Origin of the sequence: gamma proteobacterium SS-5 (assembly GCA_009497875.2) — a bacterium.
Lineage (GTDB): Bacteria > Pseudomonadota > Gammaproteobacteria > Chromatiales > Chromatiaceae > Magnetovirga > Magnetovirga frankeli.
Window position 1 is genome coordinate 2,589,312 of sequence record CP032508.2, and the last position, 114,832, is coordinate 2,704,143.

The 114,832-nt window shown below is 62.8% G+C and carries 103 protein-coding genes (2 of these 103 only partly in view); 53 read left to right on the top strand and 50 right to left on the bottom strand.

Features of this window, described 5'->3' with window-relative positions; translation table 11 throughout:
• Positions 1-2,339 carry the 3' portion of a cation:proton antiporter gene (locus D5125_00045; protein ID QFY87996.1) on the top strand. Its footprint begins 88 nt before the window's first position, so only the last 2,339 of its 2,427 coding nucleotides appear in the window; its start codon lies beyond the left edge, outside the window; it ends in the stop codon at positions 2,337-2,339.
• 150 nt (positions 2,340-2,489) lie between these two features.
• On the opposite strand, the gene dusA is transcribed toward D5125_00045, so the two are convergent.
• A complete protein-coding gene (dusA, locus tag D5125_00050) occupies positions 2,490-3,521 on the bottom strand; it encodes a tRNA dihydrouridine(20/20a) synthase DusA (GenBank protein QFY87997.1) in 1,032 nt (343 codons plus the stop codon).
• 474 nt (positions 3,522-3,995) lie between these two features.
• Between dusA and D5125_00055 the strand changes: the two genes are divergently transcribed.
• The 6 genes from D5125_00055 to D5125_00080 all read left to right on the top strand — a co-directional run bounded on the left by D5125_00055 (position 3,996) and on the right by D5125_00080 (position 8,765).
• On the top strand, positions 3,996-4,445 hold the full coding sequence (locus D5125_00055; protein ID QFY87998.1) for an NUDIX hydrolase: 450 nt from the start codon (positions 3,996-3,998) through the stop codon (positions 4,443-4,445).
• A gap of 82 nt (positions 4,446-4,527) precedes the next feature.
• Entirely contained in the window at positions 4,528-5,148 is a 621-nt protein-coding gene (locus D5125_00060) for a hypothetical protein (protein QFY87999.2), read from the top strand.
• On the top strand, positions 5,148-6,248 hold the full coding sequence (gene mnmA, locus D5125_00065; GenBank protein ID QFY88000.1) for a tRNA 2-thiouridine(34) synthase MnmA: 1,101 nt from the start codon (positions 5,148-5,150) through the stop codon (positions 6,246-6,248). The genes D5125_00060 and mnmA overlap by 1 nt, the downstream gene beginning before the upstream one ends.
• Complete coding sequence (gene hflD, locus D5125_00070) at positions 6,245-6,862, top strand: high frequency lysogenization protein HflD (protein ID QFY88001.1); 618 nt, start codon at positions 6,245-6,247, stop codon at positions 6,860-6,862. The genes mnmA and hflD overlap by 4 nt, the downstream gene beginning before the upstream one ends.
• Before the next feature lie 126 nt (positions 6,863-6,988).
• Positions 6,989-7,507: a translesion error-prone DNA polymerase V autoproteolytic subunit gene (gene umuD / locus D5125_00075; protein QFY88002.1), complete on the top strand. Its 519-nt coding sequence runs from the start codon at positions 6,989-6,991 to the stop codon at positions 7,505-7,507.
• Between the two features lie 7 nt (positions 7,508-7,514).
• A complete protein-coding gene (locus D5125_00080; GenBank protein ID QFY88003.1) occupies positions 7,515-8,765 on the top strand; it encodes a Y-family DNA polymerase in 1,251 nt (416 codons plus the stop codon).
• Between the two features lie 154 nt (positions 8,766-8,919).
• On the opposite strand, the gene D5125_00085 is transcribed toward D5125_00080, so the two are convergent.
• From D5125_00085 to D5125_00095, 3 genes are all read right to left on the bottom strand, one after another.
• Positions 8,920-9,369: a hypothetical protein gene (locus D5125_00085; protein QFY88004.1), complete on the bottom strand. Its 450-nt coding sequence runs from the start codon at positions 9,367-9,369 to the stop codon at positions 8,920-8,922.
• Between the two features lie 309 nt (positions 9,370-9,678).
• Positions 9,679-10,401 (bottom strand): 4Fe-4S dicluster domain-containing protein, encoded by a 723-nt coding sequence (locus tag D5125_00090; GenBank protein ID QFY88005.1) that lies wholly within the window; start codon positions 10,399-10,401, stop codon positions 9,679-9,681.
• Between the two features lie 113 nt (positions 10,402-10,514).
• The gene (locus tag D5125_00095) at positions 10,515-13,427 is read right to left on the bottom strand and encodes a molybdopterin oxidoreductase family protein (GenBank protein ID QFY88006.1); all 2,913 of its coding nucleotides are present in this window, start codon (positions 13,425-13,427) and stop codon (positions 10,515-10,517) included.
• A 216-nt stretch (positions 13,428-13,643) separates the two neighbouring features.
• On the opposite strand from D5125_00095, the gene D5125_00100 reads away from it, so the two are divergent.
• The 3 genes from D5125_00100 to D5125_00110 all read left to right on the top strand — a co-directional run bounded on the left by D5125_00100 (position 13,644) and on the right by D5125_00110 (position 18,566).
• Positions 13,644-14,117 (top strand): RDD family protein, encoded by a 474-nt coding sequence (locus tag D5125_00100; GenBank protein QFY88007.1) that lies wholly within the window; start codon positions 13,644-13,646, stop codon positions 14,115-14,117.
• A 791-nt stretch (positions 14,118-14,908) separates the two neighbouring features.
• Positions 14,909-17,236: a DEAD/DEAH box helicase gene (locus D5125_00105; GenBank protein ID QFY91011.1), complete on the top strand. Its 2,328-nt coding sequence runs from the start codon at positions 14,909-14,911 to the stop codon at positions 17,234-17,236.
• A 172-nt stretch (positions 17,237-17,408) separates the two neighbouring features.
• The gene (locus D5125_00110; protein ID QFY88008.1) at positions 17,409-18,566 is read left to right on the top strand and encodes a hypothetical protein; all 1,158 of its coding nucleotides are present in this window, start codon (positions 17,409-17,411) and stop codon (positions 18,564-18,566) included.
• 371 nt (positions 18,567-18,937) lie between these two features.
• Here D5125_00110 and D5125_00115 read toward each other — a convergent pair whose 3' ends face one another.
• The 3 genes from D5125_00115 to D5125_00125 form a co-directional block, all read right to left on the bottom strand.
• Positions 18,938-20,920, bottom strand: coding sequence for a polysaccharide biosynthesis protein (locus tag D5125_00115; protein ID QFY88009.1), 1,983 nt, complete (start codon positions 20,918-20,920; stop codon positions 18,938-18,940).
• A 369-nt stretch (positions 20,921-21,289) separates the two neighbouring features.
• The gene (locus D5125_00120; protein ID QFY88010.1) at positions 21,290-21,838 is read right to left on the bottom strand and encodes a sugar transferase; all 549 of its coding nucleotides are present in this window, start codon (positions 21,836-21,838) and stop codon (positions 21,290-21,292) included.
• Between the two features lie 151 nt (positions 21,839-21,989).
• Positions 21,990-22,931, bottom strand: coding sequence for an NAD-dependent epimerase/dehydratase family protein (locus tag D5125_00125; GenBank protein QFY88011.1), 942 nt, complete (start codon positions 22,929-22,931; stop codon positions 21,990-21,992).
• A 225-nt stretch (positions 22,932-23,156) separates the two neighbouring features.
• On the opposite strand from D5125_00125, the gene D5125_00130 reads away from it, so the two are divergent.
• The 7 genes from D5125_00130 to D5125_00160 all read left to right on the top strand — a co-directional run bounded on the left by D5125_00130 (position 23,157) and on the right by D5125_00160 (position 30,433).
• Positions 23,157-24,566, top strand: coding sequence for a dihydrolipoyl dehydrogenase (locus D5125_00130; GenBank protein ID QFY88012.1), 1,410 nt, complete (start codon positions 23,157-23,159; stop codon positions 24,564-24,566).
• Positions 24,567-24,670: 104 nt separating this feature from the next.
• Positions 24,671-27,463: a monovalent cation/H+ antiporter subunit A gene (locus tag D5125_00135; protein QFY88013.1), complete on the top strand. Its 2,793-nt coding sequence runs from the start codon at positions 24,671-24,673 to the stop codon at positions 27,461-27,463.
• Positions 27,463-27,801, top strand: a complete 339-nt coding sequence (locus D5125_00140; GenBank protein QFY88014.1) for a Na+/H+ antiporter subunit C — start codon at positions 27,463-27,465, stop codon at positions 27,799-27,801. Before D5125_00135 ends, D5125_00140 begins: the two co-directional genes overlap by 1 nt.
• Positions 27,794-29,341 carry a monovalent cation/H+ antiporter subunit D gene (locus D5125_00145; protein ID QFY88015.1) on the top strand — a complete coding sequence of 516 codons (1,548 nt, stop codon included), beginning with the start codon at positions 27,794-27,796 and terminating at the stop codon, positions 29,339-29,341. Before D5125_00140 ends, D5125_00145 begins: the two co-directional genes overlap by 8 nt.
• Entirely contained in the window at positions 29,338-29,829 is a 492-nt protein-coding gene (locus tag D5125_00150) for a Na+/H+ antiporter subunit E (GenBank protein ID QFY88016.1), read from the top strand. The genes D5125_00145 and D5125_00150 overlap by 4 nt, the downstream gene beginning before the upstream one ends.
• The gene (locus D5125_00155) at positions 29,823-30,092 is read left to right on the top strand and encodes a K+/H+ antiporter subunit F (GenBank protein ID QFY88017.1); all 270 of its coding nucleotides are present in this window, start codon (positions 29,823-29,825) and stop codon (positions 30,090-30,092) included. The genes D5125_00150 and D5125_00155 overlap by 7 nt, the downstream gene beginning before the upstream one ends.
• A 5-nt stretch (positions 30,093-30,097) precedes the next feature.
• A complete protein-coding gene (locus D5125_00160) occupies positions 30,098-30,433 on the top strand; it encodes a Na+/H+ antiporter subunit G (protein ID QFY91012.1) in 336 nt (111 codons plus the stop codon).
• Positions 30,434-30,574: 141 nt separating this feature from the next.
• On the opposite strand, the gene msrA is transcribed toward D5125_00160, so the two are convergent.
• On the bottom strand, positions 30,575-31,798 hold the full coding sequence (gene msrA / locus D5125_00165) for a peptide-methionine (S)-S-oxide reductase MsrA (protein QFY91013.1): 1,224 nt from the start codon (positions 31,796-31,798) through the stop codon (positions 30,575-30,577).
• Positions 31,799-32,220: 422 nt separating this feature from the next.
• Between msrA and D5125_00170 the strand changes: the two genes are divergently transcribed.
• The 3 genes from D5125_00170 (at position 32,221) to D5125_00180 (ending at position 38,390) form a co-directional block, all read left to right on the top strand.
• Positions 32,221-32,892, top strand: a complete 672-nt coding sequence (locus D5125_00170; protein ID QFY88018.1) for a c-type cytochrome — start codon at positions 32,221-32,223, stop codon at positions 32,890-32,892.
• A 181-nt stretch (positions 32,893-33,073) separates the two neighbouring features.
• Positions 33,074-34,333 carry a PAS domain S-box protein gene (locus D5125_00175; protein ID QFY88019.2) on the top strand — a complete coding sequence of 420 codons (1,260 nt, stop codon included), beginning with the start codon at positions 33,074-33,076 and terminating at the stop codon, positions 34,331-34,333.
• A gap of 445 nt (positions 34,334-34,778) precedes the next feature.
• Positions 34,779-38,390, top strand: coding sequence for a response regulator (locus tag D5125_00180; protein ID QFY88020.1), 3,612 nt, complete (start codon positions 34,779-34,781; stop codon positions 38,388-38,390).
• Positions 38,391-39,150: 760 nt separating this feature from the next.
• Here D5125_00180 and D5125_00190 read toward each other — a convergent pair.
• On the bottom strand, positions 39,151-41,175 hold the full coding sequence (locus D5125_00190; GenBank protein QFY88022.1) for a hypothetical protein: 2,025 nt from the start codon (positions 41,173-41,175) through the stop codon (positions 39,151-39,153).
• Between the two features lie 269 nt (positions 41,176-41,444).
• Positions 41,445-42,686, bottom strand: coding sequence for a carboxylate--amine ligase (locus tag D5125_00195; GenBank protein QFY88023.1), 1,242 nt, complete (start codon positions 42,684-42,686; stop codon positions 41,445-41,447).
• Positions 42,687-42,786: 100 nt separating this feature from the next.
• On the opposite strand from D5125_00195, the gene D5125_17215 reads away from it, so the two are divergent.
• From D5125_17215 to D5125_00285, 19 genes are all read left to right on the top strand, one after another.
• Positions 42,787-42,966 carry a hypothetical protein gene (locus D5125_17215; GenBank protein ID QPB72182.1) on the top strand — a complete coding sequence of 60 codons (180 nt, stop codon included), beginning with the start codon at positions 42,787-42,789 and terminating at the stop codon, positions 42,964-42,966.
• A 102-nt stretch (positions 42,967-43,068) separates the two neighbouring features.
• A complete protein-coding gene (locus D5125_00200; protein QFY88024.1) occupies positions 43,069-43,302 on the top strand; it encodes a ParD-like family protein in 234 nt (77 codons plus the stop codon).
• Complete coding sequence (locus tag D5125_00205) at positions 43,299-43,580, top strand: type II toxin-antitoxin system RelE/ParE family toxin (protein QFY88025.1); 282 nt, start codon at positions 43,299-43,301, stop codon at positions 43,578-43,580. The genes D5125_00200 and D5125_00205 overlap by 4 nt, the downstream gene beginning before the upstream one ends.
• A gap of 163 nt (positions 43,581-43,743) precedes the next feature.
• Positions 43,744-45,747 carry a response regulator gene (locus tag D5125_00210; protein ID QFY88026.2) on the top strand — a complete coding sequence of 668 codons (2,004 nt, stop codon included), beginning with the start codon at positions 43,744-43,746 and terminating at the stop codon, positions 45,745-45,747.
• A complete protein-coding gene (locus D5125_00215) occupies positions 45,737-48,673 on the top strand; it encodes a response regulator (GenBank protein ID QFY88027.1) in 2,937 nt (978 codons plus the stop codon). Before D5125_00210 ends, D5125_00215 begins: the two co-directional genes overlap by 11 nt.
• Positions 48,674-48,986: 313 nt before the next feature.
• Positions 48,987-50,198: an MFS transporter gene (locus tag D5125_00220; GenBank protein ID QFY88028.1), complete on the top strand. Its 1,212-nt coding sequence runs from the start codon at positions 48,987-48,989 to the stop codon at positions 50,196-50,198.
• 305 nt (positions 50,199-50,503) lie between these two features.
• The gene (locus D5125_00225) at positions 50,504-51,310 is read left to right on the top strand and encodes a pentapeptide repeat-containing protein (protein ID QFY88029.2); all 807 of its coding nucleotides are present in this window, start codon (positions 50,504-50,506) and stop codon (positions 51,308-51,310) included.
• A gap of 195 nt (positions 51,311-51,505) precedes the next feature.
• Positions 51,506-51,832 carry an ATPase gene (locus D5125_00230; GenBank protein QFY88030.1) on the top strand — a complete coding sequence of 109 codons (327 nt, stop codon included), beginning with the start codon at positions 51,506-51,508 and terminating at the stop codon, positions 51,830-51,832.
• A complete protein-coding gene (locus D5125_00235) occupies positions 51,829-52,971 on the top strand; it encodes a V-type ATPase subunit (protein QFY88031.1) in 1,143 nt (380 codons plus the stop codon). Before D5125_00230 ends, D5125_00235 begins: the two co-directional genes overlap by 4 nt.
• Positions 52,949-54,925 (top strand): V-type ATP synthase subunit I, encoded by a 1,977-nt coding sequence (locus D5125_00240; GenBank protein ID QFY88032.2) that lies wholly within the window; start codon positions 52,949-52,951, stop codon positions 54,923-54,925. Before D5125_00235 ends, D5125_00240 begins: the two co-directional genes overlap by 23 nt.
• A complete protein-coding gene (locus tag D5125_00245) occupies positions 54,922-55,368 on the top strand; it encodes an ATPase (GenBank protein QFY88033.1) in 447 nt (148 codons plus the stop codon). Before D5125_00240 ends, D5125_00245 begins: the two co-directional genes overlap by 4 nt.
• A 312-nt stretch (positions 55,369-55,680) precedes the next feature.
• Positions 55,681-56,007 carry an ATPase gene (locus D5125_00250; GenBank protein ID QFY88034.2) on the top strand — a complete coding sequence of 109 codons (327 nt, stop codon included), beginning with the start codon at positions 55,681-55,683 and terminating at the stop codon, positions 56,005-56,007.
• A 157-nt stretch (positions 56,008-56,164) separates the two neighbouring features.
• Positions 56,165-56,797 (top strand): hypothetical protein, encoded by a 633-nt coding sequence (locus D5125_00255; protein QFY88035.1) that lies wholly within the window; start codon positions 56,165-56,167, stop codon positions 56,795-56,797.
• Positions 56,798-57,207: 410 nt separating this feature from the next.
• A complete protein-coding gene (locus D5125_00260; protein QFY88036.1) occupies positions 57,208-59,037 on the top strand; it encodes a V-type ATP synthase subunit A in 1,830 nt (609 codons plus the stop codon).
• The gene (locus D5125_00265) at positions 59,024-60,427 is read left to right on the top strand and encodes a V-type ATP synthase subunit B (protein QFY88037.1); all 1,404 of its coding nucleotides are present in this window, start codon (positions 59,024-59,026) and stop codon (positions 60,425-60,427) included. The genes D5125_00260 and D5125_00265 overlap by 14 nt, the downstream gene beginning before the upstream one ends.
• Complete coding sequence (locus D5125_00270) at positions 60,424-61,050, top strand: V-type ATP synthase subunit D (GenBank protein ID QFY88038.1); 627 nt, start codon at positions 60,424-60,426, stop codon at positions 61,048-61,050. Before D5125_00265 ends, D5125_00270 begins: the two co-directional genes overlap by 4 nt.
• A 136-nt stretch (positions 61,051-61,186) precedes the next feature.
• Positions 61,187-61,624, top strand: coding sequence for an RNA polymerase-binding protein DksA (gene dksA, locus D5125_00275; GenBank protein QFY88039.2), 438 nt, complete (start codon positions 61,187-61,189; stop codon positions 61,622-61,624).
• Positions 61,596-62,528, top strand: a complete 933-nt coding sequence (gene gluQRS / locus D5125_00280; protein ID QFY88040.1) for a tRNA glutamyl-Q(34) synthetase GluQRS — start codon at positions 61,596-61,598, stop codon at positions 62,526-62,528. Before dksA ends, gluQRS begins: the two co-directional genes overlap by 29 nt.
• Positions 62,529-62,659: 131 nt before the next feature.
• Positions 62,660-63,409, top strand: coding sequence for a leucyl/phenylalanyl-tRNA--protein transferase (locus D5125_00285; protein ID QFY88041.1), 750 nt, complete (start codon positions 62,660-62,662; stop codon positions 63,407-63,409).
• Here the strand turns inward: D5125_00285 and D5125_17220 are convergent.
• Positions 63,345-63,605: a hypothetical protein gene (locus tag D5125_17220; protein ID QPB72183.1), complete on the bottom strand. Its 261-nt coding sequence runs from the start codon at positions 63,603-63,605 to the stop codon at positions 63,345-63,347. The genes D5125_00285 and D5125_17220 overlap by 65 nt on opposite strands.
• A 118-nt stretch (positions 63,606-63,723) precedes the next feature.
• On the bottom strand, positions 63,724-64,773 hold the full coding sequence (hrcA, locus tag D5125_00290; protein QFY88042.1) for a heat-inducible transcriptional repressor HrcA: 1,050 nt from the start codon (positions 64,771-64,773) through the stop codon (positions 63,724-63,726).
• 215 nt (positions 64,774-64,988) lie between these two features.
• Between hrcA and D5125_00295 the strand changes: the two genes are divergently transcribed.
• The gene (locus D5125_00295; GenBank protein ID QFY88043.1) at positions 64,989-65,885 is read left to right on the top strand and encodes an NAD(+) kinase; all 897 of its coding nucleotides are present in this window, start codon (positions 64,989-64,991) and stop codon (positions 65,883-65,885) included.
• Positions 65,879-67,552, top strand: coding sequence for a DNA repair protein RecN (gene recN / locus D5125_00300; protein QFY88044.1), 1,674 nt, complete (start codon positions 65,879-65,881; stop codon positions 67,550-67,552). The genes D5125_00295 and recN overlap by 7 nt, the downstream gene beginning before the upstream one ends.
• Before the next feature lie 248 nt (positions 67,553-67,800).
• Here the strand turns inward: recN and D5125_00305 are convergent, their stop codons facing one another.
• From D5125_00305 to D5125_00395, 19 genes are all read right to left on the bottom strand, one after another.
• Entirely contained in the window at positions 67,801-68,835 is a 1,035-nt protein-coding gene (locus tag D5125_00305; GenBank protein ID QFY88045.1) for a prohibitin family protein, read from the bottom strand.
• 319 nt (positions 68,836-69,154) lie between these two features.
• Positions 69,155-69,622: a DUF697 domain-containing protein gene (locus D5125_00310; protein ID QFY88046.1), complete on the bottom strand. Its 468-nt coding sequence runs from the start codon at positions 69,620-69,622 to the stop codon at positions 69,155-69,157.
• A 115-nt stretch (positions 69,623-69,737) separates the two neighbouring features.
• Entirely contained in the window at positions 69,738-71,423 is a 1,686-nt protein-coding gene (locus D5125_00315; protein QFY88047.1) for a thiamine pyrophosphate-binding protein, read from the bottom strand.
• A gap of 85 nt (positions 71,424-71,508) precedes the next feature.
• The gene (nuoN, locus tag D5125_00320; GenBank protein ID QFY88048.1) at positions 71,509-72,939 is read right to left on the bottom strand and encodes an NADH-quinone oxidoreductase subunit NuoN; all 1,431 of its coding nucleotides are present in this window, start codon (positions 72,937-72,939) and stop codon (positions 71,509-71,511) included.
• Positions 72,940-73,191: 252 nt separating this feature from the next.
• Complete coding sequence (locus tag D5125_00325) at positions 73,192-74,706, bottom strand: NADH-quinone oxidoreductase subunit M (GenBank protein QFY88049.1); 1,515 nt, start codon at positions 74,704-74,706, stop codon at positions 73,192-73,194.
• A gap of 13 nt (positions 74,707-74,719) precedes the next feature.
• Positions 74,720-76,741, bottom strand: coding sequence for an NADH-quinone oxidoreductase subunit L (gene nuoL / locus D5125_00330; GenBank protein QFY88050.1), 2,022 nt, complete (start codon positions 76,739-76,741; stop codon positions 74,720-74,722).
• 224 nt (positions 76,742-76,965) lie between these two features.
• Complete coding sequence (gene nuoK, locus D5125_00335; protein QFY88051.1) at positions 76,966-77,271, bottom strand: NADH-quinone oxidoreductase subunit NuoK; 306 nt, start codon at positions 77,269-77,271, stop codon at positions 76,966-76,968.
• A 4-nt stretch (positions 77,272-77,275) separates the two neighbouring features.
• Complete coding sequence (locus D5125_00340) at positions 77,276-77,875, bottom strand: NADH-quinone oxidoreductase subunit J (GenBank protein ID QFY88052.1); 600 nt, start codon at positions 77,873-77,875, stop codon at positions 77,276-77,278.
• 235 nt (positions 77,876-78,110) lie between these two features.
• Positions 78,111-78,602 carry an NADH-quinone oxidoreductase subunit NuoI gene (nuoI, locus tag D5125_00345; GenBank protein QFY88053.1) on the bottom strand — a complete coding sequence of 164 codons (492 nt, stop codon included), beginning with the start codon at positions 78,600-78,602 and terminating at the stop codon, positions 78,111-78,113.
• Between the two features lie 8 nt (positions 78,603-78,610).
• Positions 78,611-79,657, bottom strand: a complete 1,047-nt coding sequence (gene nuoH / locus D5125_00350; protein ID QFY91014.1) for an NADH-quinone oxidoreductase subunit NuoH — start codon at positions 79,655-79,657, stop codon at positions 78,611-78,613.
• Between the two features lie 22 nt (positions 79,658-79,679).
• On the bottom strand, positions 79,680-82,013 hold the full coding sequence (locus tag D5125_00355; protein QFY88054.1) for an NADH-quinone oxidoreductase subunit G: 2,334 nt from the start codon (positions 82,011-82,013) through the stop codon (positions 79,680-79,682).
• 25 nt (positions 82,014-82,038) lie between these two features.
• A complete protein-coding gene (gene nuoF, locus D5125_00360) occupies positions 82,039-83,310 on the bottom strand; it encodes an NADH-quinone oxidoreductase subunit NuoF (protein ID QFY88055.1) in 1,272 nt (423 codons plus the stop codon).
• Between the two features lie 3 nt (positions 83,311-83,313).
• The gene (locus tag D5125_00365; protein ID QFY88056.1) at positions 83,314-83,844 is read right to left on the bottom strand and encodes an NAD(P)H-dependent oxidoreductase subunit E; all 531 of its coding nucleotides are present in this window, start codon (positions 83,842-83,844) and stop codon (positions 83,314-83,316) included.
• Complete coding sequence (locus D5125_00370; GenBank protein QFY88057.1) at positions 83,844-85,103, bottom strand: NADH-quinone oxidoreductase subunit D; 1,260 nt, start codon at positions 85,101-85,103, stop codon at positions 83,844-83,846. Before D5125_00370 ends, D5125_00365 begins: the two co-directional genes overlap by 1 nt.
• Entirely contained in the window at positions 85,096-85,800 is a 705-nt protein-coding gene (locus D5125_00375; protein ID QFY91015.1) for an NADH-quinone oxidoreductase subunit C, read from the bottom strand. The genes D5125_00370 and D5125_00375 overlap by 8 nt, the downstream gene beginning before the upstream one ends.
• Before the next feature lie 5 nt (positions 85,801-85,805).
• A complete protein-coding gene (locus tag D5125_00380) occupies positions 85,806-86,312 on the bottom strand; it encodes an NADH-quinone oxidoreductase subunit B (protein QFY88058.1) in 507 nt (168 codons plus the stop codon).
• A gap of 15 nt (positions 86,313-86,327) precedes the next feature.
• On the bottom strand, positions 86,328-86,684 hold the full coding sequence (locus tag D5125_00385; protein ID QFY88059.1) for an NADH-quinone oxidoreductase subunit A: 357 nt from the start codon (positions 86,682-86,684) through the stop codon (positions 86,328-86,330).
• Between the two features lie 384 nt (positions 86,685-87,068).
• Positions 87,069-87,920 (bottom strand): methyltransferase domain-containing protein, encoded by an 852-nt coding sequence (locus D5125_00390; protein QFY88060.1) that lies wholly within the window; start codon positions 87,918-87,920, stop codon positions 87,069-87,071.
• Positions 87,907-89,106: a cyclic nucleotide-binding domain-containing protein gene (locus D5125_00395; GenBank protein ID QFY88061.2), complete on the bottom strand. Its 1,200-nt coding sequence runs from the start codon at positions 89,104-89,106 to the stop codon at positions 87,907-87,909. Before D5125_00395 ends, D5125_00390 begins: the two co-directional genes overlap by 14 nt.
• Before the next feature lie 110 nt (positions 89,107-89,216).
• On the opposite strand from D5125_00395, the gene D5125_00400 reads away from it, so the two are divergent.
• Positions 89,217-89,756 carry an N-acetyltransferase gene (locus D5125_00400; GenBank protein QFY88062.1) on the top strand — a complete coding sequence of 180 codons (540 nt, stop codon included), beginning with the start codon at positions 89,217-89,219 and terminating at the stop codon, positions 89,754-89,756.
• A gap of 148 nt (positions 89,757-89,904) precedes the next feature.
• Here D5125_00400 and D5125_00405 read toward each other — a convergent pair whose 3' ends face one another.
• Together D5125_00405 and D5125_00410 are read right to left on the bottom strand one after the other, a co-directional pair.
• The gene (locus D5125_00405; protein ID QFY88063.1) at positions 89,905-90,786 is read right to left on the bottom strand and encodes a transposase; all 882 of its coding nucleotides are present in this window, start codon (positions 90,784-90,786) and stop codon (positions 89,905-89,907) included.
• A 55-nt stretch (positions 90,787-90,841) separates the two neighbouring features.
• Positions 90,842-92,599 (bottom strand): L,D-transpeptidase family protein, encoded by a 1,758-nt coding sequence (locus D5125_00410; protein QFY88064.1) that lies wholly within the window; start codon positions 92,597-92,599, stop codon positions 90,842-90,844.
• 455 nt (positions 92,600-93,054) lie between these two features.
• Here D5125_00410 and D5125_00415 point away from each other — a divergent pair, with 455 nt between their 5' ends.
• From D5125_00415 to D5125_00465, 11 genes are all read left to right on the top strand, one after another.
• Positions 93,055-93,651 carry a hypothetical protein gene (locus tag D5125_00415; protein ID QFY88065.1) on the top strand — a complete coding sequence of 199 codons (597 nt, stop codon included), beginning with the start codon at positions 93,055-93,057 and terminating at the stop codon, positions 93,649-93,651.
• Positions 93,652-93,911: 260 nt separating this feature from the next.
• Positions 93,912-96,158: a DUF4040 domain-containing protein gene (locus D5125_00420; protein QFY88066.1), complete on the top strand. Its 2,247-nt coding sequence runs from the start codon at positions 93,912-93,914 to the stop codon at positions 96,156-96,158.
• A 48-nt stretch (positions 96,159-96,206) separates the two neighbouring features.
• Positions 96,207-96,470 (top strand): hypothetical protein, encoded by a 264-nt coding sequence (locus D5125_00425; protein ID QFY88067.1) that lies wholly within the window; start codon positions 96,207-96,209, stop codon positions 96,468-96,470.
• Complete coding sequence (locus D5125_00430) at positions 96,457-96,882, top strand: type II toxin-antitoxin system VapC family toxin (protein ID QFY88068.1); 426 nt, start codon at positions 96,457-96,459, stop codon at positions 96,880-96,882. Before D5125_00425 ends, D5125_00430 begins: the two co-directional genes overlap by 14 nt.
• Positions 96,879-97,286, top strand: a complete 408-nt coding sequence (locus D5125_00435; protein ID QFY88069.1) for a Na(+)/H(+) antiporter subunit B — start codon at positions 96,879-96,881, stop codon at positions 97,284-97,286. The genes D5125_00430 and D5125_00435 overlap by 4 nt, the downstream gene beginning before the upstream one ends.
• Positions 97,283-97,663, top strand: a complete 381-nt coding sequence (locus tag D5125_00440) for an NADH-quinone oxidoreductase subunit K (GenBank protein QFY88070.1) — start codon at positions 97,283-97,285, stop codon at positions 97,661-97,663. The genes D5125_00435 and D5125_00440 overlap by 4 nt, the downstream gene beginning before the upstream one ends.
• A gap of 437 nt (positions 97,664-98,100) precedes the next feature.
• Positions 98,101-99,546 (top strand): Na+/H+ antiporter subunit D, encoded by a 1,446-nt coding sequence (locus D5125_00445; protein QFY88071.1) that lies wholly within the window; start codon positions 98,101-98,103, stop codon positions 99,544-99,546.
• A 35-nt stretch (positions 99,547-99,581) separates the two neighbouring features.
• A complete protein-coding gene (locus D5125_00450) occupies positions 99,582-99,920 on the top strand; it encodes a Na+/H+ antiporter subunit E (protein ID QFY88072.2) in 339 nt (112 codons plus the stop codon).
• 8 nt (positions 99,921-99,928) lie between these two features.
• Entirely contained in the window at positions 99,929-100,198 is a 270-nt protein-coding gene (locus D5125_00455) for a cation:proton antiporter (GenBank protein ID QFY88073.2), read from the top strand.
• Positions 100,195-100,512 carry a monovalent cation/H(+) antiporter subunit G gene (locus tag D5125_00460; GenBank protein QFY88074.1) on the top strand — a complete coding sequence of 106 codons (318 nt, stop codon included), beginning with the start codon at positions 100,195-100,197 and terminating at the stop codon, positions 100,510-100,512. Before D5125_00455 ends, D5125_00460 begins: the two co-directional genes overlap by 4 nt.
• 211 nt (positions 100,513-100,723) lie before the next feature.
• Positions 100,724-101,122, top strand: a complete 399-nt coding sequence (locus D5125_00465; protein ID QFY88075.1) for an HNH nuclease family protein — start codon at positions 100,724-100,726, stop codon at positions 101,120-101,122.
• A gap of 271 nt (positions 101,123-101,393) precedes the next feature.
• Here D5125_00465 and D5125_00475 read toward each other — a convergent pair whose 3' ends face one another.
• From D5125_00475 to D5125_00550, 17 genes are all read right to left on the bottom strand, one after another.
• Positions 101,394-101,867, bottom strand: coding sequence for a type II toxin-antitoxin system VapC family toxin (locus tag D5125_00475; GenBank protein QFY88077.1), 474 nt, complete (start codon positions 101,865-101,867; stop codon positions 101,394-101,396).
• Between the two features lie 96 nt (positions 101,868-101,963).
• The gene (locus D5125_17225) at positions 101,964-102,179 is read right to left on the bottom strand and encodes a hypothetical protein (GenBank protein ID QPB72184.1); all 216 of its coding nucleotides are present in this window, start codon (positions 102,177-102,179) and stop codon (positions 101,964-101,966) included.
• Complete coding sequence (locus tag D5125_00480) at positions 102,166-102,651, bottom strand: type II toxin-antitoxin system VapC family toxin (protein ID QFY88078.1); 486 nt, start codon at positions 102,649-102,651, stop codon at positions 102,166-102,168. Before D5125_00480 ends, D5125_17225 begins: the two co-directional genes overlap by 14 nt.
• Positions 102,652-103,100: 449 nt before the next feature.
• Positions 103,101-103,598: a ferritin family protein gene (locus D5125_00485; GenBank protein QFY88079.1), complete on the bottom strand. Its 498-nt coding sequence runs from the start codon at positions 103,596-103,598 to the stop codon at positions 103,101-103,103.
• Positions 103,585-105,393: an FAD-dependent oxidoreductase gene (locus tag D5125_00490; GenBank protein QFY88080.1), complete on the bottom strand. Its 1,809-nt coding sequence runs from the start codon at positions 105,391-105,393 to the stop codon at positions 103,585-103,587. Before D5125_00490 ends, D5125_00485 begins: the two co-directional genes overlap by 14 nt.
• Positions 105,390-106,565: an NADH-quinone oxidoreductase subunit D gene (locus D5125_00495; protein ID QFY88081.1), complete on the bottom strand. Its 1,176-nt coding sequence runs from the start codon at positions 106,563-106,565 to the stop codon at positions 105,390-105,392. The genes D5125_00490 and D5125_00495 overlap by 4 nt, the downstream gene beginning before the upstream one ends.
• Positions 106,565-107,095, bottom strand: a complete 531-nt coding sequence (locus tag D5125_00500; protein ID QFY88082.1) for an NADH-quinone oxidoreductase subunit C — start codon at positions 107,093-107,095, stop codon at positions 106,565-106,567. Before D5125_00500 ends, D5125_00495 begins: the two co-directional genes overlap by 1 nt.
• 83 nt (positions 107,096-107,178) lie before the next feature.
• Complete coding sequence (locus tag D5125_00505) at positions 107,179-107,364, bottom strand: hypothetical protein (protein QFY88083.1); 186 nt, start codon at positions 107,362-107,364, stop codon at positions 107,179-107,181.
• A gap of 101 nt (positions 107,365-107,465) precedes the next feature.
• Positions 107,466-108,107 (bottom strand): NADH-quinone oxidoreductase subunit NuoB, encoded by a 642-nt coding sequence (nuoB, locus tag D5125_00510; GenBank protein QFY88084.1) that lies wholly within the window; start codon positions 108,105-108,107, stop codon positions 107,466-107,468.
• 399 nt (positions 108,108-108,506) lie between these two features.
• Positions 108,507-109,412, bottom strand: coding sequence for an NADH-quinone oxidoreductase subunit H (locus D5125_00515; protein QFY88085.1), 906 nt, complete (start codon positions 109,410-109,412; stop codon positions 108,507-108,509).
• A complete protein-coding gene (locus D5125_00520; GenBank protein ID QFY88086.1) occupies positions 109,412-112,546 on the bottom strand; it encodes an NADH-quinone oxidoreductase subunit F in 3,135 nt (1,044 codons plus the stop codon). The genes D5125_00515 and D5125_00520 overlap by 1 nt, the downstream gene beginning before the upstream one ends.
• Entirely contained in the window at positions 112,540-112,896 is a 357-nt protein-coding gene (locus D5125_00525; protein QFY88087.1) for a cation:proton antiporter subunit C, read from the bottom strand. The genes D5125_00520 and D5125_00525 overlap by 7 nt, the downstream gene beginning before the upstream one ends.
• Complete coding sequence (locus tag D5125_00530) at positions 112,896-113,597, bottom strand: sodium:proton antiporter (protein ID QFY88088.1); 702 nt, start codon at positions 113,595-113,597, stop codon at positions 112,896-112,898. The genes D5125_00525 and D5125_00530 overlap by 1 nt, the downstream gene beginning before the upstream one ends.
• On the bottom strand, positions 113,590-113,850 hold the full coding sequence (locus D5125_00535) for a DUF4040 domain-containing protein (protein ID QFY91016.2): 261 nt from the start codon (positions 113,848-113,850) through the stop codon (positions 113,590-113,592). The genes D5125_00530 and D5125_00535 overlap by 8 nt, the downstream gene beginning before the upstream one ends.
• Positions 113,847-114,182 (bottom strand): monovalent cation/H(+) antiporter subunit G, encoded by a 336-nt coding sequence (locus tag D5125_00540; protein QFY88089.1) that lies wholly within the window; start codon positions 114,180-114,182, stop codon positions 113,847-113,849. Before D5125_00540 ends, D5125_00535 begins: the two co-directional genes overlap by 4 nt.
• Positions 114,182-114,442, bottom strand: a complete 261-nt coding sequence (locus D5125_00545) for a cation:proton antiporter (GenBank protein ID QFY88090.2) — start codon at positions 114,440-114,442, stop codon at positions 114,182-114,184. The genes D5125_00540 and D5125_00545 overlap by 1 nt, the downstream gene beginning before the upstream one ends.
• 4 nt (positions 114,443-114,446) lie before the next feature.
• Positions 114,447-114,832: the 3' portion of a Na+/H+ antiporter subunit E gene (locus tag D5125_00550; protein ID QFY88091.1), read on the bottom strand. It continues 154 nt past the right edge of the window; only the last 386 of its 540 coding nucleotides appear in the window; its start codon lies beyond the right edge, outside the window; its stop codon occupies positions 114,447-114,449.

Here is a 114,832-nt window from a genome sequence, read left to right on the forward strand (position 1 = left end):
CCTATTCGGTGATGCTGGTGATCATCGGCCTGGGCCTGGCCCAGTGGAGCGAGCACTGGTCGGCGCTGGCCCCGCTGCGCCAGTTCCGCCTCACCCCTGAGCTGGTATTCTTCATCTTTCTGCCCACCCTCGTGTTCGAGTCGGGGCTGAATCTGGACGCCCGTCAGCTACTGAAGAACCTGGCCCCCATCCTCAGTCTGGCGGTGCCCGCCCTGCTGCTCTCCAGCGCCATCATCGGCCTGGGCCTGTGGGCCCTGCTGGGGCTGGAGCTGCCGGTGGCGCTGCTGTTTGGCGCGCTCATCTCGGCCACCGACCCGGTGGCGGTGGTGGCCCTGTTCAAGGAGATCGGCGCGCCCCGGCGGCTGAATATCCTGGTGGAGGGCGAGTCCCTGTTCAACGACGCCACCGCCATCGTCCTGTTCGGTATCCTGCTGGGGCTGGTGGTCAGCGGCGAGGGCATGAGCCTGACCGGGGCCGGGCTGGCGGCGCTGGATTTTCTCTGGGTGTTTTTCGGCGGCACCCTGGTGGGCGGCGGCCTGGCGCTGCTGTTGTGCGAGCTGCAAAGTCGGCTGCGCATCGCCATCGACGGCATCCTCGCCCTATCCCTGGTAATGGCCTACGCCAGCTTTATCCTGGCCGAGCACCTGCTGCATGTATCCGGGGTCATGGCCTGCGTCGGCGCCGCCCTGGTGCTGGGCAGCTATGGGGTCAACCGCCTGCCCCAAGGGGCGGAGCAGAGCCTGGGCGAGGTCTGGGAGTTCCTTGCCCTGGTGGCCAATTCCCTGCTGTTTCTGCTGGTGGGCCTGTCTATCGACGTGGGCGATCTCTGGCAGCAGGCCGGGGCCATTGGCCTGGCCGTGGCGCTGGTGCTGCTGGCACGCGCCGCCGGTCTGTACAGCCTGGTGCCCCTGACCACACGCCTGTTCCGGCTGCCGCCGGTATCCCGCCATGAGCAGCACATCATGTGGTGGGGCGGGCTCAAGGGCGGGCTGGCGATTGCCATTGCGCTGTCCATCCCCGAGCAGGTGGCAGCACGGGAGATGCTCATCAGCCTGACCCTGGGGGTGGTGCTGTTTACCCTGCTGGTGAACGCGCCGAGTATCCGCCCGCTGATGCGCTACCTGGGCATGGACCGGCTCGGCCCGGACGAACAGGCGGAGATCCAGCAGGCCAAGGAACTGGTGCGGGACAGCGCCCGGCAGCGGCTGCGGGAGTTTCAGGCCCTCGGCCTGCTTGGCCCGAGCAATGCCGAGCGCCTGGAGGGCCAGATCCAGGCTGAGTTTGCCGACCAGCAGCCCCGGCAGCGGCCGGAACTGGCCAGCCGCCAGGCCTATCTGTTGGCCCTGCACACCGAGCTGAACCGGCTCGAGGAGCTGTTTCACCTGGGCCTGATTGACCAGTACAGCTACCTGGACATACGCCACATCCTGCTCATCGACCGGGATCGGCACGACGGCCAGGCCGATACCAATGCCCGCGACCTGCCGCCGGCCCAAGTCAGTATCTTTGTGCGCCTGGAGCGGCAGATCCTGCGCTGGCTGCGCGAGCGCAACTGGGCCACAGGGCTGCTCTCGCGCTATCAGCTGCTGCGCCTGGAGCACCGATTGCAGCGCGACATCGCCGGTGTGCTGCTCTGTCACAGCGTGCTTGAGCGCCTGAGCGAGGCCGGCCATCTGCAGGGCGAGGAGCTGGACCGGCTGAACCGGCTGTATCACCAGCGCCTGCAGCGGCGCAGCGAGCGGCTGGCGGAGATCCGCGCCAGCTTTCCGCTGCTGCATGAGCTGTTCGAACGATCGGCCTTCTCCCGCGCCGCCTTTCAGGCCGCCCTGTTGCGCCTGCGCCAAGAACTTCACCACGGCCAGATCGGCGCCAAGGCCTATCAGCGCCTCAGCGGCCAGCTCCAGGGCCTGATCGACCAGCTGAGCAAGCCACACCTACAGCTGGACCACGACGCCCCCCTGCCCTGGCTGCGCCAGGTACCCCTGTTTGCCACCCTGTCTCGCCCGGCGCTGGAGGCCTTGAGCACCAAGGTGCGCGAGCAGACCTATCTGCGCAACGACATCATTATCGGCGAGGGCGAACATGGCGATGCCCTCTACATCATCAAGCAGGGGCAGGTGCGGGTGCTGCACCAGGGCGAGACCCTGGCCGACCTTGGCGACAAGGAGTTTTTCGGCGAGACCGCCCTGCTCGGCCAGTCCACCCGCACCGCCACGGTACAGGCGCAGTGCCCCACCCAGCTATGGCGCCTGACCCGGCAGGACGTGCTGGAGTTGGCCGATGAGTACCAGGAAATCGCCGCGCAGCTAGAGCAGGCGAAAACCGAACGCCGTCTTTAGCGGCCGACTTGTTACCCTTGGCCAGGGGATACCTGGCCTCCCCCTATTCCAAAGGGCCTTTTCCAAAGGGGGGTTGAGGGGGATTTTGGCCGAATAAATCCCCCTGCCCCCCTTTGCAAAGGGGGGAATTGCGCCCTCCGCGTCCTGCTTTTAAGCCCACTCGTCGCCCCCGGCCAGGCCATCACGACCCTCGGGCCTGACCTCCGTCAGGGCCTTGAGCAGCAGATCGGCACCGGCGTCGGCCTTGCAGCCCTGTTCACTGAGCAGGCGGCGCCAGCGGCGGGCACCGGGCTGGCCGTTGAACAGGCCGAGGACGTGGCGCGCCACATTATTGAAACGCCCACCGCGCTCGATATGCCCTTGCAGATAGGGCAACAGGGCCTGGAGTGCCTGCTCGGGCCGCTGCACCGGGTCGGTGCTGCCGAATAGGCGGCTGTCCACCCGAGCCAGCAGCCAGGGGTTCTGATAGGCGGCGCGGCCGAGCATGACTCCTTCGCAGCGCTGCAGGTGTTCAAGACAGGCATTCAGGTCTTGAATCCCGCCGTTGATGATCAGGTTCAGATCGGGAAAGTCCTGTTTCAGCCGATACACCCAGTCATAGCGCAGCGGCGGCACCTCGCGGTTCTCCTTGGGGCTGAGGCCCTTGAGCCAGGCCTTGCGGGCATGGATGATAAAGGTCTGGCAACCGGCCTCGGCCAGCTGCCCGATAAAGTCCACCAGCTCGGCATAGCTGTCGCGCTGATCCACGCCGATGCGGTGTTTCACCGTCACTTCCCGGTCGCAGGCATCGCGCATGGCCTTGATGCAGTCGGCCACCATGCCGGGCTCCAGCATCAGGCAGGCACCAAAGCGGCCCGACTGCACCCGGTCCGAGGGGCAACCCAGGTTGAGGTTGATCTGGTCATAGCCCCAGTCCTGGCCGATGCGGGCACAGCGGGCCAACTCGGCCGGATCGCTGCCCCCCAATTGCAGGGCGATGGGGTGCTCGGTCGGGTCAAACCCCAGGTGCCGCGCCCTATCCCCGTGCAATATGGCCCCGCTGGTGACCATCTCGGTATAGAGCAGGGCCTTGCGCGTCAGCAGGCGGTGAAAATAGCGGCAATGGCGGTCGGTCCAATCCAGCATGGGCGCTATGGCAAAGCGGTGCGCCTTTGATTCTTCTTCTTTTTCCTTACTGTTCATTCTGTTAGCGCCTGATTTATCAATCCTGACCTACTGATTTATTGCTTATTCTCACTCTTTCCTGCCCATTTCGCCTCTGCTGGTGCGACTAGGAGCCTGTCGGGTTTAGGTGCCCGTAGCGAGCAAGGTGGGAGAACGAGAACAAATTTTCACGATTTTGAGGCGCTGAGTTTCCCTACGCAACGAAAAATCGGGGCCAATGTTCAAAACAATTCTGGGCCGTTCTTCCCACCGGCGCAGTAGGAGCATCCTAAATCCGACAGGCTCCTAGGTGTGGGTCAAGCTGATCCAGTCATCGGTTTGGCATGACCTACCTTCCTGTAGGCCCGACGGAGGAAGTAGGGCGAAGCTTGAAGCCAGCCGCGCCGCAGTTTTGTCTGCTGGATGCCGACTGTCGGCCTATTCTACGGGCCTGGCACCCCCCGTCCGAAAACCGAGGTTATTGCTGTGCGGAAGATGGGGTAAAATCGGGCCATGATCTGGACACCTCGCACCACAGTTGCCGCCATCATCGAGCGGGATCGGCAGTTTCTGCTGGTGGAGGAACTGGCCCATGGCCAGCGGGTGCTTAACCAACCGGCCGGGCATCTGGAGGATGGGGAGGGCCTGATTCAGGCGGTAATGCGCGAGGTGCGCGAGGAGACCTGCCTGGCCTTCAAGCCCCAGGGGTTGGTGGGCATCTACCGTTACCGTATCCCCCAGGGCGCGGACGCCGGACTCACCTACCTGCGCTACTGCTTCTTTGGCACGGCCTCTGCCCTGGACCCGGCCCCTGCCCGCGACCCCGATATCCTCGATCTGATCTGGCTGGAGCGGGCCGAACTGGCCAGACGCGTGCTGCGCAGCCCCCTGGTGCTGCGCTGCATCGATGACTACAGGGCCGGTCAACGCCATTCCCTGGAGCTGTTGCATGAGCCAGACTAAGGATCACGGGGTGAGCAGAATCAGCCCGGAAAATAAAACCCGTCCAGGCCCACCTCGGGACTCGGAACGCGGGACTCAACACTTGCCACCGTGGTTTCACACCAATCCCCTCTGGCTGTTGCTGATCCCCCTGCTGAGTCAGGCCAACCCCTTTCTCGAACCGGAACGCATCAAGGCCTGGGTGGATGAACCCCGTCTGGAGCGCTTCAGCCTGTGCTACAACCACAGCTGCACGGAGACCGCCATCGTCGGTCTCAGTGCCAAACAATGGGCCCAGGTGGAAAGGCTGTTTCGCCCCAAGCCCAAGGGTCCAGCGGCAGAGCGCAAGGCCATAGCCCGCGCCATCGGCCTGCTGGAGACCCTGGTGGCACCGCTGATCGGCACCCAGCAGGACAAGGCACTGAACTTTCAGGGCAGCCTGGCGCAGAGCAATCAACTGGACTGCATCGACGAGGCACGCAACAGCACCACCTACCTGAAACTCATGCAGCAGCTGGGCCTGCTGCGTTTTCACCGGGTACGCGACACCGCCACCCGAGGCTGGTTCATCAACGGCATGCCCCACACCACGGCGGTGATTCGCGAGCGGCGCAGCGGCCTGGATTATGCCGTTGACTCCTGGTTCCACGACAACGGCGTGGCCGCAGAAGTTCTACCGGTAGATGAGTGGAGCAACGGCTGGCATCCACCGGAAAGCCCCTGATGCACGGTGACGAGACGCGACCCGGCAGGGTCATGGTCGGCCTGTCCGGCGGGGTGGACTCCGCCGTTGCCGCCCTGCTGTTGCAGCAACAGGGCTGGCAGGTGAGCGGCCTGTTCATGAAAAACTGGGAAGAGGACGACCAGGCCGGTTATTGCGCCGCCGCCGAGGACCTGGCCATGGCCCAGGCGGTGGCCGATCGGCTGGGCATCCCCCTGCACAGCGTGAATTTCGCCAGCGAGTACTGGGAGCGGGTATTCGAGCACTTTCTGCGCGAATACCGGGCCGGCCGCACCCCCAATCCCGATGTGCTGTGCAACCGCGAGATCAAGTTCAGCGCCTTTCTCGACCACGCCCTGGAGCGGGGTGCCGACTGCATCGCCACCGGCCACTACGCCCGCCTGCACAGACACAACGGCCAGACCCAGCTGCTGCAAGCGGCCGATGCCGGCAAGGACCAGACCTATTTCCTCTACCAGGTCAGCGCGGCGCGGCTGGCCAGGAGCCTGTTCCCCCTGGGGGGGCTGCAGAAACAGCAGGTGCGTCAGCTGGCGCGTGATGCCGGGCTGCCCAACCACCAGCGCAAAGACAGTACCGGCATTTGCTTTATCGGCGAGCGGCGCTTTCGGGAATTTCTCCAGACCTATCTACCGGCACAACCCGGCGAGATGGTGGACAGCTCAGGCCGGGTACTGGGTCAACACCAGGGGCTGATGTTCTACACCCTGGGCCAGCGCCGGGGCATGGGCCTGGGCGGCACGGCGGATGGCACCGAGCTGCCTTGGTTTGTGCTGGACAAGGACCTGGTGAACAACCGCCTGATCGTCGGTCAGGGCCATGACCACCCGCTGCTGCTCTCGACCGCCCTGGATGCCGGCCAGCTGCACTGGATCAGCGGCCAGCCCCCTGCCCGCCTGCATGCCAAGGCCCGCCTGCGCCACCGCCAGCCGCTGCAGGAATGTCATTTGAGCATCCAGCAGGGGCGCTGTCGGGTAGAATTCGCCCAGCCGCAACGGGCCGCCACCCCCGGCCAGTCCATCGTCTTCTACCGGGATGGGCAGTGCCTGGGCGGGGCCATCATCGAATCACGGGATCCCTTATGAAAAGCTACAGCGAACGCATCACGGCCCTGGCCGGCATCTTTCAGGCCAGCGAACTGGTGGACCAGGTCGGCCGCGAGGGCCATTGCGACCCCTACGCCAGCCACAGCAGCCTGTTCAGCCTGCTGCAGGTGAATGCCAAGGATGTCGAGGCGGTCTATGACGGGCTGGAGGGGGTGCAACTGGGGCTGGAGGCATTGGTGCGGGAGTTGACCGCCAAGACCACGCGCAACATCCGCGTGGCCCAGTACAGCATTCAGCTGCTGCAACTGGAGGCCAAGCTGAGGAAGGCACCGGCAAAGCTTGCGATCATCGCCAAGGGCATAGCCGAGGTGGAACAGCGCCAGGGGCACTTTGCCTTTGACCACCCCAACAGCATCGCCCGTTTTGCCGATATCTATATCAACAGCGTCGGCAGCCTGGGCTCGCGCATCATGGTCAAGGGCGAGTCCATCCACCTGAACAACCCGGACAACGCCAACCTGATCCGCGCCCTGCTCCTGGCCGGCATCCGCTCCGCCATGCTCTGGCACCAGTGCGGCGGCAGCCGCTGGCAGATCATCTTTGGCCGCAACAAGATCCTCAAAGAGGTCAAGGTCCAGATGAGTCGGATTTGATCACCCATAAAACTCAGCCGTGACTCTTGTCAGGGCATCGTGACAGAGCATCGCTGTTCCCTCTCCCCTGAGATTTGCGTACACTATTCATAAATACCCCCACACGCAGCCCCTCAGGAGTTCAGCATGTCCCCACGCGGTGGTCCCCGCCCCGGTGCCGGTCGGCCCAAGGGTCAGGGCAAATTTGGCGAGCCGACCCGGCCCCTGCGGGTGCCCGAGCGTCTGGTCAATGAGGTGCTGCGCTTCGTCCAGTGCCAGGGCTATCGCCTGCCGCTCTATGCCAGCAAGGTGTCGGCGGGGTTTCCCTCACCGGCGGATGATTACCTGGAAGGCGCGCTGGACCTGAACGAGCACCTGATCGCCCATCCGGCGGCGACCTTCTTCGTGCGCGTGTCCGGGGATTCCATGCTCGGTGCCGGCATCCACCCCGATGACATCCTGGTGGTGGATCGCAGTCTGGAGGCCAGCTCCGGGCGCATCGTGGTGGTGGCGCTGGATGGTGAGTTGACGGTGAAGCGCCTGCATATCAATGGCCAGGAGGTGCGGCTGCTGCCAGAAAACCCGGCCTATGCGCCCATCGTGCTGCGCGAGGAGGGTGAACTGCACGTCTGGGGCGTGGTGACCAGCGTGATCCATCGGCTATGAGCCCCTTATGACTCTATTCGCCCTGGCCGATTGCAACAATTTCTATGTCTCCTGCGAGCGGGTATTCGACCCACGCCTGCAGGGGCGGCCGGTGGTGGTGCTGTCGAACAACGACGGCTGCGTGGTGGCCCGCTCCAACGAGGCCAAGGCCCTGGGGATCAAGATGGGGGTGCCCCTGTTTCAGGTGAAGCCGCTGCTGCGCCGCCACAATGTGGCGGTGCTATCCTCCAACTACAGCCTCTATGGCGATATGTCGCGGCGGGTAATGGAGATCCTCGGCCAGGCCCGTCCAGAGCGGGAGATCTACTCCATCGACGAGGCCTTTTTGCGTCTGGATAATCTACCGGTAGAAGCAGAGTCCTTCAGCCTGGACCTGCGCGCCCAGGTGCTGAAGGCCACCGGCATCCCCATCTCCATCGGCCTGGGAGCCACCAAGACCCTGGCCAAGCTGGCCAATCACATCGCCAAGCGGGTGATCCAGGGGCCGGTGTATTGGATCCGATCACCACAGGCCGAATCCGCCCTGTTCGATCAACTACCGGTAAATGATGTCTGGGGCATAGGCCGACGCTGGGCGCAGCGGTTGGAATCCGGCCTTGGGATCAGCACGGTGGAGCAGTTGCGTTGTGCCAGCCCGCGGCTGATTCGCAGCCATCTATCGGTGATCGGCGAGCGCATCGTGCGTGAACTCAACGGCCAGGCCTGCCTGGACCTGGAGAGCGTGCAGCCCAATCAGCAGATCATCTGCTCCAGGTCCTTTGGCTGCCGTATCCACGAACTGCCCCTGCTGGAGCAGGCCCTGAGCAACCATGCGGCGCGGGCCTGCGAGAAGCTGCGCCGCCAGCAACTGCTGGCCAATGCCGTGCAGGTGTTTCTGCACACCGGCCTGCACGATGCCCGGCCCTACAGCAACGCCCTGGCGCTGCCCCTGCCCTCCCCCAGCGCCGATAGCCGACAGATCATCCGCCTGGCCCGCTGGCTGCTGCGGCGTATCTACCGGCCCGGCCATGCCTATCAGAAGACCGGCATCATCTTGCTCGGGCTCGGTTCCGCCCAAGGCCCACAGCAGGCCGATCTGTTTCTGCCCTCAAGGGAGAGCCCCAGGCTGATGCAGCTGCTGGATGGCATCAACCAGAAAATCGGCAGCAACAGCCTGTTTTTCGCCGCCCAGGGCACCCAGCGACCCTGGCAGATGCGGATGGCGCAGCGCTCGCCGCGCTATACCACCTGCTGGAAGGAGCTGCCGCAGGTGGCCTAGCCCACAAGGCCAAGCCCCATGGGCATGGCTTTGGCTGGACCGGCCGGACAAAAAAAACCGCCCCTTTGGACGGTTAACTCAGTGTGGCTCTACTGCAAAAATTCTATCCCCTCACGGCCCTGCCAAAGGCGGGTGGGCGTGAGGGTCAGAAAAATCAGGCTACGGCCCGCTGCGGGTCTCCGGTTACCTTGCGGATCATCGGATAGAGGTTCTCCTGTTCGGCCTGGATGCGGTTGAGTACCAACTCGAACATGTCCTCGGTCTCGGCCATGAATTGATCGTATTCCTTGATGGCCAGTTCACGGGTTTTGGGCCGACACCATTTTTTCAGGTAGGCGGCGAAGATACGCTTGATCTCCTTGGAGCCGCCCATGAAACGATCGGCGGTGTTGCGTACCTGTCGCTCCTGGTGGGTCAGTAACTGTGAGTAGAGGCCCTTATCCATCACCTCCAGGTGATTTTTCACTTCTTCCACAAAGCGGTAGAAGAGTTCACAGGTAACGGCGGAACCACACAGGTGGCGGTCGCCCAACAGATGCTCCAACACGTTGGTCAGTTCCGTGATCTTGTCGTTTTGCTCGTTCAACTCGTCATAGGTGACCATCTCGCACACTCCTTTCAGAAAATCTCTGTTTGTTCACTGGCTGCTTGATGCCGTCTCTGCGGCACAGCCATCAGGGTTTAATTATCATATTTAAATATTCTAATTTTATTATAATAGCTTTATTTATCAGGCGCTTATCGTCCTCCTCGGTTCCGCATCTTGATCCGGAGAGGCCTTTTTGTCAATGGTTTTTTGGGATTTTGGCCGCTGAGGGGATAAATATAATCAACCCTGCGGGCGTTAATTCTGAAAACAGGCCGCAGGCCCGCATACTTCAAACTTCACCCTTCCAACTTCACACTTTTTTATTTACCAGGCCACATCATCCAGGGTCTCGCCCGTCTCTACCGGCTTGATGCCTTCCTTCTTCAGCGGGTTATCGACGCGGACCAGTTCGTCCTCGTGGATATGGATGCGGGTCTTGCGCCTGGGCAGATAGTGGTTGGCGGGCTTGGTGCCCCACTCCGGCATCAGCGGGTAACCGCCCTGCTCGCGGATGGCCACCGAAACCTCGGAATCCGGGTCATGGACATCGCCGAACAGGCGCGCCGAGGTCGGGCAGGCAAGCACGCAGGCGGGCTTGCGCTCGTTCTCGGGCAGCTGGGTGTCTGTGATGCGGTCGATGCAGAGGGTGCATTTCTTCATCACCCGCTGCTTTTCGTCGATCTCGCGGGCGCCGTAGGGGCAGGCCCAGGAGCAGTATTTGCAGCCGATGCACTTGTCGTAGTCCACCAGCACCACGCCGTTGTCCGGCCGCTTGTAGCTGGCGCCGGTGGGGCAAACCGGCACGCAGGGCGGTTCCTCGCAATGCAGGCAGCTCTTGGGGAAATGCAGGGTCTCGGTGTTCGGGTAGGTGCCGAACTCGTAGGTCTGCACCCGATTGAAGAAGGTGCCGGTGGGGTCGGCGTCATAGGGGTTCTGGTCGGTCATCGGTCCCGCCCAGCCGGAGGTGTTCCACTCCTTGCAGGAGGTGACGCAGGCGTGACAGCCAACGCAGACGTTCAGATCTATGACCAGTGCCAGTTGTGTCATGTTTTCCTCTGAATCAGGACGCAGAGGGCGCAAAGGAGCGCAGAGCACGCAGAGTTGGAAAAAAATATAACTCTGCGTGCTCTGCGCTTCTCCGCGTGCTCTGCGTCCCCATATCAATCAAACAAATTCATTTTCTTGCGGAACAGCCCTGCCATGTAGCCTTGCCATTTGCCGCGTTTGGGGTCCTGCCCCGGTACCCGCTTGTGGCCGCTGAACTGGGGCGCGCTGATGCGGGGTTCGTCGTCCTTGGCCTTATAGACCTTGACCCTGGTATCGAACCAGGCGGCCTGGCCGGTGACCGGGTCGGAGTTGGACATGTGCTCGCCGGCCTCGCAGGGGGGCAGTTCTTCGCGGATCACATGATTCAGCAGAAAGCCCTTCTGCGATTCGTTGGCCTTTTCCGACAGACCCCAGGCACCAGCGGCCTTGCCGATGGCGTTCCAGGTCCAGACCGTGCCCGGCTCCACCGCCTCGGAGAAGCGGCACATGCAGCGCACCTTGTTGATCGCCGATTCGACCCAAACCCAGTCGCCGTCGTTGAAGCCCTGGCTCTTGCCCAGCAGCGGGTTGACGAACAGGTAGTTGTGGGTGTGAATCTGGCGCAACCAGGCGTTCTGTGAGTCCCAGGAGTGATACATGGCCATCGGCCGCTGGGTCAGCGCCGTCAGCGGGTACTCGCGGGTGTCCACCAGCTGGGATTCCAGGGTTTCAAAATAATAGGGCAGCGGGGTGAAAAAGCTCTCGATGCGCTTGCGCAGGCGCTCCGGCGGCTGCTTGCCCGGCCGCTTACCCTGAGCGGCGAGGCGAAACTTCTGCAGCACCTCGGAATAGATATGGCAGTTGATCGGCTCGGCGTAGCGGGTCATGCCGTGGGCCCGCGCCCACTCCAGGTAGCCCTTGTTCCAGTTACGCATGTACTGATAGGACTTGGGCAGCTCGTAGTGGAACACGCAGTTGTTACGCGCATACATCTCCCACTGGCGCGGGTTGGGCTCGCCCTTGAGGAACTTCTCGCCGCCCTTGCCGCGCCAGCCGGCCAGAAAGCCGATGCCGGAACCGGGCGAGGTCTCATAATTGGTGATGAAGTCCGGATAGTTCTTGAACTTGCGGCTGCCATCGTCCTTGACGAAGGCCGGCAGCTTGAGGCGGCTGCCCAGTTCGATCAGCACCTCCTGAAAGGGCTTGCACTGGCCCTTGGGCTCGACCACCGGGATGCGCACCGAGTCCACCGGGCCATCGTACTCGGAGATGGGCCGATCCAGCATGGACATGGCATCGTGCCGCTCCAGGTAGCTGGTGTCCGGCAGCACCAGGTCGGCGAAGGCTACGGTCTCGGACTGGAAGGTGTCGGCGACGATGACGAAAGGTATCTTGTAGTCGCCGTTCTCGTCCTTGTCAGTGAGCATCTTGCGCACGTTTTCGGTGTTCATGCTCGAGTTCCAGGCCATGTTGGCCATGAACAGCAGCAGGGTGTCGATCTTGTAGGGGTCGCCGCGCCAGGCGTTGGTGATGACGTTGTGCATCAGACCGTGCACCGACAGCGGGTACTCCCAGGAGAAGGCCTTGTCGATGCGCACCGCCTCGCCCTGCTCATCAACGAACAAATCATTGGGGTCGGCCGGCCAGCCCAGGGGCATGCCGTCCAGCACCGTATTCGGCTGCACCGCTTCGGGGCCTTTCGGCGGCTTCGGGCATGGCGGAATCGGCCGCGGAAAGGGCGCCTTGTGGCGGAAACCGCCGGGGCGGTCGATGGTGCCCAGCAGGGTCATCAGTATGCCCAGCGCGCGGATCGAGTGGAAGCCGTTGGAGTGCGCCGCCAGGCCGCGCATGGAATGGAAGGCGACCGGGTTGCCCACCACCGAGTTGTGCTCGTTGCCCCAGGCATCGGTCCAGGGGATCGGCAGCTCGATCTTCTGATCCCGCGCCACCACGCCCATCTCATGGGCCAGGCGGCGGATGGTAGCGGCCGGAATGCCGGTGATGCCGGCGGCCCACTCGGGGGTGTATTTCTCCAGGGACTCCACCAGCAGCTGGAAGGCCGGTTTGACCTGGGTGCCGTCCTCCATCTGGTACTCGCCCAGCAGGCGCGGCTCGCAGCCCGGGGTCTGGGTGCCCATGGGGATATCCAGCTCGCGGTCCCACCAGAGCTTGTTCTGGGGGTCGAAGCAGCCCTCTTCGTAGTGCATTTCCACGCGCTTGAACAGACCGTGATCTTCACGCTCGGGCTCGTTGATCACCAGCTCAGCGGCGTTGGTGTAATTGATGATGAAATCGCGGTCGAACAGGCCCTGCTTGATGATCTCGTTGTTGATCGCCAGCAGCAGGGCACCGTCGCTGCCGGGGCGAATCGGCACCCATTCGTCGGCAATGGCCGAGTAGCCGGTGCGCACCGGATTGATGGAGATGAAGCGACCGCCCTTGCGCTTGAACTCGGACAGAGATTTTTTCAGCGGGTTGGAATGGTGATCCTCGGCGGTGCCGATCATCACAAACAGCTTGGCCCGATCCAGGTCCGGCCCGCCGAACTCCCAGAACGAACCGCCGATGGTGTAGATCAGCCCGGCAGCCATGTTAACCGAGCAAAAACCGCCGTGGGCGGCGTAGTTGGGGGTGCCGAACTGCTTGGCGAACATGCCGGTGAGCGCCTGCATCTGGTCGCGGCCGGTGAACAGGGCGAACTGCTTGGGGTCTTCGGCGCGAATCCGGCCCAGGCGCTCGGCCATTAGATCAAAGGCCTGCTCCCAGCTGATTTCTTCGAACTCGGACTGGCCGCGCTCGCCGCGCTTCTTGCGCAGCAGGGGCTTGCTCAGGCGCGCCGGCGAATACTGCTTCATGATGCCGGAGGCACCCTTGGCGCAGATGATGCCCTTGTTCAGCGGGTGCTCGGGGTTGCCCTCGATGTGGCGCACCTCGCCATCACGCAGGGTGACGCGGATGCCGCAGCGGCAGGCGCACATGTAGCAGGTGGTGTTCTTGACTTCGACGCGGCCGGTGTCGCGGTCCGAGCGGGCGGTAGGGTCCTGCATGCAAACAACCTGGGCAGAGGGTACAGAAGGAGATACTAATATAATCAGTGGCCGATTGGAATGACCGAGGGCGCGAGTAGTTACAGTCTGTCCTCTGTCTGGCCTCCCCCTTTGTAAAGGGGGAATCTGACCCTCTCCCCTTAGGGATGAGAGTGGGCGAGTCGTTGCCTTCACACGTCAAACTTTCTGCTCCGCTTCGTGATAGATTACGCGCCCATGACCGCCCCTGCCTCCACCCCTTCCGAGCCCCCTGTTGACCTGGGCCAGGCCCTGGCCCCTGGCCTGCTGCGCCGTCTGGCGGCGCTGTTTTATGACGCCCTGTTGCTGCTGGCGGTGCTGGTGGTGGCCTCCATCCTGCCGCTGCTGGCCAACGGCGGCGAGACCATCAGCCATCCCCTGGCCCGGCTGCTGTTTCAGCTCTATTTGCTGCTGGTGGTGTTCGTCTATTTCGGCTGGCACTGGAGCCACGGCGGCCAGACCCTGGGCATGCGCGCCTGGCGGCTGCGCGCCCTGCGCAGTGATGGCCATGCCATGGGCTGGGGCGATGCCCTCAAGCGCTTTGCCGCCGCCGGCCTGGCCCTGTTGCCCTTGGGCCTGGGCCTGATCTGGTGCCTGTTCGACCGCGACGGCCTGGCCTGGCACGATCGCCTGTCCGCCAGCCGCCTGGTGCTCAGCGCCAAACGCCGATGAACCTGGACCACCTGCGCCACCAGTTTGGCTCTGGTTTTGATGCCGCGCAATTGCTGGTGGATCGTGGCATGGCCAGCATCAGCGGCCGCTCGGTGGATGGCAAAAAGCTGTTCGGCATAGTGCGGGAGAAAAACCGCAACTATCGCCTGCTGCTTGAGGCACCCAAAAACAAGCAAACCCAGGCCAAGGGCGAGTGCGGCTGCCGAAAGACCGATTGCGTCCACCTCTGCGCCCTGTTGATCCATTACCTGACCGAGTCCCCCAGCCCGGCGCAAACCCCGGCCCAGTCTGCCGCCCTCGATCTCAGTGACCGCCGCCAGCTGATCTACAGCCTCAGCCCGGAACACCAGCGGCTGCGCTGTCGGCCCCAGCTGATCCTGGTCAACCCCCAGGGGGAGTGGCAGCGCCGCCTGGATTATGAACACAACCCCAACCAGCGCCGCCCCGGCTTTCTGCGACCCGAGGATGAAGAACTGCTGGCCCAACTGCTGCATCTCGATCAGGTCTTGGGCAGCCGGGATGAGGCCCTGCTGGGACAACTGCTGGCCAGCGGCCGCTGCTATCTGGCAGCGCAACAGCAGCCCCTCAAGCTGGGGCCACCGCGCCCGCTCCACGCCCGCTGGCAGGTACGCGACAACGGCAGCCAGCGTCTGCACTGGGACTGCCCGGACAGCAGCCTGCTGAGCCTATTCCCCAAGCCCTGGTACCTGGACCCGGTCCGTGGCCTGTGCGGTCCCACTCTGGGCCACCTGTCCAGCGAACAAATCAGCGCCCTGGAGCGCCATCCCCTGATCACCCCGCCCCAGCTGGCCGGGGTGCTGGCCGAATTGCGCCCCCTGCTGCTGGGGGTGGAAAGCGCCCTGCCCCAGGACTTTGCCCTGCAGCGGCGTCAGGGCCGGGAGCCGCTGCCGCTGCTGCGCATCAGCGGCGAGGAGGGCGAGGACAGCCTGCTGCTGCAGCTGCTGTTCATCTACGATGGCCTGCTGCTGAGCGAGCCTTGCAATCCCTGCCATTTCGATGGCCAGCAGGTCACCTGCTTCGAGCGCGATGCCGGTGCCGAGCAGGCCCAGCTGGCGCAGATAGCCGACTTCTTCCCCAGCAATCTGGCCACCCCCTTTGAGCGTCGCCTGCCACGCAATCAATGGCGCCGCAAGGGGGCGGCCCTGCTGGCGCGGCTGCACCGGCTGGGCTGGCGCATCGACTACGCCGAGGGGGTCAAGGAGCGCTTCAGCTTCGCCGAGGACTGGTACGGCCAGATCGATGAGAACGCCGATGGCTGGCTGGACCTGTCTGTAGGCGTGGAGCTGGACGGCCAGCGCATCAATCTGGTACCCCTGCTGTGCGAGCTGGTGCGCAGCCACGACCCCCTGCTTAGCCCTGAGGGTCTGTTGCAGCTGGATGACGCCGAGGTGATCTGCATCCCCTGGCAGGGGCGTAATCTGGTGATTAGCGTGGGACGGCTGCGGCCCTTGCTCAAGACCCTGTTCGAACTCTATCTGGATCACCCCCAGTCCCCTGAATTCCTGCGCCTGAGCCCGGTGCGGGCGGCCAATTATCTGCTCATGCTGGAACAGGGTCAGAATGATCAGGCCGAGCCGCCTCAGCCTGGCCTGCGTTGGCGCGAACCGGCCCGCTTGCAGCGCCTGCGCGAACAGCTACAGCGCAAGCTGGACAACCCCACCGAGCTGCCTGTCGGCCTCAAGGTCGAGCTGCGCCCCTATCAGCTACAGGGCCTGGGCTGGTTGCAGTTTCTCCAGCGCCACGGCATCGGCGGCATACTCGCCGACGACATGGGCCTGGGCAAGACCCTGCAGACCCTGGCCTGGCTGCTGTGGCAAAAACAGCAGGAGCTGGGGGCCGCCAGCGGCCCCAGCCTGGTGCTGGCCCCCACCTCACTGCTGGGCAACTGGAAGGCCGAGGCGCGAAAATTTGCCCCGGAGCTGCGCGTTCTGCTACTGCACGGACCCAACCGCCACGCCCAGTTCCCGCTGATCCCCGAGCAGGACCTGGTGATCACCAGCTATCCCCTGCTGGCGCGGGATCAGGATTTGCTGGCCGAGGCGCGCTTTCAAAGTCTGATCCTGGATGAGGCCCAGGCGATCAAGAACCCCAGCTCCCAAACCGCCCGCGCCGTGCGTCGGCTCAGATGCGAAACCGGACTGTGTCTGACCGGCACGCCCCTGGAAAATCACCTGGGCGAGTTCTGGGCCCTGTTCGATTTTCTTATGCCCGGCTTTCTCGGCGGCCCCAATCTGTTCCAGCGTCTGGTGCGCGACCCGATCGAAAAACAGGGCGACCTGGATACCAATCGACGTTTGGCCCAGCGTATCCGCCCCTTCATGCTGCGCCGCACCAAGCAGGAGGTGCTGGCCGAGCTGCCGCCCAAGACCGAGATCGAACGCTGTATCGAGCTGGAGGACGACCAGCGCGAGCTGTACGAAAGTATCCGCGGCATCATGCACCAGCGGGTTCAGGAGGTGGTCGCCAGCAAGGGCCTGGGGCGCAGCGGCATCACCATCCTCGATGCCCTGCTCAAGCTGCGTCAGGTCTGTTGCGACCCGCGTCTGGTCAAGCTGGTGCAGGCCCGTCAGGTGAAGCGCTCGGTCAAGCTCGACTACCTGCGCCTGCTCCTGCCTGACCTGATCGAGGAGGGCCGCCGCATCCTGTTATTCTCGCAATTCACCAGCATGCTGGATCTGATCGAGACCGAGGTGCAGGGGCTGGACATAGGCTACGCCAGGCTCACCGGCCAGACCCGAGACCGGGATGCCCAGGTGCGCCGTTTCCAATCCGGCCAGGTACCCCTGTTTCTGATCAGCCTCAAGGCCGGTGGCACCGGCCTGAATCTCACCAGCGCCGACAGCGTGATCCACTACGACCCCTGGTGGAACCCCGCAGTGGAGCGCCAAGCCACCGACCGCGCCCACCGCATCGGCCAGGATAAGCCGGTGTTCGTCTATAAACTGCTCTGCGAAGGCACGGTGGAGACCCGTATCCGCGACCTGCAACAGCGCAAACAGGACTTGGCCGACAACCTGTTCGAGGCCACCGGCAAGGCCAAGGCGCAGTGGGACGCCAACGACCTGACCATGCTGTTCGCGCCGCTGGAGGAGTTGTGAAGCAGGTCGTATGGGCTTGCCGCGAGGCATAGGGCGGGCCGCGCCCGCCGCCAAGCCAGCCCTACTGCAGCCCATTCTGAAACAAACGCCACGCCAGGGCACGGCGGCCAAGGGCCGCCCTATTCGACTGACTGAGATTTATGGATTCATGAAACAAAAACAAAAAATCCCAATGCCCAAACACGACCCCGAAATCATGGCCAAAGTCGATCCGTTGCTGGAGCAGCAGGGGGAATACCTGCCGCTGGAGTTGCTGCTGGCGGAGGGCCGCCTGTTTTATGCCGACTACGATGCCTGGCGTGGCGGCCAGCTGGAGCATCTGCAGGAATGCCTGTTCGGTGACGAGCACAGCGCCCAGCAACTGCTGCTGCAGGCCGCTGCCTACTGCCAGGCCCTGGGGTTCAAGCCCAGTCCCTGCCACTATCGTCAGTGGAGTAGCGAGCAGGTCCTGAAATTTAGCCTGGACAGTCAATGGGACAGCCTGTTCCAGACCGGCTACCGCAAGGACGACAGCCAGCCGCAGCTGGACCTGTTCATGGACAACATCGGCAACAACCTGGCCAACGACTGCCGCGCCGCCCTGGCCGAGCGCAACGCCGCCAAGGCGGCTCAAATCCTGGAGCTGCTGATCAAGGCTGACTTGAAAAACAAGCAGATTGATCCACTGAGAGAACTGATCGAGGTGGCCGCCAACTGGCCGACGGGCGACCTGGACGCCAACCAGATCCGGCGCTTGCAGGAGGCGATCACGCCCCTGGCCCAAGACCTGCTCAGGGCCCGCGCCAACGACTTTCTCACCCCCTACTGGCGACAGGCCGCCAGGCAGCTACAGGATCGGGATCCGGCCCAGGCCTCCTGGTTCTGGACCCAGGCGCAGGACTGGCCAGCGGTGCGCGCAGGCATCGAGCAGCTCAGTGACTGGCCACAACAGGCCGAGCTACTGATGCGCCATGCCCGCGCCTGCCTGCAGCTTAAGGACAATCGGCAGATACTGCTCGACCTGCTGCAACTGAGCTGGCGCTGGCCTGGGCGCATACCTGAGCTGATCGCCCGGCTCGACGGCCTCTATCGGCACAACTGGCAGAGCTTTCAGGATAGCGACTGCGAGCTGGAGGCGCGGGACTTCCCCGCCTGGCTGCTCATCACCCTGCCCGGCCAGGCCAGCCTGCTGGATGCCCAGACCCTGGCCCCGCTAGAACCGGCCCAGGGTTTCATGGAGCTATGGGATCTGGTGCAGGCGGAGCGCAAAAAGCTGGCCCCGGACCAGCGCGCCCGCCTGAAACAGGCCCACCCGGAGCTGTTGCGTGCCTACCTGGCAGGCAGAAACTAGCCCTTTGGAAAGTTTGAAGTGAGAAGTTTGAAGGGTGAACCTAAAAAGAGCATTTGGCCACAGAGCGCACAGAGAAAAATCAATGTGTTGAAAAGCGAACATTCAACACCTTCTAGGAGCCTGTCGGGTTTAGGTGCCCGTAGCGAGCAAGGTGGGAGAGCGAAAACAAATTTTCACGATTTTGAGGCGCTGAGTTTCCCTACGCAACGAAAAATCGGGGCCAATGTTCAAAACAATTCTGGGCCGTTCTTCCCACCGGCGCAGTAGGAGCATCCTAAATCCGACAGGCTCCTAGGGTCGGTTTTGTAACGCTTTGCGTCCTTTGTAATCCGTTTTTGGTTCCGGCTTCACCGGGTTAGGTCTATGGCAAATCAGGCCTCATTTTCCAGCCCTGCGCCTTTCTGTGCTCCTGTTCTGGCCTCGGCCGTGACCGGCCCTGTCTGCATACAGACCCAATCGACGATCCCGCCGCTGGGCCGGTAGCCGGATACCAGACTCAGCAACAGGGCGCGGGTGGCGGCGGCGTCGTTCGCCTTCAGGGCCTGTTGCAGCTGTTGCAGGCCGGATTCCAGCTGGTCCCAGGGCAGGCTGTCCTCCCGTGCCCTGAGAATGCGCGGGTGGGCGGTGGGCTGGGGGTCGTTGCCGATGAGCAGCTCCTCGAACAGCTTCTCGCCGGGGCGCAGGCCGGTGATCTGGATCTCGATATCGCCCTCGGGGTTGATACCGTCCTTGAGCATCAGGCCGGACAGTTCCACCATGCGCTGGGCCAGCTCCAGGATGCGCACCGGCTCGCCCATATCCAGTACGAAAACATCCCCCCCCTGTCCCATGGCGCCGGCCTGAATCACCAGCTGGGCGGCCTCGGGGATGGTCATGAAATAGCGGGTGATGTCCGGATGGGTCAGGGTGATGGGGCCGCCCTGACGGATCTGCTCGCGGAAGCGGGGCACCACCGAGCCGGATGAATCCAGCACGTTGCCAAAGCGCACCATGCAGAAGCGGGTGGCGCTGTCCTGCTGGCTGAGGGCCTGGAGTACCAACTCGGCCAGGCGCTTGCTTGCCCCCATGACGTTGCTTGGGCGCACCGCCTTGTCGGTGCTGATCAGCACAAAATCGGTCACCGCCGCCTCCATTGCCGCCTGGGCGGTGCGCCAGGTGCCAAGGACGTTGTTCTCCACCCCTTCCACCGGATTGTGCTCCACCAGGGGCACATGCTTGTAGGCGGCGGCGTGATAGAGGGTATCCGGCCGCCAGCTGTTGAGGATCTGGCGCATGCGCCCCAGGTCACAGACCGAGGCCAGCAGGGGCAGCAGGCGCGCCTCCTGGTCGGGATGGGTGCGCAGCAATGCCTGATGGATCTGATACAGGGCAAACTCGCTCTGCTCCACCAACAGCAGGCGCTGCGGGCCGAGCTTGAGGATCTGCCGACACAGCTCGGCGCCGATGGAGCCGCCGGCCCCGGTGACCATCACCACCTTGTCGCGCACATTCCAGTTGAGCAGCTCCGGGTCCGGGGCCACCGGCTCGCGGCCGAGCAGATCATCGGCATCCAGCTCGCGCAGGTCGGACACGCTCACCCTCCCCTGCACCAGCTCGGTCACGCTGGGCAATGTGCGTACCGCCAGGGGCAGGTGACGGATGCGGGCAAGGATCTGGTTGCGCCGGTGCCGCCCCACCGAGGGCAGGGCCAGCAGCAGATCACTGACGCCTTGCCGCTCGATCAGTTCGGGCAGTTGCTCCGGGGCGTGGATTGGCAGGGCGTTGAGTACATGGCCCTGCAGCTGGGGGTCGTCATCCAGAAAGCCCACCACGCGCATCTCGTGGCTGTTGTTCAGGGCCGTGGCCAGCTGGCGGCCGGACAGACCGGCGCCATAGATCAGCACCCTGGGCCGGGACGCCTGGCGCAGCTGGTTCTGATACAGGCCGCCCAGCCAGAAGCGCGCCAGGATGCGCGAGCCGCCTATGGCCAGCAGCAGCAGCATGGGCTGCAGCACGCCTATAGTGCGGGGCACCCCCTCCACGCCGATGGCGGTGAACACGGCCATGTAGATCAGGCCATAGACGACCACCCCCCAGGCCACCGTAATCAGCGCCGGCCAGCCGGAATAGCGGAAGATGGCACGGTAAAAGCCCCGCGTGATGAAGATGGGCAGGGCGATGAGCAGCGCCACCGACAGCGCCAGCTCGGGCCGCCAGTAGCTATCCCCGCGCAGGGGCAGCCAGGTGTCCAGGCGCAGATAAAAGGCCAGCCAGACGCTGAGCACAATCAGACTGACATCCACCAGCAGGGCGAACAGGCGCTTGCCCATGCGCGGCATGGCCAGAACCGATTGGGTAAAGCGTTGTAACGGCATGGGCTGTGTCTAATATCTTGTCATTTAAGGCAGGGCAGAAGAGCATAGGGCGGCCCGTGGCCGCCGCGCCCTGGCCATTCGCGTTGGCCAGGTCACCCCATCATCCTATATTCCTCAGTTAAGCCACAGAGACACAGACGACTCCAGGGCCACCGATGATCCAGTCATCGGTTTGGCATGACCTACCTCCCTGTAGGCCCGACGGAGGAGGTAGAGCGAAGCCTGGAGCCAGAGCCGAGATCACAGAGTTGTTTCAAAGAGCTACATATTAGACCAGGCTCACCTAAAAGGTGATGAGCGTTCGCTTTCCAACACATTGATTTTTCTCTGTGTACTCTGTGGCTCTGTGGCCAAATGCTCTTTTTAGGATCATAACAGCCGATCACCGCCACCCCGCCCCAGCAGGGTCAGCAGGATGTAGCGGAAATAGGCGGCCAGGTCCAGGTCTGCCAGCATGCGGGCATCGGTCTGGGCCAGCAGTCGCGGGCTGGACATGTCGATGCTGTTGAGCTGGGCCAGTCCGGTGATACCGGGCCTGGCGGCGAACACCCCCAGCTCGGCGCGCTCGTGGATCAGCTCCTCCTGGTTGAACAGGCAGGGCCTGGGGCCGACCAGGCTCATCTCGCCTTTGAGCACGTTCCACAGCTGGGGCAGCTCATCCAGCTTGGTGCGGCGCAAGAAGCGGCCATAGGCGGTCACCGCCGAGGCATCGGCCAGATGGGTGGCCACCCAGGCGGTGTCCGGCCGCATGGTGCGGAACTTGACCATGACAAAGGGCCGCTGCCAGCGCCCCACCCGCTGTTGCAGAAACAGGGGCGAGCCGGTATCCCACAGGCCGATCAGGGCCAGCAGCAACAGCAGGGGCAGGCCCAACACCAGGCCCAGCAGGGCAAACAACAGATCAAACAATCGAATCAATTGGCAAAGGTCCGTGAAAAAACCGTAATAGTCCGTAACTAAACGCAACGTGTTGGGCAAAGCAAAGCCTGGCCAACAAATCACCTGGGAGCTTCGAGCAGCCAGGCAGCCCTGCGCTAGTTTGCGCCCTTCGCGTTCCGGCCTGGGCAGATTATCCATCCCCCACCCCAAGCATCCTGCACAGGCCCTGCTCCAGGCTCAAAGGCGGGGTCCAGCCCAGCCGTTGTTGGGTTGGGCCCATGTCCACCTGGAGTGAACCGGTCAGGCGCCGCAGCATCTCGCCCTTGCCGAGCAGGGCGGCGGCCTGCTCCAGCACGGCGGCAGGCAGGGGCAGCAGCCGGGTCGGCCGCTGCATGATCCGGCCAAGACGCCGGATCAGCTCCGGGGTTGAAACGTCCTCGCCATCCGAGGCCAGCAGGCACTGCCCGGCCGCCTGGGGATGCTCGGCGCAGCAAAGTATCAGGTCCACCAGATTGTCCAGCCCGAGCAGGGAGCGCCGATTGTCCAAGCTGGCCAGGGGCAGCGGCCAGCCCCCTTGCAGCCAGCCCAGCAGGCGGGCCAGGTTGCCCTTGACACCGGGGCCATGCACCAGGGGCGGGCGTATGATCACCAACTCCAGCCCGGTCTGCGCCGCCAGCGCCCGCAGCCCCTGCTCTGCCTGCCACTTGGAGCGGCCATAGGCGTCCTCGGGCCGGGGCGGGTCGTCGGCACGGAAGGGCCGCTCCCCGGTCTGCTCGCCATTGACCTTGATGGAACTGAGATAGACCAGGCGGCGTACCCCGGCGGCGGCGGCCTGGCGGGCCAGATTCAGACTGGCCTGTACGTTCACCCGCTGCAACTCGGCCAGGGCCTGAGGGCCGTTGATTGGCCCCCGATGGGCCAGCGCGGCCAGATGCACCACCACCGAACGGCCGACAAGGGCCGCCTGCCAATCGGTGTCCGGGCCGATATCGCCCACCACCACGCCGCGCTGACCGGTCTTGTCCGCCGCTGGCCTGCGCAGGGCACAGCGGGGGGCAAGCCCGCGTTGGCTGGCCTCGGCCTCCAGGGCCTGGCCAATAAAGCCGGTGGAACCGGTCAGGAGCAATCCCATCAGAACAATCCGGCCCTGTTCAATTCGGCCCTCTCCTCGAACTGGTGAGGAATCAAGAAAAACCGGATTCTAGCAGCTTGCAGTCCGCGCTGCGGAGATAGATGGCCAATCCAGTAGTAACCCCAACCAGTAGCCGGATCCCCCGGCAATCTCCAGCTTTATATCGACGGGGTTGGGGTTTATCATCGCGCCTTGGTGTAAATACTCAGCAACCGGGAGGTTTAGATGCAAACACGCAAGGTCGATGTGGCGATTATTGGCTCCGGCAGCGCCGGACTCTATGCCCTGAGCAAGGTCAGGCCCTCGGGCAAGTCCTGGGTGCTGATCAACGGTGGCCATACCGGCACCACCTGCGCCCGGGTCGGCTGCATGCCCTCCAAGGTGCTGATCCAGATCGCCGAAGACCTGCAGCGCCAGGGCATCTTTGGCCGCTATGGCTTCGAGGCGGCTGGGGTCGATGTGGACATCGCCGAGGCCCTGGACCATGTGCGCGACCTGCGCGACACCTTTGTCGAGCGGGTGCGCAGCAACAGCACCGACAACATGGATGCCGAGCACTTCATCCCCCAGTACGCCCGCTTTGTCGGCCCCAACCGGCTGGAGCTGGAGGACGGCAGCCAGATCGAGGCCGACAGCGTGATCATCGCCACCGGCTCCACCCCGGTCATCCCCGCGCCCTGGCAGGCCTTTGGTGATCGGGTACTGACCACCGAGGAGCTGTTCGAGCAGGAAGAGCTGCCCGCCTCCCTGGCGGTCATCGGCCTGGGCGCCATCGGCCTGGAGATGGGCCAGGCGCTGAGCCACCTGGGCGTCGAGGTCACCGGCATCGACCAGCTAGAGAGCATCGGTGGCAGTCGAGACCCCGAGGTCAACCGCACGGCCATCGAGATCATCGGCAAGGAATTCCCCCTCTGGCTGGGGCAACCGGCCCAGGTCAGCCAGGAGGCGGACGGTCGGCTCCGGGTCAGCGCCGGGGAACAGACAGTGGTAGTGGACAAGATCCTCGCCAGCCTCGGCCGTCAACCCAACCTGGAGCGGCTCAATCTGCAGGTGCTGGGGCTGGAGCGGGACGAACGCGGCATCCCCCGCTACAACCCGCAGACCATGCAGGTGGGCGATCTGCCGCTGTTTATCGCCGGTGATGTCAACGGTGTGCGCAACCTGCTGCACGAGGCCGGTGACGAGGGCCGCATTGCCGGTCTCAACGCCAGCGCCGAGCGCATCAGCGCCTTCCGCCGCAAGACCCCACTGAACATCACCTTCTGCAATCCCAACATCTGCCAGACCGGCCTGAGCTGGGACGAGCTGGATCAGGAGCAGACGGTGATCGGCGAGGTCAAGTTCGGCCCCGTGGGTCGGGCCATGATCATGGGCAAGAACAAGGGCCTGCTGCGGGTCTATGCCGATAAGCACAGCGGACGCCTGTTGGGCGCCGAGATGGTCTGCGTCAAGGGCGAGAACCTGGCCCATCTGCTGGCCTGGTGCATCCAGCAGGGCCTGGGCGTTGGGGATCTGCTGCGCATGCCCTTCTATCACCCGGTGATCGAAGAGGCCCTGCAGGCCGCCCTGTACGACGCCTATGCCAAGATCGAAAGCAAAAACCCCGGCCCCATCACCGAACTGGTACCGCTGTGAGCCATCAGTCAGACTTCGGGACTCGGTTGTTTCTCGGTGCAAGGCTGTTGCTTACCCCGGATTCAGCTTCGCTGCATCCGGGCTACGGGTTGGTTGATTAACCCATGAACCTGCTACTGGCCGTCCTGACCCCCTTTGCCGGTGCCCTGCTGGTGGCCTGGGTCGGCCGTTTTGGCCGGGCGGCCACGGCCTGGGCGGCGGCGGGCGTGGCCCTGACCGCCCTGGCCTGGCTGGCACCGCTGCTGACCGGCCCCTTTGCCGGGGTGACCCTGATCCACCGCATCCCCTGGATGCCCGCCGCCGGGCTGGACCTGGCCTTTCGCCTGGACGGCCTGGGCCTGCTGTTCGCCCTGCTGATCCTGGGCATTGGCCTGCTGGTAATCTTCTACGCCCTCTACTACCTGTCCGAACGCGACAGCCTGACCCGGCTCTATGCCTACCTGCTGCTGTTCATGGGCTCCATGCTCGGCGTGGTGCTGGCGGAGAATCTGATCCTGCTGCTGATCTTCTGGGAGCTGACCAGCCTGTCGTCCTTTTTGCTGATTGGCTATTGGCGGCAGCGGCAGGATGCCCGGCGCGGGGCGCGCATGGCCCTGACCGTCACCGGCGCCGGGGGCCTGGCCCTGCTGGCCGGTTTTATCCTGCTCGGGGAGATGGTCGGCAGCTATGATTTGTCCGTGGTGCTGGCCCATGGCGAGCTTATCCGCGGCCATGACAACTATCTGCCCATGCTACTGCTGGTGTTGCTTGGGGCCTTTACCAAATCAGCCCAGTTTCCGTTTCATTTCTGGCTGCCCCATGCGATGGCGGCACCCACCCCGGTATCCTCCTATCTGCACTCGGCGACCATGGTCAAGGCCGGGGTATTTCTGCTGGCGCGGCTGTTTCCGGCCCTGTCCGGCACCGATGCCTGGACCTACCTGGTGGGCGGCGTGGGCGTGGCCACCCTGCTGGTGGGCGCGGTCATTGCCCTTTTCAAGCACGACCTCAAGGGCCTGCTGGCCTACTCCACCATCAGCCACCTGGGCCTGATCACCGCCCTGTTCGGCATAGGCACGCCCCTGGCGGCGGTGGCCGGGGTGTTTCATATCATCAATCACGCCACCTTCAAGGCCGGCCTGTTCATGGCCGCCGGCATCATCGACCACGAATGCGGCACCCGCGACATGCGCCGCATCAACGGCCTCTGGCACTACATGCCCCACACCGCCACCCTGGCCATGGTGGCGGCGGCGGCCATGGCCGGGGTGCCCCTGTTCAACGGCTTCCTGTCCAAGGAGATGTTCTTTGTCGAGGCCCTGGGCCAGGATGTGGCGATCCACTTCGGCGGCCTGCTGCCCCTGGCGGTGACCCTGGCCGGTATCTTTGCCGTGGCCTATTCCCTGCGCTTTATCCACGATGTCTTCTTCAACGGCGATCCCATCGACCTGCCCAAAACCCCGCACGAGCCACCGCGCTGGATGAAGGTGCCGGTGGAGATCCTGGTGGCCATCTGTCTGCTGGTGGGCATATTCCCGGCGCAGACGGTGGAGCCGTTGCTGGCGGTGGCCGCCAGCGGGGTACTGCAGGGGCCGCTGCCGGAGCACGATCTGGCCCTCTGGCACGGCTTCAGCCTGGCCCTGCTGATGAGCTTGGTGGCCCTGGCCGGTGGTGCCCTGCTCTACCTCAAGCGCAAGCCCCTGTTCGCCTTCCAGGCCAGCCGCCGCTGGCCCGATACCAAACGCCTGTTCGACTGGAAGATGGGGCGCCTGCTCTGGCTCGCCCGCAGCCTGACCCAGTGGCTGGAGAACGGCTCCCTGCAGCGTCAGGTGCTGATCCTGGTGCTCAGCGCCATCGCCCTGGGCACGACCGGCATGGCCCTGGTGGACATGCCCCTGACCGGCACCCGCCCGCCCATGCCCCTGGATGGGGTCAGCCTGATTGCCGGGCTGGTGTTGATCAGCGCCACCCTGGCCACCGCCTGGCTGCACCGCGAGCGTCTCACCGCCCTGATCCTGATCGGCGCCGTGGGCCTGGTGGTCTCCCTCATCTTCGTCAAGTTCTCCGCCCCGGACCTGGCCCTGACCCAGCTCTCCGTGGAAATCGTCACCATTGTCCTGCTCATGCTGGCGCTTTATTTCCTGCCCCAGCAGGGCCATGCCGATTCGTGCAGCCCCCATCGCCTGCGCGACCTGCTCGTCGGCCTGCTGGCCGGTGCCGGGGTGGGCAGCCTGGCCTGGGCGGCGATGACCCGGCCGCTGGACTCCATCAGCGGCTTCTTCCTGGACAACAGCGTTTCCGGCGGCGGTGGCACCAATGTGGTGAACGTGATCCTGGTGGATTTTCGCGGCTTCGATACCTTTGGCGAGATCAGCGTGCTGGCCCTGGCGGCGCTGGGTATCTACGCCATGCTCCATGGTCTGCAACTGCCCGCGCCCCGGCATGACCTGCACGGCCGCCCCTGGGATCGAGACATCCACCCGATGATCCTCTCCACCTTCGCCCGGCTGCTGCTGCCCCTGGCGCTGATGGTGTCCATCTATATCTTCCTGCGCGGCCATAACCTGCCCGGCGGCGGCTTCATCGCCGGGCTGATCACCGCCGTGGCCCTGATCAGCCAATACCTGGCCAACGGCGTCAGCTGGACCCACAGCCGCCTGCCCGCCCGTACTCACCCCATCATCCTCGCCGGGCTGGTCATGGCGCTGGCCACCGGCCTGGCCAGCTGGCTGTTTGGCCGACCCTTCCTGACCTCCGCCTTCGGCCATTTCAAGCTGCCCCTGATCGGTGAATTCGAGCTGGCCTCGGCCATGGCCTTCGACCTGGGGGTCTATCTGGTGGTGGTGGGCTCTACCCTGCTGATCCTGATCAATCTGGGCCTGATCCACCGCGCCAGTCACCACGAGGAGAACCCCTGATGGAGGCCCTGCTCGCCCTCTGCATTGGCCTGCTCACCGCCTGCGGGGTCTATTTGGCCCTGCGCGGGCGCACCTTCTCCCTGGTGCTGGGCCTGACTCTGATCTCCTACGCCGTCAACCTGTTTCTGTTTGCCATGGGCCGCCTGACCCTGGGCCAACCGCCGGTGATCGACGGCTCCGGCCAGCATGCCGACCCCCTGCCCCAGGCCCTGGTGCTCACCGCCATCGTTATCGGCTTTGCCATGACCGCCTTCGTCATCATGCTGGCGATCAAGGCCAAGGCCGAGCTGGGCAACGACCATGTCGATGGCCTGTCAGACAAGGACGCCCATGACTGATCATCTGCCCATTCTGCCGGTACTCATCCCCTTTCTCGCCGGGCTCCTGCTACTGGCGCTGCACGATCGTCCCCTGGCCCTGCGCCGAGGCCTGGGTCTGGCCGCCCTGGTGCTGCAGATCGGCGCCAGCCTGGTCCTGCTGCAGGCGGTGGCCGGGGGCGACATCCTGGTCTATCGCCTGGGCGACTGGGCCGCCCCCTGGGGCATAGTGCTGGTGGCCGACCGCCTGGCTGCCTGGATGGTGCTGATCACCAACCTGCTCGCCCTGTTTGCCCTGGTCCAGGCCAGCGCTGGCCTGGACCTCCGGGGCCGCCACTTTCATGTCCTGTTCCAGATGCAGCTGTTCGGCCTGGCCGGGGCCTTTCTCACCGGTGACCTGTTCAATCTGTTCGTCTTTTTCGAGATCCTGCTGCTCGCCTCCTATGGCCTGCTGCTGCACGGCGGCGGCGCGCAGCGGGTCAAGGCCGGGCTGCACTATGTGGTGCTCAATCTGCTCGGCTCCAGCCTGTTCCTGCTCGCCGCTGGACTGCTCTACGCCAGCCTGGGCAGCCTCAACATGGCCGATCTGGCGCAGCGCTCGGCCAGCGTCGCGCCGGAGAATCTGGGCCTGGCCCGCGCCGGGGGCCTGCTGCTGCTCGGCGTGTTCGCCCTCAAGGCGGCGCTGCTGCCGCTGCATCTCTGGCTGCCGGCCGCCTATGCCAATGCCCCGGCAGCGGTGGCGGCCCTGTTCGCCATCATGACCAAGGTCGGTGCCTACGCCATAGTGCGCAGCCATACCCTGCTGTTTGGCGCGGACGCCGGCCCCCTGGCGAATCTGTTCGAGCCCTGGCTGATACCCCTGGCCCTGGCCAGCCTGCCCCTGGCCGCCCTGGGGGCGCTGGCGGTGCGCAGCCTGGGGCGGCTCACCGCCTATCTGGTGATCCTCTCCCTGGGCAATCTGCTGCTGGCCTTCAGCCTGGGCCAGGCGGGCATTGCCGCCGGGCTCTATTATCTGCCCCACAGTACCTTTGCCGCCGCCCTTCTGTTCCTGCTGGGAGAGGCCATTGCCCGCCGCCGTCCGTTCAGCGCTGATCGCCTGCGGGTGGATGCGGACATGCCCAACCTGCCGCTGTGGGGCGGGCTGTTCTTTCTCGCTGCCGTCATCATGGCCGGGCTGCCGCCGTTTTCCGGCTTTCTTGGCAAGTTCCTGCTGCTGCGCGCCGCCAGCGGCCATGACGCCATGATCTGGATCTGGGCTCTGGTGCTGATCTCGGCCCTGCTCGCCATCATCGCCCTGGCCCGCGCCGGTAGCCGCCTGTTCTTCCAGACCAGCGTGACAGAAGGCCGCGCCCTGGCCGGTACCCTTCCCGGATCGGCGGCCTCCGTTCATGAACTGGTCGCCCTGTTCGGCCTGTTCGGGCTGATCCTGCTACTGACCCTGCTGGCCGGCCCGGCGCTGGAGTTCACCCAGGCCACGGCGGAGCAACTGCTGCAACCGGCGCTCTACCGCGACGCCATACTCAACCCCGCCCCTGTGCACAGCCCTGGAACCGCGCCATGAACCGCTGGCTGCCCCATCCCAGCTTCACCCTGCTGCTGACCTTGGTCTGGCTGTTGCTGCAAAACAGCTTCGCCCCCGGTCATATACTGCTGGGGCTGCTGCTGGGCTGGGCCATACCCCGCTTCACCCTGGCCTTCTGGCCAGACCGGGTCGAGGTACACAGGCCCCTGCTGTTGCTGCGCTTTATCGGCGTCTTTCTGTACGATGTGTTGGCGGCGAATCTCAATGTGGCGCGGCTGATCCTGCTGCAACGGCCACAACGGCTGCGCCCGGCCTTTGTCCCCGTGGCCCTGGACCTAAACGACGAGCTGGCCATCAGCATCCTGGCCAATGTCATCTGCCTGACCCCAGGCACGGTCTCGGCGCAACTGAGCGAGGACCGCCGCAGCCTGCTGGTGCACGCCCTGGACGTGGCCGACACCCAGGCCCTGGCCGCCACCATCAAGGCCCGTTACGAGGCCCCGCTGAAGGAGATCTTCCAATGCTGAACCTGGCCCTGATCATCGCCTTTGCCCTGGTTGCCGCCGCCCTGGCCCTGAGCCTGTACCGCCTGCTGCGCGGCCCCTCGGCACCGGATCGCATCCTTGCCCTGGACACCCTCTACATCAACAGCATCGCCCTGCTGGTGCTGCTCGGCATCCAGCTGGCCAGCCCGCTTTACTTCGAGGCGGCCCTGCTGATCGCCCTGATGGGCTTTGTCGGCACGGTGGCCCTGTGCAAATACCTGCTGCGCGGAGACATCATCGAATGAACCCCATCCTGGAGGCGGCCCTGGCCCTGCTGGTACTGGCCGGTGCCCTGTTCACTTTTGTCGGCTCTTTCGGCCTGGTGCGGCTGGGGGATTTCTACACCCGCCTGCACGCCCCCACCAAGGCCACCACCCTGGGGGTGGGCAGCCTGCTGATCGCCTCGGCGCTGTTCTTCAGCACCCAGCAGGCCGGCCTGAGCCTGCACGAGATCCTGGTCAGCCTGTTTCTGTTCATCACCGCCCCGGTCTCCGCCCACCTGCTCTCCAAGGCCGCCCGGCACCAGCAACTGCCCTCCCTGGCGGCCCTGCCGGAAGAAGAGGCCAAGGGCCGCAAGGGAGACTAAGCGCGGACCTCCCAACCATGGCGTCGATTCAAGCCGTTCGGTAATTGCTCAGGCCGTTAAGCCCCTCGCCCTGGGGAGATGAGTTGGGTAAGGGGGCGGAGTTACGCCGTTCGCTTCGGCTACGCTCAGCGAACGGCTTGATTAGTCAGGCACAAAGCGCATCACCTTGCCGTTGATGCAGTAGCGCTTGCCGGTGGGTGGCGGGCCGTCGCTGAACACATGGCCCAGATGGATGCCGGAGCTTTTGCTGCGCACCTCGGTGCGCGCCATGCCGTGGCTGCTGTCCTCATGCAGGGTCACCGCGCCCTCGATGGGCTGAAAGAAGCTGGGCCAGCCGGAACCGCTGTCGAACTTGCTGTCGCTGCGGAACAGGGCCGCGCCGGTGACCGGATCGACATAGGTGCCGGGCTTTTTGTTGTCCAGCAGGGAGCCGGTGAAGGGCCGCTCGGTACCGCTCTGGTAGGCGATGCGCCGCTCCTCATCGCTCAGCACCGCATAGCCCAACCAGCGCCAGAAGCCGTCCCGATCACCGTTGTAGCCGGTATGACGCTCCCGTTCCTGGCCCTGATCGAACAGGACGATGGTAGGCGTGGCCCAGAGCGGGTCCTTGATCCGCCAGCCCTTGGGGGCCAGGGGCGAGAGGCTGGTGGTGATGGGGGTGGGGGCCTGCCAGCCCTGCAGGATCTCCTGGCGGAACAGCTCGCAGAAGGGGCAGTGCTCGGACTCGAACACCACCAGCTGCAGGCCTTGAGACAGGCTGGCACCATCCAGGGGACGAATCTCGGCGCTCTGCGCCCGATCCACGCCGGAGGGGAACTTGACCCCGGTGCCACCCAGACCGCAGTAACCGCGTGGATTCTTCAGCAGATAGTCCTGATGGTAATCCTCCGCCGGATAAAATCTATCCAGCGCGGCAATCTCGGTGGTGATGGTGCCAAAACCCGCCTTTGTCAGTGCCTGCTGGAACACCGAGCAAGTCATTTCCGCCGTCCGTTGCTGAGCCTCGGAGTTGAAGTAGATGACGCTGCGGTAATTGGAGCCACGGTCATTGCCCTGACGATCGCCCTGGGTGGGGTCATGATTCTCCCAGAAGCCAACCAGCACCTGCTCCAGGGAGGTCTGGGCCGGGTCGAAGGTCACCTTGACCACCTCGGCGTGATTGCGCACCCCGGCCTTGCCCTCGGCCGCCAGCACCTGCTCGTAGGTCGGGTCAGGAAAACTACCGCCGGCATAGCCGCTGATGGCATCCACCACCCCAGGCAGGGCTGCCATGCGCTTCTCCGCCCCCCAGAAGCAGCCCATGCCGACCACAATGGACTCCAACCCCTCGGCAGTGGCCCCGTCCGCAGCGGCCTGGGCGTTCATGAGCGGCCCCCGGCCCCAGCCCAGCCAGGCCAGCAGGGTGATCGTGGCACAAAAGATAAGGGCAACACGCATGATCTCAAACCTCTCATAAGAACCTCTGTGGTGAGCGGCCAGCGGCCAACCCTCAGCCGTCAGCCTGGAAACTCCGAGCGCTGGCTGGGAGGAGGCCCGTTGGGGCCCTAATCACTCTGCGTCCTCTGCGTCCCTCCTTTGCCTTCGGCCAGGGGCCCGGTCTGACAGGTTTAACTCTGGCAGCTCCGGCATCCGCCAGCAACCCCACAGTTGACCGGCATTTGCGCCGCCAGCGGGGCAGATTGGCCAGGCAATTCAGGCGGGAATTGCGGGAAATGACGTAAATCAATTCGCCCGCTGGCGGCTTGGATTAGATTACCCCGTCCCACAGACCATGGTGAACTCACGATATGCGTACCCCAGCCATTACCCCAGTCATTACCCTGGTATTTCTGCTGACAGGCCCGGCCCTGGCGATTGATCTGGAAAACGGGCAGGACATCAATGATGTCTGCGCCGGCTGCCATGGCGAATTCGGCCAGGGCGGCGGCGATAGCGAATACCCGCGTCTGGCGGGTATGCCGGCCGAGTTCATCGCCAAGCAGCTGCACCTGTTCCGCGACCGCTCCCGGCCCAACATGGCCATGGTGGAATACATCGACGAACGCCAGATGCCCGACGAGGACATACGCGATGTCTCCCACTATCTGGCCGGCATCACCCTCAAGACCAAGCTGCCGCCGGTGGATGAAAACGCCCCGGACTTTGACGCCTACGCCCGCCTCAAGGCCTCCAAACAGCTGATGCAGATCCCTCGTGCGGAAGGTGACGTGGAAAGGGGCGAGCAGCTCTATCGCAAGGAATGCGGCTCCTGCCATGGCGACCAAGGCTGGGGCGACAACGAAAAGGCCGTGCCCCAGCTGGCCGGCCAGTTCACCGACTACCTCTGGCGACAGGTGGAGAAATACCGCAACAAGGTACGCATCCACGACGAAACCGACCCGGACTACGAACTGCTCAACGACTTTCGCGATGACCAACTCAAGGACATCTTCGCCTACCTCTCCATAGTGGACGACTGACCCCCTGCATCGGCCGGGTTGGATGGGGCAGCCGCCTCCCGGCTGCCCCACAGGACAGGCAGCGGCTGGATGGCGTAAAATCAGGCCCTCGCCGGAGAAGGCAGCTTTGCGCCTGACCCGGCGTCAGAGGTAATCTGTGCCGAATCCGGCCAAGATCCAATCCAGCCACGGGAACCTCAGCGTGAACCTGCCCCCGCTCCATGACTTCAGCCTGATGCTGCTGATCAACGCCGCCCTGCTGCTGGGCCTGACCCAGTTGCTGGACCTGCTGCTGGCACGCCGGGGCATCGACTGGTCGGGCCGTCCGGGCTGGCTGACCGGGCTGGGTCTGGGGCTGATCGGCCTGTTGCTGATGCAGACCACGGCGGTATTCACGCCGGGCATACTGATCGACGCCCGCTATGTACTGCTCTCCCTCAGCGGCCTCTTTCTCGGCCCCCTGCCCAGCCTCATCGCCACCCTGATGTTGGCCAGCTTCCGCGCCTGGCTGGGGGGTGACGCCGCCCTCACCGGGGTCATCGCCATCTTCGGCGCCTGGCTGCTCGGCCTGCTCTGGCGGCGGCGCTATGTCAGCCAATTCGAACGCCTGACCTGGCGCTCCCTGCTCGGCCTGGGGCTGGCGGTACACCTGCTGATGCTGGCCCTGATGCTGCTCATGCCCTGGGCGCTGGCCTGGCAGACCCTGCGCGAGATCAGCCTGCCGGTGCTGCTGATCCACCCGCCACTGACCCTGGTCCTGGGGCTTTTGCTGCAGGAACGCTGGCAGCGCCAGATCGATCTGACCCAGCTGCGCGAGCGCGAGCAGCGCTACCACGGCCTGTTTGACAACAACCACGCCATGATGCTGATCATCGACCCGGACAAGGGCCGGATACTGGACGCCAACCCCGCCGCCACCGCCTACTACGGCTGGAGTCTGGAGCAGCTCAGGGGGATGCGGATAACGGACATCAATTGCCTGTCGGCAGAGCAGATCCAGCAGGAAATGGCCAAGGCACGCCGCGCTGAACGCCAGTATTTTGAGTTCCAGCACCGCCGCGCCGACGGCTCGGTGCGCGATGTGGAGGTGTTCAGCGGGGTCATACCCCTGCAGGGCAAGGACTATCTGTACTCCATCATCCACGACGTCAGCGCACGCAAGCAGGCTCAGGCCGAGCTGCTGGCCCTGCAGGAGCAACGCCACCGGGAACAGGCCGAGGCCCTGCGGCAACAGCTGCAGGCCCAGCAGCGCCTGGAGCTGGCGCTTGAGGAGGCGGAACAAGGCAATGCCGAGCTGCAACGCTTCAACCGCGCCATGGTCGGCCGTGAGCTGGAGATGATTCGTCTCAAGCAAGAAGTCAACCAGCTCAGCCAAGAGTTGGGCCACGCCGAGCCCTATGATTTAAGCTTCGCCGAATCGGCCAAGACCGAGGGGGCAGCGCCGGGGGATCAACCCAGGTAAGGACGCAGAGGACGATGAGAAGCGCAGAGTGTTACTGTCTCTCGTTCCCACGCGCTGCGTGGGAACGAGAAAAGGGCTTGTGTAGCTCACAGGCATCTGCCCAGAGACAATCCCGGATTCCGTTACACCCCATATATGGACCCACTCCGTTTTGCAAGGCATCGTTTCATCATTGGCAAGAAAAAGGTTGCTGTCATCCGGGATACTTCCTCCTCATTCTTCTCTGCGTCCTTTGCGCTTCTTTGCGTCCTCTGCGTCCCATCGATTACTCTCGTTCCCACGCGCTGCGTGGGAATGCAGCACCTCCGCGCTGCGGAGGCGAGGTTCCGCAGCGCGGAACTTCGGTGTTCCCACGCGGCGCGTGGGAATGAGAAAAATACATGGGTAATCAGCTTGATGTTTCTCTGTGACCTCTGTGGCTCCGTGGCTAAATACTCGCATTAAAATGAACCGACCCCTGCTCGCATTCGCCGTTGTGATCAGCCTGCTGCTGGCCGTGCTGGCTGGGCTCTGGTGGGCGGGTCAGCCGCACCAGCGCCAGGTGCGGGTCGGCTTTTATGAGAACCCGCCCAAGCTCTATACCAACCCCGCTGGCCAGCCGGCCGGGTTTTTCATCGAGCTGCTGCAGACCATGGCCCAGGCCGAGGGTTGGCGGCTGGACTATGCGCCCTGCACCTGGAATGCCTGTCTGGAGCAATTGCAGCGCGGTGAGATCGATCTGATGCCGGATGTGGCCTTCTCCGAGGAACGCGCCCGGCAGATGGACTTTCACCAGATCTCGGTGGCCAGTTCCTGGTCGCAGATCTACAGCCGTCCTGAGCTGAGCGTACAGCGCCTGGCCGACCTGGCCGAGCGCCGCGTGGCCCTGTTGCAGGGCGGCATACAGCAGCAATTCTTCCGCCGCCTGATGGCCAGCGAGGGCCACGCCTACAGCGAGATCGCCGTGGACTCCCTGCAGCAGGGCTATGCGGCGGTGGCCGAGGGCCGCGCCGATGCGGTGATCAGCAACAGCTTCTTCGCCGCCCACAACGGCAGCCGCTATCAGCTACGCGAAAGCCCCATCCTGTTCCTGCCCAGCAGCCTCTACTTCGCCAGCGCCAAGGGTCGGCAGACCGATCTGCTGGCGGCCATCGACCGCCATCTGGGTGCCTGGCGGCAGGATGCCGACTCCCCCTACTTCGACGCCCTGCGCCGCGCCATGGCCCTGCCGCCGGAGGTCTGGCTGCCGGACTGGGCGCGCTGGCTGCTCTGGGTGGGCGGGCTTGGCCTGCTCCTGCTCAGCCTGCTGGCCCTGCTGTTGCGCTGGCAGGTGGCCCAGCGCACCCGCGCCCTGCAGCGGACCAGTCAGGCCCTGCAAGAGGAGCGCAACAACCTGGAACAGCGCGTGAGCGAGCGCACCGCCGAGCTGCAGGCGGTGTTTGACTCCGCTAGCAGCGGCATAGTGCTGGCGCAACAGCGGCGCATTCGGCGCGGCAACCGGCGTCTCGATGAGCTGTTTGGCCAGCCCGTCGGCAGCCAGATCGGCCAGAGCACGCGCATCTGGTATCCGGATACGGCCAGCTTCGAGGCCTTTGGCCAGGCCGCCTACCCGCTGATCGATCGGGGCCAGACCTACAGCCAGGAGCTGCAACTGCAAAGGGCCGATGGCCAGCGGTTCTGGGCGCGTATCTCGGTACGCGCCATCTGCCCCGGCGATCTGGAGCAAGGGGTGGTGGGCATCATCGATGACATCAGTGCCGAGCGGGCCGCCCGCGAGGAGCTGCTGGCGGCCAAGGCCGAGGCCGAGGCCGCCACCCAGATGAAGTCCGACTTCCTGGCCAATATGAGCCATGAGATCCGCACGCCGATGAACGCCATTCTCGGCATGCTTTATCTGGCCCTGCGCCATCCGGACCTTGATCCCCTGCTGCGGGATCACCTGAACAAGGCGCAGAGTTCGGCGCGCCTGCTGCTGGGGCTGATCAACGACATCCTGGACCTGTCCCGCATCGAGGCGGGCAAGCTGCAGCTGGAGTCGGTGGAATTCAGCCTGGAGGAACTGCTGGAACCGCTGGCGGACAACATCGGCTATCAGGCCGAGCGCAAGGGGGTGGAGTTTCTCATCCGCCACGACATCCAGCTGCCCAGCCGTCTGATCGGCGATCCCCTGCGCCTGGGGCAGGTGCTGCTCAACCTCTGCGGCAATGCGCTGAAGTTCACCGAACAGGGCGAGATCGAGCTGAACTTTCAGCCTCTGAATCGAGCAGATCAGCAGGATGACGGCCAGCTGGAGCTGAAGATCTGCGTACGCGATACCGGCATCGGCATGGACGCCGAGGTGCGCCAGCGCCTGTTCGAAAAATTCAGCCAGGGCGATGCCAGCACCACCCGCCGCTACGGCGGCAGCGGCCTGGGGCTGGCCATCAGCCGTAATCTGGTGGAATTGATGGGCGGCCAGCTCTGGCTGGAGCGCTCCGAACCGGGTCAGGGCAGCACCCTGTGCTTCAGTTGTCGGCTGGGGGTGGCCGCGCAGAGCCCCAGCAGCCAGCAGCGCCTGACCCAGGGCGCGGGGCCGCTGCTCAAGGGCATCCGCGCCCTGGTGGTGGACGACAACCGCGTCTCGCGGGAGATCCTCGCCGAGATGCTGAGCGCCTTCCAACTACAGGTGGAGCTGGCGGAAAACGGCCAGGCCGCCCTGGCGCGCCTGAAGGACCCGAGTCGGCCCCGGCCAGACCTGCTGCTGTTGGACTGGCGCATGCCCGATATCAATGGCGATCAGGTATTACACCAGCTGCGCAATCACGGAGCCGCCCTGCCCAAGGTCATCATGATCACCGCCTATGGCCGCGACGATGTGCTGCAGCGGGCCGAACGCAGCGGGGTGGACGGTTTTCTGGTCAAGCCCGTCTCCCCCTCTGCCCTGTTGGATCAGATCCTCGGCGTGCTCGGCCGCGCCCGCCTGCCCACACCAACCCCGCTCAGCCCAGCGGACGAGGGCAAGCCACTGGCCGGTCTGCGCCTGCTGCTGGTGGAGGATAACGAGATCAACCGCGAATTCGCCCTCAGCCTGCTGCAATCCCAGGGGGCCGAGGTGATCAGCGTGGAGAACGGCGTCGAGGCCCTAACGGCGGTGCAAGGGCAGGCATTCGCCGCCGTGCTGATGGACATACAGATGCCGCTGATGGATGGTCTGGAGGCCAGCCGACGTATCCGCGCCCTGGCCGAGCAGCCGCAGTGGGCCCATCTGCGCCGACTGCCCATCATCGCCATGACCGCCCTGGCCATGGGCAAGGACCTGGAGGCCAGCCGCGCCGCCGGCATGGACGACCACATCTGCAAGCCCATAGACCCGGACCTGCTGCTGCGCCGCTTGGTTTATTGGACCCAGGGGCAAGAGGAATCCACGCCGGGCTCACGGGACGCCGAGGCCGCCCCGGCCCCAGCCGTCCCGCCGCCTGAAACCCGCCTGCCTGCCGACCTGGGCCAACTGCGCCAGATCGACGCCGCCGCCGGGATACGCCGCATGGGCGGCCAGGTCGCCGCCTACCGCCGCCAGTTGCAGCGCTTCGTCCAGCACTATGCCGATGCCGATGCCCAGCTAGACCAGCTCCTGCGGCAAGGCCCCGACACCGCAGAGCCCTATTGCCACGGCCTCAAGGGAGTAGCGGCCAATCTCGGAGCCCTGGCGCTGTCCGACAGCCTCACCACCCTGGACGGCCTGCTCCGGGCCGGTCGGATGCCAAGCCCAGAGCTGATCAGGCAATGGCAGCAGCAACTGCGGGCCTTGCTCGACGAAATCCGGCAGCTGGACCCAAGCGACAGCCCAACGCCTGAGGGTGCCATCGCCCCCCTGCCCGCCCCGGCTTTACAGGCGTTGCTGGAACAGCTGCAACAGGCCCTGGAGCGCGACATCGGTCAGGTGCAGCCGCTGCTGCAACAGCTCCAGCCCGGCCTGCAACGCAGCCCCCAGGCCGAGATCTGGGCCGAGCTGCAACAACAGCTCGACCGCTTCGAGCTGAACGCCGCCCGCGCCAGCCTGGCGCAACTGCGCCAACAGCTGGACCAGGGATCGGTCTAAAGGCCGGACAAAGGACGCAGAGGGCGCAAAGCAGCGCGGAGATCGCCGAGTTGAGGAAGTGCGGAGCGCTGGTGGGAGGGCCGCTTTGCTGCGCGATGCGGTCGCTTCACAGGTCGCCCAGCACAGCTGGCCTCCCACGCGGCGCAGGGCCACCCCGTGTTACTGTGAAACAACATGGCCGCCTGTCAATCTGGGAGTTCCGAGCCCCGGAAATTCCGATCTGATGCTCGGAGGGGCAAAGGTTAGGCGTAGCCCTGCCCAGCTGCAACCCCGGATTCCGCTGCGCTGCATCCGGGCTGGGATATGCGAGTGTCCCGTGAGGCACGACTGCAGGGCCACCGCCCCACACCTACCGCCCTTTGGGGCTAGGTGTGGGTTCATCGGCTTGGCATGACCTACATCCCTGTAGGCCCGATGCAGGAGGTTGGGCGACGCAGGATGCCAAAGCCGAGGATGCCGATAGGGACCGTTGCACTCCGGGTTAGGTCTTCCTCATTCTTCTCTGCGTCCTTTGCGCTTCTTTGCGTCCTCTGCGTCCCATTGATTAGAAATTCCGATCTGATGCTCGGAGGGGCAAAGGTTAGGCGTGGCCCTGCCCAGGGTGTCAGGGGACAGACCACGTTTTTTGTGGAGAACAAAATGACAGACAGAGCGCCGGGACAAGCTGGCGAGAGATTGGAGGCGCAAGCCCTCTGCCCGGTGAAGGTGTAGCGAACCGCCGGGACTCGACAGACATGCGGATGCCAGCCGGGGCCTGGCGTCAGCTGCTGGTCTCTTTGGGGGCGCTGGCCTGCAGGGGGTCGGCGGGCAGGCGGTCGGCCCCCCAGCTGTGGTATATCCGGTGTTTGACCCGGTGCAGTTCCTCGGCGCTCATGCGGGCCAACTCGCCGCTTTCTAGTGGGTCGTAGTGGAATATGTAGAGCCGAGAGGCGAACTGTTCAAAGGCAAGCGATGCCTCGCCAAAACGCTCGCCGCAGCCTGCGGTGCTGACCTCTACCCCATCGCCCCAATTCTGTCCGCTGTCGTTGTTCGGGTTGTAGAAATACACCCGCATTACCCCCTTGGGGTCCAGGGCTACGCGCAGGATGGTGATGGCGTGCCAGCCGACGAAGCGGGCCGCGCTGTCGGTAACGGCGATACCGGCGGGTTGGGGGTGGATCAGCGGTTGGTTGCCATTGTAATAGGGGTGGTAGCTGGCGTAAAAATGGCGCAGAAAATCATCCAGTTGATCCAGCTTGCCGGTTTCTACATCCACATTGATGCGAAAGCCCCGGCCCGACCACCAGCCGTGAAACTCCGGGTTGACCCAGCGGTGCGGGTCGCCTTCGCGGCCCAGGCAGCGCCGTCCCATTTCGGCGTAAATACGATCCAGATGGGGTACCACCAGCAGTGATACCGGATCCAGGTCCAGGGGCAGCTCTTTGGCCACGCCGGAGGCGCTCTCCCGCGAGGAAATCGGCTGACCCTCAAAGTGAATGATGATCTCATCATCGCGGGCGGCCCAGGCCACCATCTGCAGCAGATAGTCGGGGTCGTTGTAGGCCCACATGGACAAGGCCCGAGCTGACTGGCAAGTGGGGTTATTGCCCTGGCCGACACCCAGGGGTTGGCCCAGCATACAGAGCACGCCTTGCATCAACCAGGCGCGGGCCGAGGGCTCGGGGCCGAAGGCAAGGGTCAGGCGCTGTTGGCAGAAAGGCGAGATGGGCAGAGAGAGCTGGCGCCAGAGTGCCGGTGCCACGGGCGGTTGATACAAGATGCCCCGCTCCAGGAGTAGCGCCAGGCCGTAGATGGCTTGTGCGGTTTGGGGATGGATCACCTCTTTGATCATGGCGCGCACCAATTCGTTATAGCAGAGCAGGCAGTCACGGCCGGTGCTAGACAGCCCCAGGGCCTCGGAGATCAGGTGGTCGCTTTGCTCCAAAAGGTGCCGCAGTAGTACGCTGTGATAAGGCGAAACCAGGCCGGTATCGTGCATGGCCCGAGCGAAGCCAGTGGCCTCGTATTGCAGGGTGCCGGAATCCATGCTGGTCAGACGTTGGCGGTAGATTTCAACGCCGGGGTCTTCCCGGCAGGCCTGGGTGGCACCGTACAGGCTGCTGATCAGCCGGTCCGCTCCCTGGCCGCTGACCCCCAGATCGATATCCGGGTTGGCCTGGCAGATGGCGATCTGGGTAATCATCTGCTTGACGTTGTCCACCTGAATCGGCCGCTGTTGCAGTATGCGCCAGATCTCCTCGATCAGTTTGTCGATCACATGCTCGTAGCCGATGCGCTCAGCCAGGTGCCGAAACAGCTTGCGGGTCAGTAACGCCAGCTTGCCTTGCTGTTCCCGTTCGGCCTCGCTGGCCGCGCCGAACAGCAACGCCAGGTTGATGGCCAATACCTGGGTGAGATAATGATGAGCCTGTTCTGAGGACATGCCGGGGTGAAGGTAATCGCCTAGGGCGATGGCGAGCAGGCGCAGTTCACTCAAGGCCTCAATTATGACCGTGTCGGCATCCGGGCTTTTCAGCGAATAGCTGGTCAGGCTGGGAATCAGCGTCTGCGGTTGGGCCCAGTCCGAGCCCACAAACACCCCGGCCTGATCGAGCTGCCGGGCACGGGCCTCCACCCGGGCGCAGCCGCCCTCTTGCTGCATCAGTCGCCGTGCCGTGTTGAACACCCGGCGAATGCGGGTGATCTTGGCAAAGTCGCTGACCTCGGCCAGGGCGTGCAGTGCCTCGTCGAGCTTTTCCGACAGTCTATCCAGCTTGGCGCTGTCCTCTACCTCAGACTCAGTCAAGCGGCCTCCTCATGATCACGCAAACACCCCATCCGCAGGCCGTTCAAGCCAAAATGCCAGGAGCTTGTCGGGTTTAGGTGCCCGTAGCGAGCAAGGTGGGAAGGTCGGCCCAAATTTTCACGATTTTGAGGCGCACAGTGGACCTACGCAACGAAAAATCGGGGCCAATGTTTAAAACAATTCTAGGCCGTTCTTCCCACCGGCGCAGTAGGAGCATCCTAAATCCGACAGGCTCTTAGAGTGGAATTATGCCCTATAGACACCAGGGCTTACACATAGAAATCGAGCTCTTCCTGGTGCTTCAACAGGTCCCGCATGACGTGCGGGTCGGGGCCGAAAAAGTAGATCAGCCCCCAGTGGGTGCCGAAGGCGGTGCGCTTGGTCACGGTTTCTTCCAGTGGCGGGGTCAGTTCGTGCGACTCGAAGTACTCGTGGTCCTCGGTCTCTTCGGGTATCTCCAGCTTGCTGACCACCCGGCGGCGCGGATAGACCCCAAAACAGCCGGCCACGCCCTTGGCGTCCACTACCTCTTGCGGAAAAAAGCGGCTGATCTCTTCTTCGCTGGTTTTCGGGTCGAAGGACAGGATCAGTCCCTGATAGGCATTGAAACCATAGGCGCGCTCAAGTAGCTCGAACACCTTGAAACCGGGTGGGCGATAGGCCACCTCGCCGAAGTACATTTCACCATCGTTGGTGACAAAATACTCAGGGTGGACAAAACCAAACTCTATGTCAAAGGTCTTGATCAGTTTTTCAATCTGGGTCGTAATCTGGGCGCGGTACTGTTCCAGCTCGGGGGTGGCAGGCACAAACACCGAATACCCCAGGGTCACATATTCGGAGATGTTGAGAAAGCGGATTTTGCCGTTGTGAATCCAGGCCTCCACGGCAAATTCCCAGCCGTCCAGGTGGGATTCCATGAGTACCGGAAATTCCTCATCGGGAATCGAGTCCACCTCATCCGGGGTGCGGATCACCCGATGGCCCAGGCAACCGGCCTTGTCGAAGGCCTTGAGGTGGATCGGGTCGTTGGGGTCGCCGTCGAGTTTGAGCAGGGTTTGATTCACCCGCTTGAGAAACCGCACCACGTCCTCCTTGTCGTGGGCCTCCTCGAAAATGCCTACGCGGATACCCCCCAACTGGGCGCGTCGCTTCATCAACGCCTTATCGCGCAGCAACATGGCCTGGCCAAACAGACGGGGGTTGTCCAGCAATACCGAGTTGATGGCACCGGCCCACTCCACCGTTTCTTCGAACAGCGGGATGGCTACATCCACGCCCATATCCTGCAGGGTTTGCGCGATTTCCATGGAGCGGTCATTCAGCCGCTCGAAGTTCCAGGGCAGGTAGGGTATCTGGTGTTCCTGACAGTAGTCTGCGGCCCAATCGGGGGCCACCACAACATAGCGCCGATCAAAACGGTCAGCGGCTTCAATGGCATTCAGGCTCCAGCCCAGAAGTGCCACATAGCCTTTTTCGGGGTTTACATTTTTGTTTCTATTGTTACTCATAGGCAGGACCTTTTGCTGCGATTGGTTTTTCCAGAGTACACTTTTTCAGGCCTGTTGGCCAATCCGCGACCTGGTACGCCTACAAAACAAGGCGATATATATGTCACCAGCCAGCAACCCGCGTGCGCAATTACTCGTTGTCGATGATCAGCATGAAAACCTGCATCTGCTGATCGAGATCCTGCGCGATGAATTCGCCCTTCTGGCCGCCACCAGCGGCCAAAACAAAAGGACAGACACCTGCTTAAGATCACCGTGCATCGGGCTTTTGCCGTGCTGAATGGAAACTGCGCTGCAGTTGGAGGCGGTGAAGTCGGCATTGAGTTGTACACCTTGCGGAGAATTACTACAATTGTGGCAAGCACTTTATGAGGGAAATGCCATGACGACATCCACATCCATCCGCATCAACCAGACGCTTTACGATCAGGCGCGTAACGAGGCTGTTGCTGAGCACCGAACCATTGCTGGTCAGGTCGAATACTGGGCCAAGATCGGCCGTGCCGCACTAGACAACCCCGACCTGCCCGTCAGCTTCATTGCCGAATCACTGGCCTCAATGGCCGAGCCACGCGAGACGACCACTCCATTCGTACCCAAAAGCCGTCAGCAATGAGCTATCAGTTGGAGCAAACTCGACGCTTCGCTCGTGCCTACAAGAAGCTGCACGACAACGTCGCCGCCGATGTCGATACCGCAGCGGCGCAAGTTGCCAAAGACCCCTCTGTCGGCGAACGCAAAAAGGGGGATTTGGCGGATTTGTATGTCTATAAATTCCATAGCCAAAGCCAAGTGTATCTGCTGGGCTACACCGTCGATGACGACATACGTTTGGTCTTGCTCGAAGCCGTTGGCCCACACGAAAATTTCTATCGCAATCTCAAACGTTCGTAGTTCAAGACAAACAATAGCTTGTTTGTTGCGTCTGATCATCAGACATCCTGAGCTGGTGCGCGAACTTTCCCTTTCTTGGCGCGGGAACAGATTCAAGAGGCTTATAACTCGGGGATTGCCCCATACTTCGTTAGGATACAGACCCCCAACCAGAGAAACGGCCATGTCACCAGCCAGCAACCCGCGTGCGCAATTACTCGTTGTCGATGATCAGCATGAAAACCTGCATCTGCTGATTGAGATCCTGCGCGATGAATTCAGCCTGCTCGCCGCCACCAGCGGCAGCCAGGCCCTGCAGCTGGCCCATGCCCTGCCCCGGCCCGACCTGATCCTGCTGGATATCAAGATGCCGGAGATGGACGGCTATGCCGTGTTGGCCCAGCTCAGGGCCAGTGCCGAAACCCGCGATATCCCGGTGATCTTCGTCACCGCCCTGGCCGATCTGGCGGATGAGGCGCGAGGCTTTCAGCTGGGGGTGTCCGACTACATTGGCAAGCCGGTCAACCCCCTGCTGCTCAAACAGCGCATCCGCACCCAGCTGGAGCTGCGCCGCTACCGCCAAGACCCGCCCCGCCCGGCCAGCGCCGAGCCCCAGGGTACCGTGCCGCCGCTGCTGCTGCTGGTGGACGACCAGCCGGAGAATCTGCACCTGCTGATCGAGCAGCTGAAGCAGGACTACCGTCTGCTGGTGGCGCGCAACGGCGCCGAGGCCCTGGCCCAGCTGGAGGCCGGGCTGGACACCGGGCAGGCACCTGACCTGGTACTGCTGGATGTACTGATGCCGGAGATGGACGGCTTTGCCGTCTGCCGCCGCATCAAGGCCGGACCCTGGGCGCATATCCCGGTGATCTTCATCAGCGTGGTGGAGGCCACCGAGGACAAGGTCAAGAGCTTTGCCGCCGGGGCCGCCGACTATGTCACCAAGCCGTTTGAGATCGACGAGGTGCGCGCCCGCATCCGCACCCACCTGGAGCTGTCCCGTCTGCGTTTGCAGCTGCAGCGCCAGGTGGACCGGCGCACCCAGATGCTGGAGCAAAGCAGCGCCCGCTTCCAGCAGCTGTTCGAGGACTCGCCGGTGGCCATGGTGCTGATGAGCCCCGAGGGAGTCAATCTGGCGCAGAACCGCCGCTTCGAGCGCCTGTTTGGCTATCCCCAGGGGGAGATCTCACACCTCGACGACTGGTGGCGGCTGGCCTACCCGGACCCGGACTACCGGGCCGAGGTGCAGGCCTGCTGGCAGGAGCAGATCGGCCAGGCCGCGCTGCATGAAGGCGAGCTGTCCGGTGGCGAGTTTCGTGTTGCTTGCCGTGATGGCCAGGCGCGACTGATCCGCATGAGCGCCATGATCCTCAATGATGGCGTGCTCACCAGCTTCATCGATGTCACCGAGCAACGCGCCGCCGAGGCCGAGATACGCCAGCTCAACGCCCACCTGGAACAGCGCGTCGCCGAGCGCACCGCCGAGCTGCAGGCCATCAATCGGGAGCTGGACAGCTTCGCCTATGCCATCTCCCACGATCTGCGCGCCCCGCTGCGGGCGATCAGCGGCTTTGCCACCCAGCTGCAGGAAAAACACGCCGGGCAACTGCCCCCGTCCGGCCAGGATCTGCTGACGCGCATCGGCCAGGCCGGCACGCGCATGGGCCAGCTGATCGAGGCCTTGCTACAGCTATCGCGCCACAGCCGCGGGCCGCTGCATCCCCGCCTGCTGGACCTGTCCGCCCTGGCCCGGGAACAGCTGGCTGAACTGGCGGAGCAACAGCCCCAGCGCCAGGTGGAGCTGCAAATCCAGCCCGGTCTCCAGGTCTGGGCCGACCCCCAACTGTTCGGCTCGGTACTGGCCAACCTGCTGGACAATGCCTGGAAATACAGCGCCCGCAATCCCCAGGCCCGCATCCGCATCTATCTCCGCGCCGAGGCCGATGACGAGCACTGGATCTGCATCGAGGACAACGGCGTGGGGTTTGACATGGACCAGGCCGATGACCTCTACCAGCCCTTCCAGCGCCTGCACCCTCGGGACGAATTTCCCGGCATCGGCATTGGTCTGGCCACGGTACGGCGTATAATCCAGCGCCACGGCGGCCACTTGCAGGCCTGGAGCCAGCCCGGTCAGGGCAGCCGATTCTGTTTCCAGCTACCCCCGAGACCCACTGATGAAGGCTGACACCCCACTGCGCATCCTCTCCATCGAAGACTCGGAAGACGACTTTCTGCTGGTGCGACACAGCCTGGCTGCCCTGGACACGCCCCTGGAAATGCGCCGGGTAGATCGTCCCGAAGACCTGCGCCAGGCCCTGAAACAGCAACAATGGGACCTGCTGCTGACCGATTTCAGGGTGCCCGGCCTGCACATGCCGCAGAAGATCAGCGAGATCCGCCGGGAATATCCCGAACTGCCGCTGATTCTGGTCTCCGGCAGCATTGGCGAGGAGGCGGCGGTGGAACTGCTGCGCCAGGGTCTGACCGACTTCGTCCTCAAGGACCGCCTGGCACGCCTGCCCAGCGCCGTGCAGCGCGCCCTGGATGAAGTACGTGAACGTGCTCAGCGACACCAGGCCGAGGCAGACTATCTACGCAGACTCGAAGGCCTGCTGGAAGAGCAGCGCCTGGCGCGGTTGGCTGCCCTCAATCTGATGGAAGACGCCCTGGCGGCACGGCAACGGGCCGAAGCGGCCCAGGCTCGCCTGGATCTACAGGCGCGTCGCGCCGAGGCCCTGCTGCACTTGCCCCAACTGGCCGAGAGCCTGACCGAGACCGAGTTCATGCAACAGGGATTGGAACTGGCCGAGGACCTGACCCAAAGCCCCATCTCCTTCATCCACTTCGTCCACCAGGATGGCCAGAGCATCGAGCTGGTCACCTGGTCCCGGCGCACCCTGGCGCATTACTGCCAGGCCGCTCACCACAGCCACTACCCGGTCAGCCAAGCCGGTATCTGGGCCGATGCCCTGCGCCAACAGCGCCCGGTGGTGTGCAACGACTACGCCAATGCCGAGGGCAAGCACGGCCTGCCCGAGGGCCACGCCCAGCTGACCCGGCTGATCTCGGTGCCGGTGCTGGAACAGGGCCAGACACTGATGCTGATGGGAGTGGGCAACAAGCCCGAGCCCTATGCGGAGATCGATGTCGAGACCCTGCAACTGATCGCCAACGACATCTGGCAGCTGGTACAGCGGCGGCACAACCTGGCCAAGCTGAAAAAGCTCTCCAGCGCCCTGGAACAAAGCCCGGAGAGCATCATCATCACCGACACCCAGGGCCGCATCGAATACGTCAACGAGGCCTTTGTACGCATTACCGGCTACCCCCGTGAGGAAGTACTGGGGCGCGACCCCGAGCTGCTGAAATCGGGCAAGACACCCAGCGCCAACATCGCCGGCATGTGGCACCAACTGCAACTGGGGCAGACCTGGAAGGGTGAATTCGTCAACCGCCATCGCAATGGCCATGAGTTTGTCCACTTCGCCATCATCTCCCCCCTGCGTCAGCACGATGGCGAGATCAGCCACTACGTCAGCGTCCAAGAGGATATCACCGAAAAAAAGCGCTTGGCGGAGGAGCTGGACCTGCATCGCTATCATTTGTCCGAACTGGTGGAGCAGCGCACCCGAGAGCTGCGCCAGGCCCGCGAGCAGGCCGAGGCCGCGACCCGCGCCAAATCCGCCTTTCTGGCCAACATGAGCCACGAGATCCGCACCCCGCTCAATGCCATCCTGGGCATGACCCATCTGCTGCTGGAGGCCAGCCCGGATGGCGAACAGGGTCGCAGGCTGCGCATCATCGCCGACTCCGGCCAGCATTTGCTCAACCTGATCAACGACATCCTCGATCTGTCCAAGATCGACGCCGACAAGCTGGAGCTGGAGTCCATCCCCCTGCAACCCAGACTGATCCTCAACCAGGTCGCGGCCATGGTGCGCGAACCGCTCAAGGCCAAGGGGGTGGAGCTGAGCCTGGAGCACGCCGAGCTGCCCGGAGCGGTGCGCGGCGACCCTACGCGCATCACCCAGGCCCTGCTCAACCTGGCCAGTAACGCGGTCAAGTTCACCGACCAGGGCAGCGTACGCCTCAGTACGGAACTGCTGGAGGAACACCTGGATCGCCTGCTGCTGCGTTTTGCCGTGGAAGACAGTGGCATAGGCATAGACCCGGAGCAGCAAAAAAGGCTGTTCAGCACCTTCGTCCAGGCCGACAGCTCCACCACCCGCCGCTACGGCGGCACCGGTCTGGGCCTGGCCCTGGTGCGCCTGTTGAGCGAAAAGATGGGCGGCAGCGTGGGCCTGGAGAGTACCCCAGGCCGGGGCAGCCGGTTCTGGTTCGACCTGCCCCTGGAACGGATCGACCCGGAGCAGGAAACCGGTTCGACGGAAGCGGCCCAACGGCTGCTGGACAATGCCGATGACCTACTGCGCCAGCGGCACGGCCAGCGTCGTCTGCTGCTGGTGGAGGATGATCTGATCAACCAGGAGCTGGCCCTGGCCCTGCTGGAGGATACCGGCCTGCAGGTAGAGCTGGCCGACAATGGCCGCCAGGCCTTGCAGCTGATCGAAGGCGGCAAGGCCTTCGACATCGTACTGATGGATATGCAGATGCCGGAAATGGACGGCCTGGAGGCCACCCGGCGCATCCGTCAACTGCCCCAGGGGGCGGACCTGCCGATCCTGGCAATGACCGCCAACGCCTTCAGCGAGGACCGGCAACGCTGCCTGGAGGCCGGTATGAACGACTTCATCGTCAAACCCGTGGTTCCCGCACTGCTGTTCAACGGCCTGCTGCGCTGGCTGCCAAAGGATGGGACCGAAGATCAACAGTCCGCGCCCGCAAAGTCGGCAACCGACCCGAAGCCGTCCGTAGAGGCCGAAGACCCAGCCAAACTGCTCGATGGACTGAAACGGTTAGCGCAACTGCTTGAACGCAGCGATGCCAAGAGCAACAGCAAGCTGCAAGAATTGATGCCCAGCCTGAGGCGGGCCCTGGGAGAAGAGGCCGAGGAATTGGAAAACAAAGTGGAATCCTTCGACTACCCCGCCGCCCTCAATCAGCTAAGGCAACTGCTCCAACAGCTGGAACAGGGGGGGTCGCCAAAATAAGAAATAGTGTAAGTACTCAGGCCATTAGGCCTCTCACCCCTTTGAATAAACGACTGTAGGGATGCCTCAGGTGGAACAGCTGTGGAAACTACCTCAGCCCTTGGCGACCGATTATTGCCCCTAACCAAAGGGGGTTTAATGGGTAGAGGATTGACTTCCCCCTTTGCAAAGGGGGGAATTAGATGCTCTGTCCTTAGAGATGAGAGTGGGGGAGTAGTTACGAAATAGTCAGACTCACCGGGTGAAACTCGGCACCCCCCGGAGCGGTCTGAATCCATCCCGCCCACAGAATTAAACGGCGCTCCATGGCCCCATGACACGCGACAAGATGCAACTGCCCCTGATCGTCCTGCTGCTCTACCTGCTGCTGCTGCCGGTCACCGGCATGGTACCCATACTGCGTGAGCTGACCGGCGGCCGTTATCCGGATCTGAGTGAATTTCAGCAGCACCTGTTCATGTCCGCCAACATGCTCGGTGCCCTGCTCTTCGCCCCTGTTATCGGCCTGCTGTCAGATGCCTGGAAACTGCGCAAGCCATTGATCCTGATAGCCTTGATCATCAATGGCCTGGCCGTCTGGATGCTGCTGCTGGACTGGTCCTACCCGATATTTCTTGGCTGGCGCTTCATCGAGGGCTGCGCCCACATCAGCGCCCTGAGCCTGCTCATGGCCATGGCCAGCGAGCAAGGCCAGCAGCAGACAGGCAGGCGCAAGGTCATGGGCGGGATCATGGGGTTGGTCGGGGCGGCCATCAGTCTGGGGGTGGCAACCGGCGCGCCCCTGGGTGGACTGCTTGGCCGTACGGGGGCGGATTCGGTACTTCTGGCCGGGGGTGGACTGCTGCTGTTGCTCGTCCCCCTGGCCGCCCTGGGCCTGCGCGAGCGCCCCGGCGGCCATGCCGGGTCCGGCCTGAGCGCCCTGCTGCGCGCCCTGCCGCAGAACCTGCCCCTGCGCCTGCCCTATGCCTTTGCCTTTGTCGATCGCCTCACCGTGGGGGTGATCGTCTCCACCTTGTCGCTCTATCTGAGCAGTCAGCTGGGCCTGGATGCCCTGCAGATCGGCCTCATCATGGCCCTGTTCCTGCTGCCCTTCTCCCTGCTCACCTACCCCGCCGGCCTGCTCTCGCGGCGCTGGAACCCGGTGCGCATGATGTTCATCGGCAGCATCGCCTACGGCCTCACCCTGGCCACGCTGGGGCTGGCAACGCCGGGGCAGATCCCCTGGCTGATGTTCGCCGGCGGGGTGGTGGCCTCGCTCATGTACGCCCCCTCGCTGGTACTGGTGGCCAGCCTGTCGCGGCCCGAGCACCGGGCCATGGCCATGGGTGGCTTCAATCTGGCCGGCTCCCTGGGCTTTGTCCTTGGCCCCCTCACCGGCGGCGGCCTGGTGGCCCTGTTCAGTGCCTGGCAACTGCCCGCCTATCCCCTGACCTTTGTCCTGGTGGGCCTGCTGGAGCTGCTCTGCGTGGCCCTGTTCGTCCCCTGGGCCAGACGCCACGCCGAGCAGCTGCGGCTGGATGCCTAAACCCCTAAGGATCATGGGGCGAAACGGCCACCCCAGAGGTGTAGGAGCGGCCTTGGCCGCGAAGGGTGCTTGAAAAGCCAGAAGTTTGAAAGGTGAAGTTTGAAGGAATGAGCCCTTCGGGTGTTTTTTGGAATCGCGGGCAAGCCCGCTCCCACAAGGCAAGCCCGCCCCCATCGGCCAGCCCAGAAAAAGAAAGTCTGCTCGACTCGGGCTTCGGGCTTGGTTCTACCCCCTCCGTCCCTGGCGGTCGGGAGCAAACGAGGCTTCGCGATTTTCACAGTAATGACGGCAAATCGAGGTTACAGATGAAAGGCATAACAGCATTCTGCCTGTCGGCCCTGCTGCTGGGCACGCCCCAGCTGCCGGTGGCGCAAGCGGTCGAGGCCGAGACGGTCGAGCAAGCCCCAGGGCGCTGCGGCCAATTTGGGCCGGGGGCCGATCTGAGCGGTTGTGATCTGTCTCGCCAGAGAATGGTCGATCTGGACCTGCGCGGGGCCAATCTCAGCGCGGCCAAGCTGGAATCCAGCCAGTTGATGGGGACCAACCTGGACGGTGCCGATCTGCGCCGGGCCAACCTGAAGTGGGCCAACCTGCGCGGGGCCTCCCTGCGCCGGGCCAATCTGAGCGGGGCCGATCTGTTCCACGTTACCCTGGACGAGGCCGATATGCAGGACGCCCAGGTGCGGGATGCCGACCTGTTCGGGGCCAATCTCATCGCCACCCAGGCCCAAGGCGCGGATTTTCGCGGCAGCTTTCTCAAGGACGTCATCCTGGAGGAGGCCGACCTGTCTGCCGCCCGGCTGGATGGCTGTTACCTGTTCCGCGCCGTGATGCTGGACGGTCGCTTTGTCGGTACTCGGCTGGACCAGGCAGACATGACCGGGGCGGCGATGGACGGGGCCGATTTTACCGATGCGAATCTCAGCGGTGCCCTGCTGCGCGGGGCCAGCCTGCGTCACGCCAAGCTGCATGGCACGCAACTCAGGGGTGCCGATTTCGCCAACGCCGACCTGGTCAAGGTGGAAGTGATACAGGCAAAAAACATCCCGGCCTCCTTCCACCAGGCCATCAGCCGCTTCTTTGGGGCCTTGCCTGGCACCCCGGACAATTGAGCCTAACGATCACGGGGCGAGCAGAGCCACCCCGGAAAATGAACCTCTGCTCGACTCGGGCTCCGGCACAGTAAAAAGGTCGTCAGCGGGGTTGTTGCACAATAACCTGCCCTGGATCAACTGAGCGGCGGATTCCACCCCCGGCCAGCCCGGCTGAGCTAAGCTTGATCAGGTAGCAGCAACCCGATCCAACCCATGCAAGACACCCTAAAACAACTTCTGGCCGCCGAGCAGGAGGCCAACCGCCTCACCGAGCTGGCCGCCAACGCGGCCGAGATCCTGGTGACCCAGGCCAATGAAGAGGCCCGCGCCCAGGAGCAGCGCTTTCTGGCCCATCTGCCGGAGCTGCGCGCCGCCTTCATCGACAAGGCCGAGCAGCGCGCCGCGCAGACCCTGGCCGAGATGCAGCGGCGTTACGAGGAGCGTCTGGAGCAGCTGCGCCAGGATGCCGAGCAGCAGGATCAGGCCGCCCTGGATGCCGCCTTTGCCGAGCTGCTGCGCGTCGAGGAGTCGATACCTTGATCCTACCCGCCGATCAGGCCTATCTGCGCACCCGCCTGAGCATCATGCACAGCCGTCTGCTCGGCCCGGAGCAGTTGGAGCAGCTGATCGGCCTACCGCCCAAGGAGCTGCTCGCCAGCTTTCATGTCGAACCGGGGGGGGAGCGTTCCGCCAGCCGCCAGATGCAGCAGTTCGAGCAGGACATGCTGCAGGTCTGGCTGGATGAGATGGGCGCCCTGCTGCGCCCGCTCAACGGCCCAGCGCGGGAGGTGCTGGTGCAATGGGCCAGGCGCTATGAGCTGCTCAATCTCAAGGCCCTGATCCGGGGCAAGCTGGCCGGTCTGTCCCGCGCCGAGATCAGCGCCAGCCTGTTCCAGCTGCCGGGCTTTCTCAGCCTGGACCACGAGCGCCTGCTGCATACCGAGGATGTCAGCGAACTGCTGCGCCGCCTGGATGGCACCCCCTATCAATCCATTGCCCGTCAGGCCCAGCGCCGCTTCCTGGAACGCCAGGACCAGTTCCTGCTAGACGCCGCGCTTGATCAGTATTTCTATACGGAAATGCTCCGCCACACCTACCCCCTGGACGAGCCGGACCGCAGCCAGATGCAGGCCCTGCTCGGCCGCGTTATCGACCGTCATAACCTGGTGTGGATGCTGCGCTACCGCTACACCTACGGCCTGAGCCCGGCCCAGGCGCAGTATCTGTCCATCGAGCGGGGCTACCGCCTGAGCAGCAACCGCCTTGGCCGCCTGCTGAACCAGGCCAGCATCGGCGAGTTTCTGGCCGGCCTGCCGCCGCGCCTGCGTCAGATCTGCGGTCCGAGCGAGGACATATTGCTGATCGAGAGCCATCTGGTGCATCACCTGCGCCAGTTCACCCAAGCCTTTTTCCAGCACAGCCCGAGCATTGTCGCCGTGGCCCTGGCCTACCTGATCCTACGCTTTCTGGAGCTGGGCCAGCTCTACGCCATAGTCCAGGCGCGTATGCTCGGCCTGAGCGACCGGCTGCTGCGCGAGGCGCTCAACCCTAGCGGACATGGGGCGGGCAGCGACACCCCGGAACAGGAAACCTCTCATGGCCGCTCCGGGACTCGGGGTTCGGGACTCGGGACTCGCGAGTTGCCAGGGATGTTGCATGACCTGCGGGAGGCCAGCTGAGATGCGCGCCGGTGGCGACATGCGCCAGGTCTGCCTGCACCTGCTGCGCGATGACCTGCCCCGCGCCGGCCTGGCCCTGGCGCGGCTACACGCCTTTGCCCCGGAGCCAGGCGATGGCAAGCCCCAGGCGGGCTTTGACAGCTTCCCCGGCGAGGCCTTCAACGACTGCATCGGCGACTCCCTGAGCTACTTCGAGCGCATCCACAAACTGCTGAGCCGTCCCTTGCAGCAACTGCCCACCCCGCCCGCGCCCGGCCCCGCCGCGCTGGATCGCAGCGCCCTGCTGGCCCAGCACCACTGGCTGAGCCGGGCCTGGGCCAGGGTCGGCCAGTTCGAGACCCGCCAGCAGCAGATCGACGAGCAGCTGCGCGAACTCAATCAACTGCGCAAGAGCCTGGCGGAGCTGGCCGGATTGGACCTGGACCTGGGCGAGCTGCACAACCCGCACCGCTTTCTGCACCTGCAGATCGGCCTGGTGCCGACGGAAAATCTGAACAAACTGCGCCGTGCCCTGGCCCTGTCCGGCTATTTGATCCTGCGCACCAGCCGCGAGCCGGAGCTGAGCCGGGTGCTGATCGGCGGCCCGCGCCAGACCCAGGAGCTGCAAGAGGTGCTCAATGCCGCCGGTTTCCAGGCGCTGGACATCCCCGATGACTTTCGCGCCGCCAGCGGCCAGGTGGCCGCCCAGCTGACGCAGCGGCAGGCCGAACTGGAACAGCGTCAGCACCAGCTGGATCAAGCGATGCAGCTCTGGGTGGACGAGAACGGCCTCAAGCTGATGCAGATCAAACAGGTGCTGGACCGCGCCCGGCCGCTGCTGGGCATAGGCCGGGCGGCCCAGGCCAGGGGCGAGCTGACCCAGCTGCGCGGCTGGCTGGCAGCGGACCACCTGCCGCAGGCCGAGGCACTATTGCGCCAGAATCTGCGCCATCCCTTTCTGCTGCAACAGCGCCCGCCCCTGCCGGAGGAATACCCACAGGTGCCGGTGCCGCCAAAGCGCCACCCCTGGCTGCGCCCCTTCAGCCTGCTGGTGCAGCAGTTCGGCGTGCCCCGCTTCGGCGAGATCGACCCCAGCTGGCTGTTTACCCTCAGCTTCTGCCTGATGTTCGGCATGATGTTCGGCGATCTGGGCCAGGGTGCGGTGTTTGTCCTGCTCGGTCTGCTGTTTCGCTCCCGCCTGGGCCTGCTGACCCCGCCGCTGGTGCTGGCCGGCGCGGCCTCCATGCTGTTCGGCCTGCTCTACGGCAGCGTGTTTGGCGTGGAGCACTGGATCGAGCCCCTGTGGCGCTCGCCCCTGTCCGACCCGGCCCTGATGCTGGGCTACGCCCTGGCCTGGGGGGTGGGCTTCATCACACTGGGCTCGGTCATCGCCATCATCAACCGCCTGCTGGAGCAGGACCTGACCGGTGCCCTGTTCGATGCCAGCGGGGTGTTCTCCCTGGTACTCTACCTGTCCCTGGTCGGCGGCCTGTACGGCCTGGCGCAGGGTGATGGTTTCCACCCGGCCGCCCTGCTCCTGCTGCTGCTCGCCCTGGCGGCCTTCATGCTGCACCTGTGGCGGGAATCGACCGCGCCCTGGGGCGAGCGCGCCCTGACGGTGTTGATCGAGACCTTTGAGCTGATCATCGGCTATTTTTCCAACAGCCTGTCGTTCCTGCGCGTGGCCGCCTTCAGCCTCAACCACGTCGCCCTGTCCCTGGCCATCTTCACCCTGGCAGACACCATGGATGGCGCCGGTCACTGGCTCATGCTGGTGCTGGGCAACCTGTTCGTCATGGTCCTGGAGGGGGCCATAGTGGCCATACAGATCCTGCGCCTGGAATACTACGAGGGCTTCTCCCGCTTCTTCCGCGCCGATGGCAAGGCCTTCACGCCGCTCAGATACGGCCCCGCCCCCGAGGTGCCCGCCAACCCTCAACCCCATCCGCCACTCCATCCGCGAGGTATGCCATGATCACTATCGCTACACTGCTCGGCCTGAGCCTGCTGGGGGTCATCCTCAGCGGCCTGTATCTGGATCGCCACCCCCTGCCCGCCGCCCAGACCCGACGCTGGCTCGGCCCCAGCCTGCTGGGCAATGCCCTGCTCTTCTTCGCCGCCCAGCTGGCGCTGCTAGGGCTGGGCATCGCCGAGGTGCATGCCGCCAGCGAGGAGTTGGCCACCGCTGGCCGCGACTTCAGCCTGGGCACCGGTCTGGTCTATATCGGCATCGCCCTGCCCACCGCCGTGAGCACCGTCGCCGCCGCCCTGGCGGTAGGCCCCATCGGTGCCGCTGCCCTGGCCGCCATCACCGAAAAGCCGGAGATCTTCGGCCGCACCCTGGTCTATCTGGGCCTGGCCGAGGGCATAGCCATCTACGGCCTGGTGCTATCCATCCTGCTGGTGGACAAGCTTTAAATGGGACGCAGAGAACGCAGAGAAGAATGGGAAAGAAGTAGCCCGGATGGAGTGCAACGGAATCCGGGATTGCCGCTGGGCAGAGTATAAGCAATTAACCTATAAACCGCAGATTACGCCGATTATCGCAGATTAAATTATTTATTTTCATTGTGTTAGAGTGGCTTGGCCAGTCACCCGCTGGGTGAGTGGATGCACTTGGCAAACACACTGAAAAATCTGTGTAGATCGGTGAAATCTGCGGTTCAACTGCCTTTTTTAGGATTATTTGCGTTATTGGCGTTCATTTGCGGACTCAAACAGAAAACAACCATGGAAAAGACTGCCCTTTACTTCGCCGGTGAATTCGGCCTGGCCACCGGCTTTCGGCTGGCCGGTTTCGAGGTGCTGACCGATGCCAGCGTCGCCGAACTGGAGGCCCTGCTGAACGACCTGCGCCAGCGGCGCCAGGCCGCCTTCGTGGTGCTCGATCAGCGCCTGGCCGGGGCCGATAGCAAGATCCTGCGCGAGGTGCGCGACGAGGGCGGGCGGATTCTGATCACCCAGGTGCCCCTGCTGGGCAGCGACGCCCCGCTGCTCTCCTGCGTCGATGCGCACATGCGCCAGATGCTGGGCGACAGCCTGGACGTCAAGACATGAACCTACAAAGAGTATTTGGCCACAGAGCCACAGAGCACACAGAGAAAAATCAATGTGTTGGAAAGCGAACATTCAACACCTTCTAGGTGAGCCTAGTCTGATACGTCACTCTTTGAAATGACTCTGTGATCTCTGTGGCTTAACTGAGGAATATAGGATGAACGAAGAAGAGCAAGTCAAGGCCCTGGAACAGGCCATCCTGGAGCGGGCCCAGGGTCTGGCCGAGGAGATCCGGGCCAGGGCGGTGCGCCAGCGGGACGACATACTGCACCACAGCGCCGAGCGCCTGCGCCAGAAGGAACAGCGGGAGACGCAAAGCGCCAAGGTCAGCGCCGAGCGCAATCTCAGACGCCAGGTGCAGGCCGGTGAACTGCGCCTGCAGGGTCGGCTGGAACAACTGCGCTGGCAGCTGATCCTGGAGCTGGAGCAACGCCTGACCGAGCGTATAGCGCAACTGCGCGCCCAGCCCGAGGACTACGCCGACTGGATGGACCAGCTGATCGACGAGGCGGTGCGCCTGATCCCGCCGGATGCCCTGCGCGCCGAGATGAACGCCGAAGACCTGGAGCGCTTTGCCCCCGGCTGGGCCAGTCGTATCGAGCGCATCGCGCCGGGCTGGTACATCGAACTCTCGCCCCAGCCGCTGCAGACCCTGGGCGGCATCCTGTTCCACAGCCAGAACGGCAAGGTGCGCCTGGATAACCGCTTTGAAGGCCGCCTCGCCCGCCGCAGCCAAGGGGTGCGCCAAGCCATCCAGCGCCAGCTGTTCGGCCACAGGACAGGAGACTGATTTTTATCGGACCGCGAAGATGGATCGCAAAGGACGCCAAGGTAACGCAAAGGGCGCAAAGGATTACCTGATTACCCCTGTATCTCAGCCCTCGTCTGGCGTTGGCTTGCTGCTAGGCATAGGGCGGGCCACGCCCGCCGCCAAGCCACTGGTTTGGGCTCTCCTCTGCGTGGGCACGGCGGCCACGGGCCGCCCTATATGGTTGGCAGCTTTGTCTTTCAATGGATCGCAAAGGATTAGAAAGCTGTAGCCCGGATGCAGTGCAACGGAATCCGGGGTTTTCGCTGGGCAGGGCCACCCCGGATTCCGCTTCGCTCCATCCGGGCTACGTAAATGAACACTTTGTCATTCATTCGCGTTTATTTGCGTTCATTTGCGGACTTTTTTCAATCAAATCAGACAACTCGAACATGCACAACAAACCAGGCGAAATCCTCGAAATCAACGGCCCCATCGTCAAGGTGCGCCTGCCCGGTGCGCGCAATGGCGGCCAGGTGCGCATTGGTCGCCTGGGGGTGACCGGCGAGATCATTGCCCTGCAGGCGGATACCGCCCTGGTGCAGGCCTACGAGGGCACCGAGGGCATTCGCCCCGGCGAGCCGGTGGAGGACCTGGGTTATCCCCTGTCGGTGGAGCTGGGGCCTGGCCTGCTGCAGGGCATCTTTGATGGCATCCAGCGGCCGCTGACCGAGATCGCCCGGCTCAGCGGCGACACCATCCCCCGCGGGCTCTCTCTCAAGGCCCTGGACCGCGAGCGCAGCTGGCATTTCAGCCCCAACCCCGATCTGGTGCCGGGTAATCGACTGGAGGCCGGCGCGGTGCTGGGCAGCGTCGCCGAGACCGCTGCCATCCGCCATCGCATCCTGCTGCCGCCGGATCGCTCCGGCGAGCTGATGGACCTGGTGGCCGAGGGGGATTACAGCCTGGAGCGGCCTATCGGTCGGCTGCGGGATGAGCAGGGCCGGGTGCACAAGCTCTATCTCTATCACCGCTGGCCGGTGCGTCGGCCGCGACCCTTTCGCCGTCGCAGCCACGGGATCAAGCCGCTGATCACAGGCCAGCGCATCCTCGATTGCTTCTTTCCCCTGCTCAAGGGCGGCAAGGCGGCGGTGCCCGGTCCCTTTGGTGCCGGCAAGACCATGGTGCAGCAGCAGATCGCCCGCTGGGCCAATGCCGACATCGTCATCTATGTCGGCTGCGGCGAGCGCGGCAACGAGCTGGTGGATGTGCTGGAGAGCTTCCCCAAGCTGCAAGACCCCCACAGCGGTCGCGGCATGATGGAGCGCACCCTGTTGGTGGCCAACACCTCGAATATGCCGGTGGTGGCGCGGGAGGCCTCGATCTACGTGGGGATGACGATGGCCGAGTATTTCCGTGATCAGGGCCTGGATGTGGTCATGCTGGCGGACTCCACCTCCCGTTGGGCCGAGGCCCTGCGCGAGGTGGCCGGGCGACTGGGGCAGATGCCGGTGGAGGAAGGCTACCCGGCCTATCTGGGTTCGCGCCTGGCGGCGGTGTATGAGCGCGCCGGTCGGGTCGAGACCCTGGCCGGGCTGGAGGGCTCGGTGACCCTGATCGGCGCGGTTTCACCCCCCGGCGGTGACTTCTCCGAGCCGGTCACCAGCCACACCAAGCAGATCATCCAGACCTTCTGGGCCCTGTCCAAGGACCTGGCCGATGCCCGCCACTACCCGGCGATCGATTGGGTGGATAGCTTTTCCGAGCACGTCGGCGTGGCCGCGCACTGGTGGTCGGCAGAGGTCGATCCCGCCTGGCAGGAGCGGCGCGAGCAGGCCCTGGCCCTGTTGGCACGGGATGCCGAGCTGTCGCGCATCGTCAATCTGGTGGGGCCTGAGGCCCTCTCCTCGGCGCAGCGCTGGGAGCTGGAGGGCGCCGCTCTGATCAAGGAGGCGGTGCTGCAGCAAAGCGCGCTGGACGAGATCGACGCCTATTGTTCGCCGCGGAAGCAATTTCTCCTGCTGCAGCTGGTGATGGAGCTGTTCGACCAGGGCCGCGAGCTGATCCGCCTCGGCGCGCCGGTGCAGGAACTGGCGGAGCATCCCCTGCTGGCGCGGGTGCGGCGGGCCAAGTCCAGCTGGAGCAGCAGCGAGCTGGAGCCGCTGCAGGCCTTCATCGACGATGTCCGCCAGGGTTTTATTGCCCTCAAGGCGAACTATCGACAGGGTGGTCGCCAGCCGGATCAGCAGAACCTGCGGGAGGACGCCCATGAGCAGCCTTGAATTTCGTCAGGCCAGTCAGGCCCAGGGCGGCTTGCTGCAGGTGGCCGGTGTCGCCGAGGTGGCCTTTGGTGACCGGGTTGAGATTCGCGACCATCGCGGCCATCTGCGTAACGGCCAGGTGATCCGCTGTGCCTCTGCCGAGGTGCTGATTCAGGTGTTTGAAGGCACCGAAGACCTGGATCTGGACAGCACCTGGGTGCGCTTTCTCGATGAACCCCTGAACATTCGCCTGAGCCCGGAGATCCTCGGTCGCATCTTCAACGGCATCGGCGAGCCGCGGGATGAGCGCCCGCCGATCATCGATGGCGAGAGCCGCAGCATCAACGGCGCGCCGATCAACCCGGCGGCGCGGGCCTATCCGCGCGAGTTCATCCAGACCGGCATCGCCGCCATCGATGGCCTCAACTCCCTGGTGCGCGGGCAGAAACTGCCCATCTTCAGCGCCTCGGGCCTGCCGCATAACCGCCTCGCCGCGCAGATCGTGCGCCAGGCGCGCCTGCCGGAAGAAGAAGGCGGTGGCTTTGCCATCGTTTTCGCCGCCATGGGGGTGTCCTATGCCGATGCGCGCTTTTTTCAGGAGGCCTTTGCCGACTCCGGCGTGCTCGGCAAGGTGGTGATGTTCCTCAACCACGCCGACGATCCGCCGGTGGAGCGCCTCGCCCTGCCCCGCGCCGCGCTCACCGCCGCCGAGTACCTGGCCTTCGACCTCGACCACCATGTACTGGTGGTGATGACCGACATGACCCACTACGCCGAGGCCCTGCGCGAGGTGGCTACCGCCAAGGGTGACGTGCCGGCGCGCAAGGGCTACCCAGGCTATCTCTACTCCGACCTGGCGGAGATCTACGAGCGCTCAGGCCGCATCCGTGACCGCCACGGCTCGGTGACCCTGGTGCCGGTGCTGTCCATGCCCTCGGACGACATCACCCACCCCATTCCCGACCTCACCGGCTACATCACCGAGGGCCAGATCGTGCTCTCGCGGGAGCTGCACAATCAGGGCATCTATCCGCCGGTGGACATAGCCCCGTCGCTGTCGCGCCTGATGAAGGACGGCATCGGCAAGGACTACACCCGCGCCGATCACCCCCGCGTCGCCAATCAGCTCTACGCCCTCTACGCCAAGGCCCAGGAGACGCGCAATCTGGCCTCCATCATCGGTGCTGAGGAACTTTCGTCCAAGGACCGTCGCTTTTTGGAGTTTGCCGAACGCTTCGATCGGGAGTTCATCGGTCAGGGCGAGGACGACAACCGCAGCATCATCGAAACCCTGAATCTGGCTTGGGAGATGCTCTCCCTGTTCCCGCGGGATCAGCTCACCCGTGTCAGCGAGACCGATCTGGCCCACCACTACCGTGCCGGCCCCGCCACCAGGGAACCGCCGCCATGAGCAAGCTGCGCCTGCGCACCACGCCGACCAAAAGCAGCCTGCTGCGGCTGAAAAGACAGCTGCGCTTCCTGCACAACGGCCACGCCCTGCTGGAGCGCAAGCGCGAATTGCTCACCCGCCTGGTCTATGAACGCCTGGGGGAATTCAAACAACGCCGCGCCGCCGCCCAGGAGAGCCTGAAGCAGGCCTATTACTGGCTGAGCCTGGCCCAGCTGCGCATGGGCGGACGCAGCATGCACCAGGCCAGCTTAGGGATTTCTCCGGCGGTGGAGATCAGCATCCTGCCGCGCCGCGCCCTGGGGATTCAATATCCCGCGGTGCAGGCCCAGCTGTTGCCCCTGCAGCCGGTGGGCCTGCTGGGCATAGACCCCAGCTTCGATGAGGCGCGCAAATGCTTCGCCGAGGCAACGCAGAAGCTGGCTATCCTCGCCGAAGCGGAAATGGCCCTCTGCCGCCTGATCAGCGAACAGCGCAAGGCGCAAAAACGGGTCAACGCGCTGAAATACAACATCATCCCCGCCTACGATCAGGCCATCCGCCGAATCAAGGACCTGCTGGAAGAGGAAGAACGCGCCACCCTGTTCGCCATCAAGCGGCTGAACGAGCATGGCAAGTCCCTATAGCCATTACCCACCAAACCGAAGGGCCTGCCGTTCGCCTCAGCCAGGCTCAGCGAACGAACCCGAAGCGCTTTTTCTTGCCCCTGTCTGGACCTTCTGGTATAGATAGCCCGTTTTTTACGCCCGTGAGGGGAAAATGATGTCAGAAACAGCAACGGACACTGGGCAAGGCCCATTTAACATCAAGCCCTACAAGGAAAAAGAGGGTGAGGAATACATGAACGCCGAGCAGGAGGCGCACTTCCGCGAGATCCTCATGGCCTGGAAACGGGAACTGATGGAGGAGGTGGACCGTACCGTTGGCCACATGAAGGATGACGCCGCCAACTTCCCCGACCCCAACGATCGCGCCACCCAGGAATCGGAATTCAGCCTGGAACTGCGCACCCGTGACCGCGAACGCAAGCTGCTCAAGCGCATCGGCGATATGCTCAAGCGTCTGGATGAGCATGAATACGGCTACTGCGAGTCCTGCGGCGTGGAGATTGGTCTGCGTCGGCTGGAGGCCCGACCCACCGCCACCCTCTGTATCGACTGCAAGACCCTGGATGAGATCCGGGAAAGACAGCGGGCCTGATCCAGCGGATGGGGGGCGGCAGGCCCGCCTCCCCTATTGTGGTCGCTTTGCCCCCTCGCCCACCGGCACCCTGCACTTTGGCTCCCTGGTCGCTGCCCTGGCAAGCTATGCCGATGCCCGTGCGGCCGCTGGCCGCTGGCTGGTACGGATCGAGAACCTGGATCCACCGCGAGAGGTGCCAGGCTCCGCCGATCGGATCCTGCGCGCACTGGAGGCCTTTGGCTTTGCCTGGGATGGGCCTGTGCTGTACCAGTCGGAGCGCAGCACCCTGTACCGGGAGGTCTGTGAAGACCTCAAGCGCCAGGGCCTGGCCTATGTGTGCAGTTGTTCGCGCAAGCAGATTGCCGCCCGCGCCCCGAGCGGGATCGAAGGCCCCATCTACCCCGGCAGCTGCCGCCGTGCCGGCCTTGTCGATCGAACGGGGCGTGCCCTGCGTCTGCTCACCCAGGAGCAAGCCATTGACTTTGACGACCGCATCCAGGGGCCGCTGCGGCAGCGCGTGCAAAGCGAGTTTGGTGACTTTGTCATCCGCCGTGCCGATGGCCCCTTTGCCTACCAGCTGGCGGTGGTGGTGGACGACTGGCAGCAGGGCGTCAACCAGGTGGTACGCGGTTGTGACCTGCTCCACTCCAGCACCCGCCAGATCCATTTGCAGCGCTGTCTGGGTGCCCCCCGCCCCGGCTATGCCCATCTGCCGCTGGTACTGGATCGGCAGGGCCGCAAACTAAGCAAGAGTAGCGCCGATCAGCCGCTGGACCCGGCCAATCCCCTGCCCGCCCTGCGCGCCGCCTGGGGCTTTCTCGATCAACCAGACCCACCTGCACAGATCGAACGGCTGGACGAGTTCTGGGACTGGGCCTTGGCCAACTGGACCCTGGCGCGTATCCGGAGGACGCCAGATTAACCCCGGATTCCGCCCTTCGACAGGCCCAAGACAACACCCAGCTCACGGCTGGCGGCTGGCGGCTCATCAAGAACAAGATCAAGCCAGATGCATAGAGTCTCTGAATATCGGTTCACGTTGGGACATGCGGGATGATCGCCCTGCTCGATCCACTCAGGCACCAGGCCTTTCCCGACCCGGAACAGGCCGCGACCGAACCCGATGGGCTGCTGGCCCTGGGCGGCGATCTCAGTCCCGAGCGCCTGCTGGCGGCCTATCGGCGGGGCATCTTCCCCTGGTACAACGAGGGGCAGCCAATCCTCTGGTGGAGCCCCAACCCGCGCACCCTGCTCTACCCGGCCCGGCTGCACCTGTCCCGCAGCCTGAAGAAGCGTCTGCGCCGTTGTGATTACCGCATCGCCTTCGATACCGATTTTGCGGCGGTGATCGATGCCTGCGCCGCGCCCCGGCGGCAGGATAGCGGCACCTGGATCACCCAGGACATGCGCGACGCCTACCTGCGCCTGCACCGGCTGGGCCATGCCCATTCGGTGGAGGTCTGGCAGGAGGGGGAACTGGTGGGCGGGCTCTATGGCATCGGTATCAAGCGGGCGTTCTTTGGCGAGTCCATGTTCAGCCGGGTGGATGATGGCTCCAAGATCGCCCTGGCAGGGCTGGTGCATGGCTTTGCGGCCCAGCTGGACCTGATCGACTGCCAGGTACGCAATGCGCACCTGATCTCCCTGGGGGCGCAGGAGCTGGAACGACAGGAATTCGGCCGCCAACTGGCCATCGCCTGCGCAGCGGCCTCGGGGCCTGAGTTTGCCGGGGTGGGCTTCAGTGCCCAGGCGATTCTGGCGGGGCCTCCTTGCTCGACTCGATCCCCGAAAGCAGCCCCTTGAGGCGGGCATTGGCGATAAAGTGCAGCACCACGGCAGCACTGGCAAAGAAGAAGGAGGTGGCCATCAATGAGGCGAGGATGGGGTCTTTTTCGATCTCCGTTTCATAAAATACCGATCCGATGGCAAAGCCGACCGCAGCGGCATAACACATGATGGCAATGACATAGGTGATTTTTTGTCCGCGCGTGCGCTGCATGGCTGTTCCTGAATTTGAATGAATGAAGGACTGTGGCCGACTTGACCGGCCCAGCTGAACGCTGGCCACCGAAGTCTGACCTACAGGCTCGGCTTTGAGTCAGCCCAGGGTCGGAAGTTCAATCTGGCTTCTTCAGCGCCGCGCCCAGCAGCTTGGCGGTGACATCCACCAGGGGAATGACCCTGTCGTAGGCCATGCGCGTGGGACCGATGACGCCGAGCATGCCCACCACCTGATTATCCAGCTTGTAAGGGGCGGTCACCAGGCTGCAACCGTCGAAGGACTGATAGCCCGACTCCTGGCCGATGAAGATCTGAATCCCCTCGGCCGACATACAGTCATCCAGCAGGCGCAGGATCTCGTGCTTCTCGGTGAAGGCATCGAACAGGCGGCGCAGGCGCTGCATCTCGGCCAGTTCGTCAAAGCCCATCAGGTTGGTCTGGCCGGAGATGACGCAGTCGCCCTCGGCGTCCTCATCGTCAAACACCTGGCCGGCCATCTCCACCGCCTGGCGGCTGAGCCGGTTCATGTCCTCGCGGGTGGCCTGCAGCTCCTGTAGCATGCGCTCACGCACCTGTGCCAGGGAATGGCCGCTGAAGGTCTGAGTCAGGTAATTGGCGCTCTGCTCCAGCTCGGAGGCGCTATAGTCCCGGCGGGAGTGGATCACCCGGTTGATCACCTCCCCATCCACGGTCACCAGAATGGCCAGGATGCGTCCTGCCGAGAGGCGCAGAAATTCGATCTGGCGAAACACCACCCGCTCCGGCTTGGGCAGGGTCACCACCCCGGCCATGCTGGACATGCGTGACAGCCAGCGGGAGGCGCTTTGCAGGGCCCTGCCAGTGTTATCGGTGGACCTGAGTTCCTCCTCAAGTTCGCTAAACACCGAGTGCTCCAGGGGCTGCACCGTGAGCAGGGAATCGACGAACAGGCGATAGCCCTCGGCGGTAGGTACCCGTCCGGCCGAAGTATGGGGCGAGATGATCAGACCCAGGTCCTCCAGATCGGCCAGCACGTTGCGCACCGTCGCGGGACTGAGCGACAGGCCGCTGTCCCGCGCCAGGGTGCGCGAGCCCACCGGCTGACCATCACGGATGTAGCGCTCGATCAGGGTCTTGAGAAAATGTTGGGCACGCTCATCAAGCAGCTCGCCAATCGCCTGGGACAAGAAGTCAACCTCACTGCATGAATCAAAAAGTAACCACTCGGGCCGTTAAGCCCCTCGCGCCCTTGGTAGAGAGGGATTGAGGCAGGGGCAAGCAAGGAATCTGCGCCATAGGCGGCCCGCTGTCAAGCCGCTTATCGCCCGCCACTTATCCCCCGTTGGCCTGTTCCGGCCGACATGGTAGTGTTCACCGAGTTTTTTCACCAAACCAGGCTGATATGGCAGAACAATTCAACCGCGTGGGCCTGCTGGCCAAGCCCTCGCCCTCGGTGCGGGAAACCCTGCAGACCCTGATTGGCTACCTGCTCACCAGCGGCCATGAGGTGGTGCTCGACCAGAGCGCCGCCGAGCTGATGGGCCAGCCCCGGCTGGACTGCCTGGCGGCGGAGGAGCTGGTACAGCAGGCCGACCTGATCATCACCATCGGTGGCGACGGCACCCTGCTCGGCGCGGCGCGTCTGCTGGCCGAGCTGCAAACCCCGCTGCTGGGCATCAATCTGGGTCGGCTCGGCTTTCTGGCCGACATCTCACCGCAACAGATCAACCACAGCCTGGACCGCATCCTCGCCGGCGACTACGAGGAAGAGCAGCGTTTCATGCTCAATACCGAGATCCTTCGGCAAGGGGAGGTCCAGCACAGCGGCCTGGCACTGAATGATGCGGTGATCCACAAGTGGAACAGCGCCCGCATGATCGAGTTCGAGACCTATGTCAACGGCCGTTTTGTCGATCGGCAGCGCTCCGATGGCCTGATCATCGCCACCCCCACCGGCTCCACCGCCTATGCCCTGTCCGGCGGCGGACCCCTGCTGGAGCCGGATCTGGATGCCCTGCTGCTGGTGCCCATCTGCCCCCACACCCTGAGCAACCGGCCCATAGTGGTGGGCGGCGACAGCCTGATCGAGCTGGTCATCAGCCAGAGCACCGACCCGGCCAACGTGCGCGTCAGCTGCGACGGTCAGGACCAACTGGTGATCCAGGCCCATGACCGCATCCGCATCGGCCGCCACCCCAACCGCATCCGCCTGATCCACCCCGCCGGCCACGATCATTTCGACATCCTGCGCGCCAAACTGGGCTGGGGCGAACACAAAAACCCGGAGCGCCCATGCTGACCGGCATAAGCATCAGCAACCTGATCATCGTTGAACGGCTGGAGCTGGAATTCGACCCCGGCATGACCGCGCTGACCGGCGAGACCGGCGCGGGCAAGTCCATCCTCATCGACGCCCTGGGCCTGGCCCTGGGGGATAGGGCCGACAACAGCCTGATCCGCCACGGCGCGGAGCGGGCCGAGATCAGCGTCAGCTTCGATCTGGCCGACTGCCCGGAGGCCGCCCAATGGCTGGCCGACAACGACCTGGACGCGGATGACCAGTGCATCATCCGCCGCGTGCTCACCCGGGACAAACGCTCCCGCGCCTACATCAACGGCACCGCCAGCCCCGGCCCCCAGCTGCAGGGCCTGGGCGGCCTGCTGCTGGCGATCCACGGCCAGCACGCCCACCAGGCGCTGATGCAGGCCAGCCAGCAGCGCAACCTGCTGGATGACTACGCCGGCCTGGGCGAACAGCGGCGCCAGATTCAACAGACCTACCGCGACTGGCAGCAGACCCGCGAGCGCTTCGAGCAGCTGCGCCAGGCCTCCAGCGAACGCAACGACCGCCTCGACCTGCTGCGCTTTCAGGTACAGGAGCTGGACCAGCTGGCCCTGGGGGAAAACGAACTGGAACAGCTGGATGCGGAGCACGAGCGGCTCAGCCACGCCGGTCGCCTGCTGCAGGGCTGCAGCGCGCTTTTGGACCTGCTAGCCGAGGGCGAGGCCGACCTGCGCGGCGGGCTGGGCCAGGCCCTGCGCGAACTGCAGGAGCTCAGCCAGCTGGACCCGCGCCTGCAGGACCCCAACCAAGCGGTGGATAGCGCCCTGATCCAGCTGGACGAGGCCATCAGCGGCCTGCGCCACTATCTCGACCAGCTGGAGCTGGACCCGGAGCGCCTGGCCGAGCTGGAGCAGCGCCTGACCAGCATCCACGACATCGCCCGCAAGCACCGCCTGCAGCCAAGCGAGATCCCGACCCATCAGGCACGCCTGCGGGCAGAGCTTGCGCAGCTGGAGCACGCCGACGAGGCGCTGGATGGCCTGCTCGCTCAGACCCAGCGCCTGCAGCAGGACTACAGCGCCCAGGCCGAGGCCCTGCGCCAGGCCCGTCAACGGGCTGGCGAGCGCCTGGCGCAAGAGGTCAGCCAAAGCATGCAGCAGCTGGGCATGGTCGGCGGCCGCTTTCAGGTCAGCCTGGAGCCCCTGCCGCTGGAGAAGGCCTCCGCCAGCGGCCTGGATCGGGTCGTCTTTCTGGTCAGCGCCAACCACGGCCAACCCCTGCAGCCCCTGGCCAAGAGCGCCTCCGGCGGCGAGCTATCCCGCATCAGCCTGTCCCTGCAGGTGGCCACGGCAGATTGCAGCCGCACCCCGACCCTGATCTTCGACGAGGTGGACGTGGGCATAGGCGGCGGCGTGGCGGAGATCGTCGGCCGCCTGCTGCGCCGCCTGGGCGGCCAGCGCCAGGTCCTGTGCGTCACCCACCTGCCTCAGGTCGCGGCCCAGGCCCATCATCATCTGCAGGTACGCAAACACAGCGATGCCCAGGCCACCCAGACGCAGATTCAAGTATTGGATGAGTCGCAACGGGTGGATGAAATCGCCCGTATGCTCGGCGGCCTGGAGATCACCGAACAAAGCCTCAGCCACGCCCGGGAGATGATCCAGCGGGCCCGTTCATACTGAAGAAATCCCCCCTGCCCCCCTTTAGTAAAGGGGGGGGGGAGATTTGAGTCCTGTCCTCTGTCCTCTGTCCTCTGTCCAGCCTCCCCCTTTGCAAAAGGGGGATTCCGGCGTTGATAGTTACGCGGATGCTGAAGAAATCCCCCTGCCCCCCTTTGTAAAAGGGGGGAATTTGGGCAGTCCCCTTTGTAACGGGGGGATTTGACTCTCTCTCCTTAGAGATGAATGTGGGCGACTGGTTGCAATTTAGCTCAATCGGCAAGGGGAAGGGACTGTTTGGGCATTGGCTGTAGGTGATCGACCTCTTCCAGGCTGGTCTGGTCGTTGCGCAAGTGCTCATCCAGGGAGGAATTGCCGTCTTCGGCCTGGTCCGAGTTGGTCGTGGGCAGATTAACCGGCAAGCGGTCTGAGGTATCCAGGATCAAAGGCAGGCCGGTGGCGCTGTTGCCGATGACCACCACCTTGCTGTTGGGCGACTGGGATAATTTCAGCGTCGCCTCGATCCCGCGCCAGCGTAGATAGCTCTCCGAGATGGCCGGGGTGACGGTCTCCTGGAAGGCGCGTATGCCCTCGGCCTCGATGCGCTTGCGTTCGCTCTCCAGTTTTTCGCGCTCGACCCGGAAGCGATATTCCTGGGCCACCTGAGACTGCTCCAGCTTGCGCTCGATGGCATTGACGATATGTTCCGGTAGTTCGACCCGTTTGATCAGTATGTCCGTCAAAACGACCACGTCCTGGTGCTCCAGGCAATCACGATGGCAAATGCCGTTGGCCAGGGAGTCGTCGGTCACCTCATCATAGATCGCCTGCTGCACCTTGGCCCTTTCATTGGTATAGAGGGCCTCGGCCGTGTAGTGGGCGACCACTTCGCGGGTCACGGAACCCACCTCGGGCACCAGCAATTTTTCCAGATAATCCGGGCCAATGGTCTGATTCAGGATCAGGATATTTTCCGGTACGGCACGCCAACGAAAGGTCATGTCCACATTAAAATGCAGACCATCCTTGGATACCACCTGATAGGTCTGCTTGTGGTATTGCAGGCGCAGGTCATAGGTGTAAAAGACATCCCAGGGAAATATGATATGCAACCCCTCGGACAAGGGCCCCTGAGAGATTCGATCACCGGACCAGAACAGCCGATGCCAGACAATACTGGTGTGGCCAACCGGGGTGGTAAAGACCATGGAGTCCCAAAGCACGATCAGCAGAAAGAGCCCGATAAAAACCAGAAAGCTCAGGCCGAGGCTGATCTTCCGGAACAGACGAAGCAAAACGGCCTTCATGCCAGATCACCCACGACAGGCCGAAGGTGCTCCAGCCTTTGTTTCTGGTTCGCGCTGGGGATGGGTTTCATGGGGTACTCGTCCAGGCCCTGGACCGGGTCGGCTGCGGCATCGCTGACTGTCGTCATCGCGTCAATCTACGTTATTTCTGCTGTGGGCTGCCCATCATTAATGCAAGCCCCATAATCAGCGGAGACAAGAGCAGGGAGAGGACAAAGTTCCCCGCGAATCCCAAGGCCCGTCTGCGGCCATAAAAGCCAACGATGACACACAGCAAGACATAGAGCAGGATTATCGCGGGGTGGATGGACATCGATGGTTATTTTGCCTTGGCAGCGGCAAATTCCTTCTTCAGATCATCCTCTACGGCCTCGGCGCTGAAGTTGCTGAGGGTGCCGCCCCCGGCAAAGTGCATCACAAAGATCTTGCCGATGGCAAAGGTAGAGGCCGAGCCAAAGGCGGCCATGCCCAGGCTGCCGATCAGCGAACCCCCACCGGGGATGACCTTGAGCGAACTGCCCAGCAGGCCGGTGCTGATGCTGGCCGGTACCAGGGTACCCAGCAGGGCGGAGATCACCCCTTGCAGGGTTTCGTCGCCGACATCCAGGCCATAGACGCGGGCCAGGTCACGCACCATCTTGACCTGGACCGAGCCCAGGGCAAGCAGATCAACATAGGGGACAGGTACCACTGCGGCCGCAGCAGACCATTTGACCGCCGAAGCAATCACGCGGGCCGATTTGGCATGAAGGTCAACTTCGGGTTTTTCGGTTGTTGCAGTCGTCATGGGAGATTCCTCGGGGTTGGGGCTGGCAGACAGGCAACACGCATGTTAGTACAGGGCGTGCAACTTGTCCAAGGCAGTTTAAATCCGCACCCCTGTATTTTTTGCCGGGTCAGGCTCAACGCTTGGACGAGTAATTGGGATAGGCATTCTTGTCGATCATCACCTCGATCAGGTTGATGCCCTGTTCCAGGTCCAGCTCGCCAAACAGGCCATCAAGATCGGCCGCTTCGGCCACGCGGCGGTGCTGGATGCCGAAGGAACGGGCAAGCAGCTCGAAATCCGGATTGCTGAAGTCGCAGCTGAGGAAACGGCCGCCGTAGTGCTGGCGCTGGTTCTTGCGGATCAGGCCCATGGTGGCGTTGTTGAACAGGATGACATTCAGCGGGATGCGGTAATTCACCGCCGTCATCAACTCCATGCAGCACATCTGAAAGCCGCCGTCACCGATCACGGCGAAGGTCGGCTGCTTTCGCTCAAACTGGGCGCCAATGGCGGCCGGGATCGCATGCCCCAGGGAGGAGATGCCGGAATTGGGGTAGTAGCGGTTGTCCGCCGATACCGGGAAGAAGTTCTGGGCAAAGATGATGTTGTCGTCAAACAGCCGGGTGTTGGCGGGAAAGCGCTCTGCCAGCCGGCTGAACAGCTGCTCCACCAGGGAGAAGCCGGACTGGAACAGGCTGTAGCCCGCATCGACATGCTGGCGCAGCTGGGCCAGCTCCTGCTTGGCACGGCGGATACGCGGCTCCGGCTGGGCACGGCGGCCCAGATCAGCCAGCAGGGCCTGCAGGAGCTCGCCGATGTCGGCGTTGATCGCCAGGTCGGCGCTGAACACCTTCTCCAGCTGCATGGGATTCTGGTCGATCTGGATGATGCGCTTGCCCGCCAAGAGCTTTTGATCCCAGACATAGCTGGTGCGCTCGTTAAAACCGGCACCAATGATCAGCAGCAGATCGGCGCTGCGGCTGATGTACTCATAGGCCAGGCCACCGGAGGTAACCCCCAGGGTGCCCAGGGCCAGGGGCGAATTCTCCGCCACCACGCCCTTGCCCTTGAGGCTGGTGGCCACCGGAATGCCCTGACTCTGGCTGAGCTGGCGCAGCTGCTGCTCGGCCCCGGCCGCGAGACAGCCGTGGCCGGCGAGGATTACCGGCCGCTCGGCCTTGCCCAGCAGAGCATGGAGTTCGCGCAGCTGGCTGGGGTGGAAATGCAACCGCGGACGCCGTGGTCTGGTGCTGATCTGATCCAGGATGTCCGCATCCACCGCTTCCTTCTGTACGTCGAAGGGCAGGCTGAGCAGCACCGGCGCGGGCTGGGCAGAGCGCAGCACCTGCGCCGCCTGATTGAACACCTGCGCCAGATACTCGGTACGCTCCACCGTCTTGGCGTAGCGGGTGATGCCCTTGAACAGGGCCACCTGATCGATACTGCCGCCCTCCCCCGAGCTTTCCTGCAGGCCACCCTTGCCGAAGATGTGGGTGGGGGTCTCGCCGGTGATCACCAACAGCGGCAGGCGCTCGGCATAGGCGTTAGCGATGCCGGTGATCAGATTGGTGGCACCGGGCCCGGCGGTGGCGATGCAGGCACCGATGCGGCCCGATTGGGATCCAGCCGCTCGGGCATAGCCACCGGCCATGAAGGCGGCACCCTGCTCATGCTTGGCCAGCACCACCTGGATGCCGGAGTCGTTGAGGGCATCGTACACCGGCAAGATATGGGCGCCGGGCATGCCGAAGATGCAGCCGACCTCAAGACGCTGGAGAAAGGCAACAAGGGCTTGGCTGACGCTTATTTGCTTGTTCATAACATCGGGAGCCTCCAGCCTCCAGCTGCCAGCCTTTAGCCATCAGATGACTGGCTGGCAGCTGACAGCTGACCGCTGGCGGCTATTAGGCAAAGGCAAGTTGGCAGAAGCTAAGTAGGCTGGCCGGGAAGATGCCCAGGGCCAGCACCGCCAGGCCGTTGAGGCTGAGGGCGGCCTGGGTATCCCAGCCGGCGGTCAGCGGGGCGTCGGTGTCCGGCTCGTCGAAGTACATCAGCTTGACCACCCGCAGGTAGTAGAAGGCGCCGATGATAGAGAAGAACACTGCCACCAGGGCCAGCCAGACCAGACCGATGTCGATCACCGCCTGGAGCACGAACAGCTTGGAGAAGAAGCCGACGGTGGGCGGCACCCCGGCCATGGAGAACATCAGCAGCAGCATCATGCCGGCGAACCAGGGGCTGCGCTTGTTCAGGCCCTTGAGGTCGGTCAGACGCTCGGCGCTGAAGCCCTCGCGCCCCAGCAGCACCAGCACGCCGAAGCCGCCCAGGGCCATCAGCGCGTAGGTGATGGCATAGAACATGGCGCCGCTGAAGCCGTCCGGCGTGCCGGCGAGAATACCGAGCATGAGAAAGCCCACATGGGAGATGGTCGAGTAGGCCAGCATGCGCTTGATGTTGCTCTGGGCGATGGCGATGACATTGCCCACCGCCATGGACAGCACGGCGAGGATCGCCAGCATCCCCTGCCAATCCAGATGCAGGGCACCAAGGCCGTCCACCAGCAGGCGCATGGCCAGGGCGAAGGCGGCGATCTTGGGAATGCTGCCGATGAACAGGGTGGCGGAGGTGGGCGAGCCCTCATAGACATCCGGCACCCACATGTGGAAAGGCACAGCCCCCAGCTTGAAGGCCAGGCCTATGACCAGGAACACCAGGCCAAACACCAGCACCAGCTTGTCGGCACCCAAGAGCCCGGCAGCGACACCACTGAACAGGATGGATCCGGTGGCACCGTAGATCATGGAAATGCCATAGAGCAGCATGCCAGAGGCCACCGCGCCGAGGAGGAAGTATTTCATCGCCGCCTCAGAGCCCATGGGCGAGTCGCGGTCAAAGGCGACCATGGCGTAGAGGCTCAGGGCGAGCAGCTCCAGCCCCAGGTAGATGGTGAGGAAGCTGAAGGCGGAGACCATCACCATCATCCCCAGCAGGGCGAGCAGGCCGAGGACGTAGAACTCGCCCTTGAACAGCTTGCGGCTTTGCAGGTCGTGCTTGGCATAGAGAAAGGCACCGAAGGTCAGCACCAGCATGCTGATCTTGAGGGTATCGGCCATGGCGTCGCGCACATAGTGGCCGTCGAACACAATCTGCCGACCCTCACCAGGCAGCAGGGCGATGAGGAAGATGCCACCCACCAGCCCCACCTGGGTCAGGGCATAGGTCAGCATGCGCTGATCTTGGCGCAGAAAGACATCGATCAGCAGCACCAGCGAGGCCAGGCCGAGGAGATAAATCTCCGGCAGACTCACCAGCAGGTTGTTCATATCAAAGTTCATTGACTATTGATCCATTGGATTAAGAAATACCTAGTCCACAAATGACCGCGAATTCAGGACGCAGAGGACGCGGAGAAGCGCAGAGCACGCAGAGTTTTTTGCCATCACCTTTCCAGAGAAAGTGCTGGAATAACCAGCAATTCCGCTCTTTTCAACTCTGCGATCTCCGCGCTTCTCGGCTTTGGCATCCTGCGTCGCCCTACCTCCTGCGTCCATGCAGTCGTTTGCGTCCTCTGCGTCCTGCATCAAAACTCACAGCTTAGACACCGCCACGTGCTCCAGCAGCTGGCGGATGCTGGCGTCCATGACTTCCACCAGGGGAGCGGGCCAGAGGCCGAGCAGCAGCACTGCTATTGCCAGGGTGCCGAGTACCAAGGCCTCGCGGCCGTTGAGGTCTTGCAGCTTGGCCACCTTGTCGTTGGCGATCTCGCCGAAGATCACCCGCTTGACCATCCACAGGGTATAGGCAGCGCCGACGATCAGAGTGGTGGCAGCGAGGAAGGCGAACCAGAAATCGGCGCGGAAGGCGGCGAGGATCACCATGAACTCGCCGACAAAGCCCGAGGTGCCCGGCAGGCCGGCGTTGGCCATGGAGAAGAACACCATGAAGGCGGCGAAGATCGGCATGGAGTTGACCACGCCGCCGTAATCGTTGATCTGCCGGCTGTGCAGGCGGTCGTAAAGCACGCCGATGCAGAGGAACATGGCCGCGGAGATGAAGCCGTGAGAGACCATCTGCACCATGCCGCCTTCCAGACCGAGCACGGCACCGCCAGTAGCATCGGCGTTGGCCAGGATCATGAAAATGATGAAAAAGCCCAGGGTGACAAAGCCCATGTGAGCGATGGAGGAATAGGCCACCAGCTTCTTCATGTCCTGCTGCACCAGGGCGACAAAGCCGATATAGACCACGGCGATGAGCGACAGGCTGATCATCAGCCAGTCCAGTTCAGAACTGGCATCCGGCGTAATCGGCAGGGAGAAGCGCAGAAAGCCGTAGCCGCCGATCTTCAGCATGATCGCCGCCAGGATCACCGAGCCGCCGGTGGGTGCCTCGACGTGGGCATCCGGCAGCCAGGTATGCACCGGGAACATGGGCACCTTGACGGCAAAGGCGAGGAGGAAGGCGATGAAGATCAGCACCTGCTCCGTCAGCCCCAGCTTGAGATCGTGGAAGGCGAGGATCTCCATGCTATCGGCCAGGTTGTACATGTAGATCAGCGCCACCAGCATGAACACCGAGCCGAGGAAGGTGTAGAGGAAGAACTTGATCGTGGCATAGACCCGGTTCGGCCCGCCCCAGATGCCGATGATGACGAACATCGGGATCAGCATGGCCTCCCAGAACACATAAAACAGCATGGCGTCGAGGGCGCTGAACACGCCGACCATCACCCCCTCCATGATCAGGAAGGCGGCCATGTACTGGTGCGGCTTGTACTGGATCACCTCCCAACCGGCGATGATCACTAGGATAGTGATGAAGGTAGTGAGCAGGATCAGCGGCATGGAAATACCATCCACCCCCAGGTAATACTGGATGTGGAACATCTCCACCCAGGGCATGCGCTCGACGAACTGCATCTGCGCCGTGCCGGCATCAAAGCCGGTCCACAGCGGGATGCTGAACAGGAAGGTCAGCACGGCAATCCACAGCGATAGCCAGCGGGTTACCCCAGGGGCCTTGTCGCCACTGGCCAGGACCAGGAAGCCGCCGACGATGGGCAGCCAGATGATCAGGCTGAGAAGGGGCCAGTCTGCGCTCATGCCAAATCCACCCTTAAGCTCCAGAGAACACGAAGACGCCCAGCAGCAACAGCAGGCCGAGGATCATCGCAATTGCATAGTGATACAGATAACCGGTCTGAACCTGCCGCGCCACCTGGGCAAAGGAGTTCACCAGCCGGGCCGAGCCGTTGACCAGCAGGCCGTCGATAAACCAGCGATCACCGGCCGAGGAGAACAGGCCGCCAAGACCGCGGCTGCCCTTGGCGAACAGCAGCTGATAGGCCTCGTCCACCCAGTATTTGCGATCGAGCAGGTCATGTAGCCAGCCCAGGCGTGCCTTGATGGCAGCAGCAATAGCCGGATTGCGCGTATAGAGATACCAGGCCAGACCCAGGCCAGCCATCGCCAGCCAGAAGGGCGCGGTGACCAGACCATGCAGGACAAAGCCGAACTGGCCGTGATAACCCTCGCCCACCTTGGCCAGGGTATCGTGCTGCGGCAGCACGGTGATGATCCCGGCGAACCAGTCACCGAACAGCATGGGCTGTACCGTCAACCAACCGATCAGCACCGAGGGGATGGCCAGCAGGATCAGCGGCAGCGTCACCACCCAGGGGGATTCGTGCGGCTTGGGCTCGTCATGTACCTGGTGGTGCTCCTGGGCCTCGGCATCGCCGTGGTCATCATGGGCCTCATGGTGAGGCTCGAAATGGCGCGGGCCCTGACCGTGGAACACCAGGAAGAACATGCGGAAGCTGTAGAGGGCAGTGATGAATACACCCAAGGTCACCAGTACCAGGGCGTAGCCGCTGCCTGGGATCTGCGCATGGCCCACGGCGGCGATGATGGCATCCTTGGAGAAGAAGCCGGAGAAACCGGGAAAGCCGATCAGCGCCAGCGAGCCCAGCAGCGCGGTCCAATAGGTGATCGGCATGTGTTTCTTCAGGCCGCCCATGTTGCGGATGTCCTGATCGTGGTGCATGCCGATGATCACCGACCCGGCGGCGAGGAACAGCAGCGCCTTGAAAAAGGCATGGGTCATCAGATGGAACAGGCCGGCGGCATAGGCGGAAACCCCCAGTGCGACCACCATGTAACCCAGCTGGGACAGGGTCGAATAGGCCACCACCCGCTTGATGTCGTTCTGCACTATGCCGATCAGACCAGTGAAGAAGGCGGTGGTGGCGCCGATGATGAGCACAAAGCTCAGCGCCGTCTCCGACATCTCATACAGCGGCGACATGCGCGCTACCATGAAGATACCCGCGGTGACCATGGTGGCGGCATGGATCAGGGCCGAGATCGGCGTCGGGCCTTCCATGGAATCTGGCAGCCAGACGTGCAGCGGCACCTGGGCCGACTTGCCCATGGCGCCGATGAACAGCAGGATGCAGATCAGGGTCATCAGCGACCAGCTGGCATCGCCCCAGATCTGCACCTGGGTATCGGCATGGGCGCCAGCTTGGGCGAACACCTCGGCATAGTCCAGGCTGTTGAAATACATGGCCACGGCGGCAATGCCGAGGATGAAACCGAAGTCACCGACGCGATTGACCAGAAATGCCTTCATATTGGCGAAGATGGCGGTCTCGCGCTTGTAATAGAAGCCGATCAGCAGGTAAGACACCAGGCCCACCGCCTCCCAGCCGAAGAACAGCTGCATGAAGTTGTTGGACATCACCAGCATCAGCATGGAGAAGGTGAACAGGGCGATGTAGCTGAAGAAGCGCTGATAGCCCTCCTCATGCTGCATGTAGCCGATGGTGTAGATGTGCACCATCAGCGAGACGAAGGTCACCACCGACATCATCATTACCGTCAGCCGGTCCACCAGAAAGCCCACCTCAAAGCGCAGGCCATCGCTGATCATCCAGGTATAAACCGCCTGATTGAATACCGGCTGGTCGTTGAAGATGAACAGCTTGAGGGTATAGAGCGACAGCAGGCAGGACAGGCCAACGCCGAGAATGGTCACCCAATGGGCACCGGCCCGGCCGATCTGTTTGCCGAACAGGCCAGCCAGGATGGCACCGATCAGGGGCGCCAGCACAATTGTCAGGTAAATCGCTTCCATCTGCCCTCCCCTAGCCTTGATTAGACGAAGGACGCAGAGACCGCAAAGGAGCGCGGAGATCGCAGAGTATTTTGGAGAACGGCATCTGGGAACTCCGAACGCCTGCTCGGGCCTGCCAAGTACAGCAGCCAACAGAATCCGGGTTAAACAAACTCCGCGTGCTCTGCGCTTCTCCGCGCACTCTGCGTCCTGAATTTTTCATCAATCTATTCATCTACTTAGGCCTAACCCTTGAGAGCGCCAATGTCATCGACATTGATGCTGCGCTTGTTGCGGAACAGCACCACCAGAATGGCCAGACCTATGGCCGCCTCCGCCGCTGCCACGGTGAGGATGAAGAAGACAAAGATCTGCCCGGACAGATCGCCGAGAAAATGGGAGAAGGCGATGAAGTTCATGTTCACCGCCAGCAGCATCAGCTCGACGCACATCAGCAGAATCAGCAGGTTCTTGCGATTGAGAAAGATACCGGCAATGCTCAGGGAAAACAGGATGGCGCTGAGGATCAGGTAGTCGGACAGGGCTAGCACGGCATCAATCCTCCGCATCCATGCTGACCAGGCGCACACGCTCTTCGCGCTTCACCTGCAGCTGTCTGCTGATGTTCTGGGTCTTCTTCTCCGGCCGCCGACGCAGGGTCAGGCCGATGGCGGCGACTATGCCCACCAGCAGGATCACCGCTGCGATCTCGAAGGGGTACATGTAGCTGGTGTATAGCTGCTGACCTATGGCCTCGGTATTGGCGTAGTCCGCCCCGCTCGGCTGTGGCTTGGGGTAGTGCTCCAAGCCAAAACGGGCCGGGCCCACCACCAGCACCATTTCCACCAGCATCACTGCGGCAATGACACCGCCGAGCCAGACATAACGAATAAACCCGGCACGCATGGCGGCCACGTCGATGTCCAGCATCATGATGACGAACAAAAACAGCACCATCACCGCGCCCACATAGACCAGCACCAGGGTAATGGCGAGGAACTCCGCCTCCAGCAGCATCCAGAGAATGGCGGACTGGAAGAAGGCAAACACCAGAAACAGCGCCGAATGCACCGGATTGCGGCGCAGGATCACCATGCTGGCAGAAAACACCAGCAGGGCCGCAACCACATAGAAAATCATCTTTTCGTAGGACATGAATGTCTTGCCTTAGCCTAAATCAACAGTTCCGCAGCCAAAAAGGGACGCAGAGGACGCAAAGGAGCGCAAAGAACGCCGAGAAAGAAAAACCTTAAAGCAACCATCCCTGACCAGATCAAGCCAGCCCTCAAATTGAGCAGGAGCACCCCTGGAAAGCCCCACATCAAAACTCAGCGATCTCTGCGCTTCTCTGCGATCTCTGCGTCCGATTTTTTCAGTCATTGGTTTCAGCTTAACGGTACTTGGCCTGCTCGGCGCGGTCGGCGGCCAGTTGGGCTTCGTATTGCTCGCCTATGGCCAGCAGGCGCTGCTTGTCGATGACCCGCTCGCTGTTCTGTTCCATGCTGTACTCGTAGATGCGGCTCAGGACGATGGAGTCCACCGGGCAGGATTCCTCGCAGAAACCGCAATAGATGCACTTGAACAGGTCGATCTCGTACTTACTGGTGCGGCGCGAGCCGTCCTCGCGCGGTTCTGCTTCGATGGTGATCGCCAGCGCCGGGCAGACCGCCTCGCACAGCTTGCAGGCGATGCAGCGCTCCTCGCCGTTGGGATAGCGGCGCAGGGCATGCAGGCCACGGAAGCGCGGCGATACCGGCGCCTTCTCCTCCGGATACTGCACGGTAAACTTGGGGCGGAAGAAATAGCGCCCGGTTACGCCCAGTCCCTTGAACAGTTCCAGCAGGAACAGGCTTTTGATGCTGTGGGTGAGTGCTTTCAACATGGCAGGCCTCAGTCAAACCACCAGGGCAGCTGATAGACCACCGCCAGCGCCACCAGAAGAATCCAGACGATGGTGATCGGAATGAACACTTTCCAGCCCAGGCGCATGATCTGGTCGTAGCGGTAGCGCGGGAAGGTGGCACGCAACCAGAGGAACAGGAACATGAAGACAAAGGTCTTGAGCACCAGCCAGAAGAAGCCCGGCACCCAGGCGAAGACCGGTTCCAGGAAAGTGCCCTGGAAGGGTGACAACCAGCCGCCCATGAACATCAGCGCGGTCAGGGCGGAGACCAGGATCATATTGGCGTATTCGCCCAGGAAGAAGGCAGCGAAGGCCATGCCGGAGTAATCCACATGGAAACCGGCGACGATCTCCGACTCACCCTCGGCCACGTCGAAGGGGGCGCGGTTGGTCTCGGCCACGCCGGAGATGAAGTAGATGACAAACAGCGGCAGCAGCGGCAGCCAGAACCAGTGCAACGCCGAGCCGCTCTGCGCTTGCACGATCTGCCCCAGATTCAGGCTGCCGGCGGCCACCAGCACGCCCACCAGGGCAAAGCCCATGGCGATTTCATAGCTGACCACCTGCGCCGCCGAGCGCATGGCACCGAGCAGGGCATATTTGGAGTTGGAGGCCCAGCCGGCGATGATCACCCCATAGACACCGATGGAGGTCATTGCCAGCAGATAGAGCAGACCGGCGTTGACATCCGCCAGCACCAGGCCCTCGTCAAAGGGAAACACCGCCCAGGCCGCCAGTGCCGGGCCCAGGGTCAGCATTGGCGCAATCAGAAACAGCAGCGGGCTGGCCTTGGTGGGGATGATGATCTCCTTGAACATCAGCTTCACCGCATCGGCGATGGGCTGCCCCAGCCCGAACAGGTTCTTGCCGAAGAAGCCGACCCGGTTGGGGCCGATGCGCACCTGCATGTAGCCGATCACCTTGCGCTCGGCCCAGGTGTAGTAGGCCACCAGGATCATCAGCGGCAGCATGATCACCGTGATCTTGAGCAGAATGCCCAGCAGGGGCAGTTCCGTGGTGATGTAGTTCCAGATCGTCAGCACCGGTCTTCTCCGCTCACAGCTTTTCTAGGGTCACAGGACCGAACAATGGACCCAGGGCCTCGCTGCCGGGCACCCCCGCGGGGATCAGGGCGCACTGATCCGGCACGCCCTCGTCCAGGGCCAGAACCATCTCCAGATGCCGGCCGGACTGATTGATCACGGCAGTGGCGCCCGGTTTCAGGCCCAGGTTGGCGGCTGTCTTGGCATTCAGGCGCAGCAGGCGACCCTGGCGGGCATCCGCCGAGTGCTGCAGCGAGGGTGCCAGACGTACCGCCATGTCACTGGCGTAGATGGGGTAGTAGCCAATGCGGGTCAGGGGACCGTCGCTGAACTGGCTGCTGCTGCAAGGCTGAACGAGGTTATTGCTCAACTGGGTTTCAGCACAGGCCGCTTTCAGCTCCGCCAGCACCTCCTCGCTGCTGTTGAGCTCAAATCCGTCGAGATTGCACAGATTGCCCAGCACCCGCAGCACCTTCCAGGCCGGCCGCGCCTCGCCCTGGGGGCTGACCGCGCCGGCGTAGCTCTGCCAATCCCCCTGGGCATTGACCAGGGTGCCGGAGCTTTCAGCAAACCAGCCGATGGGCAGCAGCAGATCCGCCAGCTGGTGCAGGCTGGGGCTGACAAAGGCGCTCAGGGCTATCACTGGGCCTGCGCCAAACAACTCGGCGGCGGCGCTGGGATCGGCCAGATCCAGCAGCGGATCAAGGCCCAGAATCAGGCTGGCGCCGGTCTTGTCCTGCAGCATCTGGGCGCAGTTGGCGCCCTGTTCGGCATTGGGCTTGCCGCCGGGCAGGCGATTGGGCTGGGCGCCGGCCAGCTGAGCGCCAACCGCGTTGGCGGCAGCAGGCAGATGACCCAGGCGGGCGCCTGCTTTCTCGGCGATGGCAGCGGCCAGGCTCTCAAGCACAGCAAAATCGGGATGACCGCTGGCCAGATTGCCCAGCAGTACGGCGGCCTGGTCGGCAGATTTGAGTTGCTCGGCCAAGGCCTTGGTGGCTGGGGATTCAATGGCATCCTTGACCAGCTCACCGGCAACACCCAAGGCCTTGGCCACCCCGGCCAGGGCCTTGACCATGCCCGCCGGGCTGGTCACCAGCTGCTCGGCGTCGTAATTGAGCTCAAAGCGGCAAGGGTTGATGTAGCCGATAACCGCGCCATTGAGGGCCGCCTTGCGCAGGCGATGGCCCAGCAGGGGCTGATCCTTGCGCGGATTGCCGCCGATCACCAGCAGCGCCTGCTGCTGTTCCAGCTCGGCAATGGGCAGGCCCAGCCAGCGCAGGCTCGAGTTGTCATCGTTGCGGAAATCCGCCTGGCTCAGGCGATGGTCGATGCGGTTGCTGCCCAGGCCACGGGTCAGCTTCTGCGCCAGGTAAAGTTCTTCGACCGTGGCATTGGGCGAAACCAGGCTATTCAGCGAAGCGCCGGCCTGTTTGAGGATTTCAGCCGCCTTGTTCAGCGCGCTCTGCCAGTCGATGGGGCGCCACTGGCCGTTCTGCTTAAGCATGGGCTGGGGCAGACGCTCGTCGGCATTGAGCGCCTCGTAGCTGAAGCGGTCACGGTCGGAGATCCAGCACTCGTTGACCGCTTCGTTGTCCCGCGGCACCACGCGCATCACCTGATTGCGGCGGACGTGGATGGCCAGATTGGAGCCAACGCCATCGTGACAGGCGATGCTGGGGAATTCCTGCAGCTCCCAGGCGCGGGCGCGAAAACGGAAGGGCTTGGAGGTGAGCGCACCCACCGGGCAGACGTCGATGATATTGCCGGACAGCTCGGAATCGACGCTGTGCTGCACGTAGGTGCCGATCTTCATGTGCTCGCCACGGCCGGTGGCGCCCATCTCGCGCACCCCGGCGATCTCTGCGCCGAAGCGCACGCAGCGGGTGCAGTGGATGCAGCGGGTCATATCGGTGGCCACCAGCGGCCCCAGGTCCGGGTCCTTGACCACGCGCTTGGCCTCGACATAGCGGGAGACATCGGAGCCATAACCCATGGCCAGATCCTGCAGCTCGCACTCGCCGCCCTGGTCACAGATGGGGCAGTCCAGCGGGTGGTTGATCAGCAGAAATTCCATGGTGCCCTTCTGCGCCGCCAGGGCCAGGGGCGATTTGGTGTGCACCTTCATCCCCTCGGCCACCGGGGTGGCGCAGGCGGGCAGCGGCTTGGGTGCCTTTTCCACTTCCACCAAACACATGCGGCAGTTGGCTGCGATGGAAAGTTTCTTGTGGTAGCAGAAGCGCGGGATGCTGATGCCGTTGGCATCGGTCACCTCGATGAGCATGGCGCCCGGCCGCGCTTTCAGCTCGCGGCCATCGACTTCAATGCTTACCCCTGTCTCGTCGGTCATGCTTGTTCTCTGGTTTTCATCAGGCTCAGACAGCTACCTGGCACTTCTTGTGGTCGATGTGGTACTGGAACTCATCGCGATAATGTTTGAGCATCCCCTGCACCGGCATAGCAGCGGCATCGCCCAGGGCGCAGATGGTGCGACCGGCGATCTTGGTGGTGACATCGTCCAGCAACGCCAGGTCTTCCGCCCTGCCCTTGCCTTGCTCGATGCGGCTGACCACCCGATACAACCAGCCGGTGCCCTCGCGGCAAGGCGTACACTGGCCGCAGGATTCTTCGTGATAGAAATAGGACAGGCGCTCGAGAATTTTCACCATGCACTGGCGGTCGTCGATGACGACCACAGCGCCGGAGCCGAGCATGGAGCCGGCCTTGGCGATACTGTCGTAGTCCATGTTGGTCTGCAGCATCTGCTCGCCGGGGATCACCGGCGCTGAGGAACCACCGGGGATCACCGCCTTGAGCTTGTAGCCGTCCTTCATGCCGCCGGCCATTTCCAGCAGCGCGGAGAAAGGCGTGCCCAGGGGGATTTCATAGACGCCGGGGCGCTTGATGTTGCCGGAGATGGAAAACAGCTTGGAGCCGCCGCTGTTCTCGACACCTATTGCCTTGAACCACGGCCCGCCCTTCTCCAGGATCACCGGGATCGAGGCCAGGGACTCGGTATTGTTGATGATGGTGGGCTTGCCATAGAGGCCGAACAGGGCGGGGAACGGCGGCTTGTAGCGCGGCTGGCCCTTCTTGCCTTCGATGGACTCCAGCAGCGCCGTTTCTTCGCCGCAGATGTAGGCGCCGGCACCCAGATGGCTGTGGACATCGTAGTCCCAGCCGGAGCCAAGGATGTTCTTGCCGAGCAGACCGGCCGCCCTCGCCTCTTCCAGGGCCGCCTCGAAGCGCTCGTAGGGCTCCCAGAACTCGCCGCGGATGTAGTTGTAGCCGGCGCAGGCACCGATGGCGTAACCGGCGATGATCATGCCTTCAATCAGCTGATGCGGGTTGTAGCGCAGGATGTCGCGGTCCTTGAAGGTACCGGGCTCGCCCTCGTCGGAGTTGCAGACGATGTAGCGCTCACCGGGCAGGCTGCGGTTGATGAAGCTCCACTTCAGTCCGGTGGGGAAGCCAGCACCACCCCGACCGCGCAGGCCGGAGGCCTTGACCTCGTCAATGATTTTTACCGGATCGGTCTTCTCGGCGAGGATCTTTTTCAGCTGCTCGTAACCGCCGCGGGACTGGTAGGTGGCCAGGGTCCAGGGCTGGTCGAGATCGTTGTTGCGCAGACAGACTTCGTTGGCCATGGGCTACTCCAGTCCATCGAGGATGGCGTCTATGCCTTCCGGGGTGAGGTTTTCGTAATACTGGGTGCCGATCTGGAACATGGGCGCACCACCGCAGGCCCCCAGACACTCCACTTCCTTGAGGGTAAAGCGGCCATCCTCGGTGGTCTCGCCCAGGCCTATGCCGAGGCGCTTCTTCAGGTGGCTGACCACCTGATCCGAGCCGCAGATCATGCAGGAGACATTGGTGCAGATACAGATCTTGTGCTTGCCGACGGGCTTGAGCTCATACATGGAGTAGAAGCTGGCCACCTCATAGACGGCGATGGGCGGCATGTCCAGATAGGCGGCGACCTGATCCATCAGTTCGGTGGTGAGATGGCCACCGTTGTACTCCTGCACCTCGCGCAGGGCCCACATTACCGCCGACTGCTGCCAGCCTTCAGGGAACTTGGCCACCCACTTATCAATGGAGTTACGTAGCTCCGGCGTCAGCAGTTGCGACTTCTCGGTCAGCCGGTCCAGGCGGACCATGGGTACGCTCTTGAAGCTCATCAGCGGTCAATCTCCCCGAAGACTACATCCATGGTGCCGATCACGGTGGTGACATCGGACAGCATGTGGCCGCGCACCATCTCGTCCATGGCCGCCAGATGGGGGAAGCCAGGGGCGCGCACCTTCATGCGATAGGGTTTGTTGGCGCCATCGGCCACCAGATAGACGCCAAACTCGCCCTTGGGCGCCTCCACCGCGGCATAGACCTCGCCCGGCGGCGGGCAGTAGCCCTCGGTGAAGAGTTTAAAGTGGTGGATCAGGGCTTCCATGTCCTCTTTCATCTGTGTACGGCTTGGCGGCACCACCTTGTGGTCGTCGATCATCACCGGACCGGAATTGGCCCGCAGCCAAGCAACGCACTGCTTGATGATGCGGTTGGACTGGCGCAGCTCTTCCACGCGCACCAGATAGCGGTCGTAAGTGTCGCCGTTCTTGCCCACCGGGATGTCGAAGTCCACCTCGTTGTAGGCGGCGTAGGGCTGTTTCTTGCGCAGGTCCCAGGCGATGCCGGAGCCGCGCAGCATGGGGCCGGTAAAACCCAGCTGTTTGGCCCGCTGCGGCGTGACCACGCCAATATCCACGGTGCGCTGCTTCCAGATACGGTTGTCGGTGAGCAGGGTTTCGTATTCATCGACATAGCCGTCAAAGCGCTGACAGAAGTCCTCGATGAAATCCAGCAACGAGCCTTCGCGGTTGGCGTTGCGCCGTTTGATGTCCTCGGCGCTGTGCCAGCGGCTGGCCTTTTCCTCGTAGCGCGGCATCTGATCGGGCAGATCGCGATAGACCCCGCCGGGGCGGTAATAGGTAGCGTGCAGCCGGGCGCCGGACACCGCCTCGTAGCAATCCATCAGGTCTTCACGGTCGCGGAAGCAGTAGAGGAACATGGTCATGGCGCCCACGTCCAGGGCATGGGTACCGAGCCACATCAGGTGATTGAGAATCCGCGTGATCTCATCGAACATCGTGCGTATGTACTGAGCGCGGATCGGCGCCTCTATGCCCAGCAGCTTTTCGATGGCCAGCACATAACCGTGCTCGTTGCACATCATCGACACATAATCGAGACGGTCCATGTAGCCGATGCTCTGGTTGAACGGCTTGGTCTCGGCGAGCTTTTCGGTACCGCGATGCAGCAGGCCGATGTGTGGATCGGCGCGCACCACCTGCTCGCCGTCCAGTTCCAGCACCAGGCGCAGCACGCCGTGGGCCGAGGGGTGCTGGGGACCGAAGTTGAGAGTGTAGTTACGAATCTCAGGCATCTTCATGCTCCTGGGAGCGCTGCGCGTAACGGCTATCGCTGCGCAGGGTGCGCGGCACCAGGGTACGCGGCTCGATGCGCACCGGCTCGTAGATCACCCGGCCCTTGTCGGCGTCGTAGCGCATTTCCACATGGCCGGAGAGAGGGAAGTCCTTGCGCAGGGGATGGCCGACAAAGCCGTAATCGGTGAGGATGCGGCGCAGATCGGGATGGCCGTCAAACAGGATGCCGAACAGATCAAAGGCCTCGCGCTCGAACCAGTCGGCGCAGTTCCATACCGGGGTGAGGGAATCGATGATCAGGGTATCGCCGGCGCAGAAGGTCTTCAGGCGCAGGCGGATGTTGTGCTTCAGCGACAGCAGATGACAGACCACGGCAAAGCGGCGTTCCTGATCCGCCTCGGCCACCCCCGGCGGCGTGACAATGGCATTGACACCACGACCAAAGCCGGTATTCGGCGCATCGGCAGTGTTCCACTCGCCCTGGCCGTAGGTCAGATAGTCCACCGCGCACAGATCGATCAGCTGTTCAAAGGCCAGGTCGGCGTGGTTGCGCAGCAGCAGTGCGGCCTTGCTCCAGTCGGCCTTGTCCACCTCCAGGTTGACCTCGCCGAGGCCGCGCTCCAGGCTGAATTCGATCTCCGCCTCTTCGAATTGCTCCTCGATGGCCTCCACCAGGTCATCCAGACGATCCTGCATGCTCATCAGGCTACCTCACCCTGGCTGATTTCATCCTTGCGGGCGATGGTGCTGGTGCGCCGAATCTTTTCCTGCAGCTGCAGCACGCCATAGAGCAGGGCCTCGGCAGTCGGTGGGCAGCCGGGCACATAGATATCCACCGGCACTACCCGGTCGCAGCCGCGCACCACGGCGTAAGAATAGTGATAGTAGCCGCCACCGTTGGCGCAGGAACCCATGGAGATGACCCAGCGCGGCTCGGCCATCTGGTCATAGACCTTGCGCAAGGCCGGGCCCATCTTGTTGGTCAGGGTACCGGCAACGATCATCACATCGGACTGGCGCGGGCTGGGGCGAAAGACGATGCCGAAACGGTCCATGTCATAGCGGGCAGCGGCGGCGTGCATCATCTCCACAGCACAGCAGGCCAGACCAAAGGTCATAGGCCACATGGAACCGGTGCGCGCCCAGTTGATCAGCTTATCGGCGGTGGTGGTGACCACGCCTTCTTTCAGGATACCCTCAACGCCCATGGCGCAGCCCTCGCATCAGTCCCATTCCAGCGCCCCTTTCTTCCATTCGTAGATGAAGCCGATCACCAGCACGCCGAGAAACAGCAGCATGGCATAGAAACCGACCATGCCGATTTCATCCAGCACCACGGCCCAGGGGAAGAGGAAGGCGATTTCCAGATCGAAGATGATGAACAGAATGGCGACCAGGTAATAGCGCACATCGAACTTCATGCGCGCATCTTCAAAGGCCTCAAAGCCGCACTCGTAGGCCGAGCCCTTTTCCGCATCCGGCCGGTGCGGTGCCAGGACAAAGCCCAAGGCGACGAAGGCCGCCCCAACGAGGCCGCCCACCGCAATGAACACGAGTACGGGTAGATAATGTTCCAGCACTTTGCGTTATCCTAAAAAGAGCATTTGGCCACAGAGCACACAGAGAAAAATCAATGTGTTGGAAAGCGAACGTTCATCACCTTTTAGGTGAGCCTGGTCTAATACGTAACTCTTTGAAACAACTCTGTGATCTCTGTGTCTCTGTGGCTTAACTGAGGAATATAGGGTTATGCCCCCGATCTGCGGCCAAGATTCAGGTCAGGTACCAGCCCCGGCCAATAGCAGCGGGCAAGTCTAGTGACATCGGCTGGGCATGTCAAGTTGATGCTCTGAGCGATTAACCAATAAATTCAATAGGTTAATATCAAGAGATGAAATACTGCGCGGATCGGGGCAGCAGCCGACCCAAGCAGCTGCCGAGGCCTGCCTGATTATCTCTGCATCTCAGTCAGGGTCTGGTACGGGCCTGAGTCCGCAGGCCAGGAAGACACCGACACAGCCCCAGGCGTTGGGCCGCTGCAACAGCCGGTAGATATCGGCCCGGTCTGCCTCGGCCTGGATCGGGTCCTCGGCGACCAGTTGCTGGAGCTTGAAACCGGTGGTGAGATCCAGCAGGGCCTGCATGCCCAGCTGGCTGCTGCTCAGGCCCTGCACCCAGGCATTGACCTGGGCAAAACCGGCCTCGGCCAGCAGGCCGGCAAGCTTGCGGCCGATGTGTCTGTCACCGCCCTGCCCGGCCTGCGCCTGGGCGGCGCGGCGAACGAAGGCGGCAAACCGGGCGGGTTCTGGGTAGAGGCTGAGCCAGGCATCATCCACATCGGCAATGGCCAGGATGCCGCCGGGCCTGAGCACCCGCATGATCTCGCTCAGGGCTTGCTCGGGCCGCTTGAGGTGCTGAAACAGAAAGCGGGCATAAACAAAATCAACCCCCCCATCGGCCAGCTCCAGGGCATAGGCATCGCCCTGCTGGAAGCTGAGGTTGGCCAGCCCGGCTTGGGCCGCGTGGGCCCTGGCCTCATCCAGCAACTGCGGGCTGAGGTCCAGCCCCAGCACCTGTCCCCCAGCCACCATTCGCGCCAGCAGGCAGCTGATCAAACCCGGTCCACAGGCCAGATCCAGCACCCGCATACCGGGCCGCAGGCCGCATTGCTGGAGTATCGCCTGCTCCAGGGCCTGTGCCGCATCGGCCTGGGCCTTGAGCCGGTCCAGCTCCTGCTGGTTCTGCCGGAAACCACCAAAGGCGTAGGAGCCGGCGTTCGGGTTCTGAGCGCTCGGGTTCTGATCAGTGTCGGTCATGGCCCTGCCCCTCCACCGCCTGCACCGCGTTGACCCAGTTCTGGGTGCTGCCCCTGAGCCGGTCACAGAGCACCACCGAGAGATTGAGCAGGACCCGGGCGACGATCTCGGGCATGGTCTTCATCGCCTTGTTCAACAGGGCCTGGGTGAGGATCAGCAACTTCACCTCGGTATTGGCCTGCACCCTGGCGGTGCGCGGGCTGCGACTGACAAAGGCGATCTCGCCAAACAACTCGCCCGGCCCGAGCAGGGCCAGGGAGATGGGGCGCGCCGCGCTGCCGCCCCAGATCTCCACTACCCCCTCCAATACGACAAACAACTCATCGCCCACGTCACCGGGGCGAATGATCAGCTCCCCGGCCTGACAGGACAGCAGGCTGCAACTACCCAGAAAGGCCTGCGCCTGGGCCTCGCTCAGGCCGGCCAGCAGGGGGATGCCCTGGGTCGGATCGGCATGCAGATTGTGCTCCAATATGTCCCAAAACTCCTCGCTATCGAGCAGGCGCTTGTTGAGATGCGTGGCATGGTTGGGAAAACAGCCCTCAAACCAAAGACTATCGGCATCACTGGTCGGCAGCTTGCGCGCCAGCCGCCAGAAGGGCGAGCGCACCCGGCGCATGTAGTTGGCATCCTCGGTGATGAATACCATGGGGATGCGGTAGCCCACGTCCTCATCGACAAAGCCCTGGGTGTAGCGCCGATAGCCCAGTTGCTCATAAAAACCCAGCAGGGATGGCGCGCAATTGAGGAAGTTGAAGCGCACGCCCCGCGCCCTGGCGTGTTCGAACAGGCGCAGCAGCAGACCAGCGAGCACCGCCGAGCCGCGCCAGGCGCTGGCCACCATCAACCGGGAACTGATGGACAGACAATCGGGCCGAAACCCCTGCCAGTGCTGCAAGCCATAGATCTGCCTCCAGTAGTCTGAGAGGGGCGTCCTGCCCAGCTGATTGAGCCGGGCGGCGGCAACCACCTCACCGGCCGCCAGCACCATAAAATGATCGGCGTCCGCATCCATCTCATCGTACAGTATCTGCCGCTCCGAGTCGGCATAGCTGAGATGCTTGCCCATCTCCTGCACATAGATTTGGTAGCGAAAACGGTAGATCGCCTCACGCTCAGCAAGAGACCGGGCCAGGCGCAGCTCGGTAGAGACAGGCGGATCGGAGATGGGTTCTGCTGTGGGCATGGGTTCGGCTTTGGTAGGATGCAAGGGGTAGAGCGGCATCTGCAACTGCTATAGAATGCCAAGATAGTGACTTCAAGCAACCCTGGCAACTGCCCAAGTATGGAGCCAAGATGGAATTCACTTCTCACACCCAGGGCCGTGAAGCGGCGCTGATTGAACTCTTCCGATCCACTTTTGCTGCCTCCGAGGGGTCGGCTGAAGGTACTCTGATCAGCAATCTGGTGCGCAAGCTATTGGCAGATACCCCAGCGGAGGACCTGATTGCCTGCCTTGCCGAGGATCAGGGCGAGTTGCTCGGCGCTTGCCTGTTCTCGCGGCTGAGTTTCGCCCAGGATGGGCGCAGTGTCTTCCTCCTCGCCCCCGTTGCCGTGACCCATCAGCGACAGCGCACAGGCATAGGCCAGCAGATGCTCAACCAGGGCCTGGAATTGCTGCGCCAGCAGGGTATGGATGCAGTCCTGACCTATGGCGATCCCAACTTCTATCAGCGGGTTGGCTTTCGACCCATCAGCAGCGCAGACGTCTGCCCACCCCTGCCGCTCCGGCAGCCCCAAGGCTGGCTGGGACAGTCACTGACGACCCAGCCCCTGAGCCAACTGAAGGGGCCATCCCACTGTGTTAACGCCCTGCATGACCCGGCATTCTGGTAAACCGAAAGGGGCACAAGGGTCAGGCACAAGGGTCAGGTCTAGATTCAAAGCCTGCTACCTATTAATTATTGCAAAAGTAATGGCAGTTTAAATTCCTTCCTGATGCCTGAATTAGAAGCGCCCAGTGAATAACATCAACTGCATGAACTTATGCAACTATTAATATATGGTTCAGACCACCAGAGTTCTGCGCTTGTCGCGCTCTACGCAGAATCTTTCCAACGGTCGTGAAATGAAGGCCAAAGAAATCCGCGAGTTGTTGGTAACTGTATGCGCCTGTCGCATAGGCCGCCACAATGGCGTCGTTCCTGCTGTCGTGCAATGACGCTAGCTGATCAAGCGAAACCGCGGGTCGGCTTTTCTGAGCCTTTGGAACCCCGACGGTTTCAGATAACTCTGCATGTTGGGCCTGCACCCGTTCGACAAATACCTCGCCACCAAGGTAAATCTGTTGATTGAGATCACCCCAAATCGTCTCTTTCTCAATCCCCTGTGCCACAAATTCGGCATAGCGTCGAATCGCTTCGCCCCTTTGTGTTGCAAACTGTGCCAACAATCCATTCGTGGCTAACCATTCGGGGGGACTCCGTGCGCCAATCATGTCCAAGTAACTGCTCCAGCGCCAATCACCAGCTTCTGCCACTATACCGGCTCGCACTGGATTAAGAACCACATAGCGCGTCAATTCAAGCAGATATGCGTCCGCATCTGCCAGTATCGCCTTGTATCTCCCTTGAAAAAGATGCCCAACACGCCCATGACGGCGGTTCGATGCCTGTGTATAAACCCCGTTGAGTTGGCGCATCCCTTTTGACAGATTCGCGTTAGGGGTTTCGATTACCAAATGATAGTGATTGCTCATCAGGCAATACGCATGGCAGATCCAGTTGAAGCAACCGGCTACTTCTCCCAGAATACTCAGAAACGCTTTCCGGTCAGAGTCATCCTCATAAATGGCCTCCCGCCGGTCACCTCGGGAAGTCACATGGTAAAGCGCGCCTTCGAACTCGATTCTCACAGGTCTTGTCATGTATGCCAGTCTAACCGATTAAAGGCTTCTATTCTAGACCTGACCCCTGTCTACGCTATTCCAGAAAACCGGGTGATCCGAAGCCCGCTGAGGGTCTGGCTGGCTCTTGCTCGATCTCTAAGGCATCGCTACCTATCTCGCTGTCCCCCATGGACGCCGGTTTGACCAGGGCACCGGACTTGAGGTCGCGCTGATGGAAGCGGAAGGGGCCTTGCAGGGCGGACAGTACCCTGGGGTCGCGGTTGTAGATGTCCTGCTTGAAGTGGACCCGATTGGCATCGGCAAAGGCGGTGCTGTAAACGATCAGGATGCGCATGGGTTGCTTCAGATTGACCCGTGTGGTCTTGCCCGAGGCGATTACCTGTTGGATGCGGGCACGGGTCCAGCCCTGCCCTGCCAGCAGACGTTCGGCCAGGTCCAGGGGGTTGCGCAGGCGGATGCAGCCGGAGCTGGTGGTGCGTACCTGGCGGGCGAAATATTCCCGGTGGTTGGTGTCGTGGACAAATACATGGTGCTTGTTGGGGAACATGAACTTGACCACACCTAAGGCGTTGTCTGGCCCCGGTGGCTGGCGCACCAGATAGGGAAAGTGGCTCATCCCCTTCCAGTCTATGGCATGGGGATCAAGCCGAGCGCCCTTCTGGCTGAGCAGTTGGTAACCCTTTTTGTCCAGGTAGCCTGGGTCTTTTTTCAATTCCGGCAGTATGCTGCGCCTGAGGATGCCTGGGGGTATGGTCCAGGTGGGGTTGAAGTCGATGTATTCCACTTGGTCCTTGAAGGCCGGGGTATTGGTGAAGCGCTTGCCCACCTGCACCTGTTCGCGCCAGATGACCTGTCCTTCCCTGAACCAGTAGATCATGAAGCCGGCGATATCCACCGCCAGGAACTCGCCCTTGTCCTCGTGCAGGATCCAGCGCTGGCGCTCCAGATTAACGCGGATCTGCTGGATGCGCTCGGCCACCGGCGCATTCATTGCCGCCAGGGTGGCTGGGCCTATGATGCCATCCACCTCCAGCCCGTGGCGTTGCTGAAAGGCCTTGACGCCATCCAGCAGGGTCGGGTCGTAGCGCTCATCACCCTGGCCCGAGGCCAGATCGCCGCTAATGGCCAGACGTCGGCGGATGGCCGGGATGCGTCCATCCCGGTCGCCGGGGCGCAGGCTGTCGCCCTTTGCCAGTTGCGGCCAACCGCCGTCAGCGGCAATCGCCCGATAACGCTGTAGCCCCTGTTTCAGCTGCCGGTAACGGCGGTTGTCCGGCCTGGCCCAGTCATAGGCCTGATCGATGCGCCCCTTGCGTACCCAGGCCAGCAACAGGGCTGATCTGTCTTTGCCATCACGGGCCTGGCCGAAGTTGTTGTCCGGATCCACCCCCTGGGGGTCGGCCTTGCCGTAGTACAGGTGATAAAGTGCGCGCAGATAGGCCTCAGTGAGCAGTATATCGATACGCGCCGTCTCTTCCAGGCTGTAGCGATTGCGGCTGGGGGACTGCAAAAAGGGCAGGATCTCGGCAAAGCGGTAATCGCTTGGCTCCAGGCCATCATCGGCCAGGCCAAGCAGGGCCTGATCCAGGGAGCGAATCGCCGCCGGGGTCCATAGATGCTTGAAGCCGTTGGCGGCATACATGCGCAGGATGAACACCTTGCCGTAGAGGGTTTCGCCGTCGGCCAGCTTGGCGATCGGCTGGCCATCATCGGGCAGCAGGCGCTCCAGGGTGGCGCGAAAGGCACTGGCCTGGGCCGCTGGCGGCAACAGCAGCAAGAGCAGCAGGCCTGCCAGCCCCAGCTTGGGCAGATCTCTGTGGGTTGGATACATTGGATTTTGGTTTCAGTGAGTTACACCCATCGCCTGAGCGGCCAACCGGAAGGTTAAACCGGATTGCAACGACCTCCAAAGGGGTCCAGCCCATGCCCTCGATGCAAGGGTTTGGCAAAACCCGGGTCTGGAGACGATGATAGCACCCGCCCTGGCTCTAAGCTAAGCCCGGAGGGAATCGCGCAAGCCCCTAAACTCCAGGCGACATAAGGTTGTTTAAGATGGCCGCTTGAACGGCTCATGCTAAAATCCGCTGCGGGCTAGCAAAGTCTCTAGGAGCCTGTCGGATTTAGGATGCTCCTACTGCGCCGGTGGGAAGAACGGCCCAAATTTCCCCGATTTTTCGTTGCGTAGGCCAACTATGCGCCTCAAAATCGTGAAAATTTGTTCTCGCTCTCCCACCTTGCTCGCTACGGGCACCTAAACCTGACAGACTCCTAGTGGGAGGACGGACGATGACTGATAATGAACTGCGAGAACTTGTAGCCAGCTTGATACGGGCCCAGGTTAAAACCGATGCACAGCTGGCTAAGACCGATGCACAGCTGGCTAAGACCGATGCACAGCTGGCGAAGACCGATGCACAGCTGGCGAAGACAGACATACAACTGGCGAAGACCGATGCCAAGCTGAACAAGTTGGCGGAAATGTACGGTGGAGTGGGAAACAATCAAGGTAAAGTTGCTGAGGAATTCTACTTTAATTCCCTCAAACACAATCCGATTCTGAACAACATAAGATTTGATTTTATCGAAAAGAACCTGACCCGTAGCAGGGACGGCATTGAGGAGGAATACGATCTCTTGCTCGTCAATGGACAGGATGTCTATATCGTTGAGGTAAAGTACCACCTGCATCCCAAGGACATTGAACGTATGCTGGGGCGTAAGCTTTTAAATTTCAAAAAGCTTTTTCCTGAGTACCGGGATTACAGAATTCATCTGGCGCTCGCTACCTTCGCCGTAGAGGATGAGGTGAAGCAGATGGTATTGGATCAGGGTATTACCTTGCTGCAGAGGCGAGGCGAGCTTATCGAGACCTTGGCGGCATAGGTGGCAGGCCCCGATTGAGCATCAATGATTCTGGTGAGCCTATAGGGCCGCCAAGTCGTGCTCGGGCTCAACAAACAGCATTCCAAACCGGGCTTGCCGGGCATGGGGCAAGCCCTACCTTTTTTCATTCGGCAACCCATGCGGGGGTAAGGGTGCAAGGCCTCGACATCGATTTCTACCTCGCCCAAGACTGGCGCAACCATTTGGCCCGGCTGCCGTGGGGCCTGGCTGGCTGGCTGCGAAACAGGCACGCCTAAAAGATGCACGACGACACCCATCATGGCTCTGGGCTGCGCGATCTTTGGGTCGTGTTGCTGCCGCTGAGCCTGCTGGTGCTGCTTGCCTGGCGGTTGGGAACCTATCCGCTACCCTGGCAATGGAGCCTGCCCTGGGTGCCCTCCCTGGGGGTCGAGCTGGCGTTTCGCGTGGATGGCCTGACGGCGCTGATGCTGGCCCTGATCACCGGGATCGGCAGCCTGGTGTTTCTCTATGCCTGCGGCTACCTGGCCGGGCAGCCGCGTCGGGGCCGGGTGTATTTCCTGCTGCCGCTGTTCATGCTGGCCATGATCGGCGCGGTGATGGCCGATGATGTGGTGCTGCTGTTCCTATTCTGGGAGCTGACCAGCGTCATCTCTTTCCTGCTGGTGGGCTTTGATCACCAGAACGCCCAGGCGCGGGCCTCGGCGCGGCAGGCGTTGCTGATCACCATGGGCGGCGGCTTGGCCCTGCTCGGTGGCCTGCTGTTGCTGGGGCAGATGGCCGGCAGCCTGCGCCTGTCCGCCATCATCGCCGCGGCACCGGCCCTGCAAGACGACCCCCGTCTGCCCCTGGCACTGCTGCTGGTGATGCTCGGCGCCTTCACCAAATCGGCCCAGTTTCCCTTTCATTTCTGGCTGCCCAACGCCATGTCGGCACCGACCCCGGTGAGCGCCTATCTGCACTCGGCCACCCTGGTCAAGCTGGGCATCTACCTGCTGCTGCGCCTGGACCCGGCCTTCAATGACCTGCTGCTGTGGGAGCTGGTGCTGGTGGGCAGCGGCACCATCACCGCCCTGTGGGCCTCGCTGCTGGCCCTGCGCGAGCGGGATCTCAAGCGCATCCTGGCGCGCACCACGGTGGCGGCGCTGGGCACCCTGACCCTGCTGGTGGGGCTGCCCAGCCCAGGTGCCGGGCTGGCGGCGGTGGCCTTTCTGTTCGCCCATGCCATCTACAAGGCCCCGCTGTTTATGGTGGCCGGCAATATCGATCACGCCACCGGCACCCGTCTCATCGACCAACTCCGAGGCCTGCGCCAGGCCATGCCCTGGACGGCGGCGGCGGCCCTGATCGCCGGGCTGTCCATGGCCGGCCTGCCCCTGGCCTTTGGCTTTGTCAGCAAGGACCTGATCAGCATCGCCAAGTCCGAGGCCGATCTGCTGGCGCTGATCAGCTATGCCCTGGTGCTGGTCAATGGCATTGCCGTGGCGGTGGCGGCGGTGGCGGCGATTCGTATCTTCTGGGGTCGGCCCAAGCTGGATTCGGGTCAAATCCACGAAGTACCCTGGACCATGCTGTTGCCACCCCTGGGCATTGCCCTGATGGGTCTGGAGTTTGAGTTCCTGCCCGAGCTGGCCGCGCCGCTGCTGGCACCGGCGGCAAAGGTGGTGTCACCCGGCCTGGGGCTGGTGCAGCTGGATACCAGCTACGACCTGGAGACCCTGGTCTCGGCCCTGGGCCTAACCCTGGGCATAGGCCTGCTGCTGTTCATGACCTGGGACCGTCTGCACGATCGCCTGCATCGGGTGCATTGGCTCGACCGCTACGGCCCGGAGGCGACCTATGACTTCCTGCTCAAGGGCCTGGCCCGGCTTGCCGCCTGGCACACCCGGCGTTTGCAGCACGGCCATCTGCGCGGCTATCTGCGTCTGGTGCTGGTCAGCTTCATCGGCATCGGCCTATTTGCTGCCTGGCAGACACAGGGGCAGCAGGCCCTGCCCTGGTCCCATCTGAGCCAATGGCCGGAGCAGGCCTGGGCCTGGCTGGTGGCGGCCCTGCTGATGCTGAGCGGTGCCCTGGCCAGCCTGTTGCTGCGCGACCGCCTTGCCCTGCTCATGGCCAGCGGCCTGCTCGGCTATGGCGCGGCCCTGCTGTTCCTGTTCGCCGGGGCGCCGGATCTGGCCTTTACCCAGTTCATGGTGGAGACCATCCTGGTGGTGGTGGCCGCCGCCGTGCTGCCGCGTTTTGGCACCAGCGGCCCGGCCGATCGCCGTCTGCGCTGGGCCGATCTGACCCTGGCCCTGGCCACCGGACTTGGCGTCATGCTATTACTGGCGCAGATGTACGGCTTTGCCGAGAACCGGCAGCTGGCCGACTGGTTCGCCGCGCAAAGCCTGCCAGCGGCCCAGGGGCATAACGTGGTGAATGTGATCATCGTTGACTTCCGCGCCCTGGATACCCTGGGCGAGATCGCCGTGGTAGCCTTCGCCCTGCTGGCGGCCTTGCCCTTGTTGCGGGCAAGAAAGCGGTAGAGCCTATCGGCTATGGGATGCCCAACGTTCTGGATAAGTGAGGATCTGATGCAGCAATCCATTCAATTTGAAACAGTGATCAATGAGCACATTGCCCGGGATATCCCGGAGATCGCACCCTTGCTGGGCCATCGCGTGCAATTGATCGCGCTCGACATGGGGCAGCCCAATGCCCCAGTGCAAAGCAAGAAACTGACGTTTGAAGAATATCTGGCCACGCGCCCAAAATGGCCCAAGGATCGACCACCCATAACCCTTGAGGAGATGGAAGAGGCCATAGTAAAGGGGGCTCTGGACAGTGCAAAGTCTTGACACCAACGTCGTGGTCCGTCTGATTCTCTGTGACGATCCACGTCAGTTTCCTTTGGCAGAAAAGACTTGGCTGGATACCTTGAAGCATGGCGGAATCTTTTTGTCGATGACGGTGTTGCTCGAAACCCACTGGGTTTTGTCTCGCAGTGCGGGTTTTGACCGGACACGCATAGTTTCGGAGTTACAGCGCCTGAGCCAACTGGACGGCGTAAGATTGGAGAATGCAGAGATCGTAGCACGGGCTATTGAGCGTTATGCCGACAGCCAGTCAGACTTTGCTGATTGCGTGATATTGGAGTGTTCGCGTAGCCAAGGGGCATTACCGGTGCGTACCTTTGATAAGCGGTTTTCTCGGTTGGATGGGGTCAGCCTCATCGAAGATCCCATGCCCGCCCCCCAGAAGGTCCAATGAAAACGAACTCGCCCTTGCTCATTATTGCCGCACGGCCGCTCTACTGGGTGCTGTTTGCCGCCTCCCTGTGGGTGCTGCTGCGCGGTCATAACGCGCCCGGCGGCGGCTTTATCGGCGGCCTGCTGGCGGTGGCGGCGAGCAGTTGGCTGGCGAGCCTGCAGGGGGTTGCCGCAGCACAGCGATTACAGGGCCTGGCACCCCTGCCGCTGGCCATGCTCGGGGTACTGCTGGCACTGGTCAGCGGCCTGGCCGGGCCACTGTTCGGCCAGCCCTACCTGACCCATCTCTGGTATGGGCCGCTGAGCACCGTGCTGCCCTTTGATGTGGGGGTGTTTCTGGCGGTCTGGGGCACCCTGACCGGCTTTATCTACCCCCTGCTGGAGGCCGAGGAGGAAACCGCATGAGCCTGCTGCTGATCATTACCATCGGTCTGGGCGTCAGTGCCAGCATTTATCTGATGCTGGCCCGGGACCTGTTTCGCCTGCTGCTGGGGCTGACCATGCTGGGCAGCCTGACCAATCTGCTGCTGTTCATGAGCGGACGCCCTGGCAGCCTGCTGGCACCGGTGATCGAGCGCGGCGCCGAGGCCCTGCCGGCCGGTTTCACTAATCCCCTGCCCCAGGCCCTGACCCTGACCGCCATCGTCATCGGCTTTGCCCTGCTGGCCTTCGCCCTGGTGCTGGGGGCCCGCGTGGCCCAGGGCAATGCCCTGACCGATCGCCTGCGCGCCTCTGAGCCGGTGCCCCAGGATCCGGTCAAGCCGCCGATCGATGATGAGTAGTTACTGGAACTCAAAGAGTCCGCAAATGAACGCGAATAAACGCAAAATGGGCAATAACATCTCAGCCAATGACATAGGGCGGCCCGTGGCCGCCGCGCCCTTGCAAGGTGCAACCCCATTGCAAGCGGCTTGACGGCGGGCGCGGCCCGCCCTATGCCTCGCGCCTTAGCCCGGATGGAGTGCAACGGAATCCGGGGTTGCCGCTGGGCAAGACCTCCCCGGATTCCGCTACGCTTCATCCGGGCTACAACCCAACACCTCCGAGCCAGCGCTCGGAGCTCCCAGGAGGGGTAGCAACGGCAAGGATGCTGCACCCTAAGCCAATTGCCAAAATTACTACAACCCAATGAAAAACATAAACTTAATCTACGATAATCGGCGTAATCTGCGGTTTATAGGGTCAGTTGCGGACACTGAATCAACTTCAGACTAAACCCATGCAAATCGCCCTGCCCTTGCTCATTCCCCTGCTTACCGCCCTGGCCACGGCCTTGGCCATGGCGCGCCCGCGTCTGCAGCGGATCATCGGCCTGGTCGGCAACCTGGCGCTATTGTTGGCGGCCCTTGGCCTGCTGCAGGCGGTGATGGCCGAGGGGCGTCTGCGCCTGGTGCTGGGCGGCTGGCCGACTCCCTTTGGCATCGAACTGGTGGCCGACCCGCTGAGCGCGTCACTGGTCCTGGTGGCCGCCCTGCTGGCCCTGGCGGTGCGCATCTACGCCAGCGGCCAGCCCAGCGGACCTGCCGCCCTGCTGCCGCTGGAACAGGGTCTGCTGGCGGCGGCCCTGGCCATCTGTCTGGCCGGTGACCTGTTCAACCTCTATGTCTGGTTCGAGCTGATGCTGATCTGCCTGCTTGGCCTGCTCGCCCTGAATGGAGGACAGCGGGCAAGCGAGGCCAGCCTCAAGTATTTCGCCCTGAGCCTGATCGGCACCCTGCTCATGCTGGCCGCCATCGGCCTGATCTACGGCGCTACCGGCCAGCTGAACTTCACCGCCCTGGGTCAGGCCGCGCACGACCCGGCGCTGGCCAGCTCCCTATCCCTCTACACCAGCCTGCTGATAGCCGCCCTGTTGCTCAAGGCGGCCGCATTTCCCCTGTTCGCCTGGCTACCGGCCAGCTATCACTGCCTGCCCGCGCCCCAGCTGGCCCTGGTCGGCGGCCTGCTCACCAAGCTGGCGGCCTATGTCATCCTGCGCCTGCTGGGTGAACTGTTCGTGCTGACCCCGGCGATCTTGCTGGAGGGGCTGGGCTGGCTGGCCCTGGCCACCATGCTCAGCGGCGTGCTCGGTGCCGCCTATCACTGGGACATGCGCCGCATCCTTGCCTTCCACATCGTCAGTCAGATCGGCTACCTGTTGCTGGGCATCGCCCTGGCCAGTCCGGCGGGCACCGTCGCCACCGGCTTCTTTCTGCTGCACAACATCCTGGTCAAGGCCAATCTGTTCCTGATTGTGGGCCTGATGATCCTGGCCGCCGGTCACCATGACCTGCGCCGCATCGGCGGTCTCTACCCGGCCAGCCTGCTGCTGGCGGGGCTGTTCTTCGTCAACGCCTTCGCCCTGGTCGGGGTACCGCCCACCACCGGCTTCTGGGGCAAGTTTCTGATCCTGCGCGAGGCCTTTGCCCAGGGCCGTTACCTCTGGGGCGGCATGGCCCTGGCGGTGGGCCTGCTGACCCTCTATTCCATGAGCAAGATCTGGCTGGAGGGGTTTTGGAAGGCCCACCCGGAACCTGACCGGCTGAACCCTCAGGCGATCCCCCTGAGCGGCTGGATCAGCGTCAGTGGGTTGACCCTGCTCCTGCTGGTCAGTGGAATTTATCCGGAACCCCTGATCGCATTCCTCGCCAACGGCAGCACCGAATTCTGGAGGCCATTGCCATGAATCAGGCCATGACGAATCGGGCCATGAATCGAGCCATGAATCAAACGATGGCCCTGTCGCACTTGCTGTTCAATCTGATCCGCGGGGCCCTGCGCTCGGGGCTGCAGGCTGCTGCCATCATCCTGCTGCGGCCCAAACGGGTACAACCCGGTTTTGTCTGGCTGGACTACGGCGACCTGGAACCAGGGCCTGCCAGCCTGCTCGCCGCCCTAGTTACCCTCACCCCCGGCAGCACCGCGCTGGAAATTGACCCGCAACAACGCCGAATACGCTTGCACCTGCTGGATATTGAGCAGGCCGAGGCGACCAGGGCTGAAATCCAGCGTGAGGTGATTCAGCCGCTGCAACGACTGATTGGAGGCGCTGCGCCATGAGCCTGCCCATGCTCTTAGTGCTAGTGGCCGGGGCCTGCGCCCTGATCGGGGTATATCGACTGCTGCTCGGCCCCAGCCACAGCGACCGGCTGGTGGGCATGGACCTGCTGTTCGCCATCGCCATCGTCTTCTGCCTGCTGGCCGCCTGGGTCAGTGGACGCAGCCTCTATTTGGATGTTGCCATAGGCCTGGCCCTGGCCGGCTTCGTCGCCACCCTGTCCTGGGCGCGTTTGATCCAGCGCGCTGCCAAAACAACGCACGATCCGGAGACACCATGAGCCTGGCACTTGGCCTATTGGGCAATCTACTGAGCCTGCTGGCCATACTGGTACTGGTCATCGCCGCCCTGGGCGTGCTGCGCCTGCCCGATGCCCTGGCCCGCCAGCACGCGGCCACCAAGGCGGCCACCCTGGGGGTGGTCCTGCTCGCCCTGGGCCTGGCCCTGGTAGCCATGGGTCAAGGCTGGGGTGCCGGATGGCTGCTGCGTCTGGCCCTGCTGATCTTGGCACTGCTGCTGACCCTGCCCCTGGCTTCCCACGCGGTGGCTCGGGCGGCAGTGACCGAATCTGGCGGGGAAAATGAACCCGATTGATAGCATCAATCCCGCCTGAGTATCATGCAGGCCGCTGGGCAGGTGTTTGTATGCTACGCAGCGCCTCCCCGGATTCCGCCCTTCGACAGGCCCTTCGGCAGGCTCAGGACACAGCTCAGGACATCGCTTCGCTGCATCCGGGCTACAGGAGTCGCCGAGTCCCGAGAGGTGATGCCGCCCGCCCCATGACCATTAGATTAGAGACAACAACATGACCAAAAAACACCAGCCTGGCCAAGGCATAGACAACAACAAACTAGACCGGATCGTAGCCGATGCCCGGCAGCAGGCCGAGAAGCGGGAGCAAGGCTATCGTGAGCAGTCGCTGCGTATTCACCCCTGGATCTGCGCCCGCTGCGGTCGGGAATTTACCCGCGTCAATCTGCGCGAGCTCACCGTCCACCACAAGGATCATAACCACGACAACAACCCGCAAGACGGCAGTAATTGGGAGAATCTCTGTCTGTACTGTCATGACAACGAGCACCAACGCTATGTGGACCGGGTGCGTGGCTACGATGGCCTGACCCAGAACGAGACCAAGCCCTCGACCCACAACCCCTTCGCCGCCCTGGGGGCGATGCTGAAAAAGAACCCCGATACCCCATGAATCTTCCTATGCCCGCTTCGGGATTCGACAATTAACCGAAACTCCCAATAATATTAGCCGTGAGAGGTATGAGCGTCGGCGGGAGCAACTTGTTGGGCCTCAATAGTGCTGGCCAATGGTTTTCGTGGGGGTAAGGCAACCACGCGTTCGGGGTGTGATGCTTGTTTTTTCATCAAATCATTGAAAATACGATCAATGTCGTAGTTAAATTGGCGTGCGTACTCATCTCTGAGTGCTCGCGTTTCTGCAACAACAGGATCTTGCCACATAGTTAAGGCTCCATGAGTTCAAGGGGCGTACATATGACTGGTGGTTCATAGCCAAGCGATCGGCAGGTGGTTTCTATTTTTGGTCGAGTATGAGCATTTGCAATATGCGTACAGTTCCATGTAAGCAGATACGCCACCCCGTTCACTGCTGCTATGGCAACGTGATAGGCGTCCGCTTCGGCCTTCTCTGGAAGGGCATGGCCCTCAATCAGGGTCAGAGCCAATTCCTTGACATTTTCAGAAATTTGGAGGAGCGGAATCTCAGCAATGGCATCCAACCGACGCTGAGACGCCTCTGGATGACCCTTGCTTGCTTCCAACACAACAAGCTCAGAAACAAAAACATCATAGTTCTGCTTTCGTTTTTCCCACCATTCGGTTGTCGTATTTTGATTTGCCATGGCCCGCAAATCGTTACTCGGCCAGGCGGTCAAATAGCTTATAATTGACGTTTCTACGTAAACGGTATCCTTCACCAGCCCCCCTTTTTTATTGCCAACTCTTCACATCACCAACAGAATAAAGCACAGCAAGGATATTTATGATATAAGAGTACAATTGCATTATTAGTATTACTTATTCGTATTGATCCGAGTGGAAACAGAAAACGTGGTCTGTCCCCTAATAACGCTCTGGATAGGCTTTGCTTGCTGCCAAATCAAATGACTTGATTGTTCCTGTCGGCGGGCTGCATCTTCAGCAATAGCACTAATATCGCCACTAAATTTATCAGAAATATCTTCTCGTATATGATGTATCTCTTCAATGATTGAATCAGATTTTTTCACTATCATCTCCTAACAACTCCTCCGGTGTACAAATTACTGGTATCGGAATACCTCGCTTTATAAACAAGCTATGAATCTTTGGTAAAATTTTTGCGTTAGCAATATGTTTACAGTTCCAAGTTAATAGATAATCAATTTGATGATAGGCAACTGTGGCAATATGAAGTGCATCAACTTGTGCTTTCATAGGTAAAATACCAAGAGCCATGATTTCTTCTGCAAGTGCAACTATTTCAGGCGAGTGTGGTAGCAGCGGAATATTTTCAAGTAATGCTAACCGCTCTGCAGCGAGTTTCTCATTTCCCGCTGTCGCCTCATCAATGACATATTGCGAAATAACAAGCTCATATTGATTTCGCTCATGGATCCACCAATGGGAGGTTAGTAATTGTCGTGCGGCGACAATGATTTGGCTACTTGACTGCTGCCGTAAATAGCTAATGATCGATGTTTCAATATAAACGGTACTCATTTGATTTAATTATACTCTTGCCTCATAAAGCCTGATTATCAACCCAGGCGCGCATTTCGTCGGGAAGCGACACCTGCATAGTGGCCATCTAAAATTTCCTCCTCAATCAAGCATGACAAGATTCTAGCAAGTTTCGCCAGGGGTGCACGGCTTGATGTCAGTGTTATGAGCGATTTGGGCCGATGAGGATGTTAGGACAGCGCATAGGGCGACACATGGCTGCCGTGCCTTCGCCGGAGGCGCAGGTTCCAGCGGGTTTGGCTAGGGGGCGGGAGCGGCCCTCACCCCAACCCCTCTCCCGGGGTGAGAGGGGCTCTACTGCCTTATTCTTCTCTGCGTCTTTTGCGCTTCTCGACTCTGGCATCCTGCTTCGTTCTACCTTCTGCATCCATGCAGTCGTTTGCGCCCTCTGCGTCCCATCGGTTAGCAGACCAACCGCCTAGCTGTGGTTAAACCCCGCCGGAGTGGATGATTTGGTAGTAGAGCTTTTCCAGTTCGACCTTGTGCTTGGTCTCTTCGTTGGCGAGAAATTGGAACAGGGTCTTGATCGGCCCTTCAGGGGTGGATTCGGCCAGGGTGCCGTATTGCTCCATGGCGGCGTGTTCGCGCATCATGGCGTATTGCAGAATGGATTGATCGTCGGGGTTCTCGCCCATCTCGGGGAGGTGGATGCAGTCGGAGAATTTGTGGTCGTTGACCGGGCGTTCGATTTCCGTTTCCAGCACCTGCATCATGTCGTCCCGTTCCAGCAGTTCGGTGAACAGGCGAAAGTGCTCCTGTTCCTCGGCGGCGAGCTCTTCCACCAGGTAGCGGATGTTTTTGCTCACCTTGGGGATCATGCCGCTGTAGAAGTCGCGGGCGGTGCGCTCGAAGTCGATGGCGACGTTGAGCACTTCTTCCACCGTGGTCTGCGCCTTGAGGCGCTGATACCCCTTACCTTCCGGCATGGCTCGTCTCCTGCTGGCTGAACATCTGCTGAATACTCTTGGCCACCCGGTGACCGTCCGCCACCGCATGCACCACGTCCGGGCCCTTGACGCAGTCGCCGGCGCACCAGAGCCAAGGCTGGTTGGTGCGGCAGTCCTCATCCACCTGGATGCGGCCCCGGTTCCACTCCAGCGCCTCGGTCAGTTGTTCGCCGAGCAGGCTGACGTCAGCCATCTGGCCGATGGCCTCAACCACCATCTCGCCCTCATGCAACTGCTCGTCGCTGGGGTCGTACTGGGGGGCAAAGCGGCCCTGTTCGTCGAAGATGGAGAGTACCTTCCAGGTTTTCAAGCCCAGCAGCTCGCCTTGCTCATTGACTACGCATTCCTGCGGGCCTCGGGCATCGCGGATATCTATGCCCTCCTCCAGGGATTCCTTGACCTCGTCCGGGTCGGCGAGGAAGTGGGCAAGGTCTTCCAGCGCGGTGAGGGTGACCTTGATCTCACCGTACTGCTGCTTCTGCAAGCGGGCCATGGAACGAGCGATATCCATGGCGACATTGCCGCCGCCGATCACGACCATTGAGCGCGGCGCCTGTATCTTTTCGCCTTCGGTGATGCGGCGCAGCAGGTCAACGGCCTTCTCGACCTTGGGATGATCGGAGCCGGGAATGCGGGTGCCACGCCCCATCTGCAGGCCGATGGCCAGCACCACGGCATCATGCTCCTGGCGCAGTTGCTCCATGCTGATATCCTGGCCGATGCGGGTGTGGTAGCGGATCTCCACCCCCATGGACAGGATCATGTCCACGTCGCGCTGCAGGGTGTCGTAGGGCAGGCGGTATTCGGGGATGCCGTAGCGGGTCATGCCGCCGGCGTGGCCCAGGGCCTCGAAAATGGTCACCGCATGGCCCTGGCGCGCCAGGTCGAAGGCCGAGGTCAGGCCGGCGGGACCGGCACCGATAACGGCAATCTTACGCCCTGTGGCCGGGGCCGGTTCGCCGATGATGGCACGCCAGCGCTCGTAGGGTACCTGCTCGGTGATATGGCGCTTGAGCCAGCGGATGGCGATGGGGTCACCCTCGTGGCGGGCGGCGCAGGCGGTCTCGCAGCGGTGGGTGCAGACCTTGCCGCAGATCTGCGACAGGGGATTGCTGTCGTAGAGCAGCTTCAGCGCCTGCTCGTAATCGCCGTCGCGAATGGCGGCGATGTATTGGGGTACGGCCATATGGGTGGGACAGGTGGCCACACAAAGCCCGCAGGCAACACAGCGGTCGGCCTCCAGCTTGGCCTGTTCGACGTCATAACCCTGGACGATCTCGACAAAGGAATCGACGCGCGCTTCCGGTTCCAGCTCGCCCATCCGCACCCGCTCGCGCGCGGCCAGTTGATGGCCCTCGGGACGGTGATAGCCCAACTCGCTGTCGTCCCAATGTTTTTTGTCCACGCCAGGCATGAAGCGGAAGGCATCGGGGTCGGCCTCCACCCATTTGTAGGCGTTGGACATGGTCAGTGAGCCGGTCATGCAGACATCGACGCAAAGGGCGCACCAGCAGCAGCGGCCATAGTCGATGCGCGGGCGCAGGCCGGAATCACCCTCGCGGCTGGCAATGCCCTCGGCCGGCAGCATGTCGATGGCACCATTCTGGCAGATGGTTTCGCAGGTGCCGCAGCCGATGCACTTGTCCATGTCGTTCTGATGAAAGCCACGGTAGCGCGGCGCGGCGGCGCGATTGAGCGGGTCCTTGATGCTGACCGGATCGCGGAAGATATTCTTCCAGGCCGAGAAGGGAGACAGTATGTCTTGCACGCTCATCGTTCGATCTCCGGCGGATAGGTGTGCAGGGAGACCAGCAGGGCCGCCACGTCCGAGATATTGCAGTTGACGATCAGGCGCTCCAGCAGGGCCATGGCGTGGGTGTAGGAAGGCCCACGCACGTTGACCCGGCGCGGATAGCCGGAGCCATCGGTAACCAGATAATAGCCGTACTCGCCGCGTGAGCACTCACCGCGCACATAGGTCTCACCGTGTGGGATCTGCCAGTGCAGCACGTTGGGCAGGGGTGACATCACCGGACCCATGCGCGGCATCTTGGCCAGGATCTGGCGAATCAGGTCCACCGACATCAGCAGGTCGCGGCGGCGCACATCGGCGCGGGTGTAGATGTCCGAGTCCTTGCCCACCACCGGCTCGAAATCCAGCTCGGGATAGACCAGGTAGGGATCGTCCTTGCGCACATCGCGGGGAAAGCCCATGGCACGGGCCACCGGGCCGGTGATGCCGTACTGATCCAGCAAGGCCGGATCGACATAGCCCACGCCAATGGTGCGCTTCTTGAATACGGCGTTGTGGAACATGACCTTGTCCACGTCCGCTAGAGTGCTTTCGATCTCTTGCAGGGTCTCTTCCATGCGCCCGTCAAAGCCCTCCGGCAGGGTGTCGCGCACGCCGCCGGGGAGGATGAACATGTGATAGATGCGTGCGCCGGTCATCTCCTCAAACCGGTCCAGCATCAGGTCGCGCACATAGGTGGTCCACTGGCCTATGACGCCCTGACCGAGCGCACCGGCCTGGCCGCCCAGGTACATGAGGTAGGAATTGATCCGGCCCATTTCCAGGATCAGGGTACGAATCCAGCGCGCCTGCTCGGGTATCTCGATACCGGCCAGCTCTTCCACTGCGGCGGCATAGCAGTACTCATTGAAGTCCGGCTCGGGCACGCAAATGCGGCAGACGATGGGGAAGCACTGGATGAAGGTACGCCGCTCCATCAGCTTCTCGAAGCCACGGTGCAGGTAGCCGACGTGGGTCTTGCCTTCCACCACCTCATCGCCGCAGACGGTCAGCTCCACCGACATGTTGCCGGTGATGCCGGGGTGGTTGGGCCCCTGCCAGAGTTTGAGGTACTTGCCCGAGGTCAGGTCGATGTCGAGTTTGCCGTCAGGGCCCGGCTGGGGATACTGGCTGCGATCCGGCTGATAGGCCATCAGTGCTTCTCCGGATAAAGCTGAGCGCGCATGTGGGTCTCGGGGTCGCGGGTCTCGCGCCCGGCCCGCTCGGCGTATTGGCTGCGGGCGTACTCCAGGGTGTCGAAATCGCGCCGGTAGGGTGGTGTGGTGTTCCAGCCCTCCAAGATAAATTCTTCATGCAGACGCGGGCTACCGGGGAAGTCGATGCCAAACATCTCCCGAAGTTCACGCTGGTAGGTAGCCGCGGTCGGCCAGAGGTCGTGGATGCTCTCCATCACCGGGTTGGCGCGGTCGAGCATCACCCGCAGGCCCAGATCACGCCGGCTCAGGCGGTCGCAGAGCAGGTAGGTCAGCTGGAACTGACCGTCCTCGAGCCAATCCACCGCTGTCAGCAGCACCAGATGGCTGAAGCCCTCGCGGTCACGCAGATGGGTGAGCAGCGGGCGCAGCCGATCCTTATCCACCGTGATGAAGAACAGATTGGCGCGCTGCTCGGTCAATTCACCCAGCACAAACAGCGACTGCAGACGTTGGTAAAGCTCACGCATGATGACTCAAAAACTCTGTATTTATGTTGCCCCCAGCCGACAGCCTTCAGCGGCCAGCTGGATGAGTGCGATCAGAGTCGCACCTAAAACTCTACTTGCTTGATTTCCGGCGGTTGCTTGGGCTTAGCGACCTTCTCTCCAACCTCGGCAATCTGTCTATTAACCTGTTTCTTCATGAAAAACGCCGCCAAACGATCGATACTGTAACCCTGCTCCTTGGCGATACTGTCCTTGGTAGCCCAAAGCTCCTCAAGTACTTGGTCAGCCATAATCTACCCCACCAGGCCAACCCCGGATTCCGCTACGCTGCATCCGGGCTACATCTAACTACTAAACCCCTAAACTACTATCTTCTAGCCTTATGAAGGGCCTACCAGTTGTAATCCGGCATATCCCAGTCATGGATAACCTGCTTCTGGTTGGCCTTGTACCAGTCGAAGTTCTCGGCGTACTTGTTGGCGCCCTCGCACTGGCCGGCGCGGATCAGCTTCTTCAGATCCTCGAAGCCCTGCAGCAGCGCCTCGGGGCGGGGCATACAGCCGGTAATGTAGAGGTCCACCGGCAGGTACTGATCCAGACACTTGATGGTGTTGTAGGAATCCCAGTACATGCCGCCGTTAATGGTGCAACTGCCCAGCCCTACCACGTACTTGGGGTTCTGCATCTGCTCGTAGGAGCGGATCGCCCGCTTCAGTGTCTTGGTGCTCAGATAGCCCGAAATGATGAACAGGTTGGCCTGGCGCGGCGTCGGTCGCCATTGCACGCCGTAGCGGTAGGCGTCGAAGCGTGGTGTCATCAGCGGGCGCATCTCGATGGCGCCACAGCCAGTGCCGAAGCCCAGAATCCACAGCGACTGCGAGCGGGCCCAGTTGAACAGGTCCTCGACGATCTTGCCGTAGGCCGCTGGCATCACGGTCGGTGCGGCCTCGCAGTAGTAATCCCGCAGCGGATCGACCTCGAACTCCTGGCCGTCGGGGGTTCTGACAATGCGTTTTTCCAGTTCCGGTTTCATGGCGAACAATCAAAAAGGGACGCAGAGAACGCTAAGAAGCGCAGAGGACGCAAAGGAAATATTTTGTTCATCACTCGCACCATCTGTAATTTCGCTTGAACCCATAAAATCAATTCCACTGGAGCTTGAAGGCAAAACAGCCTCACTTATCTCTGCGTTCTTTGCGTCTTCTCTGCGCACTCTGCGTCCTAATGACCTAGACCAACACCAGGGTAAGAAGGGACGCAGAGAACGCTAAGAAGCGCAGAGGACGCAAAGGAAAATTTTTGTTCATCACTCGCACCATCTGTAATTTCGCTTGAACCCATAAAATCAATTCCACTGAAGCTTGAAGGCAAAACAGCCTCACTTATCTCTGCGTTCTTTGCGTCTTCTCTGCGCACTCTGCGTCCTAATGACCTAGACCAACACCACGGCGAGGATGCCGATCGGCACCGCCCAGATGAGGAACCAGCGGATCGACTGTTCGACGCGGAAGCGCGGGAACACCACGCCCACCAGCACCGAGATCATGTAGATGCAGAACACCTTGAGGAAGAACACCGGCCAGCTGGCGGCGCCGCCGAAGAACAGGTTCATGTAGATGACGATCTTGGCGATGGGGAAGATGGCACGGTTGGTCTGCATCAGCGCCAGGTAGGAACTGTGGTACTCGGTGGGCGGGCCGATCGGGATTTCCTGCGGCGCCAGCACCACATCAAAGGGCGGCCGCATCATCGAACCCAAAAACGACAGCATGGCCGCCGTCACCGCCAAGGGGTTGGTGAACAGGGTCCAGTTGAGGAAGCTGCCCTGCTGGGCAGCGACTATGTCGGTTACCGACAGGGTCTGATACTGCAGCGCCACGGCGAATACCGCCAGGGCAAAGGGCAGCTCGGCGGCGGTGACCTGGGACAGGCCGCGGGTGATGCCTATGGCCGCGTGCGGATGGCCGCTCTCAGCCGCGCCCAGGGCCATGCCCAGGGTGCCGAAGAAGACGAAGTAGAGCGCCAGGATCAGGTCTCCGGCAAAGCTCATGTTGGAGAACATGTAGCTGCCGTAGATGGTCGGCACGAACAACAGCAGCCCCACCCCACCGGACAGGCGGAACACCGGGCCGAGGTAGAACATCACGCCATGGGTGATGGAGCTGCGCATGCTGTAGTTCTTGATCAGATCGGCATAGTTCTGCCAGATCGGGATGCCATGCCGACGCCCTACCCGCGCGCCGATCTTCTGAATGAAGGCGTTGAGGATCATGCCGTAGTTGACCACGATGAACAGAGTCAACAGGGAATACGGGATCTTCATCCAATCGAAGTCCATCACATCATCCCCTTCTGCAGCAGATAGACCGCCACCACGAACAACAGCAGGTGTACCGCATAGGTCTGACCGTTACCCGTATAGAAGCGGCGCAGCAGATCGGCCAGCTGGTGCAGCAGATCGGTCAGGGTCTCCCAGAAGCGGGTGACCAGCGGTTGGGTGAGAAAGCCCAGGGCCTTGCGGTAAGGCGCAAAGAAGTTCCAGGCAAAGTGGGTGGTCTCCGGCCGGTAGGGGCGCTCGGCGGCAAAGACGATGTTGAACTGCTTGACCTTCTGCGCCCGGCGGTTGACGAACAGCAGCCAGAGGAACAGGGTCATGAAGATCACGCCGATGATGATCATGATCGGGATCGGCGCCCATTGACCGAACTGGCTGGTGATGGTCAGGCCCTCCCAGTTCAGGCTGGGACCGCCAGAGAAGAACTGACCGATGTAGGCATCCACATGGCGCAGGGCCAGGCCGGGCACCAGGGCAAAGATCATCAGGAAGGCGACGAAGATCATCTGCGGCAGCACAATCCAGAACGGCGCTTCCTTGAGCTTGCGATGCTCATCCTTCAGCTGACCCAGGAAGATGGTATGGATCAGGCGGAACAGATAGAGGAAGGCGATAGGCCCAGCGAGGAAGATGATCACCAGCGGCAGACGATAGTCATCGGCCAGGATGGCGTTGTAGAAGATCCAGCGGCCACCGAAGCCGGACAGGGGCGGCACCCCGGACACGGCGATGATGCCGATCAGCACGGCAATGAAGCTCAGCGGCATCAGGGTGATCAGACCGCCCATCTGGTACATCAGGCGGGTGCCGGTGCGCTTGGCGACACCGCCCACCGAGAGGAACAGCATGGACTTATAGATATAGTGGTTGATGACGAACATCAGCGCCATCATCCAGCCCAGGTGGTTCATCATCGCCAGACCGAACACGGCATAGCCCATCTGGCCGATGGAGGAATAGGCCAGCAGGCGCTTGGCATCCTCCTGGAACACCGCCAGCAGGTTGCCCGTCAGGGCCGAGATGGCGCCGATCCAGAGCATCAGATAAGTCAGCTCGACCCCGTAGAGCTGCTGCTTGCCCATGGTCATCAGCAACAGGGTCAGGCCGAACAGACCCGCCTTGAGCAGGATGCCGGACACCATCGGCGACACATCGGTCTCCGCCTCGGCATGGGCACCGGGCAGCCAGATGTGCAGGCCGACGGCGGCGGTCTTGGTAAGAAAGCCGATGGCCAGCAGCAGGAACACCCAGCCGGCCAGCTCGCCGTTGAGATCGGCCAGGCGCACCAAGGGGATCTGCCCTGCCCCCAGCCCGGCCAGGGCAAAGCCGGTGAGGATCAGGAAGGCCCCGCCGAGGGAGAAAACGACATAGGAAAGGGCATGAGGCTCGGATTCCTTGCCGCGCAGGATGAGGAAATAGGAACCGACGGTGAGCAGTTCCCAGGCGGCGAAGAAATTAAAGCTGTTCTCCGCGACGATGAGCAGGGACAGACCGGCATACATCAACATGGCCGAGGGATAGAAACCCAGTCGCCGCTGGGCGCTGCCATAAAAGCTGGCGAGGAAGATAATCGCGCCGCCAAGCAGGATGATGCCGCCGTAGATCAGCTGCAGCGGGTCGTAGCCCGGATAGCTGAGCAGGAACCAGACGACCATGCCGCCAATGGCCAGCAGATTCTTCAGCCAGGCCGGCAGGGGCTCCAGCACCAGGAAGGCCAGGGCAAACAGCAATGGCAGCAGATGCAGCAGGTTGCTGTGGGGTGAGAGTTCACCCCAGATATAGGCCAGGGCCCAAGCAGCCACCAGGGCCAGCATCACCACCGTGCGCTTGTGCCAGGGGCAGGCCAGGGGCTGTTGCGGCAGATCGCGCTTGATCACGTAGCCGAACCAGCGGAACAGGTAACCGGCCTCCAGCAGGCTGGCAAACAGCATCAAGCCCAGCAGCCAGAGCCGATCCGCCGCCGCCAGGGCATGTACCAGCTCCCACTTGGCATAAAAGCCGGGGAAAGGCGGCAGGCCCATGAGCAGGGCGATAAAGCTGGCAAAGGCAAACAGCAGCAGCGGCCGCTGGCGCAGGGCCGCCCAGTCTTTCAGCTCACGCCCCTGCACCAGGCCGGAAATCCAGAACAGACCGGCCTTGGCCACCCCGTGGGCGAGGAGAATACCGCCAACGACAAACAGATAGTTGTCGCCAAGGATATCCTTCTGCCCCAGTACCAGCATCACCAGACCGATCTGGCCCACCGAGGAATAGCCGAGCAGGCGGCGATCATTCTCTTGGGCCAGGCTGAACAGATTGGCGGCGACGAAGGTGATCAGGCCGATGATGCTGGTGAGCATCAGCCAGTTGGGACCGGCGATCAGCAGCAGCTTGTCCAAGGCCACCAGGGAGGCTGCGCCCACGGCGGCGGAAATGATGGCGGAGAAGGCCGGATGGGCCGATTCATAGATATCCAGCGCCCAGCCATTGGCGGGAAAGGGCTTGAGCTCCAGCACCACCGCCATGAACATGAGGAAAAAGGCCAGGAAACCGCCCTTGAACAGCAGCGCGGACTGCTCGGCCATGCCATCGATATTGATGGTACCGGTGGCCTGGTAGGCAAAGAAGATACCGATCAGCAACAGGATCGACATCACCTGGGTCACGATCAGGTACTTGAAGCCCGCGCCCAGGGCGCGTCTGTCGTGGGACAACAGGATCAGGCCGCCGCTGGCGATCACCGTCAACTCGATGAAGACGAACAGATTGAATAGGTCGCGGGTAAGGATAACGCCGCTCAGGGCCATGCACAGCACCAGCAGCACCGACATCGCCCGCCGTCCCTGCTGCATCAGGGTATCGCGCAGATAGATGGCAGACAGCAACGCGGTGAGGTGCACCAGCAACAGCAGGGCCGCTTCGGCCAGGCCCAGGCGCAGGTTGACGGCAAAGGGCGGTGGCGCGCCTGCGGTGAAGATCTCGATCGGCACCAGGCCATCGAGGGCAAAGCCCTTGCTCCAGCAGAAGGCATTCCAGGTGAGGAAGGCCAGGGTCGCCAGGCTGATGCCGTAGGCGGCAAAGCGCCAGGAATCCCGCAGCAGCCCCAGCAGGAAGGCCGCGCCGAGACTGACGGCGATAAAGGCGATGCCATCTACCATTTCAGCTCCCGACACTTGCCGATATCCAGGGTGCCCTTGGTCACATAGATGCGGTAGGCATAGGCCAGCATCAGGGCGGTAACGCCCACGCCGATGACAATGGCGGTGAGCACCAGCGCCTGCGGCAGGGGGTCGATGATACGCTCGGCGGCCTCGGCCAGGGGTACGGCCTGATCCAGGATGGGCGCGGTGCGGCCGTTAAGATAACCGCTGGCCACCAGCACCAGGTTCACCCCGCTATGGGCGATGGTGAAGGAGACGATCATGCGCAACAGGTTGCGGTTGGTCAGGGCACCGTAGAGGCCCACCAGGATCAGAATGAAGCCTGTGGTCATGGCGATCTGGGCCATCAGGAATCCTCCGTCTCGGACAGGTTCACCAGCATGGAGCTGAACTCCGCGCCCACCTTGAGGCCGATGAAGGAATAGATGATGGGGATCACCCCGGCGGAGAACAGCTCGCCGACCGTACCAATGGGCAACAAACGGTTATCCAGGAAGCCTCCCGCCAGGGCCACGCCGAGTAGGCCCAGGCCAACAAAGACCAGGCCGGAGAAGGACTCGATGGCGGCGATCAGGCCATGGCTGAAGCGCTTCAGCGGATCGGTAAGCAGGATCAGAAGAATCGCCGAGGCCAGGATGGCACCACCCTGGAAGCCGCCGCCGGGGGTCAGGTGGCCGTTGACGAAGACATAGACGCCAAGCAGCAGGATCAGTGGCACCAGCAAGTTCTTGCCGGTGGTCAGCAGCTCGCCGGTGGGCGGCAACTGCCGCTGCGGGCCATCGCCGCTGCGCCGCCCCAGCGCCAGCACCAGGCCGACGATGGCGGCGGTCAAAAACAGCACCGTGACCTCGCCCAGGGTATCCAGGCCACGGTAGGTGACAATGATGGCGGTGGTGATATTGGCCGCACCCAGATCGGTGGCGCTGCGCTCGGCGTAGTAACGGGCCGTATCGTTCAGCTCGGTGGCCGGCACGAAGCCCAGCAGCAGATCGAGGAAGATCGCCCCCAGGGCCAACAGCAGCAGCAGGACAAAGGCGCGCCTAATCATCCGCCCCTCCGCGCACCCGGCCGAGGACAAAGAAAAACAGGAAGGTGGTCAGGCCGCTGCCGATGGCCGCTTCGGTCATGGCCACATCCGGCGCCGCCAGCAACAGGAACTGCACCGAGGTCAGCAGGCTCACCAGTCCGGCGGCCAGGATGGCAATGGGCAGGCTGCGCCTGCCTCGCACCGCCATCACCGCAGCGACGACCATGGCCAGGGCCAGCAACAGGCTCAGGGGCAGGAGGATATTCTCGCTCATGACTCGCCCTTGTCCTCGGCCAGGCGATCCACCTGGGTCAGATCGGACTTGGGTTGACCGCTGCGGTGGGCGGCACGGGCCAGCACCTGGGACGACAGCGGGTTGGTGAAGATCAGGAACACGCCGATCAGCAGCAGCTTCCAGCCCCATTCCGGGCGCAGCAGAAACACCCCCAGCAGGCTCAGCAGGGTGCCCAGGGTGGTGGCCTTGGTGCCCGCCTGCAGGCGGTTGTACAGGTCGGGCATACGCAACAGACCCAGCCCACCGAGTAGCAAAAAGGCGGTACCGGCCAGCAACAGCAAGGCACCCAGCAGATCCGTCCCCTGCCCCATCAGAACCCCCGCTCCAGATAACGGGCGAAGACGATCACGCCAAGGAAGGACAACAAGGCATAGACCAGGGCCACGTCCAGATAGATCACCCGCTCGGCCAGCAGGGCAATGAAGACGATGAAGCTGATGGAGACAATGGTCATCACATCGAAGGCCACCACCCGGTCGGCCGCCGTCGGCCCCTTGATGAAGCGCACCAAAGCGAACAGAAAGGCCACCCCGGCCAGCAGCGCCGCCAGCGAGACAAGAGATTCAACCAGGGACTCAACCATAGATGACCTCAAGATAATGCTCCCACCCGGCGACGATACGCGCCGTGGCCTGCTCGATGTCGTCCGACTCCATCAGCACCCAATGCACATAGAGCCACTCGCCGTCCAGCTCGACGGTGAGGGTGCCCGGGGTCAGGGTGATGGAATTGGCCAGCATCAGGCGGCCCATGCGGCTCTTGAGCTTGGTGCGCACCTTGACGATGCCGGGCCGGATCGGCAGCTCGGGCGAGAGCACCAGGGCCGCCATGCGGAAATTGGCCTTGACCAGTTCCTTGAAGAAGTAGCCGTAGTACATGAAGCCGGCGACGATCGCCATGGGATTGAGGCGCATCTCGGTAAAAAAGGTCAGGCCGGAGCGAAACAGCAGGGCGATGACGC

What these genes read in the sequence shown, in the direction of transcription:
- dusA (QFY87997.1), bottom strand. Translation starts at nt 3,521, where the DNA reads ATGAACAGTAAGGAAAAAGAAGAAGAATCAAAGGCGCACCGCTTTGCC.
- D5125_00055 (QFY87998.1), top strand. Translation starts at nt 3,996, where the DNA reads ATGATCTGGACACCTCGCACCACAGTTGCCGCCATCATCGAGCGGGAT.
- mnmA (QFY88000.1), top strand. Translation starts at nt 5,148, where the DNA reads ATGCACGGTGACGAGACGCGACCCGGCAGGGTCATGGTCGGCCTGTCC.
- hflD (QFY88001.1), top strand. Translation starts at nt 6,245, where the DNA reads ATGAAAAGCTACAGCGAACGCATCACGGCCCTGGCCGGCATCTTTCAG.
- umuD (QFY88002.1), top strand. Translation starts at nt 6,989, where the DNA reads ATGTCCCCACGCGGTGGTCCCCGCCCCGGTGCCGGTCGGCCCAAGGGT.
- D5125_00080 (QFY88003.1), top strand. Translation starts at nt 7,515, where the DNA reads ATGACTCTATTCGCCCTGGCCGATTGCAACAATTTCTATGTCTCCTGC.
- D5125_00085 (QFY88004.1), bottom strand. Translation starts at nt 9,369, where the DNA reads ATGGTCACCTATGACGAGTTGAACGAGCAAAACGACAAGATCACGGAA.
- D5125_00090 (QFY88005.1), bottom strand. Translation starts at nt 10,401, where the DNA reads ATGACACAACTGGCACTGGTCATAGATCTGAACGTCTGCGTTGGCTGT.
- D5125_00095 (QFY88006.1), bottom strand. Translation starts at nt 13,427, where the DNA reads ATGCAGGACCCTACCGCCCGCTCGGACCGCGACACCGGCCGCGTCGAA.
- D5125_00100 (QFY88007.1), top strand. Translation starts at nt 13,644, where the DNA reads ATGACCGCCCCTGCCTCCACCCCTTCCGAGCCCCCTGTTGACCTGGGC.
- D5125_00110 (QFY88008.1), top strand. Translation starts at nt 17,409, where the DNA reads ATGCCCAAACACGACCCCGAAATCATGGCCAAAGTCGATCCGTTGCTG.
- D5125_00115 (QFY88009.1), bottom strand. Translation starts at nt 20,920, where the DNA reads ATGCCGTTACAACGCTTTACCCAATCGGTTCTGGCCATGCCGCGCATG.
- D5125_00125 (QFY88011.1), bottom strand. Translation starts at nt 22,931, where the DNA reads ATGGGATTGCTCCTGACCGGTTCCACCGGCTTTATTGGCCAGGCCCTG.
- D5125_00130 (QFY88012.1), top strand. Translation starts at nt 23,157, where the DNA reads ATGCAAACACGCAAGGTCGATGTGGCGATTATTGGCTCCGGCAGCGCC.
- D5125_00135 (QFY88013.1), top strand. Translation starts at nt 24,671, where the DNA reads ATGAACCTGCTACTGGCCGTCCTGACCCCCTTTGCCGGTGCCCTGCTG.
- D5125_00140 (QFY88014.1), top strand. Translation starts at nt 27,463, where the DNA reads ATGGAGGCCCTGCTCGCCCTCTGCATTGGCCTGCTCACCGCCTGCGGG.
- D5125_00145 (QFY88015.1), top strand. Translation starts at nt 27,794, where the DNA reads ATGACTGATCATCTGCCCATTCTGCCGGTACTCATCCCCTTTCTCGCC.
- D5125_00150 (QFY88016.1), top strand. Translation starts at nt 29,338, where the DNA reads ATGAACCGCTGGCTGCCCCATCCCAGCTTCACCCTGCTGCTGACCTTG.
- D5125_00155 (QFY88017.1), top strand. Translation starts at nt 29,823, where the DNA reads ATGCTGAACCTGGCCCTGATCATCGCCTTTGCCCTGGTTGCCGCCGCC.
- msrA (QFY91013.1), bottom strand. Translation starts at nt 31,798, where the DNA reads ATGAACGCCCAGGCCGCTGCGGACGGGGCCACTGCCGAGGGGTTGGAG.
- D5125_00170 (QFY88018.1), top strand. Translation starts at nt 32,221, where the DNA reads ATGCGTACCCCAGCCATTACCCCAGTCATTACCCTGGTATTTCTGCTG.
- D5125_00180 (QFY88020.1), top strand. Translation starts at nt 34,779, where the DNA reads ATGAACCGACCCCTGCTCGCATTCGCCGTTGTGATCAGCCTGCTGCTG.
- D5125_00195 (QFY88023.1), bottom strand. Translation starts at nt 42,686, where the DNA reads ATGAGTAACAATAGAAACAAAAATGTAAACCCCGAAAAAGGCTATGTG.
- D5125_17215 (QPB72182.1), top strand. Translation starts at nt 42,787, where the DNA reads ATGTCACCAGCCAGCAACCCGCGTGCGCAATTACTCGTTGTCGATGAT.
- D5125_00200 (QFY88024.1), top strand. Translation starts at nt 43,069, where the DNA reads ATGACGACATCCACATCCATCCGCATCAACCAGACGCTTTACGATCAG.
- D5125_00205 (QFY88025.1), top strand. Translation starts at nt 43,299, where the DNA reads ATGAGCTATCAGTTGGAGCAAACTCGACGCTTCGCTCGTGCCTACAAG.
- D5125_00210 (QFY88026.2), top strand. Translation starts at nt 43,744, where the DNA reads ATGTCACCAGCCAGCAACCCGCGTGCGCAATTACTCGTTGTCGATGAT.
- D5125_00215 (QFY88027.1), top strand. Translation starts at nt 45,737, where the DNA reads ATGAAGGCTGACACCCCACTGCGCATCCTCTCCATCGAAGACTCGGAA.
- D5125_00220 (QFY88028.1), top strand. Translation starts at nt 48,987, where the DNA reads ATGACACGCGACAAGATGCAACTGCCCCTGATCGTCCTGCTGCTCTAC.
- D5125_00225 (QFY88029.2), top strand. Translation starts at nt 50,504, where the DNA reads ATGAAAGGCATAACAGCATTCTGCCTGTCGGCCCTGCTGCTGGGCACG.
- D5125_00230 (QFY88030.1), top strand. Translation starts at nt 51,506, where the DNA reads ATGCAAGACACCCTAAAACAACTTCTGGCCGCCGAGCAGGAGGCCAAC.
- D5125_00240 (QFY88032.2), top strand. Translation starts at nt 52,949, where the DNA reads ATGACCTGCGGGAGGCCAGCTGAGATGCGCGCCGGTGGCGACATGCGC.
- D5125_00245 (QFY88033.1), top strand. Translation starts at nt 54,922, where the DNA reads ATGATCACTATCGCTACACTGCTCGGCCTGAGCCTGCTGGGGGTCATC.
- D5125_00250 (QFY88034.2), top strand. Translation starts at nt 55,681, where the DNA reads ATGGAAAAGACTGCCCTTTACTTCGCCGGTGAATTCGGCCTGGCCACC.
- D5125_00255 (QFY88035.1), top strand. Translation starts at nt 56,165, where the DNA reads ATGAACGAAGAAGAGCAAGTCAAGGCCCTGGAACAGGCCATCCTGGAG.
- D5125_00260 (QFY88036.1), top strand. Translation starts at nt 57,208, where the DNA reads ATGCACAACAAACCAGGCGAAATCCTCGAAATCAACGGCCCCATCGTC.
- D5125_00265 (QFY88037.1), top strand. Translation starts at nt 59,024, where the DNA reads ATGAGCAGCCTTGAATTTCGTCAGGCCAGTCAGGCCCAGGGCGGCTTG.
- D5125_00270 (QFY88038.1), top strand. Translation starts at nt 60,424, where the DNA reads ATGAGCAAGCTGCGCCTGCGCACCACGCCGACCAAAAGCAGCCTGCTG.
- dksA (QFY88039.2), top strand. Translation starts at nt 61,187, where the DNA reads ATGTCAGAAACAGCAACGGACACTGGGCAAGGCCCATTTAACATCAAG.
- gluQRS (QFY88040.1), top strand. Translation starts at nt 61,596, where the DNA reads ATGAGATCCGGGAAAGACAGCGGGCCTGATCCAGCGGATGGGGGGCGG.
- D5125_00285 (QFY88041.1), top strand. Translation starts at nt 62,660, where the DNA reads ATGATCGCCCTGCTCGATCCACTCAGGCACCAGGCCTTTCCCGACCCG.
- D5125_17220 (QPB72183.1), bottom strand. Translation starts at nt 63,605, where the DNA reads ATGCAGCGCACGCGCGGACAAAAAATCACCTATGTCATTGCCATCATG.
- D5125_00295 (QFY88043.1), top strand. Translation starts at nt 64,989, where the DNA reads ATGGCAGAACAATTCAACCGCGTGGGCCTGCTGGCCAAGCCCTCGCCC.
- recN (QFY88044.1), top strand. Translation starts at nt 65,879, where the DNA reads ATGCTGACCGGCATAAGCATCAGCAACCTGATCATCGTTGAACGGCTG.
- D5125_00305 (QFY88045.1), bottom strand. Translation starts at nt 68,835, where the DNA reads ATGAAGGCCGTTTTGCTTCGTCTGTTCCGGAAGATCAGCCTCGGCCTG.
- D5125_00310 (QFY88046.1), bottom strand. Translation starts at nt 69,622, where the DNA reads ATGACGACTGCAACAACCGAAAAACCCGAAGTTGACCTTCATGCCAAA.
- D5125_00315 (QFY88047.1), bottom strand. Translation starts at nt 71,423, where the DNA reads ATGAACAAGCAAATAAGCGTCAGCCAAGCCCTTGTTGCCTTTCTCCAG.
- nuoN (QFY88048.1), bottom strand. Translation starts at nt 72,939, where the DNA reads ATGAACTTTGATATGAACAACCTGCTGGTGAGTCTGCCGGAGATTTAT.
- D5125_00325 (QFY88049.1), bottom strand. Translation starts at nt 74,706, where the DNA reads ATGAGCGCAGACTGGCCCCTTCTCAGCCTGATCATCTGGCTGCCCATC.
- nuoL (QFY88050.1), bottom strand. Translation starts at nt 76,741, where the DNA reads ATGGAAGCGATTTACCTGACAATTGTGCTGGCGCCCCTGATCGGTGCC.
- D5125_00340 (QFY88052.1), bottom strand. Translation starts at nt 77,875, where the DNA reads ATGTCCTACGAAAAGATGATTTTCTATGTGGTTGCGGCCCTGCTGGTG.
- nuoI (QFY88053.1), bottom strand. Translation starts at nt 78,602, where the DNA reads ATGTTGAAAGCACTCACCCACAGCATCAAAAGCCTGTTCCTGCTGGAA.
- D5125_00355 (QFY88054.1), bottom strand. Translation starts at nt 82,013, where the DNA reads ATGACCGACGAGACAGGGGTAAGCATTGAAGTCGATGGCCGCGAGCTG.
- nuoF (QFY88055.1), bottom strand. Translation starts at nt 83,310, where the DNA reads ATGGCCAACGAAGTCTGTCTGCGCAACAACGATCTCGACCAGCCCTGG.
- D5125_00365 (QFY88056.1), bottom strand. Translation starts at nt 83,844, where the DNA reads ATGAGCTTCAAGAGCGTACCCATGGTCCGCCTGGACCGGCTGACCGAG.
- D5125_00370 (QFY88057.1), bottom strand. Translation starts at nt 85,103, where the DNA reads ATGCCTGAGATTCGTAACTACACTCTCAACTTCGGTCCCCAGCACCCC.
- D5125_00375 (QFY91015.1), bottom strand. Translation starts at nt 85,800, where the DNA reads ATGCAGGATCGTCTGGATGACCTGGTGGAGGCCATCGAGGAGCAATTC.
- D5125_00380 (QFY88058.1), bottom strand. Translation starts at nt 86,312, where the DNA reads ATGGGCGTTGAGGGTATCCTGAAAGAAGGCGTGGTCACCACCACCGCC.
- D5125_00390 (QFY88060.1), bottom strand. Translation starts at nt 87,920, where the DNA reads ATGACCGACACTGATCAGAACCCGAGCGCTCAGAACCCGAACGCCGGC.
- D5125_00395 (QFY88061.2), bottom strand. Translation starts at nt 89,106, where the DNA reads ATGCCCACAGCAGAACCCATCTCCGATCCGCCTGTCTCTACCGAGCTG.
- D5125_00400 (QFY88062.1), top strand. Translation starts at nt 89,217, where the DNA reads ATGGAATTCACTTCTCACACCCAGGGCCGTGAAGCGGCGCTGATTGAA.
- D5125_00405 (QFY88063.1), bottom strand. Translation starts at nt 90,786, where the DNA reads ATGACAAGACCTGTGAGAATCGAGTTCGAAGGCGCGCTTTACCATGTG.
- D5125_00410 (QFY88064.1), bottom strand. Translation starts at nt 92,599, where the DNA reads ATGTATCCAACCCACAGAGATCTGCCCAAGCTGGGGCTGGCAGGCCTG.
- D5125_00415 (QFY88065.1), top strand. Translation starts at nt 93,055, where the DNA reads ATGACTGATAATGAACTGCGAGAACTTGTAGCCAGCTTGATACGGGCC.
- D5125_00420 (QFY88066.1), top strand. Translation starts at nt 93,912, where the DNA reads ATGCACGACGACACCCATCATGGCTCTGGGCTGCGCGATCTTTGGGTC.
- D5125_00425 (QFY88067.1), top strand. Translation starts at nt 96,207, where the DNA reads ATGCAGCAATCCATTCAATTTGAAACAGTGATCAATGAGCACATTGCC.
- D5125_00435 (QFY88069.1), top strand. Translation starts at nt 96,879, where the DNA reads ATGAAAACGAACTCGCCCTTGCTCATTATTGCCGCACGGCCGCTCTAC.
- D5125_00440 (QFY88070.1), top strand. Translation starts at nt 97,283, where the DNA reads ATGAGCCTGCTGCTGATCATTACCATCGGTCTGGGCGTCAGTGCCAGC.
- D5125_00445 (QFY88071.1), top strand. Translation starts at nt 98,101, where the DNA reads ATGCAAATCGCCCTGCCCTTGCTCATTCCCCTGCTTACCGCCCTGGCC.
- D5125_00450 (QFY88072.2), top strand. Translation starts at nt 99,582, where the DNA reads ATGAATCAAACGATGGCCCTGTCGCACTTGCTGTTCAATCTGATCCGC.
- D5125_00455 (QFY88073.2), top strand. Translation starts at nt 99,929, where the DNA reads ATGCTCTTAGTGCTAGTGGCCGGGGCCTGCGCCCTGATCGGGGTATAT.
- D5125_00460 (QFY88074.1), top strand. Translation starts at nt 100,195, where the DNA reads ATGAGCCTGGCACTTGGCCTATTGGGCAATCTACTGAGCCTGCTGGCC.
- D5125_00465 (QFY88075.1), top strand. Translation starts at nt 100,724, where the DNA reads ATGACCAAAAAACACCAGCCTGGCCAAGGCATAGACAACAACAAACTA.
- D5125_00480 (QFY88078.1), bottom strand. Translation starts at nt 102,651, where the DNA reads ATGAGTACCGTTTATATTGAAACATCGATCATTAGCTATTTACGGCAG.
- D5125_00485 (QFY88079.1), bottom strand. Translation starts at nt 103,598, where the DNA reads ATGCCGGAAGGTAAGGGGTATCAGCGCCTCAAGGCGCAGACCACGGTG.
- D5125_00490 (QFY88080.1), bottom strand. Translation starts at nt 105,393, where the DNA reads ATGAGCGTGCAAGACATACTGTCTCCCTTCTCGGCCTGGAAGAATATC.
- D5125_00495 (QFY88081.1), bottom strand. Translation starts at nt 106,565, where the DNA reads ATGGCCTATCAGCCGGATCGCAGCCAGTATCCCCAGCCGGGCCCTGAC.
- D5125_00500 (QFY88082.1), bottom strand. Translation starts at nt 107,095, where the DNA reads ATGCGTGAGCTTTACCAACGTCTGCAGTCGCTGTTTGTGCTGGGTGAA.
- D5125_00505 (QFY88083.1), bottom strand. Translation starts at nt 107,364, where the DNA reads ATGGCTGACCAAGTACTTGAGGAGCTTTGGGCTACCAAGGACAGTATC.
- nuoB (QFY88084.1), bottom strand. Translation starts at nt 108,107, where the DNA reads ATGAAACCGGAACTGGAAAAACGCATTGTCAGAACCCCCGACGGCCAG.
- D5125_00515 (QFY88085.1), bottom strand. Translation starts at nt 109,412, where the DNA reads ATGGACTTCGATTGGATGAAGATCCCGTATTCCCTGTTGACTCTGTTC.
- D5125_00520 (QFY88086.1), bottom strand. Translation starts at nt 112,546, where the DNA reads ATGGTAGATGGCATCGCCTTTATCGCCGTCAGTCTCGGCGCGGCCTTC.
- D5125_00525 (QFY88087.1), bottom strand. Translation starts at nt 112,896, where the DNA reads ATGGCCCAGATCGCCATGACCACAGGCTTCATTCTGATCCTGGTGGGC.
- D5125_00530 (QFY88088.1), bottom strand. Translation starts at nt 113,597, where the DNA reads ATGATTAGGCGCGCCTTTGTCCTGCTGCTGCTGTTGGCCCTGGGGGCG.
- D5125_00535 (QFY91016.2), bottom strand. Translation starts at nt 113,850, where the DNA reads ATGAGCGAGAATATCCTCCTGCCCCTGAGCCTGTTGCTGGCCCTGGCC.
- D5125_00540 (QFY88089.1), bottom strand. Translation starts at nt 114,182, where the DNA reads ATGGGGCAGGGGACGGATCTGCTGGGTGCCTTGCTGTTGCTGGCCGGT.